The organism is Pandoraea sp. E26 (genome assembly GCF_000681415.1).
Lineage (GTDB): Bacteria > Pseudomonadota > Gammaproteobacteria > Burkholderiales > Burkholderiaceae > Pandoraea > Pandoraea pnomenusa.
In genome coordinates this window covers 114484-229245 of sequence record NZ_AYXJ01000030.1, presented here as the reverse complement: position 1 = coordinate 229245, position 114762 = coordinate 114484, and the positions used below count along the sequence as shown (strand labels likewise).

Below are 114762 nucleotides of genomic sequence, written 5' to 3'. Positions count from 1 at the left end.
GGCCTACGGCATGAACGAGCCGATCCCGAGTCTGGAACAGGGCGCTCAGGCCAGGGCGCAGTATCGCGAACGGGAATTGTCGGTGATCGCGCGCGAGAAACCGCGTAGTATCATCGGCACCCCGGAGCGGGTGACCGAGCGCGTCATGGAATTGCAGGAGCAGTTCGAAGCCGACGAAATCGTCGTGCTTACGGTGGCCGGCAGTTATCGCGCGCGCCTGCGCTCGCATGAACTGCTCGCACAGGCCTTCGCGTTGCGGGCGGACGACTGAACCGGTGCGCGTGCCCTCGCCACCACGGGCGCGCCCCGCCTCCACGTCCCGGCATAGTTTCCATGCGCCTTGCGCCCCCATGTGTTCGCACACAGGGTTGCCCGGCCCCGCTGTCCTCATTAACGTCGTCACGCCCTAACGTACTCACCTCCTAACACCATGAAACTCGACGTCAAGATCCTCGACGAACGCCTGCGCTCGCAGTTGCCCGCTTACGCCACGCCGGGCAGCGCCGGGCTTGACCTGCGCGCCTGCCTCGATGCGCCCATGACCATCGCCCCCGGACAAACCGTGCTCGTCCCCACCGGGATGGCGATCCATCTGGAAGACCCGGGCTATGCCGCGTTGATCCTGCCGCGCTCGGGCCTCGGCCACAAGCACGGCATCGTGCTGGGCAATCTGGTCGGGTTGATCGACTCGGACTACCAGGGCCAATTGATGGTGTCGACGTGGAACCGCGGCAACGAGCCGTTCGTCCTGAACCCTTTCGAGCGCCTGGCGCAGCTCGTGATCGTGCCGGTCGTGCAGGCCGAGTTCAATATCGTCGACGAGTTCCCCGAGAGCGATCGCGGTGCGGGCGGCTTCGGCAGCACCGGCAAGCACTGACGCACCGACGTCGAAAAAAAAGCGCCGCTTGAAGCGGCGCTTTTTCATGGGCGCGAGGCCCTGAAGTCGACTGACGGGTCCTGACGGTTACTCGACCTCGGCCGCTTCCGGCTCGGGACGCGTGTTACCGTCCTCCGGGAACGACAACTGCACCTGATCGTGCTCGTCCAGGTCGACGGTCACGCGCCCACCGCTGGTCAGGCGCCCGAAGAGCAGTTCGTCGGCCAGCGCACGACGAATCGTGTCCTGAATCAGACGCTGCATCGGACGTGCCCCCATGAGCGGATCGAAGCCCTTCTTCGCGAGATACGCGCGCAGCTTGTCGGTGAACACCACCTCGACCTTCTTCTCATGCAGCTGGTCTTCCAGCTGGATGAGGAACTTGTCGACGACGCGCAGGATGATCTGCTCGTCGAGCGGCTTGAAGCTGATGATCGCGTCCAGGCGGTTGCGGAACTCGGGCGTGAACATGCGCTTGATGTCGGCCATTTCATCGCCGGCCTGACGCTCGTTCGTGAAGCCGATGCTCGCGCGGTTGATCGTCTCCGCGCCCGCGTTCGTCGTCATGATGATGATGACGTTGCGGAAGTCCGCCTTCCGGCCGTTGTTGTCCGTCAGCGTGCCGTGATCCATCACCTGGAGCAGCACGTTGAAGATGTCCGGGTGCGCCTTCTCGATTTCGTCGAGCAACAGCACGCAGTGCGGCTTCTTCGTCACGGCCTCGGTCAGCAGGCCGCCCTGATCGAAGCCCACGTAGCCCGGCGGCGCGCCGATCAGACGGCTCACGGCGTGGCGCTCCATGTACTCCGACATGTCGAAGCGAATCAGCTCGATGCCCAGTGTGAACGCAAGCTGCTTGGCGACTTCGGTCTTGCCGACCCCGGTCGGTCCCGAGAAGAGGAACGCACCGATGGGCTTGTCCGTCTTGCCCAACCCGGCACGCGACATCTTGATCGCCGCGGACAGCGCATCGATGGCCGGGTCCTGCCCGAACACCACGCTCTTCAGGTCGCGGTCGAGCGTCTGAAGCTTGCCGCGATCGTCCGCCGACACACTCTGCGGCGGGATGCGCGCGATTTTCGAGACGATTTCCTCGATCTCGCCCTTGCCGATCGTCTTCTTCTGCTTGGACTTCGGCAGGATGCGCTGCGCGGCACCGGCTTCATCGATCACATCGATGGCCTTGTCCGGCAGGTGACGGTCGGTAATGAACTTGGCTGACAGCTCCGCGGCGGCGGACAGCGCGCTCGACGAATACTTCACGCCATGGTGCTCTTCGAAGCGCGACTTCAGCCCGCGCAGGATCTGCACGGTTTGCTCGACCGTGGGCTCGTTCACATCGATCTTCTGGAAACGGCGCGACAGCGCGGCGTCCTTCTCGAAGATGCCGCGGTACTCGGTAAAGGTCGTGGCGCCGATGCACTTGAGCTGCCCCGACGACAACGCCGGCTTGAGCAGGTTGGACGCGTCGAGCGTGCCGCCCGACGCGGCGCCCGCGCCGATCAGCGTATGAATTTCGTCGATGAACAGGATCGCGTTGCTGCGCTCCTTGAGTTCCTTGAGCACCGCCTTCAGACGTTGCTCGAAGTCGCCGCGATACTTGGTACCTGCCAGCAGCGCCCCCATGTCCAGCGAGTAGACGGTGGCATCCTGCAGGATCTCGGGCACTTCGCCGCGCGTCACACGCCAGGCGAGCCCTTCGGCGATGGCGGTCTTGCCCACGCCGGCTTCGCCGACGAGCAGGGGGTTGTTCTTGCGACGGCGGCACAGCACCTGCACCACGCGCTCGACTTCCGATTCGCGTCCGATGAGCGGATCGATCTTGCCATCGCGCGCCATCTGGTTGAGGTTCTGCGTGTACTGCGCGAGCGGGCTTTCCTTGGCGTTGGCGCCCTCTTCGCCTTCGGCGCTGCCTTCACCGGCCTTGGCCGACTCGCCCGACGCGCCCGTCTTGGTGATGCCGTGCGAAATGAAATTGACGACGTCCAGCCGCGTCACGCCCTGCTGCTGCAGGTAGTAGACGGCGTGGGAGTCCTTCTCGCCGAAAATCGCGACCAGCACGTTCGCGCCCGTGACTTCCTTCTTGCCGTTGGAAGTGGACTGCACGTGCATGATGGCGCGCTGGATCACGCGCTGGAACCCAAGCGTGGGCTGCGTGTCAACCTCGTCGCTGCCAGGCACCGTCGGGGTATTGTCGGCGATGAAGTTGCGCAGGTTCTGCCGCAAATCATCGAGATTCGCGGCGCACGCGCGCAACACCTCGGCGGCGGTCGGGTTATCCAAGAGGGCGAGCAACAGGTGCTCGACCGTGATGAATTCGTGTCGTGCCTGGCGCGCTTCCATAAACGCCATGTGCAGGCTGACTTCCAATTCCTGGGCAATCATGCTTCCTCCATCACGCACTGCAGCGGGTGCCCGGACTGCCTTGCATGGCTAACGACTTGCTCAACTTTGGTCGCCGCGACGTCGCGCGTAAAGACCCCACAAACTCCCCTGCCCTCGCGATGAACCTTGAGCATGATCTGCGTGGCAGATTCCCGGTCCTTATTGAAATATTCCTGAATGACCATCACCACGAATTCCATCGGGGTGAAATCGTCGTTCAACAGTACCACCTTGTACATCGACGGCGGCTTGAGCTGTTGCTCCTGCCGCTCCTGTACGGTGTCGTCATGCGTTGTCGGTAAGGTTGCCATACGTGGATTCTAAACAACTCCCGGGCGCAGGAAGCAATCGGAGCTCCTATTGCCGCCTGCCGGCCGGTCGTCCACCGGAATGCCAACACTCGCCGTTGATCGCGTGCGTTGCCCAGCAAGGCGCCGCAGCCCCCGACCACCGGGGGTGCCACACCCATATGAGTCAGCTTAACCCAAATTTCAAGGGTGTGTCGCGGCACCCTTTATGCCCTGCCAGATATAAGGGTAAAACCTGATCGAACGCCACTTCTATCGTTCAAAAAGCGCTTGACACTATTGGCGGTTAGCGAAAACAATCATCGTGGCGCTTTTCCTCTATAAGCGTTTTAAAAGAAAAGATGCCTGGGTGAGCCTAAGAAGCCGCCGCCAGCCGGCGGGTTTTTCAGATGTGCTCGTTGTTGCGGTGATATGTAGTAGTCGTAATTGTTTAGGGGAAGTTTGTATGGCAACCGGTACGGTCAAATGGTTTAACGATGCCAAGGGTTTTGGTTTCATCACGCCTGACGAAGGTGGCGAGGACCTGTTCGCGCACTTCTCGGCGATCCAGATGAACGGCTTCAAGACCCTCAAGGAAGGTCAGAAGGTGCAGTTCGAGGTCGTTCAAGGCCCGAAGGGCAAGCAAGCTTCGAACATCCAGGCAGCTCCCTGAGCGCCACGGTTCGATGCATTGGAAACCCGGCTCCGGCCGGGTTTTTTATTGCGCCGCAGCAACGCATGCACCAGCTTGTCTCATTTTGGATCCATTTTCGATCTGCGGATTCGACGCAACTTTCCACTCACGACCCAAAGTCGTGCGAAATTTATCTGCGTTAAAACCTGTATAAAACTTGATTCATCGCAACATTCCTCCAATTATTAAATTACTCAACGGCGTTACCGGAATGCGGAAATCAATTACGCATTTACTTCAATAATGTAAGTAATCCTACGGAGCCGTTTCTTGCCCGCGCATCCCAATCTCGCCGATTTGGCTGTCGGGACGGGAAGCGACCAATTCGCCAGCGTTGCGCGCCGGAACGGAACACGTATTCGACGATCACGAAAGCTCGCGTCACGGCGCAAGGGTAATCCGCGGGATGAATCATTTGTTTCACGAAGCGCCATGTGATTCAACGCGTCCTCCCTTCGCGACGAGACGTGGGGCTTGCGCAACGCTGCGCTGCAATAGGCACGGGCCGCCCGTCGGGCGGCCCGTTCGAACGTCTCGCAAGGCAGGCAAAGGGCCGTGCCCCACGTCGTTTGCACCGCTCAGGGGCAAGCCGCCTCAGCCCAGGTCGACGTAAACCTTGTCGGCCTCGATTCGGATCGGATAGATTTTCACCGCCTCGGTTAGCGGCGCGCACAGGGCGGCACCGGTCCGCACGTCGAACTTGCCCTGATGCAGCGGGCACTCGATCTCGTGGCCGTCCAGAAATCCGTCGCAAAGCCGGGCGTTCCCGTGGGTGCAGACGTTGTCGGTCGCGAACACCTCGCCATCCACGCCATACAGGGCGATCTCCCGGCCGGCCACCACCACGCCGATCACGTCGTCCTCGGGAATCGCGTCGCGCGGCGCCGCTTCCATCCAGTTTCCACTCATGTCGTTCCTCGCTTCAGATCGGGTAGATCAGCGAGTTGGGGATCATCTCGCTGTCGAAAATGCATTGGCGCGACGCGAACTTCCATCCCTCGCCGGTGCGCTTGATGACGTCCAGATACCGGCCGACCGACAGGATGTCGCTCAACTGATCCGGTTTGGTGCGAAATACGGCGTAGTTCGCCTCGACCTCGAGCGTATCGGCATCGCGCTCGCGAATCGACGGCAGGCCGATCACGTGCCGCTGGTAGTAGGGATCGTGAAACAGCGTGTCGCGAATCCCGTAGATGCGATCGCGCAACATGCCCTTGCTTTCGAACGAGAGCGTGGCGAGCGGCAGCCCCATGTCGTAGTTCTCGCGCGGCTGGATGCGATACACGCAATCGTCGAGAAAGAATTCGGGCCAGGCGTCCCATTGTTGGGCGTCGAGCGCCGCCGCGTAGGCTGCGTTGAGCTCGACCACGGCCTGAAAGGTTGTGAAATCCACCATCGGTCGTCTCCTCAAACGTCCATCAAACGGCGCCAATAGGCGTACATGCCGCGAATCAGCGTCTCGGTCACCATGTGGTCCGTGTTCTCCACGCCGGTGCCGCCCAGCTCGGCGATGACGCGGTGCCACGGCTTCTGCGCGAAGCCCTCCTGCGAGCACTCGATCGCCTCGCCGTCGTCGGCCGAAACGAAGCCTGCCGGCCCAAACAGGTTCGCCTGGCGCAAACGGCGCTGGGTCATTTCCTCGGTGTCGTCCTCGAAGCCAAAGTGTGTCCACACGAAGTCGAACGCATTGGGCCCGCGCGGCTGGATGTGGCGCGTCGACACCGAATTGACCTGTTGCTGGAGGATCACGCTGGGGAACAGTGTCATGAGCACGGCCGTCGGGCCCTTCCACCAGTCTTCCTGAACGATGTCGAGAAACCGCATGTCGTTGAGCGACATCGATTCCTTGAAACTCGACACGCCCGAGGTCACCTCTCCGCCACCGCCCTGGCCGCGCGTCGAAATCATGGCCGCGTGGCGACCTTGCGCGTCCATCACGAGACGCGACTTGTTATCGGCGCGCCACAGGCCGAACGTGACGAACCAGGTATGCGGCAGCCCCGGGTGATACGGGTCCTTGATGTTCTCCTGCATGAGCTTCCAGTTGCCCGGGATGCGCTGCTTGTTATAGCCCAGCAGTTTGAGCTTGCGCCCGTCGAACAACCGGTCGAAATAGGCGCAGATCTCGGGCCCGAGGAAGTCTTCGAGCGATTCGACCTCGTGATCGAACGACGCGAAGATCACGCCACCGCGCGTGGCGACCTTCAGCTTGGTCAACCCGTGCTCCTCGGGCTTGAAATCCTTCGGCATGCCGCCGTTGACCTTGCCGTCCTGCTTCACGCCCCGACGGAACGGCACGCCCTGAAGATTGCCCTTGAGGTCGTAGTTCCACTGGTGATACGGGCAATGGAAATCGGTGCGATTGCCGCGCTTTTCCCGACAGAACTTCATGCCGCGATGCGCACACACGTTCTCGACCACGTTGATGTCGCCCGTGGCGTCGCGCGTGACGATGACCGAGCGCTCGCCGATCACCGTGCGCTTGAAGTCGCCCGGCCCGGGCACCTCGGCCTCCAGCCCGACGTAGTTCCAGTGCTTGCGATAGAAGCACTGCTCGAGTTCCCGGCGATAGAGCTGCTCGTCCGTATAGACGCGAAACGGAATGCGGCTCGATCCCTCGCCAGGCCAGATGTCCGTTGCCGACTGGCTGTCGGACGGCGCCGGGTCGAACCCGGTCTGCGGTGTGGTACTCACGATTGTCTCCTTTGGGTATGCGAAATCCATCGATGCGGCGAAACGTCAGGCCGGTCGACGCTCACACGACGTGGTCGACAGCGCGCACGTGCACGTCCGCCGCCCGCCTGGGCCGAACGCCCTTTGCGCGACTAGGCGGCCTTGGCGTAGAACGCGTCGGCGTAGATATGCGCGCCGTCGATTCCGCGCTCGCGCAGCAATCGCGTGGCGGCCTCGACCATCGGCGGGGCACCGCACAGGTAGGCGCGCCATCCGCCCAGCGCATCGGGCGAGACGAAATCGGCCGCGATCGCCTCCGTCACGTGTCCGACACGAAATGCCTCGTCACACAGCGCACCCGCGTCGGCCGCCGCCGTGGTCGTCACCACGTGCAGGCGAATGCCCGCGTGCCGCGACGCGAGCTCGCGCAGCCACGCAAGACCGTACACGTCGTCAGGCGAACGGGCACCGACGTAGATTTCGATGCGATTGGTCATGCCGCGAGCGACCGCGCCGCGCACGATGGAGAGCACTGGCGCGAGCCCCGTCCCGCCAGCCACGCAAAGCATCGGCCCCGCATGGCGGGTACGCAGATACGACGTACCCAGCGGGCCGGATACGCGAACCGCATCTCCCACTTCGAGTTGCTCGGCGACGTAGCCGGTCACCGCGCCGCCCGGCACGCGGCGGATGTGAAACTCGAGCGTGTCGTCGGCGTCGAGTCCGGCCATCGAATACGGGCGGATATGCGCGGGCGTGAATTGCAGCGTGGCGTATTGCCCCGGCGAGAAGCTGAGCGGCTTCGCCGGCTTGAGGACCAGACGTTTGATATCGTGCGTGAGCGTTTCGATGGCGAGCACCGTCGCCTTGAGGATCTTCGCGGGATGCACGACGACTTCGTCGACTTCCGGCAACTCGATCTCGCAATCGCCATGCACCGTCGACTGGCAGGCCAGCACGTGGCGCTCGCCTTCGCCCTGGGAATGTTCGTCGTGGTGACGGTACTCGACCCCGTCGGCCTGGCGCACGTCGCCCGACAGGACCCGGCAACGGCATGTGCCGCATCGGCCGGACAGACAACTGTAGGAAATCGGGATCTGACGCTCGGTCAGCGTCTTGAGCAGGTTATCGCCAGGTGTGACCTCGAGGCGCTCGCCGAGCGGCTGCACGTGAACTTGCATGGGGGTTGTCTCCGTTCCGACGGTGCACTCGATGCACCGCGCATGGCGTTTCGACGCCGTTTGCAGACAGCATCGCGCAACCCTTGATATAAACCAATAGAATCTCGTTTATATGCCTCATAAATTCCAGTGATCTCACCGAACGACCCGGCACGCCCATGGACCTCCATTCCGTTGATCTGAACCTGCTGGTCGTCTTTCAGCACCTGTACAACGCAAGACGCGTGTCACGCGTGGCCGAGGCCCTGGGTGTTACGCAACCAGCGGTCAGCAATTCGCTCGCGCGCCTGCGCAAGCTGTTCAACGACGAGCTGTTCATCCGTACATCGCGCGGCATGCTGCCCACGCCGATGGCCGTCGCGCTGGCCGAGCCCATCGCGGCGGCGCTCGACGCCCTGCACGGCGTCTTCAACCGTCAGCTTGCCTTCGATCCGGCGACCAGCCGGCGCGCGTTCCGGATCGCCATGACGGACATCGGCGAGGTGCACTTCCTGCCGAAACTCATGCATGCGCTGGGCGAGCGGGCGCCGGGGATCACCGTCAGCACCGTGCGTAATACGGCGGTGAATCTGCAGGAGGAAATGGCGGCCGGTCAGGTCGACCTCGCGGTGGGGCATTTGCCGGATCTCACGGCAGGCTTCTTCCAGCGGCGGCTCTTCCGCCAGAAATATGTCTGCATGTTCCGGCCGGGACATCCTCTGGATCGACCGAAGCAGACGCGGATGACGCGCGAAGATTTCGAACGCGCCGAGCAGGTGATGGTGGTCGCCGCGGGCACCGGACACGGCCAGGTCGACGAATTCATGGCACGCGCCCACGTGCATCGCAACATCCGGCTGCGCGTGCCGCACTTCGTCGCGCTGGCCGACATCCTGCATGCGACCGACCTGATTGCCACCGTGACCGAAAAGTTTGCCCAGCGAAGCGCGCAGCACTTCGGCCTGCGTTACGTCGACCACCCGCTCGACGTGCCCGACGTCCAGATCAACCTCTTCTGGCACGCCCGGTATCATCAGGAACCGGCAAGCCAATGGATGCGCACGCTGCTGTTCGAACACTTCTCGGAGTGAGCGTCGCCGAGCGCGGCATCGGCCCACGCCCCATGTTGGGCGCGTCGGCGGCGCCGACGTCGCGGCCACGGGCTTGCGCGCGCGGCACGCGACCTGCCGGGCCACGACTCAGGCGTTGAATCCGCCGTCGATGGTGAGACTCGCGCCGGTCACGAACCCTGCCTCCTCGCTCGCGACATATGCCACCATCGCCGCGATTTCCTCGGGGCGGGCGTGGCGCTTGAGCGCCATCAGATCGTGCATCGCCCCCGCGAAATCGCCGGCAGCCGGATTCATGTCGGTGTTCGTCGGCCCCGGTTGCACGTTGTTCACGGTAATGCCTCGCGGACCGAGATCGCGCGCCATCCCTTTGACCAGCCCGACCAGCGCGGCCTTGCTCATCGCGTAGGTCGCACCGCCGGCGAACGGCATGCGCTCGGCGTTGCACGAGCCGATGTTGATGATGCGCCCGCCCTCGCCCATGTGCGCAAGCGCCGCCTGCGATGCGATGAACACGGCGCGCACGTTGACGTTGAGCATGCGGTCGAACTCTTCGACCGGAATGTCCGCGATCGATGCCATGGAAAACACACCGGCGTTGTTCACGAGAATGTCGATCCTGCCGAACCGAAGCGCCGCCTCATTCACCGCTTGCGTCAATGCGGCGGCGTCGCCCGCGTCGGCATGCAAGGCAAGCGCGCGCCCGCCCGAGGCCTCGATTTCAGCGACCAGATCCTCGGCGGCCGCCCTCGATCCCTTGAACGTGAACGCGACGGCCGCGCCGCCGTCGGCCAGTCGCCGCACCACGGCCGCGCCAATCCCGCGCGAGCCCCCCGTCACGAATGCCACCTTGCCTTGAAAGTTCGTTGCCATGTCATTGCTCCACTGGGTTGAGAAGTGGAGCCAGTATGATTGGCGAATTACATCTCAACTAGACGATAATACCGATCATCAATTTCAACCAATTGGAACAGGTGAGCGATGGATGCCATGCATCTGATCGAGTCTTTCGTGCTCAGCGCCCGCGCCGGAAGTTTTTCCGCCGCCGCGCGCCGGTTGGGGATGACGCCCGCAGCCGTGAGCAAGAATGTGGCGCGTCTGGAGGCGCAACTCGGTTTGCGCCTGTTTCACCGCAGCACGCGCAGCCTGACGCTCACGGCGGGCGGCGATCGGTTCCTGCTCGACGTCGACGCGCCATTCGCGGCGCTGACCGACGCGTTTGCCCGCGCCGCCGAGCGCGAGAGCGCGCCATCCGGCATGCTCAAGGTCAGCGTGGCGCACGCGTTCGGGCGTCAGTACCTCTTGCCGTTGCTCGGCGACTTTCTCGCCCGCTACCCTGAGATCGTGCCCGACTGGCGCTTCGACAACCGAAGCGTGGATGTCGTGGCCGAAGGCTTCGATGCCGCCATCGGCGGCGGGATCGAGCTCACGCCCGGTGTGATCGCGCGACGGCTCGCGCCAACCTATGCGGTCATCTGTGCGTCGCCCGGCTATATGGCCGAACGCGAGACACCCGTGCATCCGTCCGCGCTGGCGTCGTTCGATGCCGTGATCCGGCGCTCCGGTGCGACCGGGCGGCTGCGCGCCTGGGACTTGCGCAACGCGCTGGGCGAGCGCGTCAACATCGAGCCGCGCACGCGCATGATCTTCGACGATCCCGAGGCGATGGCGCACGCGGTTGCGCTCGGCTACGGGGTCGCACTGCTGCCGATGCCGCATGCGGCGCCATTGCTCGCGTCGGGTCGCATTCGCAGACTTCTGCCGGGATGGTACGAAGAGTACGGCGGCGTGTTCATCTATTACTCGAACAAGAAGCAGCTTCCCCTGCGCACCCGGGTCTTCGTCGATCACGTGGTGCAGGCTTTCGAGGCGCAGCGTCTGGCCGCATGCTTCGACGGTCGGTGATGCGCCCACGGCGCCGCGCCTTGCCTTGTGCGCGTGCGTGCACTGTAATGGAAGCATCTTGCCGACGGCAGGCAGGAGCGAGGAGAACGCTCCGCGTCGGCAGTCAAGGGGGGTGGGAGATCCGCCATGGATACCACCAAGACCGCATGGCGCGCGATGGCCCTGGCCATGCTTGCGCTGGCACCTGGCGCGCCGCGCGCTCAGTCAACGCTTCCCCCGTATCCTCCGAAGGAAATCACGCTTACGGTTGCCGCCGGCGAGAAGGCAGCGATCTGGGTGCAGCCCAACTACAGCGTGCTTTGCCGCTCGCTCGGCCAGCCAACGTTCGAACTCGACTCGACGCCCACGCTCGGCGAAGTGATCCCCGAATGGATCGACTACACGGTGCCGGCCGGGCAGCGCTGCGAAAGCATGCGATTTCCCGGCATGGTGGTCTGGTACCAGGCCGGGAAATCGCCCGGCACCGACGTGGTCACCTGGACCGTAGGCTTCCCACGCGAACTCGGCAGCCACACCCCCACCACCGGCGACCACCGCGTAACGACGACGATCGTCGTGAACTAGCCGACGCGACGCGCAGGACGGCTCGGAATTGCCGGGCGGTTCGCTGCGAAGCGCTTGCGTTCGACGTCAATAAAAAAACCCCGCCTAATCCAATCGGTGGCGGGGTTGTTCAGCGATCCGAAATATTGGATTACATGTTCTCGATCATCACCTGACCGAAGCCTGAACAGGACACTTGCGTCGCGCCTTCCATGAGACGGGCAAAATCATAGGTGACCTTCTTCGAGAGGATCGACTTCTCCATCGACGCGATGATCAGGTCCGCCGCTTCCGTCCATCCCATATGGCGCAGCATCATCTCCGCCGAGAGGATTTCCGACCCTGGATTGACGTAGTCCTTGCCAGCGTATTTCGGCGCCGTGCCGTGCGTGGCTTCGAACATCGCGACTGAATCCGACAGGTTCGCGCCCGGCGCGATACCGATGCCCCCGACCTGCGCCGCGAGCGCATCGGAAATGTAATCGCCGTTCAGATTCAGCGTGGCGATCACGTCGTACTCGGCCGGACGCAGCAGAATCTGTTGCAGGAACGCGTCGGCAATCGAATCCTTGATCGTGATCTCCTTGCCGGTCTTCGGGTTCTTCACCTTGCACCACGGCCCGCCGTCGATCTCCGTCGCACCGAATTCGTTCTTGGCGAGCGCGTACCCCCAATCGCGGAACCCGCCCTCCGTGAACTTCATGATGTTGCCCTTGTGCACGAGCGTCACGCTGTCGCGGTTATTGTCGATCGCGTATTGAATGGCCTTGCGTACCAGGCGCTCCGTGCCCTCGCGCGAAACCGGCTTCACACCGATGCCGGAGGTTTCCGGAAAGCGGATCTTGGTGACGCCCATTTCATTTCGCAAAAACGCGATCAGCTTCTTCGCCCCCGCCGATTCCGCCTCCCACTCGATGCCGGCGTAGATGTCCTCCGAGTTCTCGCGGAAGATCACCATGTTGATCTTCTCGGGGTGTCGCACCGGCGACGGAACGCCCTTGAAGTACTGCACCGGACGCAGGCAGACGTACAAGTCGAGTTGCTGGCGCAACGCCACGTTGAGCGATCGGATGCCGCCCCCCACCGGTGTCGTCAACGGCCCCTTGATCGACACGACATAGTCCTTCACGGCCTGCATCGTTTCGTCGGGCAGCCACACATCGGGGCCATAGATGCGCGTGGACTTTTCTCCCGCGTAGACTTCCATCCAGCTGATCCTGCGCTTGCCGCCATAGGCCTTTTCCACGGCCGCATCGACGACCTTGAGCATCACCGGCGTAATGTCCACGCCCGTGCCGTCTCCCTCGATGTACGGGATGATCGGGTTGTCCGGCACGTTGAGCGAGAAATCCTTGTTGACGGTGATCTTCTCGCCGGCCGGTACCTTGATGTGCTGATACGACATGGTGGGGCTCCAATGGAAAAATCGGACTGCGCTCGCCAAATGCGCCCGGGGGAACGCTCGACGTATTTCGTCCCTATTGTAGTCACTGCATCGTAAAGTGCGCGTGACGCAAGGCAAGTCTTATATAAGACATAAGACTTACGTTCCCGATTATGCATTAACATGGCGGGGCTGGCCAGCAGGTCGAGAACGCATATTGCGTTCAGATGCCCTGCCGCATGGCGGGCATGTTCGTCGGCACTCTCCGATTTTGCGCTACCGGTATGACACTTCTCGCACTCAACAAACCCTTCGGCACGATCTGTCAGTTCTCGCCGCATCCCACCCGCCCGACACTCGCCGAATGCATCGCGCAGCCCGGGGTGTATCCGGCGGGTCGCCTCGATGCCGACAGCGAAGGACTGCTGCTGCTCACCGACGATGGTCGCCTTCAGGCGCGGATCGCCGAACCGGAACGTAAGTTGCCCAAGACCTATTGGGCGCAGGTCGAAGGGGCTTACGAAGAAACGGCTGTCGCTCGCCTGCGCGCCGGTCTCGATCTGGGCGATTTCGTCACACTGCCCTGCGACGCCCGCGAGATTCCCGAGCCGCAGGCGCTATGGCCTCGCCATCCGCCCATCCGCTATCGCGCGAGCATTCCGACCCACTGGCTGGAGATCACGCTGGTCGAAGGCAAGAACCGTCAGGTCAGACGCATGACGGCCGCCGTGGGCAAACCGACCCTGCGACTTGTGCGCGTGGCCATCGGTCCGGTCGACGTCTTCGCGCTGAATGTGGCGCCAGGACAATGGTGCGAACTGCCGCAACAAATACTTACACTCTCCGGTCAACGCCGCGATCGCTCATCTCGTTGAGGGAACAGGTGCGCAACATACGCACCACGAACTGAAACGAGGAAACCAAGTCATGAACAAACTGCTGCTCGCATTGACCGCCGGCCTGATCGTGTCCGGCGCCGCGATGGCCCAACAATCGGCGCCGGCCACGGCGCCTGTCGCACCGGCGGCACCTGCAGCGGCAGCGCCCGCTCCGGCGGCACCGGCAGCGGCTACCCATGCCGCTCCGGCGAAGAAGGCCAAGCACAAAAAGCATCACCACAAGAAGACCGGCAAGAAGGCTGTCCAACCCCCGGTCGGTAACAAGCCGTAATACTTGTGTTCGAAAAAAACTGCGGGTGGGTTGTCAACCGATGTTCTGAACGGACGTTAAAGGAGATGACTCACTTCGCGGGTCAACGAGTACATCACCCCAACATCGAGCTTCAACGAGGAATCTCATGAAAAAACTGATCGCTGCCCTGGTCGCTGGCCTGTTCGCAACTGGCGTGTTCGCTCAAGCTTCGGCTCCGGCCGCTGACGCGGGTGCTGCTCCGGCCGCCGCAAGCAAGCCGGCTGCAAAGAAGAAGTCGACGCACAAGAAGTCGCACAAGAAGTCGGCAAAGAAGGCTTCAGCTGCTGAAGCGCCGGCCGCTGCCAGCAAGTAAGTCCCGCGTGGCGCAGCATGTCTGCGCAACGTGCGGTAACAAGCAGGTTGCTCTCGCAACCTGCTTTTTTTTCGTCCGGCGGCTACAATGATTCGCCTTCCTCTGACGTTCCCCCGATCTTTCAGGAGTCGTTCGTGATCCGGATTTCACGTCAACTGGCCGCGCTTGCCGCCAGCGCCGCGTTTGCCGCCTCCGCCGCCGTCATGGCCCTTGCGCCGACGAGCGCCGTCGCGCAGATCAAACAACCCGGTCAGTTTCCCACCGTCCAGCTTTCCGCCGGCATGTATCTGATCAAGGCTGAAGTGGCCGCGAACGAAGCCGATCGCGAGCAGGGTCTGATGTATCGCAAGACCATGCCCGACAACGCCGGCATGCTGTTCGTGTTCGAACAACGTGCCGGTCACTGCTTCTGGATGAAAAACACCGACCTGCCGCTGTCCATCGCCTTTCTCGCCGACGACGGCACGATCGTGAACATCGAGGACATGGCCCCGCAGACCGAAGATAACCACTGCCCGCGTGCCGCCGTGCGCTACGCGCTCGAAATGAACCAGGGCTGGTTCAGGAAGCGGGGCATTGGACCGGGCATGAAGATCTCCGGCCTCCCGCGCTGATCGTCGGGATGCCGGGGGGCGCGCTCAGCGCGCGCCGCTCGATACGCCGAGCGCGGATGTGAGTGATCGTTCGAGAAAGCGGTCGAGCAGCCACGGATCGAAGTGACGCCCCCGTTCGGCGAGCATCGCACCGACGATTTGCGTCGGGCTGAGCGCGGCCCGATAAGGCCGATGACTCGCGAGCGCATCGAACACGTCGACGATGGCAACGATACGCCCCGCCAGCGGGATGCGATTTCCCGACAGCCCATGCGGATACCCGAGGCCGTCGTAACGCTCGTGATGGGTGAGCGCCACGGAGGCGGCCAGTTCGCACGCCGCCCCGCCAATGGCGCGAAGCATGTCGGCGCCGAGCCGGGGATGCATCCGCATCACCTGCGTCTCGTCGGGCGACAGCTTGCCCGGCTTTTCCAGAATCGTATTGGGAATGCAGAGCTTGCCCGTGTCATGCAGCGCCGCCGCGAGGCCGAGCGCCTGCGCCTCCACGGCGGGCAATTCCAGCGACTTCGCGAAACGCCACGCGAGCGTACCCACGCGCCACATGTGAGTGGCGGTACCACCACGCTTGTGTTCGGCCAGACGGAACAACGTCCATGCAGCACTCGGCAAACTGCGCATGAGCCGGGCATCGGCGAGCCGGCTCCGGTACGGCGCGACGGGCCGGGGGTCTACCGCTGCCACCTCCGGGCCCGCGCGGTGCGCATGGCGCTCGGGAAGGGGATCAACGGAAGGATCACAAGCGGTTGGCGCAGGGTCTGGCATAAGTCGTTCTTCGCGTTTGGAGCTCTCACTCTATCGAGGGTCGCATCGCCAAACGTTGATGTCGATCAAGTCCACCTCACATCCGCGCGATCCTGCAACCGCTGAAAACGAAAAAAGCCCACCGCAAGCGGTGGGCTTTTCGATTGCCGGCAGCGTCGCGCGCTCGGGTTGGGCGCCTGACGCGGCATCGCGTCACGAACCGCACATCGGAGTGCGCGATTCGCCATTGTCGACCGGCAAAGTCCGGGACGTTCGATTACGCGAAGTTCTTCGCGGCGAAATCCCAGTTAACCAGCGTCCAGAATGCCTCGGCAAACTTCGGACGGGCGTTGCGGTAGTCGATGTAGTAAGCGTGCTCCCACACGTCGATCGTGATGATCGGCTTGTCGGTCGTGGTGAGCGGGGTTGCGGCGTTGCTCGTGTTCACGATGTCGAGCGAACCGTCGGCCTTCTTCACCAACCACGTCCAGCCCGAACCGAAGTTGCCCACGGCCGACTTCGTGAAGGCTTCCTTGAAGGCGTCGAACGAACCCCACTTGGCATCGATGGCCTTGGCCAGATCGCCAGCCGGTGCGCCGCTGCTCTTGGGCGTCAGGGTGTTCCAGAAGAAGGTGTGGTTCCACACCTGGGCTGCATTGTTGAACACGCCGCCCGACGACTTCTTGATGATGTCTTCGAGGCTGGCGTTTTCGAATTCGGTGCCCTTGATCAGGTTGTTCAAGTTGGTCACATAGGCTTGGTGGTGCTTGCCGTAGTGATACTCCATCGTTTCCTTGGAGATGGTCGGCGCCAGTGCATCGATGGCGTACGGCAGTTCAGGGAGCTTGTGTTCCATGGCAATTGTCCTTTGTGCTCTGAGGGGAACCCGATTTGCGTTATCCGGAGCCATCGATTCTAGGGCAGATGCGATAACCCCGCAAACCCAACGGGTACTTGGCTTCCCGCAATGTGCCCGTCGAATGTGACGATTGTTTGCCGATCCCGGCCAATCGACGCACGATCCCTGCGATTTGGCAGATTCCCCGAACCGGCCACGCCTAAAAAGTATCGTCTAGCCTGACTTGAACGTCACCAATGCCGACATCGGCCGCGCCTTGCGCCAAATGCATCGTGACCTGCTGGCCGCGTTGCAGCCGACGGGGGTCGCGCAGCGGTTGCCCCCTGGCATCGAGCACCGCGGCATAACCGCGCTGCAGCGTTCGACGCGGATTGAGCAGTTCAAGCTGGGCCCTGGCATCGGTCAGACGCTGCGATGTGCGCTCGGCGCGGCGCGACATGGCACTCTGCATGCGCTGTCCAAGCAATGCCACGCGTTCATGTTGCGACGCAATATCCGGCACGGCGCGCGCCAGCCGCAGGCGCAACATCTCGAAGCGGCCCCGACGTTGCGCCAACGGGCGCTCCAGTGCGTGCCGCATGCGATCGGACAAGTGCGCGAGCTCGCCGCGCTGACGCGCCAGACGTTCGCGCGGCGACACCAACCCGCGCGACAGGCTGTCGAGTTGCTGGGCGCGCTGCTCGAGCGTACGCCACATGGCGCGCGTAAGACGCTGGCGCTCGCGGTCGACCTCGCGCAGGCATTCGTCGCGCGCGGCACTGATGAGTTCGGCGGCCGCCGTCGGCGTGGGCGCCCGCACATCGGCCACGAAGTCCGCAATGGTGAAATCGGTTTCGTGCCCCACGCCCGAGACGACCGGCAGTTCGCTTCGCGCAATCGCGTGCGCCAGCACTTCCTCGTTGAAAGCCCAGAGGTCTTCGATCGAGCCGCCGCCGCGGCACAGCAGGATGGTATCCACCTCGCGACGGGCGTTGGCGATGTCGAGCGCGGCGGCGAGGCGGGCCGCGGCGTCGGCGCCCTGCACCGGGGCGGGATAGACCACGACCGCGACGTGTGGCGCACGCCGCGCCAGCGTCGTCAATACGTCGCGCAGCGCGGCGGCTTGCAATGACGTCACGACGCCAACGCGACGTGCGTACTTTGGCAACACGCGTTTTCGGGCGGCATCGAAGAGCCCTGCCGCGGCGAGCTTTTCCTTGAGTCGCAGGAACGCCTCGTACAGGTTGCCCTGTCCGGCGCGACGGATAGCCTCCACGTTGAGTTGCACTTCGCCGCGTGGCACATACATCGAGAGCAAGGCGCGAACTTCGACGCGATCGCCCTCTTTCGGCATGAAATCGGCATGCTGCGCGCGGCCGCGGAACATCACGCAGCGCATCTGCGCCTGGGCGTCCTTGATGGAAAAATACCAATGACCGCTGGCCGCGCGCGTGAAGTTCGAGATCTCGCCGCTGACCCAGGCCAGAGGGAAGCTCCGCTCGAGCACGCCGGCCACGGCTTTGTTCAGATCTGAAACACTTAGCACGCGATCCGCACCACCGGTGGGCCGGGCGTCGTCGAAAGATGGGTTCATGCGCGTTGGCTGACGAAAAACTGTCCACAGGCCCGCTAATTTAAGGGTTTTCGCGCGCGAACGCCCGACATTTCCCGCTCGGACAATCTAAACCCTTGATTTCTCTGGCTTTCCGAGATGAATCCGGACCGTCTCAAAGACGGGTTTCGGTACCGTGGCCAAGATATGTCCCGAGGCGCGGACATGTGCACATAGTTATCCACAGGCTTGCGCGGGTTTTCCGGGATTCGTGAGCTTGCGGTGGTGTTCATTTCTGAAACAGCTCACTGCGCATTTTTTAATCACGAACCAAAAAGCGCCGCTGCGTCAAAGAGTTGTCGGATGTATCCCACGGTTGTCCACATCCTTGTGCTCGTGCAATGTGGAAAACGGTGCTTGCCCATCCCCACCCTGCACGCTACAGTGCGGACTCGTTTGCCCATCCCCCGCAACAAGCAAGAGGTCGTCTTTGTTTGCCGTCATCCAGGCCGCCGGCTGGCCCATCTGGCCACTTCTCATCGCCTCCGTCATCGCTCTCGCACTGATCGTGGAGCGCGCCCTGTCGCTGCGCCGCGCACGCGTGCTGCCCGCGGGCATTCTCGAGAACGCGATCACGCTCGCCCGCCGTGGCGCCAAGCAGGAGGCCACCGAGGCGCTGGCGCGTGGGTCCCTGCTCGGGCGCGTGCTCGCCACGGGCGTGCGCTACGTCGCCCACAATCCACAGGGGCCGCGCGACGCCGCGAAGGAAGCCCTCGAGGAGACCGGGCGCGCCGTCGCGCATGAACTCGAGCGGTTTCTGCCGGCGCTCGGCACCATTGCGTCGATCGCCCCGCTGATGGGACTGTTCGGCACGGTCGTCGGCATGATCGAAATCTTCGGCTCGCAAGACGCCACGGGGACCGACCCGGCGCAGCTCGCGCACGGCATCTCGGTCGCGCTTTACAACACGGGGTTCGGCCTGATGATCGCGATTCCCGCGATGATCTTCTACCGCTATTACCGCACACGCGTCGACGCCTTCCTGGTGGAACTCGAGACGCAGGCGGTCCATTTTCTCGATGCCACGCTGCCGCGGCACTGACCCGAGAGTTGCGCGATGAATTTCCGTCGAGGCCTCTCCACACGCGACGAGCCCGAGATCAATCTGATCCCGCTCATCGACGTGCTGCTGGTCATCCTGATCTTTCTGATGGTCACGACGACCTATACGCGTTACACCGCGCTCAAGGTCAATCTGCCGACGGCCGACGCGGAGAAGGCTGTGGTGCCGCCGCGCCAGATCGTGGTGTCGGTCGGTGCGGACGGCAGCTACGCCATCGACCGGCACGCGCTCGCACAGCGTGACGTGGCCAGCCTGACAGCGGCGCTGCGCCAGGCCGCCGGGCCGGCGAGCGACGCTGCACAAGCGCCTGTCATCATCATCAACGCCGATGCGAAAAGCAGCCATCAGTCGGTCATCAACGTAATGGAGGCCGCACGCGAAGCCGGGCTATCGCGACTGACCTTCGCTGCGCGCGCCACAACGGCGCGCCCGTCCCGATGACTTCGCCTGCGCACCGCGCCGCGCAAGGTGCGCGCGCCCGTGCGCTGGTGCCGCGCCTGTCGGGCGCGCTGGTGCACTGGGTCGACATGCAATGGCAGCGGCGCGGCGCCGTCGCGTGGCTGCTGTGGCCGCTGTCATGCATCTTCGGAGCGATCGCCGCATGGCGACGTCTGAGTTTTCGCCGCGGCTGGAAGACGTCGACGCGCCTGCCCGTGCCTGTCGTCGTGATCGGCAATCTCACGGTGGGTGGCACCGGCAAGACGCCGACCGTCATTGCACTGGTGAGCGCATTGCGCGCACACGGGTACACGCCGGGCGTGCTGTCGCGCGGCTATGGGGCACGGCTTTCACACCCGACCGAAGTGAGCCCGTCGGCGCGCCCCGAAGCGGTCGGCGACGAACCGCTGCTCATCGCCAGGCGCACGGGCGCTCCGGTGTGGGTCTGGCCGGCGCGCGTCGAAGGAGGACGCGCGCTGCTCGCCGCGCACCCCGAGTGCGATGTCATTCTTTGCGACGACGGGCTTCAACACTATGCATTGGCCCGCGACGTCGAAATCGCGGTGTTCGACCATCGCCTCGGCGGCAACGGGTTCCTGCTGCCGGCGGGTCCGCTGCGCGAACCGCTCTCACGAACGCGCGACGCCAATCTGATCAACGACCCGTACGGCAGGACATTGCCGGCCTGGCCCAACACCTGGCGCCTGACGCTGTCGCTGGGCGACGCGTGGTGCGTGAGCCAGTCGTCGCTCACCCGGCCGCTTTCGCACTTCCGCGGCAAGCGAGTGCTGGCGGCCGCCGGTATCGGCGCCCCGGAGCGATTCTTCGCGGCGTTGCGCAGCGCGGGCCTGCAGATCGAGACGCTCGCCCTGCCCGATCATTACGACTTCGCCACGAATCCGTTCGATGGCCTGGCGGCCGATACCATCCTGATCACCGAAAAGGATGCAGTAAAATGCGTCACCTGGTCCGACCCGCGTGTGTGGGCCGTGCCTGCCGAGGCAGCGCTCGATGCGCGTCTCGTATCACTGGTAGTGGAGAAATTGCGTGGACAACCGACTGTTTGAGATTCTCGTCTGCCCGTTGTGCAAGGGTCCCCTGGAGTACGACAAGAAAGCCCAGGAGCTGATTTGCCACGCCGACAAGCTCGCTTATCCGATTCGTGACGGCATTCCCGTCATGCTGGCCGACGAAGCACGTCAGTCCGTCGAAGGCACGCCCGTGCCGCCGAGCGACGACCTGTCCGCATCGTGAGCGCCGCCGCTGCCGTCGACTTCGTCGCCGTGGTGCCGGCCCGGCTCGCGTCGACGCGCCTGCCGAACAAGCCGCTTGCCGATATCGGCGGCAAGCCGATGGTCGTACGCGTGGCCGAACGGGCGCGCGAGTCAGGCGCGCGCCAGGTCGTCGTGGCAACCGACGCGCAAAGCGTTGCCGACGCCGTCTCGGCCCATGGCTTCAGCGTTGCCTTGACGCGCGCCGATCACCCCACGGGCACCGACCGCCTGGCAGAAGTCGCCGTGCAACATGGCTGGTCCGACGACACCATTGTCGTCAACGTGCAGGGCGACGAACCGCTCATCGATCCGCGCCTCGTGCATGCGGTAGCGGCCCACCTGGCGGCCCATCCCGAATGTGCGCTCTCGACCGCGGCACATCCGATCACCGAGAACGCCGAGATCTTTTCCCCGAATGTCGTCAAGGTCGTGCTCGATGCACACGGCCGCGCGCTCTATTTTTCCCGCGCCCCCATTCCCTGGTCGCGCGACGCATGGTCGGCCGGGCTCGCACACACGGCAACGTTGCCCGCAGCCAGCACCCCGATCTTGCGTCACATCGGACTGTATGCCTACCGGGCGAAATTCCTGCGCAGCTATCCGGGCCTGCCTCAGGCACCGATCGAGACCGCCGAATCGCTCGAACAACTGCGCGCGCTATGGCATGGCGAGCGCATTGCGGTACTCGTCACCGAGGACGCACCGCTGCCGGGCGTCGATACCGCCGAGGACCTCGAGCGGGTTCGCGCGCTGCTGAAAGGCTGATGCAAGGCGTCTGACGCAAGGCGCCTGCGACAGTCGCCAACGCGGCGCGATGGGCGGGTGATGGGCGGGTGATGGGCGTGCGATAGGCCTGCGATAGACACGCAACTTGGCGGCGGCCGGGCGCTGAAATGGCCGGCGACGCGAATCCCCATGCCTGCGCGCGCCGCGGTTCACCGGTCCTGCGCACTGCGAGGTCCGTACCGGAATTCATACCGGCGCGCCGCGCATCCATCGGCAAAACGCCGCCGGGCGGGTACGTCGTGGCATAATCGCTCTGATTCTCGCGAGCAGACCCCGGTCGTGCGCGCGTCGCGCCTTGCCGAGCGCGGCGCCGGCGCGAGGTGAGGTTGGCCGGTCAACGGACCCGCAACCCGCTGCCGATCGCCGGAAAATGTCTGCCTGCCGCACGCACAGCATTCACAAATCACAAACTTTCAGGAGTCATCGATGCGTCTGATTTTGTTGGGGGCACCCGGGGCCGGCAAGGGCACCCAAGCCACGTTCATCAAAGAAAAATTCGGCATCCCGCAAATCTCGACCGGCGACATGTTGCGCGCCGCGATCAAGGAAGGCACCCAACTCGGTCTCGAGGCCAAGCGCTTCATGGACGCCGGCGATCTCGTGCCGGACGCCGTGATCATCGGCATGGTGCGTGAGCGCCTGACGGCCGACGACTGCAAGAACGGTTACCTGTTCGACGGCTTCCCGCGCACGATCGCGCAAGCCGAAGCCATGAAGGAAGCGGGTGTGGCCATCGACTACGTGCTCGAAATCGACGTGCCGTTCGACGAGATCATTACCCGCATGAGCGGCCGTCGCACGCACCCGGCCTCGGGTCGCACGTATCACGTCAAGTTCAACCCGCCGAAGGTGGAAGGCAAGGACGACGTGACGGGCGAGCCGCTCGTGCAGCGCGACGACGACAAGGAAGAGACCGTGAAGAAGCGTCTGGCCGTGTACGAATCGCAGACCAAGCCGCTCGTCGCCTATTATTCCGATTGGGCCAAGCACGGCAGCCAGGGCGCAATCGTCGAGGCGCCGCAATATCGCAAGATCTCCGGCCAGGGCAGTGTGGACGAGATCCGTGCACGCGTGTTCGACGCGCTGAAGTAAGCGCGCCAACGCCTGTGGTCGACGACATGGCCCGGCCCTGTCGACGCCGCGCAGGCAACCGCAACGCCATGAAAAAGGCGGCCAGTGCAGACTTGGCCGCCTTTTTTGCCAAAGGAGGATGACGCATGGAAATTCAGGGCAATGTGTTTCTGATCACCGGTGGCGCCTCGGGGCTCGGCGCGGCGGCAGCGCGATGGCTCGCCGGACTTGGGGCGAAAGTCGTGCTTGCCGACGTGAACGTCGCCGAAGGCGAGGCGCTCGCGGAAAAGCTCGGCGGCAAGTTCGTCAAATGCGATGTGACCCGCGAGGATGACGGCAAGGCCGCCGTCGCCACGGCGCAAGCGCTCGGCACGTTGCGAGGTCTCGTCAATTGCGCGGGCATCGCAATCGGGAGCAAGACCGTGGGCCGCGACGGCCCACACCCGCTCGACGCCTTCTCGCGCGTCATCCAGATCAACCTGATCGGCACCTTCAACATGATTCGCCTCGCCGCCACGGCCATGAGCCAGGGCGAGCCCAACGGCGAAGGCGAGCGCGGCGTGATCGTCAATACCGCTTCGGTCGCTGCCTTCGACGGCCAGATGGGTCAGGCCGCGTATGCTGCGTCCAAGGGCGGGGTCGCGAGCCTGACGCTGCCCGTCGCACGTGACCTGTCGCGCAGCGGCATCCGCGTGATGACCATCGCCCCCGGCATCTTCGAGACGCCCATGATGCTCGCCATGCCCGCCGAGGTGCAGGCGTCGCTTGGCCAGATGGTGCCGTTTCCGCCCCGACTCGGGAAACCGTCGGAGTACGCCATGCTCGTGGAGCAGATCGTGCGCAACCCCATGCTCAACGGCGAAGTCATCCGTCTGGACGGCGCGATCCGGATGCAACCGAAGTAAGCACCCGCGCGAGGCGCGCGATCCCCGGCGCACCTTGACGCACCGCAACACGCCGTCACCCGGACTGTGACTACAATGGAATGCCGATCGCCACCGCGCTCGGTCCCGACGCCGGACGAAACACCGGCGCCCTCGTGTTCTTCCCGTCCCCCCGAGGCAGGAGGCTGGCATGAAATCACTGGCGCAACAGATGTCGTTCTACCAGCGCTATCACCGCAGTCCCAAGAACCGTCTCACGCATTTCTTCGGCGTTCCCATGATCATCCTTGCCGTGATGCAGGCGCTGTCATGGGTGCCGCTCGGCCCGAGCGGACTGAATCTGGCGCACGTGGTCATGCTGGTGCTGCTGTCGTACTACTTCATTCTCGACGTTCCCCTCGCACTGGCGATGACAGCGTTCTTCGCCGTATTGCTGGCCGTGACGCAACATCTCGCACGCCTGCCATGGACGTGGGCGCTCGCGGTGTTCGGGGTCCTGTTCGTGGGCGGCTGGATCATTCAGCTGATCGGCCATCATTTCGAAGGACGCAAACCGGCGCTGCTCGACAACTTCTTCCAGATCTTTATCGCGCCCATGTTCCTGATGGCCGAAGTGTTCTTCCATTTCGGCTACAAGCCCGGACTGCAGCGACGCGTGCAGGAGCTGGCCGCGCAGTCCGCCTGACGCCCGTCACCGGCACTGCCCGGCTCCCGGCTCCCGGCCCCCGCTCGCCGCGCAACGCTGCGGAGGCGGGAGGCTCGCGAAAAGCAAAACGCCAGTCGATGCCGACTGGCGTTTTTTTCGCGGTGCAGGACGAAACCGGCGTGCGCCAGTCGTCGGTCATCGTCGTCAGCCATGACCGCCGGGACGTCGACTCAGATCGTCGAGCACTTGCCGGATGGCGTCGCCGTCCTCCGCCTCCGGACGCATACTCAGGTAGTACTCGAGATCGTCCTGCGCCGGACGTACCAGCCCGAGCCGGGCGTACGCCAACCCCCGGTCGCGTTTTTCGACGGGATGGTCAGGCAGCACGAGCACCATGCGCTCCTGCACCGCCAGCAAACGCTCCCAACGCTCGTTCTGCGTATAGATAGCCCGCAGATTGCGCAGCATCCTGGCGAGGATTTCACGCGGCGTGGCGGGCTCCAGAAACGGGTGGAGCAATGCCCATAACGCTAACTCCTGAATCGGCTCGGCACTTTCGTCCCGGTAGTGCTTCAGATACGGCTCGACCATTTCGAGCAAACGCTGCGGCGAGAGCGAATTGCCGGAGAGCGGGTCGATGACCACGTCGCCGGCCGGCACCGCCAGGCGCAACAGAAAATGTCCGGGGAACGACAGGCCGCGCAGCGGCAGGCCAATCTGATGCCCGATCTCCATGCACAGCACCGCCAGCGAAATCGGAATGCCGCGCCGGCGGTCCAGCACGATGTGCAGATGGCTGTTGTCCGGGTCGTAGTAGTCGTTCTGGTTGACGGCGAACCCGAGTTCGCGAAAGAAAAAATGGTCCAGCAACTGGAGCTTTTGCAGCGGCCCGGCGTCGGGCGGCAACCGCCGTGACAGGCGTGCGGCGAGCGCGTCGATCTGGGTAAGCGTGCCCTGCACGTCGAGGTCGGGATAGACGTCCTGCGCGATGGCAATGGCCGCCTCGGTGAGCGGGAGGCCGTCGTCGGACGCGACCAGCGCAGCAAAATACTCGAGAATTCGATTCGCCATGCGGTATCCGTGAATGCTGCCGTGCCGCAGCCGTCAAGCGTCCGGCCATCGCCCGTCGGGTCCTGGCGGGACGCGATCAACGCGTGCGGCGGCGGAAGAACGAGAAGTTGAAGCCCATGAGGAATAATGCCCCGAAATACACCACGGCGCATAGCACCAGGCTCGCGCCGAGCAGCGCGATGCGCGAGAGCGGGCGCGCGCCGAGCGCAACCCAGTCGAAGCTTTGCGTGAACCACAGCAGCGTGCCGGCCAGAATCAGGCAGGCGGCAAGCAGTTGCACGAAGAACAGGCGCCAGCCCGGCGCCGGACGGTAAATGCCGCGTTTGTAGAGCCCCGCGAACAGCAGCGCGGCGTTCATGCAGGCGCCCACCCCGATCGACAACGACAGACCGGCGTGCGCGAACCAGCGCACGAACAATACGTTCGACAATTGGGTGGCGACGAGTACCACCACGGCGATCTTCACCGGCGTCTTGATGTCCTGCTTGGCATAGAAGCCCGGCGCGAGAATCTTGATGAGAATCAGGCCGACCAGTCCGACGCCGTAGGCCGTGAGCGCGTGCGCGGTCATCACGACGTCGGTGGCGTCGAACCGTCCGTATTGATACAGCGTGGCGGTCAGCGGCTCCGCGTAGACGAACAGCCCCACCGCACTGGGCATCGCGAGCAGGAACGTCAGCCGAAGTCCCCAGTCCAGCAGGGCGGAATATTCCGCGGCATCGCCGTCGGCGTGGGCGCGCGACAAGCTCGGCAGCAGGATCGTGCCCAGCGCCACACCCAGCAACGCCGTCGGGAATTCCATCAGGCGATCGGCATACGCGAGCCACGAAACGCTGCCCTGCGCGAGCCGCGAGGCAATGTTCGTGTTGATGATGAGGCTCACCTGAGCGACCGACACGGCCAGCGTGGCCGGCACCATCTTCGCCAGCACGCGCTTGACCCCAACGTTGCGCAGCGCGGCGGCAATATTGAGGGTGATGCGCGGAATCATGCCGATGCGTGCGAGCGCCGGGAGCTGGATCAGCAGTTGCAGCACCCCGCCCACGATCACGGCATAGGCCAGCGCGTAAACCGGCGTCTCCAGGTGCGGCGCCACCCACAGCGCGGCCACGATGGAGCTGACGTTGAGCAGCACCGGCGCGAATGCCGGCATCGAAAACTGCCGCCACGTATTGAGCACCCCGGCGGCCAGCGTCGTAATGGAAATGAGCGTGATGTAAGGGAACATCACTCGCGTCATGAACACCGCGGCGTCGAACGTGCCGTTTTCGCGCGACAGGCCCGTCGCCACCGCGTAGACCACCGCCGACGCGCCAAGCACGCCGGCCACGGTGATGGCCAGCAGTACCCAGAAAAGGACCGTCGTGACCGAGTCGACGAGGGTTTTCGTCTCCTGTTCGCTGCGTTGCGTCTTGAATTCGGCCAGAATTGGAACGAATGCCTGCGAAAATGCCCCTTCCGCGGACAGGCGGCGCAGCAGATTGGGGATGCGGAACGCCACGTTGTAGGCGTCGGTCATGGGACCCGCGCCGAACATGCGTGCGATCAGGATTTCACGGACCAGACCGGTGATGCGCGAGAGCATCGTGAAACCGCTGACCGTAGCGAGAGCTTTGAGCAAATTCATGTTGCGCGTATTATACGCACAGCCTCGCAGCAAAGAAGTTGCAATTTCCGTTGGCCTTCGGCTATAATCGTCGGTTTCGAAGTCAATGGATTGCTTCCTGGCCACCGTGTCTCCCAGGGAGCCGAGCCAAACTGCATAGAAGCCGCATCAGGCGGAGCAATTCAAGGAATTCACCGAACATGGCAAATACCGCACAAGCACGCAAGCGCGCGCGTCAAACCGTTAAGATCAACGCCCACAACTCGGCGCTGCGTTCGCGTCTGCGCACGGCAGTCAAGGCTGTCCGCAAGGCCATCGCCGCTGGCGATCAGGCTGCCGCCAAGGAAGTGCTGCGCACTTCGGCCAAGACGATCGACATCATTGCCGACAAGAACATCGTTCACAAGAACACCGCCGCTCGCCAGAAGAGCCGCCTGTCGGCCGCCATCAAGGCGATGTCGGCTGCTGCGTAAGCCAGCGAGACACGACCTGTTGCTTGCCGGTTCCGACTACGGTCGGGACACTAAAAAGCCCGCTTCGCGCGGGCTTTTTTCTTTTCCGGCGCCAAACGTCGTATCAGCGCGGCGATCGGCCCCTCCCTCCATCGCGCCAGCCGGTGACAGCAAATCAACCGCACGGTACGAACGAGAGGGACGAGGCGAACGAATGGTCGGATGCGCCGCGAGCGGCGAACGACGACGACAGGACATCGGCCGGAGGGCGGCCAGAGGTGGCGGGTGGCGACGGTGAGTCAGGGCCAAAGGCCCGGCACTCACGTCTGACGGGAAACGGTCAGGGGGAATTACTTGACGTCGGGGACGATGCAGGCTTCGGTCAGTTGCAAATCGTTGTCACGCGCGAAATTCATTGCGAAATCGAAAGCCATCGGCTCGATATCGCGCAGTCGCTCGTCAACGACGACGCACTTGACGTCACCCACCATAATCGGACGCACGTAGGGGGAGTACTGCATGTATGCGTTCGGGCCGGCATTGCGTCGGCCGCAGAACGACAAGACACCGCACAGACGTTCCGCCCAGTCGCTCGGCCGGAACTTCTTGCCATCCCGGGTAATGCCCTGGATGAAATACTCGCGCGCGGAAACCTGGTCGGTCATATCGCTCAATCACCTCAAAAAACACCTGGCCAGCCGTACGCGGGTAGCGTTGCTGACAGAGACAGTATTATATCTTATATAAGACTCAAACCCGTCTCCCCACCTCAGCTGCGGACGTTTTTTTCGGTCTTGCCAGCCGTTTTTGGCTGTGCCGCAGCGGGGACGATGATACGCTTTTCGTGTGACGGCAGAACGATTTGGTAGACTAGGGTCTGTTCCCCCGAGTCCAGCAACCGGCAGAACACCTTCACGCGCCTGATCGGGGGACAGGCCTCAAGGCTTGTTCGTCGTGCCGCAAGCGAGCGAGTTCCCGGCGAACTCCCGCGAGAGCGGCCTCCAGCAGAACATCCAAATGACCACCGCCAAACCCATCAAGCATTACCTTCAGTTTTCGGATCTGACGCTCGACGAGTATGACTACGTGCTTGAGCGCACCCGCATCCTCAAGAAGAAATTCAAGAACTACGAGACGTACCACCCGCTGCACGACCGCACGCTGGCGATGATCTTCGAGAAGAGCTCGACCCGCACGCGCCTGTCGTTCGAAGCCGGCATTCACCAACTGGGTGGGCATGCCGTATTCCTGAACACGCGCGACACGCAGCTCGGTCGCGGCGAGCCCATCGAAGACGCCGCCCAGGTCATCTCGCGCATGACCGACATCATCATGATCCGCACGTTCGGCCAGGAGATCATCGAACGCTTCGCGCAGCACTCGCGCGTGCCGGTGATCAACGGGCTGACCAACGAATACCACCCGTGTCAGGTGCTGGCCGATATCTTCACGTATTACGAGCATCGCGGCCCCATCAAGGGCAAGACGGTCACCTGGATCGGCGACGCGAACAACATGTCGTACACGTGGATCCAGGCGGCCGAGATCTTCGGGTTCCAGTTCAACATTTCCACGCCGCCGGGCTACCGTCTCGATCAGGCAATGGTTGCCGAGTCGAGCCGCCCGTTCGTGCGTGAGTTCGACGACCCGCGAGAAGCCTGCAAGGGCGCCGACCTGGTGTCGACCGATGTGTGGACCAGCATGGGCTTCGAAGCGGAAAACGAAGCCCGCAAGGCGGCCTTCGCGCAATGGTGCGTCAATACGGATCTGATGCAGCAGGCCAAGCCCGATGCCCTGTTCATGCACTGCCTGCCTGCCCATCGTGGCGAGGAAGTCTCGGCGGACGTGATCGACGGCGCGCAGAGCGTTGTGTGGGACGAGGCCGAGAACCGCCTGCATGTCCAGAAGGCACTCATGGAGTATCTGATGCTGGGCCGCGTCTGACGCGGTTGCGCCACGCCCGGGCCGGTACTGCCCGCCCGGGCCGCCCCTCCCGCCGCCTCGCGTTTTCCTCGCCTCACCAATCGGTCGCACGGCCGCCCTGGTTCCGCTTCATTCCCGCTTCATTCCCGCTTCCTTCCCGCGCCCTTCTCGCTCCGTTCCCGCCTTGTTCGGGTGACACACCTGCCCCACCGCGATCAGCGTTCCGCTATCATCCGTGACGCGCCCCGTCCAACAAAGACGCGCGCGTTTCATCGCCGCACTGCATCGCCAACTCCCTTCGTCAGAACATTTCGGAATATGCACCAATGCGAGGCAAATCCGTTGTGCAATGCACAAAATGCTCCCGGGTGGACGCGCGAAACGTGCTAGCATGAATTCACGTCTGTCCCTCCCGGGATGGGCATCTTCACCACCTCATGCGAGTTTCCCTCGCATTCGACACCGCATTCGGTCATGACGCAAAACGCAACGCAGTTCGACAACGTTTCCGTAATCAAGCGCGCCAATACCTATTTCGACGGCAAGTGCGTTTCGCACACCGTGTTGTTCCCGGACGGCACGCGCAAGACGCTGGGCGTGATTTTCCCGGCCACGCTCCAGTTCGGCACCGATGCGCCCGAAATCATGGAGCTCACGGGTGGACGCTGCCGCATCCGCCTCGCAGGCGAGACCGAATGGCAGGAATATGCCGCGGGCCAGCAGTTTTCCGTGCCGGGCAACAGCAAGTTCGACATCGAGGTCGTTGAGACGCTCGATTACGTTTGCCACTACGGCTAACCGACTGGCCAGCATCGCGACGGCGCGGGGCAACCGGCGCCATCGCCCTCTCGGCCGGTTCAGCGCGGCCCGGCGCCGCTACTCACTATGTCGCGTCTGCCCCCCCGACCTGCCGAGGCCCTTGCCGACGATCCCGACGGCAACGCCACCGCCAGTGATCCCACCGCTTCGGCGCCCGCCGACGAGCGGGACGACATCTCGCTGCGCGCCAGCGACCCGGGCTCCGATCTCGAGCCAAGCGACGTGCCGCTGCTCCCACCGGACGGCGCCCCATCCCGCACCAGAACACGCGTCAAAAACCCGAAGGCGGCCCGCTCGCGTCGCGGCAACGCCAAACGCAAGGGAATCGACCTCGGGCTTCAGGGCGGCGGCGCGCACGGCGCCTATGCGTGGGGCGTGCTGGACAAATTGCTCGAGGACGGACGTCTCGAGTTCGAGGGCATCAGCGGCGCGTCGGCCGGCACCATGAATGCCGTGGTGCTGGCGCACGGGCTACTCGATCGCCCGGGCGTGGACCCGCGCGAAAAGGCGCGTGAAGCGCTGCACAGCTTCTGGCTGGGCGTGTCGCAGGCCGGGTCGTCGGCCACCGCATGGGCGCAAACCGTCTTCAGCTGGCTCAACGGCCGCCCCACGGAGTACCCGGTGTGGCACGACTGGATGCAGAGCATGCAACAGTGGATGTTGCCGTTCTCGCAACCGACCACGGAAATCAATCCGCTGCGCACGGTACTCGAGGCCCAGGTCGACTTCGAGCGGTTGCGCGAGAGCACCGCCACGCATCTGTTCGTGTCCGCGACCAACATCCGCACCGGCAATATCCGCATCTTCCGCACGCACGAAATCACGCTCGACGTGGCGATGGCGTCGGCCTGCCTGCCGTGGCTGTTCAAGCCGGTGAAGATCGACGAAGACTACTACTGGGACGGCGGCTACCTGGGCAATCCTGCGCTCTACCCCTTCTACTACGAGACGGTGACGAGCGACATCCTGATCGTGCATATCAATCCGATCGAGCGAAAGGAGAAGCCCGTGCTGCCGGGACAGATCATGAATCGCGTGAACGAGATCACGTTCAACGCGTCGCTGCAGCGCGAATTCCGCGCCATCTCGTTCGTGCACAAGCTGCTCGACGAGGGGTGGCTCAAACCCGAGTTTCGCAAGCGTCTGAAGTACCCGCTGATCCATTCGATCCGGGCGGACAAGGCGCTTTACGACCTGTCGTCGTCGACGAAATTCGTGACCGACTGGCATTTCCTGACCACGCTGCGCGACCGCGGCCGCGAGGCGGCCGCGCGCTGGCTCGACGCACACTATGCCGACGTGGGTGTGCGCTCGAGCGTGGACCTGCGGCGCGACTACCTCCAGCGCCTGCCCGACGCCACAGCCATCAAAGCATGAGCGGTTCCGGATCGAGGCGAATGCCGAAGCGTTCCTGCACGCTCGCCTGCACCGCGCGAGCGAGCGCGACGATGTCGGCGCCGCTCGCGCCGCCGCGATTGACGAGCACCAGCGCCTGACGCTCGTGCACGCCTGCGTGACCGAGCGACTTGCCGCGCCAGCCGCATTGGTCGATCAGCCAGCCGGCGGCCACCTTCCATGAGCCGTCGGGCTGCGCGTAGCCGACCGCTTGCGGTGAGCGTTCGCGCAACGCGGCGAACGTGGCGGCATCGACCACCGGGTTCTTGAAGAAACTGCCGGCGTTGCCCAGTTCGGCGGGGTCGGGTAGCTTGCGCCGACGAATGTCCACGACGGCGTCGAAGATCTGTCGCGCCGAGGGCCGTTCGATGCCGGCCTCGGCCAGCGTACGTGCCACGTCCGCGTAGCCGGTCACCGGCTGCCAGGGCCGAGGCAGGCGCAGCGTGACAGCAACGATGATGTAGCGGCCCGGCTCATGCTTGAAACAGGAATCCCGATAACCGAACGCGCACGCATCGCGCGAGAGCGTGACGAATGCCCCCGTGGAGGTGTCCAACGCGCGCACGTGGGCAAGACGCTCGGCGAGTTCGAGTCCATATGCGCCGATATTCTGGATCGGGGCAGCGCCCAACGTCCCGGGAATCAGGGCGAGGTTCTCGAGGCCGGCACAGTCCTGCGAGAGCGTCCAGTCGACGAACTCATGCCAGATCTCGCCGGCGCCGCCGCGCACGTACCGGGCGTGGGCGTCGTCGGCAAGCCGTTCGCGACCGCGGATGGCCATGCGAAAGACCACGCCGTCGAAATCGCGCGTAAGCACCACGTTGCTGCCGCCGCCGAGCACCAGGCGCGGCACGCCTGCCAGCTCGGGCATGGCCAACGCCTCGAGCAGTGCCGCTTCGCTGTCGATCGTCACGACGTAGCGCGCGGTCGCGGGCAAACCGAAGGTATTGAAATCGCGCAGGCTGACGTCGCGTTGCAACTGGAGCATGGAATATGGGAGAGCCAGTGGGCGCCGCCGGGACGGACGCGGGACCGACGGCTGAATTACAATGTCGGGCGAAAGAATTTTGCGCATCATTATACCGGCCGCGCGGCGCGTCCCGCGCCACCGCCGAATGCCCGCGGCATGCCCGTCGTGCCGCTCCACGAACCCTTTTCAATTCAGGAGAGCCAGATGCCATCGTTTGACGTGGTTAGCGAAGCCAACATGGTGGAGGTCAAGAACGCCGTCGATCAGGCCAACAAGGAGATCTCGACGCGGTTCGACTTCAAGGGATCGGACTCGCGCGTCGAGCACAAGGATCAGGAACTCACGCTGTTCGCCGACGACAACTTCAAGCTCGATCAGGTCACGCAGGTGCTCGTGAGCAAGATGGCCAAGCGCAACGTCGACGTGCGCTTCCTCGACTACGGCAAGGTCGAGAAGGTCAGCGGCGACAAGGTCAAGCAGGTCGTCAAGGTGAAAAAGGGCGTGGAAGGCGATCTGGCCAAGAAGATCGTGCGCCTGATCAAGGACAGCAAGATGAAGGTGCAGGCGAGCATCCAGGGCGACAGCGTGCGCATCTCGGGCGCCAAGCGCGATGACTTGCAAAGCGCCATCGCGCTGCTGCGCAAGGACGTGACCGACACGCCGCTGGACTTCAACAACTTCCGCGACTGATCGTTACGGTCGCCCGTCCCGGGGGCCAGCAGACACAAAAAACCCGCAGCTTCACTGCGGGTTTTTTGTTGGGCGTCGACCGGCCGGACCGGCTCACTTCTTTTGCCCGATGCGACTTTCCTTGCCGGCGATCAGCTTGCCGATGTTTGCGCGGTGACGATAGATCAGCAGGATCGCCATGACGATGACCGCTGGCGCATACGGCCCGAATCCAAACATGAATACGTAGTAGAGCGGCGCGAACACGGCGGCGACCAGCGCGGCGAGCGACGAATAGCGGAAAAAGATCGCGATGATGAGCCAGGTGGCGACCACGGCGAGGCCAAGGATCGGATCGATGGCGATCAGCACGCCGGCGGCCGTCGCCACGCCCTTGCCCCCGGCGAAACGCAGGAAGACCGGGTACAGGTGACCGACGAACACCGCGAGCGCGACCGCCGCGAGGCCGAAATCCCCCACACCCCACGCGTCGGCGAAGTGCTGGGCGAGATAGACGGCCAGCCAGCCCTTGAGGGCGTCGCCGATCAGCGTGAGTACGGCCGCTTTCTTGTTGCCGGAGCGCAGCACGTTCGTGGCCCCCGGATTGCCCGAGCCGTAGCTGCGCGGGTCCGCGAGGCCCATGGTGCGGCTGACGATCACCGCAAAGGGAACCGAACCCATCAGATACGCAAGGACGATAAAAACCAGTGTGGCCATGAACTTCGTGAGTGAGGAGAATTTGTGATGGGCGCCATTCTACTTGAGCGGCCCCGACGCCCCATTCTGGCAAACACGGGGTTGCGCCAGCGCGCAAAGTGCCGGGGCGACGCTCGTTGCCGCCGATGTTGGGGCGCGCTTGGCGAGCCGAGGCGCGCGACGCGTCGAATCGCCGTGGCCGGAGGCGTTCAATCGTCGCTCAAGGCGCAGTTGACCGGCTTCGCACCCAGCGTATTGAGCAGCACCGGCGGCGCAATACCGATGAGATAGCCGCGACGTCCGCCGTTGATGTAGATCTTCGGCAAGTCGAGCACCGACGCCTCGACGTACACCACCATCGCCCGCTTGGTGCCGAATGGCGACGTGCCGCCCACCATGTAGCCCGAATGACGCTGTGCGACTTCCGGCTTGCATGGCTCCACGCGCTTCGCGCCGATCTGACGGGCGAGGTTCTTCGTGGAGACCGTGCGGTCGCCATGCATCAGCACGATCAGCGGCTTGGCCTTGTCGTCTTCCATGACGAGCGTCTTGACGACGGCGTGCTCGTCCACGCCGAGCTGTCGCGCCGACTCGCCGGTCCCGCCGTGCTCGACATACTCGTAGACGTGCTCGGTAAAGGCCACTTGCTTTTGCTTCAGAAACTGCGTGGCCGGCGTTTCCGAGACATGTTTGGTCTTGCTCATGGGCGCCTATTGTAATGAAACCCGTCGTGCGTGCGGTGACATCGTGGGGCCGCGGCCACCGGGTGCCGCCGAGCGCGTGCCGCACTGCCGATGCTCGTCGGCGCTCCGAGTATTGCCCGACGTCCCTGCCCCTGTCTTCTCTGCCCGATGGCGCCGGGCGCATTACAATGCGCCCATGTCAGCCCCTACCGACACCTCAGACGCCCCCGCCATGCCGGACTCGGACACGTCAGTTGCCGCGTTGCTCGCGACGCTTCCCGCCCGCATCGACGCCCTGCCCGCGCGCATTGCCGCGCACGCGCCCGCACGCGTCGCGCTGATCGACGACTTCGGCCGGATGACCTACGGCGAACTCGCGAACGCCGTGGCCGCGAGTGCGGACCGACTGCGCGCGCATGGCGTGCGTGGCGGCGATCGCGTCATGATCGTTGGCGAGAACGGCATCGCGTATGTGGTGCTGCTTCTCGCCGCGGCGTCGCTCGACGCATGGCCCCTGCTGTGCAACGCCCGCCTGTCGTCGGTCGAGCTGAGCGTGATCCGTGCGCATGCACGCCCGCGCTGCGCCATTTACGCCATCGACGCCTCGCCCGACGCGGCGGCCCACGCGCGTGCCGACGCCGCGAAGGTCGCATGGACCGAGCTCGCGCTGGGCGCCGTCGCGATGTCCGACATCGATGCCGAGAGTGCCGCCGAGCCCGTCTCGGCCGATCCGGCTGCGCAATGCGCGGCGCTCATCTATACGACGGGCACGACAGGCACGCCGAAGGGCGTGCGCCTGTCGCACCGCAACCTGATGTTCATCGCGGCCGTGTCCAGCACATTGCGGCGCGTGAGCGCCGACGATGTCGCATACGGCGTGCTGCCGATTTCTCACGTCTACGGCCTCACGTCGGTGTGCCTCGGCACGCTCTACGCGGGCGGCACGCTCCGACTGGCCGCGCGCTTCAGCCCGGAGGCCGTGCTCGACTCGCTCGCCCACGACGGCCTGACCATACTGCAAGGCGTGCCTGCCATGCACGCGCGACTGATGGCGCACGTGGCAACGCAGGGGGTACCGCTGGTCGCGCCGCGGCTTCGTTTCGTCTACTCGGGCGGCTCCCCGCTCGACGCCGCGCTCAAGGCCCGCGTCGAAGCGTTCTACGGCCTGCCGATCCATAACGGCTACGGGCTCACCGAGAGCAGCCCCACCGTGTCGCAGACGCTGCTCGATGCGCCGCGCGACGATTGTGCCGTCGGGCCGGTCATTCCGGGCGTGGCGGTGCGAATCGTCGATCGCGACGGCCGCGACGTGCCCGACGGCGAGGTCGGCGAACTGTGGGTGCGCGGCCCGAACGTCATGCTGGGCTACTATCGCGCGCCCGAGCTGACGGCCGCCGCGGTGAGCGCCGACGGTTGGCTACGCACCGGCGACCTGGGGCGCCGCGCCGCCGACGGCGCGCTTTTCCTCGCCGGACGCGCCCGCGAACTGATCATTCACTCCGGTTTCAATGTCTACCCGATCGAGGTCGAACAAGCGCTCGCGAGCCATCCGGACGTCCTTCAGGCCGCCGTGCTCGGTCGCGAACACGAAGGTAACGAACAGGTGATTGCGTTCGTGGAGGCGCGCCCGGGTCATGTCATCGATGAACCGGGCCTGGCGGCGTGGGCGGCGCAGCGCCTCGCGCCATACAAGCGCCCGGCGCAGATTCGGGTGCTCGACGCCCTGCCCGCCGCATCGACCGGCAAGGTGCTCAAGCACAGGCTCAAGGCATTGCTCTGACGGGCCCCGCGCGCCACCTCGGCGTGCGCGCGCCGGATCAGCCTCGCGGGTGATGCTGCGCGTGCAGCGACTTGAGGCGCTCGCGCGCGACGTGCGTATAGATCTGCGTGGTGGAGATGTCGGCGTGACCGAGCAGCAACTGCACCACGCGCAGGTCGGCGCCGTGATTGATCAGGTGTGTGGCGAACGCGTGGCGCAACGTGTGCGGCGAAAGCGGCGCGCGAATGTCCGCCTGCGAGGCATAGCGCTTGATCAGATACCAGAACGCCTGCCGCGTCATGCCCTCGCCACGCTGGGTAACGAACAGCGTGTCGCACGCGCGCCCGGCAAGCAGCACGCCCCGGCTCTCGGCCAGATAACGCGTGAGCCATCCATTCGCCTCCTCGCCGAACGGCACGAGCCGCTCCTTCGCACCTTTGCCGAAAATGCGCAGCACCCCCTCGTTCAGGCCCACTTCGATGGTCTTGAGCGAGACCAGTTCCGACACGCGCAACCCGCTCGCGTACATCAATTCGAGCATGGCCCGGTCCCGCAGGCCAAGCGGCTGGGTGAGATCGGGAGCGGCGAGCAACGCTTCGACCTGCGCTTCCGACAATGTCGAGGGCAGCCGCTGCGCGCGCTTGGCCGAAGCGATGCGCAGACACGGGTCCTGCTGTGAGATGTGCTCGCGCAAGGCCCATTGATAGAACCGCTTGAAGACTGACAGACGCCGGTTCACGCTGCTCGCCAGACTGTCGCGCCGCCACGCGAGGTAGGCGCTGAGCGCCGCTTCGTTCACGCCGTCGAGCGACGTGTCGCGCGTCGCGGCCAGCCACTGCGCGAAAAGACGCAAGTCGCGCCGATAGGCGTCGAGGGTGTTGCGCGAGAGACCGTCTTCGAGCCAGAGCGTGTCGCAGAACTGATCGATGAGCGCGGCGCTGCGACGGTAGGTCGCGCCGTCGGCATCGAAGGCGAGCGCGGCGGCCTCGCGGTCGTGCCCATCGTGCCTATCGTGCCCATCACGACGGTCGGCCTCCTCGGCGCCGGACGCTGCCTGCTCGAAGGGTTCCCCGGCCTCGTCGAAGGCGTCTGGCCCCGCGCCGAAATCGGCGTCCACGTCGTCGTCAGCGTCGTCGTTGACATGCATTGGCGGAAGTGTGCGCTGGGTCAATCGGTGACTCCTTCCTGAGCCAGTGCCCATTCGATGTGCTCGCGCACCAGGGCGCTGGAATGATCGCGTCGCGCGAGCAAGGCGTCGCGCAATGACGTACGAGCGCCGGCGTCGGCCGTCTCGCGCAAGGCGTTGCCTAGCCCGACCGCCAGATTGCGCAGCCACCGCTCATGTCCGATGCGCCGGATCGGACTACCGGCCAGCTTCTGCGTGAATTCGGTTTCGCTCCATGCGAACAGCTCGACCAGCGAGGCGCGATCCAGACCGTTGCGCACGGCGAAATCGGGAACCGAGGCCGGTTGCGCGAACTTGTTCCACGGGCAATAGAGCTGGCAGTCGTCGCAACCGTAAATCCTGTTGCCCAGCTTGGCGCGCAACGGCTCGGGAATCGCGCCCTTGTGTTCGATCGTCAGATACGACACGCACAGCCGCGCATCGACACGGAAGTCCTCGGTGATGGCGCCGGTGGGACATACGTCGCGGCATCGCCGACACTGCCCGCAGTGTTCGCCGCGCTGCAACGCTCTCACCCCTGCGTCGCCGCGCGAGCCATGCGCATCGCGGGGTGCGATCGCCGCGTCGACATCCACCGGCAGCGGCAGATCGACCAGGATTTCGCCGAGGAAGAAGAGCGAACCGGCGTCGCGCGAGAGCAGCAGCGTATGCTTGCCGCGCCAGCCAAGGCCAGCCTTCTGCGCGAGTTCGACTTCGAGGACGGGGGCGGAATCGGTAAACGCCCGGTAGCCAAACGGCCCGATCGCCGCGCTGATCCGGTCGGCCAGCTGCTGCAGGCGATTGCGCACGACCTTGTGATAATCGCGCCCCCGGGCGTAGAGCGACACCACGGCTTCGCCCGGCACGGCGGCGCGCGCGGCCTCGCGCTCGCGCCAGGTCGCGGTATCGGTGTCGCTGGGCAGGTAATTCATACGCACGGAAATCACGCGCACGGTGCCAGGCACCAGTTCGGCGGGGCGCGCGCGCTTCATGCCGTGCGTGGCCATGTAGTCCATATCGCCGTGACACCCGTCGTCGAGCCACTGTTGCAGGCCCGGTTCGGCGTGCGAGAGATCGGTGTCCGTGATGCCGACCCTGTCGAACCCCAACTCACGTCCCCACTCGCGAATTTGTGCGACAAGCGCGCTCAGGCGCCCGGCATCGAGCGCGAGAGATGTCGCATTGTCGCGCGATGACGACACTTCCGAAGCGTTCGGAGGCGTCGATGGCTCGACTTGTGCGGCGGTAGCGGGGAAAATCACGGAAGCTTTCATCGACTCCATTTTACGCAATGCCCGCCATGTCCGATTCTTCGGCGCCGCCCCCGCTGGGCGAGCGCGTTTTCGCGTTGCCGGACGAAACCGCCACCGAAGCGTTCGCGGCGGCCCTCGCGCGCGTGATCGTGGCCCGCATGGCGCACACCGACGCGGCGCATGCGGGCCTTCACGTGCAACTCTCGGGCGACCTCGGCGCGGGTAAAACCACACTCGTGCGGGCGCTGCTGCGGGCGCTGGGGCACACGGGACGCGTCAAAAGCCCCACCTACGCGCTGTGTGAACCCTACAACATCGACACACCAAATGGCGTGTTGCCGGTCTATCATTTCGACCTGTACCGCTTTGCCGATCCGGCCGAATGGCATGACACGGGCTTTCGCGAGCACTTCGCGGGCGACGCGCTGTGCCTGGTCGAGTGGCCGGAAAAAGCCGATGGCCTGCTCGGCACCCCCGATTTGCGCCTTTGGCTGGAACCCGTGGGCAACAGCCGCCGTCTGACGACGAGCGCCTACACGCCGGCGGGTCTTGCTTGCCTGAACTCATGCTGATCAAACGCTTTGCCCGAACCGATGACGCCTCATCGCCCAATGCCGGCCGACGCCGAGCACTGCGCGCGGGCGCATCCACACTGATCCTCGCCCTTGCGGGACCCCGCCTCGCGCGCGCCAACGCCATCGTGGCGGTGCGCGTCTGGCCGGCCAAGGACTACACGCGCGTCACGCTCGAGACCGACAACCCGGTCAAGTTCCAGCAGCAGTTGATGGAGAGTCCGAACCGTTTTGTGATCGATCTCGACGAAGTCGATCTGAGTCCGACGCTGCGCGATCTCGTCTCCAAGATCCAGCCGAACGATCCGCAGATCATGCAGGTGCGCGTGGGGCAGTTCAAGCCCGGCGTGGTGCGCATGGTCTTCGACCTGAAGGCCGGCGTGAAGCCGCAATCGTTCACGCTGCCGCCGGTGGCCGGCTACAAGTACCGCACGGTGTTCGACCTGTATCCGGCCGTTGAACCCGATCCACTCATGGAGTTGCTCGCGAAGTCCAGCCGCAAGGCCGAGGCGCTCGCGCAGAACCCGCCGCCTGCCGCCCCGGGTGCCGGGTCGGGCACGCCGAGCACGGAAGAGAGCGAGGCGTTCTTCCAGCGTTATGCGCAGCGCGAGCCCGGCCCGCGTGCGTCACGTCCGACGCCGGCGCCGGACAGAACGCCGCCGCTCGCCCAGCGCGGGAACGAAAGCGACGACGGCCTGCCCACGCCGCCCGCGCGCGGGCCGAAGACGGCACGCCTGCTCACCATCGCCATCGACCCCGGTCATGGCGGGGAAGATCCGGGCGCGATCGGCAGCAGTGGCACGTACGAAAAGGTTGTGGTGTTGCAGATTGCCAAGCGGCTGCGGGAGAAGATCGACGCCCAGCCCAACATGCGCGCCATGATGACCCGCGATGCCGACTTCTTCGTGCCGCTCGGCGTGCGCGTCCAGAAGGCGCGCCGCGTGGACGCCGATCTGTTCATGTCGATTCACGCCGACGCGTTCACGTCGCCGTCGGCCAACGGCGCCTCGGTGTTCGCGCTGTCCGAGCGCGGCGCCACGAGCGCGACGGCGCGGTTGCTGGAGAAGACGCAGAACGCTTCCGACCTGATTGGTGGCGTGAACATCAAAACCAACGACCGGGCGGTGGCGCACGCGCTGCTCGACATGTCGACGACCGCGCAGATCCGCGACAGCAAGGTGTTCGGCACGGCACTGCTCGCCGAGATCGGCACGGTGGCGGACCGCCTGCACAGCAAGCATGTCGAGCAGGCGGCCTTCGCCGTGCTCAAGGCCCCGGATATCCCGTCGGTGCTGGTCGAGACGGCCTTCATCAGCAACCCCAGGGAAGAGCAGTCGCTGAACGATCCCGCCTACCAGGAACGGCTCGCCAACGCCCTGCTCAAGGGCATCAAGGCCTACTTCGCGAAGAATCCGCCCCTCGCGAAGAACCGCACGGCCTGACGCCAGGCGGCGAGGGCAAAGAAAAATGGCGCGTCCGGTTTCCGGATGCGCCATCTTTTTTGGGTCATGCCGCGCGCGCTGCCGGCCGGATTCGACCGGCCCGCACCGAGGTGCGCCTTGCCTTACTCGCCCTGACGTTGCGGCTCGCGGCGGCGACCGCGCGTGAACATCTTCCACAGCGCGCCGAGCGCGATCGGCACGACGGCGGCCGAGATCCCCACCAGCACGATGACGTTCAGGTATTGCTTGACGACCGGGAGATTGCCGAACAGGTGACCGCCGCCCACGAGCAGCGTCACCCAGATGGCCGCGCCGATCACGTTGTAGAGCTGGAAGCGTGCCCACGACATGGCCGACACGCCCGCCACGAACGGGGCGAACGTACGCACCACGGGCACGAATCGCGCCATCACGATCGTCTTGCCGCCATGGTGTTCGTAGAAGTCGTGGGTCTTGCGCAGCGCGTCGCGATCGAGAAATCGCCAGTTCTTCTCGTAGACGCGCGGCCCGATCTTCGAGCCGATCCAATAGTTGAGCGTGTTACCGGTCACGGCCGCGATGAATAGCAGCGCGCCGAGCAGCCACGGATCCATGGCACCGGTGGCCGCGAAGGCGCCGCCGATGAACAGCAGGGAATCGCCGGGAAGGAACGGAAACAGCACCAGCCCCGTCTCCACGAACACGATCATGAACAGGAACAGATACACCCAGTTTCCGTACTGATCGATAAACACGCCCAGATGTTTATCGATATGGAGCACCATCTCCAGCAATTGCACCAAAGTATCCAAGACGATTCCTCAAGATAAAGGACGCCGGCCCGTCCCTGCGGGCGCACGACGAGTCGCATCATACCAGCGCGGCCGTCGGGCGTCGTTAAGTCTGCATGACGGCCGGAGCCGGTCGGGTCATGCGGTTTCCATGCCATCGTGCGGCGCGTGCCGGCGCGTCCGCCCGCCGACCCACCCAACCTTCCCACGGTTTCCCGCGAATTCCGGCGTTGAGCGGCCAGGCGGTTCGGGTGACTCAGCCGGGGCTGATCTTCCGCCACCACCTTCGCACACGGAAATTAGTTGCGAATTAAGAAGGGTATCGCAGGCTGAAACGGCGGGGACCAATGTCTTTGAGGGCAACCTTTATAATGGTTCCCATGTCTGCCACCCCGACCCCCGCCCCCGCAGCGCAAGACCCGGCCGCCGTGCCCGTCGACGCCACACCCGACGCTCCCGAGCGCCGCCCCGGCCCCATGCCGGCGGCCCTCGCGCCGGCGCGCGCCATTCGCGTGCTTCCCGACCAGTTGATCAGCCAGATCGCCGCCGGCGAGGTGGTCGAACGCCCAGCCTCCGTGGTCAAGGAATTGCTCGAAAACGCCCTGGACGCGGGGGCTCGCGCCCTCCAGATCAAGCTCGAGGAAGGGGGTGTACGCCGCATCGCCATCACCGACGACGGCGGCGGCATGTCCGCCGAGCAGTTGCCGCTCGCGCTCACCCGGCACGCCACCAGCAAGATCCGCACGCTCGACGAGCTCGAATCGGTGCTCACCCTCGGGTTCCGGGGCGAGGCGCTTGCGTCCATTGCGTCAGTTGCCCAACTCACGCTGTCGAGCCGGCAGATCGACGCGCCGCACGCGACCGCCATCGACGGCAACACCGGCGCGCTGACGCCGGCGGCGGGCCCCGTAGGCACCACCGTCGACGTGCGCGACCTGTATTTCAACACCCCCGCGCGCCGCAAATTCCTGAAGACCGAGCAAACCGAATTCGGGCATTGCATGGACGTGATCCGCCGCAGCGCCCTGGCGCGCCCGGACGTCGGCTTCTCGATTCTGCACAACAACCGCGCGGTGGAGCACTGGAATGTGTCGGACGCGGCCACGCGCGTCTCGCGCGTGCTCGGCAGCGACTTTGCCGGCGCCCATCTCGCGCTCGACGAAGGGGCGGCCGAGCTTCGCCTGTCCGGTTTCGTCGGCCTGCCCACGGCCAGCCGAGGCCGGGCAGACCAGCAGTTCTTCTTCGTCAACGGCCGCTTCGTGCGCGACAAGCTGCTCACCCACGCCGTGCGCGCTGCCTACGAAGACGTGCTTCACGGCGACCGCTATCCCGCCTACGTGCTGTATTTCGAACTGCCGCCGCAGCTCGTCGATGTGAACGTCCACCCATCGAAGATCGAAGTGCGATTCCGCGATGCGCGCAGCGTGCACCAGTTCGTCTTTCATGCCGTGCAGCGTGCGCTCGCGCGCGCAGCCGGTGGCGGCGGTGCCACGCACGCCGCGCACCTCACGGACACCGGCGGCCTTGCCGCCGGTCCCGGCGCCGTCGCGGGCGTGGGAGGTTTCGGTAGCGCACGCCCGGGCGGCGGCTTCGGCACGCCCGGGGGGAGCAGTTGGAATTCGCGCGTGCAGCAAGGCACGCTGCCGGTGGCGCAGCCGCTTTCCGTCTATGACAACCTGTTCGGACGTGCCGCGCCGCCCGCACCGCGCCCTTACGGTCAGCCTGGCCAACCGGGCCAACCTGGTGTCACGCATGTCTCGGACGCCCCGGCAGCGCCATACGGCAATGCGAGCGGGCCCGGCGACACGCAGGGCGCCACGGCGCCCGACCAACCGCTCGGCTTCGCACTCGGACAACTGCACGGCATCTACATCCTGGCGCAGAACGACCACGGGCTGGTGCTCGTCGACATGCACGCGGCGCACGAGCGCATTCTTTACGAGCGCTTCAAGCAGGCGCTGCTCGAGCAAAGCGTACCGGTGCAGCCCCTGCTCATTCCGGTAACGTTCTTCGCCGATCCGGTGGAAATCGGCACGGCCGAAGAGCATCAGGAAACGCTCACCGCGCTCGGCTTCGACCTCGCGGCCATCTCGCCGACGACGCTTGCCGTGCGTGCCATTCCCGCGCTGCTCGACGGCGCCGACGCCCAGGCGCTCGCACGCGCGGTGCTTGCGGACCTTCGCCAGTACGGCGGCTCGCGCGTGCTCACGGAGCGTCAGCACGAATTGCTGGGCACGCTCGCGTGCCATACGGCCGTGCGCGCCAACCGCCGCCTCACGCATGAAGAGATGAACGCGCTGCTGCGCCAGATGGAAGCGACCGAACGCGCCGACCAATGCAATCACGGGCGCCCCACCTGGTACCAGCTCACGCTCGGCGACCTCGACAAATTGTTCATGCGCGGACGTTGAGCGGTTCATGAAGGCACACTCCCCGATCGTCTGCCTGCTGGGCCCCACGGCATCCGGCAAGACCGCCGCCGCCCTGGCGCTCGCGCAGGAGACACCACTGGAGATCGTCAGCGTCGATTCCGCGCTCGTCTACCGCGAGATGGATATCGGCACGGCGAAACCCAGCGCCGCCGAACTGGCGGCCGTTCCGCATCACCTGATCGACATCATCGATCCGCGCGACGCCTACTCCGCCGCGCAATTCCGCGAGGACACGCTGCGTCTGGTCGACGAGATCGCGGCACGCGGACGTCGTCCGCTGCTCGTCGGCGGCACGATGCTGTACTACAAGGCGCTCACGCAGGGCCTGTCGCCGCTGCCGTCGGCCGACGCCGCCGTGCGCGCCAGGCTGGACGAAGACGCCGCGCGCATTGGCTGGCCCGCGATGCACGCCCGGCTCGCGAGCGTCGATCCCGCGACAGCCGCGCGCCTTGCCCCGAACGACGCGCAGCGCGTCCAGCGCGCGCTGGAGATTTTCGAGCTGTCGGGCAAGCCGATGTCGCAGTGGCTTGCCGAGCAGGCGCAGTCGTCGCGCACGTCACCCGGACATACGTTCGTGCCGGTGGCCCTCGAGCCCGGCGATCGCTCGGTGCTGCATGCGCGCATCGCCGAGCGGTTTCGGCTGATGCTCGCCGCGGGCCTGGTCGACGAGGTCGAACGCCTGCGTGCGCGCGGCGATCTCGATCCCGGCTTGCCGTCGATGCGCTGCGTCGGCTACCGACAGGTGTGGGAATACCTCGACGGCGAAACGGACTATGACACGATGCGCGACAAGGGCATCTTCGCCACGCGTCAGTTGTGCAAGCGCCAGCTCACGTGGCTGCGCTCGATGCCTGAGCGACACATCGTCGACTGCACCGCCGCCGACGCCTCACAACGCGCACTCGCCACCGTGCGCGCCCTCTGGCGAGACTGAAAAGCGGCGCGGCCGCGGCTTCCCGGCGGCATGCCACGTGGCGCGCTGCGCGGCATCCCCGTTGCATTCGCGCACCCTTCCACGGTGCGAAACAGGATGCGAAACACGGTGTGAAACACGCGCCGCCCGACTCGGTTGAAACCCTGACAGCTTTCCGGTTTGCATGTCGATTTTGATATGCTAATTTGCATATCAACGTTTCGAGCAATGCAAATTTGCATCGAATCCACGATACCGGGAAGGACGCCAATGACGCAGACTTCGATGGAGCCGAGCGGGATGACGGGCAACGTGCTGCCACGCCCCGCCGGTCGACCGCGGCGTGTGCCGCTCGCGAGCTGGGCCGTGCGCGCCGGGGTGACGCTGATTTACCTGTTCATGCTCAGCCCGCTGATCTTCGTGGTCTGGCTGAGTTTTTTCAAAGACGCGATCATCACCTTCCCGCCCAGCGGTTACACGGTCTCGTGGTATCTGAACGCCTGGCGCAATGCCGCGTTTGCCGACGGCTTCCTGCTCTCGCTGCAACTGGCCGCCTGCGCCGCCATTGGCGGCGTGATTCTCGGGGTTGCCGCCTCGCTGGCCCTCGCGCGCTACCGCTTTCCGGGACGCCGCACGCTGGGCAACGTGCTGCTGCTGCCGCTGGTGGTGCCGGGCATCGTGGCCGGCATCGCCGCCTACCTTTTCTACCTGCGCGCCGAAAACGCGCTGGACATGGACATCGTCGGCACGTTCGGTGGTCTGGTCATCGCGCACATCTGCCTGACCATTCCCTGGACGATGCGACTCGTGGGCGCGAGCCTCGCGCAAATCGACGGCACCATCGAGGAGGCCGCGCGCAATCTGGGCGCGGGGCCGTGGCGCACGCTGTGGCGTGTCACGCTGCCGATGCTGCGCCCCGCCATTGTCGCGGCGGTGTTGTTCAGCTTCATCGTGTCGTTCGAGAACCTCGAACTCACGCTGCCGCTGGTAGGCCCGGGCAAGACCACGTTGCCCATCGCGATCATGCAGTACCTCGAATTCAATCTCGATCCGACGATTGCGGCGGTCTCCGCCGCGCAGATCGTGCTGCTCGGCATCGTCATGCTGATCACCGATCGCTTCGTCAAACTCAGCCAGGTGATCTGACATGGCCAACGTTTCGCTGCGCGGACTGCGCAAGCAATACGGCAACGCCGCTGCCGTGACGGACTTCTCGCTGGAGATCGCCGAAGGCGAACTCGTCGCGTTCCTCGGCCCCAGCGGCTGCGGCAAGACCACCACGCTGCGCATGGTGGCGGGCTTCGTCGAGCCCACGGCGGGAGAAATATGGATCGGCGGCAAGGAAGTCTCGCGCCTGCCCCCGCATCGCCGCAACACGGGCATGGTGTTCCAGCGCTACGCCCTCTTTCCGCACATGACCGTGGCCGAGAACGTGGCGTTCGGACTGGAGATGCGGCGCGTGTCGAGCGCCGATCGTGCCACGCGCATCCGCGAAGCCCTCGACATGGTGCGGCTGTCCCAGCTGGCCGACCGCTACCCGCGCCAGCTCTCGGGCGGTCAGCAACAGCGCGTGGCGATCGCCCGCGCGCTGGCGATTCGTCCCGACGTGTTCCTGCTCGACGAACCGCTCTCGAACCTCGATGCCAAGCTGCGCACCGAAGTGCGCGAGGAAATTCGCGCGCTCCAGCGGCGTCTGGGCCTCACCACGATTTTCGTCACCCACGACCAGGAAGAGGCGCTCGCGATTGCCGATCGCCTCGCCGTCATGCATGACGGCCGCGTGCAGCAGATCGGCACGGCCGACGCGCTCTACGAACGCCCTGCGAATCCGTTCGTGGCGAACTTTCTCGGCAAGATGAATTTCCTCGCCGGTCAGATGCACGACGGCCACTTCGTGACGGCCCGCGGCGAACGCCTGGCGCTCGCGAGCGCCACACCGGACGCGCGCACGCTGGGTATTCGCCCCGAACGTCTGCGCCTGAGCGACGCGCCGGCGCACGACGAGACGTCCATGCCCGTGACGGTCGATCAGACGATCTATCTTGGCGCCACGCTGGAGCTGCGCCTGAAGAGTCCGCAAGGCGAGACGCTCGTGGCGCATGTGCCCAACACGGCTCGCGACGACGCAGGCCGTTACGCTCCGGGACGCGCGCTCAAGGCGTGCTTCGCGAGTACGGACTGTCTGTTCTTCAACGCCTGACGGCCGCCGACCGCCGACCGCACTGGGTCGCCACGATGTGCCGCTTCGATGCAATAACGCGCGGCGACCTTGCCGACGATCCGATATCCGTAACGCACGCACCACACCACCACACGCAGGCTTCTCGCTCCATACCCCGGCCAGTCGCCTGGCCCATGCTACGAAGGATGACGACATGACGCACGCTCTGAACCGCCGCACGTTTCTGAAGACCGCTTCCGGCCTGGTGATCGCCCCCGCGCTGGGTCTCGACGCCCTTTCGGCACACGCCGCCGCCGCGTGCCCGAACGTGGTCGTGGGCACCTGGGGCGGCGACTACCTGAACCTGCTGGAGCAGAACATCGGCAAACCGATCATCGAGGCGGCCGGGGGCAAGGTCACTTACGATTCCGCGGGACAGGTCGAACGCATGACCAAGCTGCGCGCCGAAAAGGCCTCGCGCCGCGGCTCGCTCGACGTGGCATGTCTGGCCGATCTCGACATGTACGACATCAACCGCTCGGGCATTCTCGAGACGGTCGACGCCAAACTCGTGCCGAATCTCGTCAACACGCTCGACGCACTGCGCCGCCCCTACTCGATTCCGCACATCTTCAGCGCGATGGTGATCGTGTACAACCCGGAAAAGCTCGGCACGAAGCCCGACTCGTTCACGGCGGCGCTCGATCCCAAGCTCAAGGGCAAGGTCGGGTTCTCGGACATCCTCTACAACTTCAACGTGGTGAGCAGCTCGCTTGCGGCCGGACACAAGGACGGCGACATGGCCGGCGGCGTGCAATTCCTGCGCGAGCTGCGCAAGACGCAACAGCCCAAGGTGTATCCGTCGAACGAAGCGGTGGCCTCGGCGCTCAAGAGCGGCGACATCTGGTTCACCTGCATGTGGAAGGCGCGTGCCCTGCAATGGAAGAAGGCCGGCGTGCCGATCGACTACGTGGTGCCCAAGGAGGGCGCGGTGCCGGTGACGTTCGAGGCCGCCGTGCCGAAGAACTCGCAGTCCAAGGCGTGCGGCTTCAACTATCTGAACGCGATGCTCGATCCGCGCGCGCAGATCGGCTTTGCCGAGACGATGGGCTACGCGCCGACGGTGAAGAACGCCAATTTGCCGCCGTCGCTGCAGCAAAGCGTGGGCTTCACCAACGACGAACTCGATCGCATGGTCAAGCTCGATTACGCCCGCTTCACCGCCGACAAGCCGGCGCTGCTCGACTTCTGGAACAAGGAATTCAAGGTGGGCCTGTGAATCTCGCCGCCCCGCCCGAGCCCTCGATGACTTCGCCCGCCGCCCCGCCATCCGCGCAAGCCGCCCGGGCCGCCACCGCACGCGCGGTGCGCGGCGCCCTCACCGGGGGCTCGCTCGTCACGCCGGCCACGTTCGTGGTGCTGTTCGTGATCGTGCTGCCAGGCCTGCAACTGGTGCGCTACAGCTTCAACCGGTTCGATCCCGTCGACATGATGCAGGCGGCGCTCACGGCCGAGAACTACGTCAAGTTCTTCACCGACCCGTATTACCTGTCGGTGCTGTGGACGACCATCAAGATCGCTTCGCTGTGCACGGCGCTCGCGCTCGTGTTCGGCTTTCCGGTCGCGTACATGCTCGCCCGCACGCAGACCCGCTTCAAGAGTCTGCTGGTCATGCTGCTGGTCTTCCCGCTGCTCGTGGGCAACGTCGTGCGCGCGGCCGGCTGGATGGTCATGCTCGGCAATGCCGGCTTCGTCAATTCGCTGCTCGTGTCGCTGGGCATCGTGCCGCAGCCGGTGCGGTTGCTGTACACGCCGTTCGCCGTGGTGGTGGGCACCACTGCCGTGGTGCTGCCGTACATGATCCTCACGCTGCAAAGCGTGCTCGAAGGCATGGACTTCTCCGTGGAAGAGGCCGCGCGCAATCTCGGCGCCACCTTCGGACAAACGCTCCTGCGCGTGATCCTGCCCATGGCGGCGCCGGGCATCGCGGCCGGCACCATGCTCGTGTTCATCCTGTGCATGAACGCCTACGCGACACCGGTCCTGCTGGGCGGCACCGGCATCACGATGATGACGCCCACGATCTACGACCAGATCGCCAAGGCGAACAACTGGCCCTTCGGCGCGGTGCTCTCGATCGTGTCGATGGTCGTGACCTTCGCGCTCGCCATCGCCTCCCACTGGGTCATTCATCGTCGCTACGCGAAGACGATGATGACCTGACGCTCCCGACGCATTCCCGACGCATTCCCGACTCGCTCCCGGCGGCAGCGCGGCACTGCCGCAGGCATTTCCGCCGGGCCTTCACAGACAGCGCAGCCGCCTCACAAGGATTTCGCCATGCCGATACTCACCGATGCCACCCGTCAGTACCGCCGCAGTCTCATGAACGACCTGATGGACCGCACGCGCGTCGACGCGCTCGTGTTCACCGCTGCCGACTTCTTCCAGTGGGCCACCAACTTCCACGTCGACGTGCAGACGTGGGAGCGTCCCATCGCGGTGTGCGTGCCGCGCAACGGCGAGCCGTTCGCCGTGATGAACGAGCTCTCCACGCATCACCTGATGATGGCCCGCGAGCGCCACCACCTCTGGCTGGATCCGGCGCGCGTCACACTGTACGCCGAGCACCCCCGCGTGACGCAACGTCAGCCGCTGCTTGCCGAGGTGCCGTCACTGATCGCCGAGGCGTTGAGCGCGGCGGGGCTGGGCGGCTCGCGCATCGGCGTCGACGCCGCCGGCGGCCCCCTCGCGCGCGCGGGCGCCCTGCTGCCCGACGCGAAGCTCGTGCCGATGCTCGCGCAGATGCGCGGCCTGCGCTGGGTCAAGCACGACGAAGAGATCGCCATCATGCGCGCGGCGGCCGAACTGGCCGACTGGGTGCAGGAGCGCTATCGCGAGAACATCCGCCCCGGGCGTCTGGTGCAGGAGCTCGATTACTCGATGGCCGCGCTCATGGTCACCGAAGGCGCGAAGCGCTTCCCGGGCGAGAACCTCGAAGTCATGCGTTGCTGGACCCTCTCCGGTCCGGCCTCGGCCTCGCCGCACGGCGACGGCGCATCGTGCGGCGCGCGCATCAACGCGGGCGACGGCATGGTGAACATCGTGATCCCGCGCCTGAACGGGCTCGTCATCGAGAACGAACGTACTTGGTTCTGCGGCAAGCCATCGACCGAGCAGGCGCGCTTCTACGAGGTCGCACGGGCGGCCAACGAGGCCGCGGTGGGCGCCGCCGTCACGGGCCAGCCGGTCTCCGGCATCGACGCGGCCGCGCAGGCCGTCATCGAGAAGGCCGGCTGCGGCGAGTTCATCCGGCATCGCACCGGACACGGCATGGGCATCATCGGCCACGAATACCCCGACGACATGGCGTTCAACCATCGTCCGCTGCTCGCCAACGAGGTCTACTCGGCCGAACCGGGCATCTACGTCTACGGGCTGGGCGGATTCCGTCTGGACGACTCGGTGGTGACGGGCGATACGCCGCTGATGCTCACGCGCACGCCGCGAACGCTCGCGCACGCCACGATCGATTGAACGCACATACCAATTTCGGAGGAGAGGTCATGGAGTCGATTCTGTTGTCGAACTGCGCGCTGCTGGACCCGGTCAAGGGCGAACTGCGCGAGGATCACGCCGTTCTGATCGAGAACGGACGCATCAAGGAAGTCTCGGACAAGCCGATCCGCACGCAGGCGGCGCGCGAGATCGACGCGCACGGGCGCACCGTGATGCCCGGCCTGATCGATCTGCACGTGCATGTGCACGCCACCCAGCTCAATCTCGCCGCACAGGCGCATCTGCCGAACGTGCTGGTCACGCTCAAGTCGGTGCCGATTCTGCAAGGCATGCTGCGGCGCGGCTTTACCACGGTGCGCGACGCCGGTGGCGCGGGCCACGCGATCAAGCACGCCGTCGAGAGCGGGCTCGCCGAGGGACCGCGCCTGTTCGTGTCGGGCCGCGCCATCAGCCAGACCGGCGGACACGGCGACGGACGCCCACGCACCGACTACATCGGCACCGACGGGCCGTGTCCGTGCTGCGTGCGCGTGGGCGCGCTCTCGCGCGTGGCCGACGGCGTCGACGCGGTGCGCCGCGCCGTGCGCGAAGAACTGCAAATGGGGGCCGACCAGATCAAGATCATGGCCTCGGGCGGCGTGGCCTCGCCGACCGATCCGGTGGGCGCGTGGGGTTACTCCGAAGACGAAATCCGTGCCATCGTCGCCGAAGCGCGCGGACGCGGCACCTATGTACTGGCGCATGCGTATACCGCCGCGGCGATCGAGCGCGCGGTGCGCTGCGGCGTGCGCACCATCGAACACGGCAACCTCGTCGACGCCCCGACGGCGCGCTTCATGGCCGAGCAGGGGGCGTACGCCGTGCCGACGCTGGTGACGTACGACGCGCTCGCGAACGAAGGAAAATCGCTCGGCCTGCCGGACGACAGCGTGGCCAAGATCGCCGATGTGCATGCCGCTGGCCTGCGCTCGCTGGAGATCTTCCGCGACGCCGGGGTGAAGATGGGTTACGGCTCCGATCTCCTGGGCGAGTCGCAGCGCCTGCAAAGCGACGAGTTCCGGCTGCGCGCCGAGGTACTCACGCCCGCCGAGATCCTGCGCAGTGCGACGGTGGTGGGTGCCGAGGTACTCGGCCAATCCGGTCAACTGGGCGAGATCGTGCCCGGCGCGCATGCCGATGTGCTGATCGTCGACGGCAATCCGCTCGCGTCGCTGGACTGCCTGCTCGGCCAGGGCGAGCGAATTCCCATGGTGATGAAGGGCGGTAGAATCCACGCTTTCGCGATGTGAGGCGAGCGCCGGCGCGCGCATCGCAGGGTAGCGTCACCGCCCACCGATGCCGTCGCGTTCGGCGATGACGCATCGCGCGACGCCTCGGCGCAGCTGCAGAAAGCGCGCCACCCACACGCCAACCCTTCCGTGGAGAATCGATGGATTTTCGGCACATCGACGCCTTTCGGGCGCTGATGCTCACGCGCACGACCACCAAGGCCGCCCAGGTGCTCGGCACGTCGCAGTCCGCGGTCAGCCGCCTCGTGGCCGACCTCGAGCGCTCGACGCGGCTCACGCTGTTCGACCGCGCGCGAGGCCGGCTGGAACCGACGGCCGAAGCCTTCGCGCTGTTCGAGGAGGTCGAGCGCCGCTACGCCGGACTCGACAATATCCGCGAATTCGCGCTGAATCTGCGCAACCCCGATCGCGCCGTCATTCGCGTGGGATCGGTCGTCTCATTCGGTCTCGGCTTCTTCGCCAGGGTGATGGCGAGGTACCGGGCGTTGCATCCGAGCGTGCAACTGGCGCTCACGACCGGTGCGTCGGATCTGATTCGCGATCAGGTCGTCACCCATCAGCTCGCGCTGGGCATCGTGACCGACACGATCGACGTGGCGGCAACGGACGCCGTCTCGTTCGCCAAGCTCGACGCCATTTGCGCACTGCCCGCCGGGCATGCGCTCGCGCGCAAGAAGGTCATTCGCCTGGCAGATCTGAAAGGCCAGCCGATTCTCTCGTACGAACCCACCGACATGGTCCGCTGGGGCATGGACCAACTCTTCGCCGACGGCAATCTGCACGAGCAGGTGGTCGCCACGGCGCGCTACTCGATCAATATCGGCACGATGGTCAAGGAAAACGTGGGCATCGGGTTGCTGCACCCGGTCTCGGCTTACGACTTTCTCGACTCCGACCTCGTGCTGCGCCGCTTCGAACCGTCGATGCCGTTCCACACGCTGCGCATCACGCCGCGCGCCGCCGCGCCCAGCGCGCAGCTCGACGATCTCGTGCGCGTGATGGAGACGACGCTCGACGACGTGCTTCGCGCGGTCCAGGCGCGAATGAGGGCCTGAAACCGGTCACCGCGCCGCGGCGCCGACAAAAAAGCCCGCCGGGGGACCCCCTGGCGGGCTTTTTCATGCATGGCTCGCGGCGTGGTGGCGCGTTATCGCCGCCCGCGCCTCGCTTGGTTGCCGGGCATCGTCAACACCTTGCGCTTACGAGACGATCGTCTGCGCTTCGTCTTCCTTGCGCTCGCGGATCGCGCCCAGACGGTAGACCGTTTCGCCCGAGGCCTCGAGGTGCTTGACCGCGGCGTCGGCGTCGGCCGCCGACACGATCACCGCCATGCCGATGCCGCAGTTGAATACGCGATGCATCTCCGCGTCGGCCACCTTGCCGTGGGCCTGCAGCCACTGGAACAGCGGCGGCAGCGTCCAGGCGTCCTGCTTGATGTCGGCCGTCAGATGATCCTGCAGGACACGCGGGATATTCTCGACGATGCCGCCGCCGGTGATGTGCGCCATGCCCTTGACGTTAAGCGTCTGCATGAGCGCGAGCAGCGGCTTGACATAGATGCGCGTGGGCGCCATCAGCACATCGCGCAGCGGCTGGCCGTGAAAGTCGGCGTCCAGGTCGGGCTTCGCGACTTCGATGATCTTGCGCACCAGCGAATAGCCATTCGAGTGCGCCCCCGACGAGGCCAGCCCCAGCACCACGTCGCCCGGCACGATGGCCGTGCCGTCGATGATCTTGCTCTTTTCCACCGCGCCTACCGCGAAACCGGCCAGATCGTACTCGCCGTCCGGGTACATGCTCGGCATTTCCGCCGTCTCGCCACCGATCAGCGCGCATCCGGCCAGCTCGCAACCCTGCGCGATCCCCTTGACGACCGTGGCCGCCGTGGCCACGTCCAGCTTGCCGCAGGCGAAGTAATCGAGGAAGAACAACGGCTCGGCGCCCTGCACCAGAATGTCGTTCACGCTCATGGCGACCAGGTCCTGGCCAACCGTGTCGTGCTTGTTCAGCGTGAAGGCCAGCTTGAGCTTGGTGCCCACGCCGTCGGTCCCCGAAACGAGCACCGGCTCCTTGTAGCGCTTGGGCACTTCGAACAGCGCGCCGAAGCCGCCGATGCCGCCCAGCACGCCGTCGCGCAGGGTTTTCTTGGCAAACGGCTTGATCGCTTCGACCAGCGCGTCGCCCGCTTCGATGTCGACGCCAGCGTCGCGATAGGAAAGGCCGGAAGTTTCGTTAGGGTGTGACATGACGGGAATGCATCAAGGTTCGGTAAAATGCGATTTTACCCGATGCGCGTGTCCTTTCGGCACGCAAACCGGATATCGGACGCCGGCTGACCCCGTCGTGCCCCGTAAACCGTACTCCGCCGGCCTGTCGCCGGCTTTCTTCGTTCGTGATCCAGCAACTGTATCTCGACCTCGGCACCCCGCCGCCCGCCACGTTCGACAATTTCATTGTCGGGCCCAATCGCGAGGCGGCGCAGACGCTTGCCGGCCTGAGTGCCGAACTGGCGGCCGGCACCGCACGCGACCGTGGCATCTACCTCTGGGGAACGGCCGGATCGGGCCGCACCCACCTGATGGAGGCGCTGTGCCATGCCGTGGGCCCGAGCGCGCGGTATCTGCGCCCGCACAGCCCGCTGGCCGCCTTCACGTTCGACGAGGCCAGCACGGTCTATTGCGTGGACGATTGCGACACCCTGTCGTCCACCCAGCAGATCGCCGCGTTCAACCTCTTCAACGAAACCCGCGCCCGACCGCATTGCGCTTTCGTCGCCGCCGGCTCGCAACCGCCGGTCGACATGCCGCTTCGGGAAGACCTGCGCACCCGCCTGGGCTGGGGGCTCGTATTTCACATTGTGGGACTCGACGACGAGGGCAAGAAGCAGGCGCTGCAGAACGCGGCCCGCGAGCGGGGGCTGCAACTGGCGGCCGACGTGCCCGCCTATCTGCTCACGCATTTCCAGCGCGACATGTCGAGCCTGATGGCGCTGCTCGACCGCCTGGACCGATTTTCGATGGAACAAAAGCGCGCGGTGACCTTGCCGTTGCTGCGCCAGATGCTCACCCACACCGATCCTGCCACCCCCGACGGCAAAAACTGACCGGTGTTAGCTTCAGGTAAAATTCGCGCAATGACCAATTTAGCTCTCTTCGATCTCGACCACACATTGCTGCCTACGGACAGCGACAAGGAGTGGGGTCGCTTCCTCGTGCGCCAGGGCGCGGTCGAGCGTGACTCGTACGCGCAGGCCAACGAGGCCTTCTATCAGGATTACCGTGCGGGCCGGCTCGACATGCCGGCCTATCTGCGTTTCTGCCTGGCGCCGCTCGCGCGTTACCCGCGCGATCAGCTCGACGCCTGGCACGCGCAGTACATGGAGGAGTCGATCCTGCCGCACGTGCGCAGCGAGGCGCTCGAACTGATCGACACGCACCGCAAGGCCGGCGACCTGTGCGCCATCGTGACGGCGACCAACACGTTCGTGACCCGTCCGATCGCGAAGGCCTTCGGGATCGATCATCTGATCGGCACCGAACCGGCCACCGCCGGCGACGGCCCGAACGCGCGCTACACCGGCGAGTATGTCGGCACGCCGAGCTTCCGCGAAGGCAAGATCACCCGTACCGAAGCGTGGCTCGCGAGCCTGGGCAAGACCTGGGACGACTTCGACCACGCCTTTTTCTACAGCGATTCCGCCAACGACGTCCCCCTGATGGAGAAGGTCAACCATCCGGTGGCAACGAACCCCGATGAGGCGCTGCGCGAAATCGCGCTGGCGCGTCGCTGGCCCATTCTCGAGTTGTTCCAGTGATCCGCAAACTCATCAAGAAGCTGCTGGGCAAGGACGGTCAGCCCCGCGCCGGCGCTACCGGCGCTACCGGCCCGACGCCGCCCGGCACCCCCGTCGTCATTCCCGTTGGCGTTCACGGCATCGATCCCTCGCTGCTTTCGAAGAACGCCGTGCGCGTGACCGACACGTTGCAGCAGGCCGGCTTCAAGGCCTTCATCGTGGGCGGTGCGGTGCGCGACCTGTTGCTCGGTATCGCGCCGAAGGACTTCGACGTCGCCACGAGCGCCACGCCCGAGCAGGTGCAGCGTCTGTTCCGCCGCGCCCGCATCATCGGTCGCCGGTTCCAGATCGTGCACGTGCAGTTCGGTCAGGAGATCATCGAGACCTCGACGTTCCGCGCGTTGGTCGACGCCGTCGACAGCGAGCAGATCGGTGCACGCCGTCCGAAAAAGGGCGAACTCGATCGCAAGACGCACGTGACCGACGAATCGGGCCGCGTGCTGCGCGACAACGTCTGGGGCGAGCAGGAAGAAGACGCCGCGCGGCGCGACTTCACCGTCAACGCCATGTATTACGACCCGGCCGCGCAGACGGTGCACGATTACCATCACGGCTGGGAAGACATCCAGAAGCGCGTGCTGCGCATGATCGGCGACCCGGCCACGCGCTATCGCGAAGACCCCGTGCGCATGCTGCGCGTGGTGCGTTTCGCGGCCAAGCTCGGCTTCAAGATCGACGAGGCGACCGCCGCGCCGATCTCGCAGCTCGCACCGCTCATCGACAATGTGCCCGCCGCGCGGCTGTTCGACGAGATGCTCAAGCTGCTGCTCTCGGGCCATGCCTGGGCGTGCGTGCAGCAATTGCGCGCGCAGGGCCTGCATCACGGTCTGCTGCCGCTGCTCGACGTCGTGCTGGAGCAGCCGATGGGCGAGAAATTCGTCACGCTCGCGCTCGCCAACACCGACGCGCGCATTCGCGCCGGCAAGCCGGTTTCGCCGGGCTTCCTGTTCGCCGCCCTGTTGTGGCATCTCGTGCTCGAGAAGTGGCAGGCCTACCAGCGCGCGGGCGAGTACCCGATTCCGGCGCTGCATCTGGCCATGGACGACGTGCTCGACGCCCAGACCGGCAAGCTCGCGATCCAGCGCCGTTTCGTTGCCGACATGAAGGAAATCTGGGGCCTGCAGGTGCGTCTCGACAAGCGCGTGGGCCGTACGCCGCTGCGGCTGCTCGAACATCCGCGCTTGCGTGCCGGCTACGACTTCCTGCTGCTGCGCTGCGAGTCGGGCGAGGTGCCCGCCGAAGCCGGGCAGTGGTGGACGGACTTCCTCGAGGGCGATGCCGCCGCGCGCGACGCCCTGCTCGCACAAGGCAGTGCACCGAGCGGTACGCCGGCGGCCAAGCGTCGTCGTCGCCGTCGCAAGCCGACGGGTGGACGGGGCGGTGAAGGATCGGGCAACGAAGCGAGCGCTGGCGACGGCAATGAGAACGCCACCAGCGAGAATCATGGCAAGCGGGTATCATCGCGACAGCATGGTTCCGAAGGTGCTTCATGACTGTTGCCTATATCGGGCTCGGCGCGAATCTCGGCGACGCCCGCCAAGCGATCAAGGACGCCGTCGTCTGCCTGGCGCAGCAAATCGGCGTGACCATCATCGGCAAGTCCGATCTGTATCGCACCGCGCCCATCGAGTCGAGCGGCGAGGACTATCTGAACTGCGTCGTCGCCGTGGAGACCCGCCTCACGGCGCGCCAGTTGCTTACGCTCTGCCTGAAGATCGAACTGCATTTCGGGCGCGAGCGCCCGTACAAGAATGCCCCGCGCACGCTCGATCTCGATCTGCTGCTGTATGGCGATGAATGCATCGCCGAACCCGACCTGATCGTGCCGCATCCGCGCATGGCCGCGCGCGCCTTCGTGCTGCGCCCGCTCTCCGATCTCGCTCCCGAACTCGACATTCCCGGCATGGGACGCGTAAGCGCCCTGCTGGGAGATGTCGCCGACCAGCGCATCGAGCGCGTCGAGGCGTGCTGCTGCCCGACGAAGCGCGCCTACGTCTCATGAGATCGCCCGTGCTCGGGCGTTTTCGCTATCTGGCCGTCGAGGGCCCCATCGGGGTCGGCAAGACATCGCTCGCGCAACGGCTCGCCGATGCGGCCGGCGCCGACATCATGCTCGAGCAACCCGCGCTCAATCCCTTTCTCGAACGTTTCTATCGCGACTCGGCGCGCTATGCGCTGCCCGCGCAGTTGTCGTTCTGCCTGCGACGCGTGGACGAAGCGATGGAAATCGCGCGCCGCGAAATCGACGGCAAGCCGATTATTACTGACTTCCTCCCGGAAAAGGACGGCCTGTTCGCGCGTCTCACCCTGTCGGCCGACGAGCTCGATCTGTATCGCAAGCTCGTCGCGCACGTCGAGCGCGCGCACCGCGCGCCCGACCTCGTGATCCATTTGCAGGCCAGTCCCGAGACGCTTTACGCGCGTATCCAGAAGCGCGCGATTCCGATGGAGCAACAGATTCCGGACACGTATCTGCGTGCGCTGTGCGACATCTATGGCGAATTCTTCTATCATTACGCCGCGGCGCCGGTATTGACTGTCGACACGGAACAATTCGACCCGGCGCACAACGACAGCGACTTCACCCTGCTGGTCGAGCGCATCGATCAGATGCGCGGACGCAAGGAAGTCTTCGTCAAGGGCGCTCGCCCCTGATCGTCTCCCGATTCGTCGAAGGCGCGCTTGTTGCGCCGGCGACCCCTGCTGAACCGAGGCCGACATGAGTTATCTGCAAGAATCCAACCGCAAGGCCGTGACCGTTCCCGGACTGGCCCAGATGCGCGAGCGTGGCGAGAAGATCGTCATGCTGACCGCCTACGACGCCAGCTTCGCCGCGCTGCTCGACCGTGTCGGCGTCGACGCCATTCTGATCGGCGACTCGCTCGGCAATGTGATCCAGGGCCAGCGCACCACCCTGCCGGTCACGCTGCGCGACATTTGCTATCACACCGAATGCGTGGCCCGCAGCGTGAGCAAGGCGCTCGTGCTCGCCGATCTGCCGTTCGGCACCTATGGCACGAAGGAGCAGGCATATCAGAGTGCCGTGGCCGTCATGCAGGCCGGTGCCCAGATGGTGAAGATCGAAGGCGGCGCATGGCTGGCCGACACCGTGCGCTTTCTGGTCGAGCGCAGCGTCCCGGTGTGCGCTCACCTGGGCCTCACGCCGCAGTCCGTGCACGCGTTCGGCGGCTTCAAGGTGCAAGCGCGCGAAGATGCCGCGCAGGCACAGTTGATCGGCGACGCCCGTACGCTGCAAGCAGCCGGCGCGCAGTTGGTCGTGCTCGAAGCGATTCCGGCCGCCCTGGCCTCGCGCGTGACGCCGGAAGTGCCCACGATGCCGACCATCGGGATTGGCGCGGGTCCCGATTGCGACGGGCAGGTGCTCGTGCTGCAGGACATGCTGGGTGTGTTCCCCGGCAAGTCGCCGAAGTTCTCGAAGAATTTCATGGAAGGCCAACCGAGCATCGCCGCGGCCATCGAGGCGTACGTGCAAGCGGTGAAACACGGCTCGTTCCCTTCGCAGGAACATAGCTTCTGACCTGGCGCGCCGCACGGCGCATCGCGTGAACAGGCGGCCTTCGGGCCGCTTTTTTCATTGCGCTGCCGGCAAAGTCAGCACCACGGCGAAGCCCTCGCCCGCCACGCGCTCGAAGGTCATTTGTCCGCCGTGCGCGCCGACCACTTCGGCCACCATGGCCAGTCCCAGGCTGGCCCCTTCGCGGCCATCCGCCCGCGACGAGAACGGCGTGCGCACGCGCGCCCACTCCGACTCGGGGATGCCCGGGCCGTCGTCGAAGAATCGCAAACGCCATTGGTCGTCGACCTTCGTCACATCGACGTGCAGACGATGCGGTGCGCCGTAGGCGAGTGCATTGACCAAGACGTTCTTGATCGCTTCACGCAGGCTCAGCGGATCGCCTACGATTCGGCACGGCGTGTCCGGCGTATCCGGCGCATGCAGCGCGACATCGATATCTCGCGCGGCATAGGACAACGTTTCGCGCATGGCCGTTTGCAGCAACTCGTTCAGGTCGACCGGTACGGGCGCCACGCTGTCCGCCCGGTGCTGCACCATCGCGTGATTGATCAGTTGATGGATGAGCCCGCCAAGTCCACGCGCCTGCTTCTGGATGCGTGCGACGTGCGCCTGTCGCGCCGTTTCATCCTGTGTCTGCGTGAGCAGTTCGGCCTGCGCCGTGAGCGCCGTCACCGGCGTGCGCAGTTGATGCGCGGCGTCGCCGATCACACGGCGCATCAGCGCGCGCGACGTGGCCAGCCGCTGCATGAAATCGTTGATCGCGCCCACGAGGGCGAGCGTTTCGGCGGGCGCCGTGACCGCCAGCGGCACGAGATCGTTCGAATCGCGTGCGCGTATGGCCGCCTCGATCTGCTTGAGCGGCGCGAGCGCCTGACGCAGCGTCCACAACGCCGCGAGCATCGTCAGCACGCCCGTGGCGATGGTGATGAGCAGTGTGTTGTCGGCGAGACCGCGCGTGAACCGCACGCGCGCGTTCTGCGTGTGCGCGAGTGCGACCACCGCCCACGGGTGCGCGGCGGCCACCGGCATGCGTCGTCCCACGATGGCGATGCGAATCGGCATTTCCTGATACGTGCCGTCGACGACGAGCGGCCCGTCCGCCAGCTTGTCCCATGGAATCGGCGGACGAAATTCGGAATCGCCGGCCACCGAGCGTCCGTCCGGGTCGAGCACGGTATAGAAGATCTGATCGCCCGGCGCGAGCGCGGAGAACGCGGCCAGCGGCACGTCCACATTCACTTCGCCGTTCTGGTACCACGTGTTCTCGGCGACCTGCAGCGCACTGCCGAGCAGCCATCGGTCATAGGCGCGGTCGACCGCCGCGCGGGTGGAGAACCAGATGCCGAGCAGCACGGCGGCGACCGCGAACGCGAGCACCGCGCCCATGCGCACGACCAGGCGAAGATACAGGGAACGACCGGGAACGATCATGACAGCACGAGCTGATAGCCCAGTCCGCGCAACGTGCGGATCTGGAATTGTGCCGCGGCCAGCTTCTTGCGCAGGCGCGCGACATATTGTTCGATGGCATTGGCGTTCGGCACGGGTTCGTCGCCGTACAGGCGATCCATGAGTTCGTCCTTGCCGAAGATGCGCCCCGGACGCGCCGCGAGAATTTCGAGCAGCGTGACTTCCCGGCGCGTGAGCTCGATGGGCTGACCGTCGATCTCCACGCCGCGGCTCTTGCGATCGAGCGTGAGATTCGCGCATGCCAGACGGTTCGTCGCATCCTGGCCGGTGCGGCGCATGAGCGCACGCACTCGCGCTTCGAGCTCGCGAAAATCGAATGGCTTGGTGAGATAGTCGTCGGCCCCGAGGTCGAGCGCGCGCACGCGCTCCTCGATCTCGGCGCACGCGGTGAGCATGAGCACGCGCGTGGCCAGACCTCGCTCGCGCACCCGCCGAAGCAGCTCGAATCCGTCGACGTGCGGCAGCATCACGTCGAGAATGAGCAGGTCGTAGTCGTCGCCGATGCGCGCGGCGGCCGCGGCGCCGTCCGTCTCGCAATCGAGCGCATGACCGAGCTTGCGCAGCTGGGTGGCGATCGCTTCGGCGACGTCGGCGGTGTCTTCCACCAGCATGATGCGCATGATGTTTGTGTCTCCTTCTCGTCGGCGGCCACGTTCGGCGCCTGACGCGCTTTCGGGTTGCCGGTGGGCGCGATTGTCCCGGAATTCGGCGCGGGCGTCCTCGGGGTTTGCCCTGAATATCGGCCCGGCGGCCGTCGATGTCAGCTTCGTTACAGCTTGGCTGCTTAGTATCGAAGCCGATTATAAAAGCATCCATTCGGAGACACGCCATGCCGCATGCCCCCCTTCCGGGCGCCGGGACACCTGCGTCCACGGTGCCGCCGCTGCTCGAAATCGACGGCGTCACGCTGCAATACAAGACCGACGACTACCTCGTCACTGCCGCCCAGCAAGTGAGCTTCAACGTCTATCCGGGCGACCGGTTCGTGTTGCTCGGCCCGTCCGGCTGCGGCAAGTCGACCTTGCTCAAGGCCATCGGCGGCTATCTGCCGCCGGTAAGCGGCGAGATTCGCCTCAAGGGACGCGCGATCAGCGAGCCGGGGCCGGACCGCATGATGGTGTTCCAGGAATTCGACCAGTTGCTGCCGTGGAAGACGGTGCGCCAGAACGTGGAATTCGCTCTCATCGCGAGCGGTCGCCTCAAGGGGCGCGAGGCCGCCGGGCGCGCCGCGCACTATATCGAAAAGGTCGGCCTGGGCAAGTTCATCGACAGCTATCCGCACACGCTCTCCGGCGGGATGAAGCAACGCGTGTCGATCGCGCGCGGCATGGCGATGGAGCCCGATGTGCTGCTCATGGACGAGCCGTTCGCCGCGCTCGACGCGCTCACGCGTCGCAAGATGCAGGACGAACTGCTGCGCCTGTGGGACGACACGCGCTTCACGGTGCTGTTCGTCACGCACGGCATCGACGAGGCGATTCGCATCGGCACGCGCATCCTGCTGCTCTCGCCGCACCCCGGCCAGGTGAAGGCCGAACTCAACAGCATTGCGCCGGAACAGCTCGGCACGGCGCACCAGAGCGCCCTGGAGGCGCGCATCGATCAACTGCTGTTCGCAACCCATTGAGGACGACGTTCATGAATACGATGGCCCAGGCGACGACGTTGTCGCCCTCTACCCCCAGGATCGAACCGGTCGTGCGGCCCGAGTTCGTGCTCGAACCCGTGCAGGCCGAGTTGGCGTCGATCCAGCGCCCGCTCTCGACCTTCGAAACGCTCTACCGCCTCGGCTGGCTGCGCAAGACCGTCATCCTTTGCGTGCTCGCCATCATCTGGGAAATCTACGGCCGCTGGCTCGACAATGCGCTGCTGTTCCCGAGCTTCACCGACACGCTCGGCGCCTTCGTCAATGGCCTCACGAGCGGTGTGCTGCTGCTGCGCGCGGCCGTCTCGCTCAAGACGCTGCTGATCGGCTACGGCATCGGGATCGCGCTCGCCGCCGTGCTCACCACGGTGGCGATCAGCTCGAAGATCGGCAACGACCTGCTCGAAACGCTCACGGCGATGTTCAACCCGCTGCCCGCCATCGCCCTGTTGCCGCTCGCGCTGATCTGGTTCGGCCTGGGCAACGGCAGCGTGATCTTCGTGCTGGTGCACTCGGTGCTGTGGGCCGTGGCGCTCAACACGCACAGCGGCTTTCGCGGCGTGTCGAAAACATTGCGCATGGTCGGCCAGAACTACGGACTCAAACGCTTCGCGCTGGTACGCCACGTGTTGATTCCCGCGGCGTTCCCGAGCATTCTCACCGGCCTGAAGGTGGGCTGGGCCTTTGCATGGCGCACGCTGATCGCGGCGGAACTCGTGTTCGGCGTGTCGTCGGGTTCGGGCGGTCTGGGCTGGTACATCTTCGAGAACCGCAATTCGCTGGAGACGGCCAACGTTTTCGCCGGGCTGTTCTTCGTGATTCTCATCGGGCTGGCAGTCGAGAACCTGCTGTTCGCCCGTATCGAGAAACGCACGCTGCATCGCTGGGGCATGCAGCATTGATCGACGCCCCCTCGGGGGCATGAATAATTCCAACTATCCGGAGACGACAACATCATGAATCGACGTCATTTCACGCGCTGGGCCAGCACGCTCGCGCTGGCGGTCACGACGGCCGCGGCCACGCTCGCACCGCTGGGCAACGTTGCCCACGCCGAAGCGAGCACCGTGCGCCTGTCGCACGGCTACGGCATTCTCTATCTGCCACTCATGGTCATGCGCGACCAGCATCTGATCGAGAAGCACGCCAAGGCAATGGGTCTGGGCGACGTGAAGACCACGTGGACCATTCTCGACGGCGGCAACGTGATCAACGACGCGATGCTCGCCGGCAATCTCGACGTGGCCGGCACCGGCGCACCGGGCTTCGTCACGCTGTGGTCGAAGGCGCACGGCATTCCGCGCTCGGAGGTGATCGGCCTGTCGGCGCTGTCGACCGGCCCGCTCTGGCTCAACACGAACAACCCGAACATCAAGACGCTCAAGGACTTCACGCCGAAGGACAAGATCGCGATTCCGGGCATCAAGACGTCGCTCTCGGCCGTGCTGCTGCAAATGGCCGTGGCAAAGACCTTCGGTATCGAGAACTACGCGAAGCTCGACCCGCAAACCGTCAGCCTGAGCCATCCGGAAGCCGTGAGCGCCCTGCTCTCGGGCAAGACGGAGATCACCGCGCACTTCACCTCGCCGCCGTTCTCGTATCAGGAACTGAAGGACCCGCGCATCAAGCGCGTGCTGAATTCGACCGACGTGCTCGGCAACATCACCATCGACGTGGTATTCGCGCCGAAGCAGTTCACGGTGCAGAATCCGAAGCTGGTCCAGGCGATTCTGGCGGCACAGGACGAAGCCGCGGCCTATATCGCGAAGGATCACGTGGGCGCGGCGAAGACCTTCCTGCGCGTGTCGAAGATGAACCTTCCGCAAGCGGAGATCGAACAGATGCTGGCCGATCCGGGCCTGCAGTTCACCACCACGCCCAACGGCCTGATGCAATATGTCGAATTCATGAGCCGCGCGGGCACGATCAAGACGCGGCCGGCGAAGTGGAGCGAACTGTTCGTGCCGGAGATGGCGTCGCGTCAGGGAAGCTGAGCGACGCGACACGCCTCGCACGATACGCGACACGCAACGCTCCGCGCGCATCGACGGTCCCAGCGCGGGCCGCGATGCGTGAAGCGATTTGCAGGTCGACTTGCAGGTCGAGGAGAAACGCAGCGGCGCCCGAGGGCGCCGCTGTGCATTTCAGGAGCGGGAGCGGTGAGGGGCGCTCGTCAAGCGGGTGCGCGAGCCAGCTTCGCGGGTAGCGCGCCGCGCAATGCGTTGCAAACCACGATGGCCTGCGTGTTCTCGACGTCTTCACGGGTCAGCACGTCCTCGACGGCGGCCCACGACGGGTCGTCGAGCATCACGCCGCGCATGATCCCCGGCAACAACCCGCACGACAGCGGGGGCGTCACCCAGAGACCGTCGCGCTTGACGAACACACTGCTGCGCCCGCCCTCGGTCAGCTCGCCGCGCTCGTTGAAGAACAGCATGTCGAACGCGCCACGGGCCTGCGCCGCCTTCCACGCCGTATCGTAGCGCTCGCGCACGGTCGTTTTGTGACGCAGGAAGAGATCGTCGGCACGCGTCGCCTCGCTCATGTTCGCGAGCCACACCGTCACGCTCGGCTGCGCGAGCGGTTCGAGCACGCCGTGCGTGATCGTGGCGGCGCCGTCGTGCGAGAGGGCGAGGCGCACGCGATGGATCTCGCTCGCGTCGAGTGTTGCGACCACCGCGTCGAGTTGTGCCCGCAACGACGCCTCGTCGAAACGAAAGCCGAAGTACTTTGCCGACGCCGCCAGACGCGCCAGATGGCGCGAGAGATGGTCAATGCCCGACAACGGTGTCGCCCGCATGGTCTCGAAGATCTCGAACCCCGGGTCGAGCGCACTCAGGAAACGCGCCTTGAGCCTGCATTCCTCGCGCTCCTCGCGGGCACGGCTGTCGAGCACGATGCCCGCACCGATACCGAGACGTCCGCGACGTAATCCGCTGGCCATGGGTGCATCGAGTTCGAGGGTTCGAATGGCGACCGACAGGCAGAAGTCGCCGAGCGCTTCCGGCGCGTCTTCGCGGGCATCGAGCCAGCCGATGGCACCGGTATAGAGCCCGCGCGGCGACGTTTCGAGCTCGCCGATCAGTTGCATCGCACGATACTTCGGCGCACCGGTGATCGAGCCACAGGGATACAGCGCACGCATGACGTCAGCCAACGAGGCCGAGGGCGGTAGCGTGGCCGTAACGGTCGACGTCATCTGCAGCACGCTCGCGAAGCGGGTGACCTCGAAGAGTTTCGGCACCTTGACGGACCCCGGTGTGGCGACGCGCCCGAGATCATTGCGCAGCAGGTCCACGATCATCAGGTTCTCGGCGCGGTTCTTCTCGTCGGCGGCAAGCGCCGCACTGCGCTCGGCGTCGACGGCGGCGTCGCCGCACGCGGGGGCCGTGCCCTTCATCGGCCGCGCCTCGACCCGTCCGCGCGAATGACGCAGGAACAGCTCGGGCGAGAGCGAGAGTATCGCCCGACCTGCCACGCATCCGGCACCGGGAAGCATCACCAGCGCCCCGTAAGGCACGGGCTGGCGCGCACGCAAGCGGCGGTACAGTGCCACGGGCGAGCCGAATGCGTCGAAATTCAGGCGATAGGTGTAATTGATCTGGTAGCACTCGCCTTGCGCGAGCCAGTCTTGAATGCGAGCGATGGCGTCGTCGAAGGCCGCATCGCTCACGTCGTCCTGCAACGCGGCAACGCCTGCCACGCCCGGCGGCGCGATATCGTCGGTGCCGGCGGCGTGATCGATGTCCCGTGGGCTCGCCTGCGCGCAGGCGGCCTCACGGCCGGCCAGCCAGGCTTGCGTCTGCGCGGCGCTCAGGTGCGCCAGGGTGGCGAACAACAGGGCGCGGAACTGCCCGGGTGCGCGACGCGTCGCGACCGTATGCACGCCGGCCAGGCGCACGCCGAATTCGTAATCGGCCAGCAGCACGGCATGCAGGCCGTCGCGCGTGGCTTCCTCCACTTCGCGAAGCGCGTCGGAAAGCACACCGGGCTCGTCGCAAGTCACCTCGCGCACGAGCCCGGTATACAGACGCGCTCCACCGACCGGATCCGCGCTGTCGTCCAACAGTGCGAACGCGGCCAAGGGCGCTTCACTTTGCATGAAATTACTCGAAGAACTGCTTCACACGGTCGAACCAGCCTTTGGTCTGCGGGCTGTGGCGCGCGCCGCCCGCCTTGAGCGAGGCGTCGAAGTCGCGCAGCAACTGCTTTTGCTTGTCGTCGAGCTTGACCGGCGTTTCCACCTGCACGTGCACGTACAGATCGCCCGGGTAGCTCGCACGCAACCCCTTGATGCCCTTGCCGCGCAGGCGGAACGTCTTGCCCGTCTGCGTGCCTTCCGGCACTTCGAAGGTCGCCTTGCCGTGCAGCGTGGGCGCGTCGATGTCGCCGCCGAGCGCCGCCGTCGCGAACGAGATCGGCATCTGGCAGTGCAGGTCGTCGCCGTCGCGCTCGAACACGTTGTGCGGCTTGATGTGGATTTCCACGTACAGGTCGCCCGCCGGTCCACCATTCACACCCGGTTCGCCGTTGCCGGCCGAACGAATGCGCATGCCGTCTTCGATGCCCGCCGGGATCTTGATCTCCAGCGTCTTGGTCTTCTTGAGCTTGCCCGAACCATGGCAGTTGGTGCACGGCTCGGGAATGTACGACCCCGTGCCGTGGCACTTCGGACAGGTCTGCTGAATGCTGAAGAAGCCCTGCGACATGCGCACCGAACCCGAACCGTTACAGGTCGGGCAGGTCTCGGGCTTCGTGCCCGGCTTCGCGCCGTTGCCGTGGCACACCTCGCACTCCTCCCAGCTCGGCACGCGAATCTGCGTGTCGAAACCGTTTGCCGCCTGCTCGAGCGTGATCTCCATGTTGTACCGCAGATCCGCGCCGCGATACACCTGCGGGCCGCCCCGGCCACCGCGCCCACCCGGGCCGCCCTGGCCGAAGATGTCGCCGAAGATATCGCCGAACGCGTCGGCAAAGCCGCCGAAGCCCTGACCGCCCGCCCCGCCGAAGCCGCCCATGTTCGGGTCGACGCCCGCGTGGCCGTACTGGTCGTACGCCGCGCGCTTCTCCGGCTCGGAGAGCATCTCGTAGGCCTCTTTGACCTCCTTGAACTTCTCTTCGGCGTCCTTGCTGTCCGGATTGCGGTCCGGGTGGTACTTCATCGCCAGCTTGCGATACGCCTTCTTGATTTCGTCGTCGGTGGCGTTCTTGGCCACGCCAAGGACTTCGTAGTAATCACGTTTGGCCATAAGTCTTTCCAGTGTTGGCGCATGTCCGCCATCAGGCAAAAAGCCGGGTCGAGATTCCCTTCGCAGAGAACTTCGATACCCGGCCTACACGCGGCGCCCGTCATCGGACACCGCGCGCCATGCACGCCTTACTTCTTGTCGTTGACTTCCTTCACTTCTGCGTCGACGACGTTATCGTCATGCGGCTTGGCCTGCTCGGCGCCCGCGGCACCCGCAGCGCCGGCCTGGGCCTGCATGTCGGCATACATCTTCTCGCCGAGCTTCTGGCTGGCGGTGCCCAGCGCTTCGACCTTGGCATCGATGTCCGCCTTGTCCGAACCGCGCAGCGCACCTTCCAGTGCCGTGATCGCCGATTCGATGGCTTCCTTCTCCGACGCTTCGATCTTGTCGCCGTACTCGGTGAGCGCCTTGCGGGTGCTGTGCACCAGCGCGTCGCCCTGGTTACGGGCATCGGCCAGCTCGCGCGCCTTCTTGTCTTCCTCGGCGTTGAGCTCGGCATCCTTCACCATTTGCTCGATCTCGGCGTCCGACAGGCCCGAGTTCGCCTTGATGGTGATCTTGTTTTCCTTGCCGGTGGCCTTGTCCTTCGCGCCCACGTGCAGAATGCCGTTGGCGTCGATGTCGAAGGTCACTTCGATCTGCGGCGTGCCGCGTGCCGCCGGCGGGATCCCCTCGAGGTTGAACTCGCCCAGCGACTTGTTGCCGGCGGCCATCTCGCGCTCACCCTGGAACACCTTGATCGTCACGGCCGGCTGGTTGTCGTCGGCCGTCGAGAACACTTGCGAGTGCTTCGTCGGAATCGTGGTGTTCTTCGTGATCATCTTCGTCATCACGCCGCCGAGCGTTTCGATACCGAGCGAGAGCGGCGTCACGTCGAGCAGTAGCACGTCCTTGCGATCGCCCGAAAGCACCGAGCCCTGAATCGACGCGCCCGCCGCCACGGCTTCGTCCGGGTTCACGTCCTTGCGCGGATCCTTGCCGAAGAACTCCTTGACCTTCTCCTGCACCTTCGGCATGCGGGTCATGCCGCCGACCAGGATCACGTCGTCGATGTCGCTGACCTTCACGCCGGCATCCTTGATGGCCAGACGGCAGGGCTCGATCGTGCGGGCGATCAGGTCCTCGACCAGCGCTTCGAGCTTGGCGCGCGTGATCTTCAGATTCAAGTGCTTCGGACCCGAGGCATCGGCCGTGATGTACGGCAGGTTGATCTCGGTCTGCTGGCTCGACGACAGCTCGATCTTGGCCTTTTCGGCGGCTTCCTTCAGGCGTTGCAGCGCGAGCACGTCCTTCGACAGATCGACACCTTGTTCCTTCTTGAACTCGGCGATGATGTAGTCGATGATGCGCTGGTCGAAGTCTTCGCCGCCCAGGAACGTGTCGCCGTTGGTCGACAGCACTTCGAACTGGTGCTCGCCGTCCACGTCCGCGATTTCGATGATCGAGATGTCGAACGTGCCGCCACCCAGGTCATACACCGCGATCTTGCGGTCGCCGCCTTCCTTCTTGTCGAGGCCGAAAGCCAGTGCGGCGGCCGTCGGCTCGTTGATGATGCGCTTGACTTCCAGACCGGCGATGCGGCCGGCGTCCTTGGTCGCCTGGCGCTGGCTGTCGTTGAAGTACGCGGGCACCGTGATCACGGCTTCCGTGACCGGCTCGCCAAGGTAGTCCTCGGCGGTCTTCTTCATCTTGCGCAGCACTTCGGCGGAAATCTGCGGCGGGGCCAGCTTCTGGTCGCGCACTTCCACCCAGGCGTCGCCGTTGTCGGCCTTGACGATCTTGTAGGGCATCAGGCCGATGTCCTTCTGCACTTCCTTTTCTTCGAAGCGACGGCCGATCAGTCGCTTGACCGCGTACAGCGTGTTCTTCGGATTGGTCACCGCCTGGCGCTTGGCCGGCGCGCCGACCAGGATTTCGCCGTCGTCCATGTAGGCGATGATCGACGGCGTGGTGCGTGCACCTTCCGCGTTCTCGATGATCTTGACCTGGTTGCCTTCCATAACGGCCACGCACGAGTTCGTGGTGCCCAGGTCGATGCCGATGATTTTGCCCATATTGTTTCTCCTAGCGTCCTTTGCGTCTTTCCGTCAGGCCCGTGGCCCGTTCAATTCGTTGATCTGCACGTCATATGGGTGCAGCCCGGTACTTTTCAAGACCCTTCTTGCGGTCCGGTTTTGCCCCCGGCCGCCGCGATCTTCTCGCGGGCGGCGGCGACCGCCAGCCGGAACTGGGGCAGACCGTGCCAACCGGTCGCCCGGCCCAGTTTCTTCCCTCGATGGAAGAAGAAAAACGTCGGAACCCCGTGCAGCGCAAAGCGCCTGGCCAGCGCCATGTCCGCATACACGTTGGCGTGAAACCAGCGCAGTCCGAGCGCCTCGATCGCGTCGCGCTGCGCGAGCATGGTCTTCTTGGCGACTTCGCAGTTGAAACAGTCGACGCCCCAGAAGAACACCACGGCGAGCGCATCGCCCGCCTCTCGCAGCCCGTCGTCGAAGGTGGCGGCCGTGAGTTCGTCCATCGAAAATGCCTCGAACGCCGTACCGTCCACGCCCTTCATGCCCGGATGATCGCCCGCCATGTCCCTACGTCCTCGTCTTCATCGTCCGGCAAGGCCGCAACACCGGCACCTCCGCCTGTCGAGCCCAAAGCTTGCCATGATGGGATGGCAGAGCGGGGCGTCGCATCGGCAGGTCCCGTCGGCCGTCGGCGGCCTTACTTGGCTGCTGCGACCGTCACCAACGCCGGGCGCAGCACGCGATCGGCGATCAGATAACCTTTTTGCAGCACCGATACCACGGTATTCGGTTCCTGCTCCGCCGGCACCATCGAAATGGCCTGATGTTGATGCGGATCGAATTTTGCGCCGGCCGGGTCGATAACGGAAACCTTGCTGCGCTCCAGGGCCGAGATGAGCTGGCGCAGGGTCAGGGCCACGCCCTCCTGCAGCTTGGCCACGTCGCCGCTCTTGTCGGCGGCGGCGGCTTCCAGACTGTCGATCACCGGCAGCAGGTTCTCCGCGAAGCTTTCCACGGCGAACTTGCGCGCCTTGGTCACTTCCTCTTCGGCGCGGCGGCGCACGTTTTCCATTTCGGCCCGGGCACGCAGCGCTTCGTCGCGAAGACTGGCCGCCTCGGCCTGTGCGGCCAACAGTTGCGCCTCGACCGAGGGCAGCGCGTCGTTCGCGAGCTCAGCGTCGTTCGGGGCCGCTTCGGCCTGGGACGGAATCGGCTGGTCGGGGGTGTTTTGCTGTTCAGTCATGAGCTTGAGTCGTCAAAAGGTTTTCGCAGCGCACCAAGACGATGCGCCACCGGTTCAAATCCCTTTGGATAGTAGGGGCGTTCACACCGATTTCAAGAGCTGGCGGGCATTCCGTGCGCCATACCGGTGCTTGCCGCGTGCCGGTAAATATCCGGTTACACGCGTTACGAGTCCTCTATTGTATCGGCCGTTGCTGCGACCTAACATGAATTACGGTCTGGTGATGCGAAGTGCCGCACCGGACCCGGCCGTCGGCCGGACGGACACTCACGTCCGAACCGATGTTTACAGGTGTAAGGAGCGCATCATGAAGCTGCCACTGGCTGTTGTCTTCATCCTTGCGTTGGTGACGACGGTAACGATTACGATCTGCCTGTCAGGCGCGGTCACCCGGCGCGACACCGAGTACGGCAGCGTGCGGGCCGTGCTGCATCACTATGTCGAGATGCCGGGCATGCCAGCCCATCGCTCGTCCAACTCCGGAATCCCCTCGCGCTGAGCGCCCCGGGGCGCGCGATACGTCGCCACGCTCACGGGCTACGTTTCCCTTGGTCCTCTCGTTCCCCTTCCGGGACCGCTGACTCCCGATCTCCCGCCCGCCGTCCGGCCCTGCGCCGACGGCGGCGTCCATTCGTGCCCCGGAAAATTCGAACCGTCGCGCCCGGGATGCCACGCAACGTCGCTTTGCGCGACGGATCCGCCGGGCCACGGTGCTATTCGCCGATACCGCCGAGTCGGCGACGGTCGCGCTTGGTTGGCCGGCCATGCATCTGCGCGGCCGGCTCCTGAAACAGGCGCCGGCGCTCACTCTCGTCGGCACGAGCGCGAATACTGGCTTCCGTTTCCTCGTAGAGCGACTGCGCGACCGGCGCCGAGCCGCGAACCTCCGCGATGGCCTTGACCCGCACTTCCCACTTCGTGCTGCCGTTGTCCACTGTCACGACATCGCCCGGGCGCACGTCGCGCGCCGGTTTGACGCGCGCTTCGTTGCACAGCACGCGCCCGCGGTCGACCGCCTGCGTGGCGAGCGAGCGCGTCTTGAAGAACCGGGCAGCCCACAGCCATTTGTCGATACGCGTTGCGGCGTGCGGCGAATCGTCGACCTTGATCGTCACGTGCGCGCTCCCGGCGCCGTCGGTTCCGCCGCCTGCGCGGCAGCGGCCGCCGCGGCGTTGGCCGAGTCGAAGGCGGCAACCGCGGCAACCTGCCGCTGACGGGTCGATGCCGCAGCCGCGGCGGCCGCATCGGCCACGCCTTCCGGCGTGAGCACCGGCCACCCCTGCAGGTGGCGCGCAGCGATCTCGCCGAGCGCCGTGATCCAGGCGCTCGCGCCGTTCAGGCACGGAATGAAATGGAACGCCTTGCCGCCGGCCGACAGATAGGCGTGACGGCCTTCCATATTGATTTCTTCCAGCGTTTCCAGACAGTCCGAAGTGAAGCCCGGGCAGAAGACATCCACACGCGGCGTGCCGCCCCGGCCGAGCTCCTCCAGGGTGGGCGCCGTGTAGGGCTGAAGCCATTCGGCCTTGCCGAAACGGGACTGGAACGTGAGGCGACAGGTGGTCTCGTCGAGGCCGAGCGCGGCAGCCAGCAGACGTGCCGTCTTCACGCATTGATCGTGGTACGGATCGCCCAGATCGAGCGTGCGGCGCGGCACGCCGTGGAAGCTAAGGAGCAGTCGCTCGCCTGCCGCGAAGTCGGGCCGGCCGTGCTGCTGCCAGTAACCTTCGACCTGCTGGCGCAGGGCCTCGATATACGCCGGATGGTCGTGATAGTCACGCACCGTACGCACGTCGGGCTGATTTCGCAGCCGCCCGAGCATACGAAACACGGCGTCGGTAGCGGTCGCGGTCGTACTGCTCGAATACTGTGGATACAACGGCAGCAGCAGAATCCGCTCGACGCCGTTTTGCCGCAGCGCGCGAATGCGATCCGCGATCGACGGATTGCCGTAGCGCATCGCGTAATCGACGACGACGTCGTAATCGTTGGCATGCAGCAGGCCGCGCAAGGCATTCGTCTGCTGCTCGGTGTTGACCTTGAGCGGCGAGCCTTCGCGTGTCCACACGGTCGCGTACTTCTGCGCCGACTGGCGCGAGCGCAACGGCAGGATCACCAGCCGCAGCAACGGTTGCCAGACGAAGGAAGGGATCTCCACGACGCGCGGATCCGACAGGAACTCGCGCAAATAACGGCGCACGGCCGCCGGCCGTGGCTCATCGGGGGTGCCGAGGTTGATCAGCAGGACGGCCGTCTTTCCGGACGGACCGTGCGAAATGGGTTCTGGATCGAAGCGCATGAAGCGTACTTTACCGCAAACCCGGCGCAAATCCGGCAGTGCATTGCGCGCCCGCCCGGCGTCGGGGAAATCGACGCAGGGCGACGTCATTCCGGCACTCAGCCGTGCGAGTGCTCGCCTTCGCGCGGCGACCGATGCGCCGACGCGGCGTGCTCGCTCTCATGCGACGGCGCACGTGCGCCCTCCGGGCGTCCCTCGCGCGGCGCAGGCTGCGGATGTGCACGCTCCTGCGGCTGCGGATGAGGCGCGGCTTGCGGCTGAGGTTGGGGTTGAGGTTCGGGTTGAGGTTGGGAACGCGGCGCCTGCGGCCGTTCCTGCGCACGCTCCTGCCGCTGCGGTTCGGGTCGCGGTGCAATCTGCGGCTCAGGACGCGGTTGCCCGCGCTCCATCGGCGCCTGCACACGCGGCTGCGGCGACATCTGGGGTTGCGGCTGCGGCTGGCCGTGCGACTGCCATTGCTGGGGCTGACGCGTCGGCTCGGCGGCTTCGGGGCGCGCACGCTGTGACATCTCGGGCGCACCCGGTGCATTCAGCGCACCGGGCGTCCGAGGCACGTCAGGCAAGCCCTGCGGCACCGAACGGTGCATCTGCATCTCCCGCTGCGCGGTGTCATGCCCGGGCTGCGGCACCGCCCGCGGCGCCTCGCCTCGTCCGACGGGCTGTCCCGCCGCGCCCGCCCCCTCCGCCACTCCGGGCGGATGCGGCACGCCGGACGGCGCCGGCTGTCCCGGGCGATACGGATACCCGCCATATGCGCCATGAGCGGGTACACCAGGCTCTCCCGGTGCTCCCGGGACACCGGGCTGCCCCGGAACACCCGGCGTTCCCGGCACGCCCGGTCGACCGGGAACGCCGGGTGCGCCATATCGAGGCGGCATGGCGCCAGTGCCCGGGTGAGCGCCCTGCGCAGGCGCCGAACCGGTCGCGCCGATCGCCGGCTGTGCGGGCGTCGGCCCATTCACACCGATCGGTGCGCCGACGGGCCCGTGCGTACCGACGACCGTCACGCGAGGCTGTACGCGCGGCGCACTCGGTGCGGTCGATGCAGTCGGCAGGCCCCGCCGGGCCGGCTGCGCGGCCCGGTCGAAAGACAGTGGCGCGCCGCCGGCGTTCGGCACGGGATGCAATTGGCTCGTGAGTTCTCGCGACGGCGTCGTGCGCGCCACCGGCGCGCGCGTGGCCAGCACCGCGCGGTTGAACACGCCGGCAGGCGGCGCGCCCGCGGCAGGACGGCTGTTGCCGAACACACTCTGCTGTACCGGTGCAACGCCAGGCGTATTGCCCACGTGCCATCCCGGCCTCTGGTCCGGTGCGCGCCCCGGCGTATTGCGCGGCGGCGTGGCCAGGGCGGCGGGCGCACCGACCGGGCGTCCCTGCACGAAGGCCTGCGCGCGCATCGTCGAGATCGCGCCTCGCACGTTGCGGTTCACGTAGATGTTGTTGATGTTCGTGATGTTGGTGTTGCGTATCACCGTCGTGCGGTTGATATTCGTGATGTACGCGGAACTGGCGTGATAGGCCGGTCGATAGACGTCATGCGGTCCCAGCGCGAACCATGCGAGTCCCACGCCGCCGGCGGCAAACGCGACCCCCCAGGCATTTCCACCGCTGCTGCCATTGACCCAGCCGACGAGCGCAGGCGCGTACACCGGACGCACCGCCACCGGTCCCGGCACCCAGCACCAGCGGGCATCGACGTACGCCCACCGGCCATAGTGATACGGCGCAAAGCCCCAGGGCGCATCGTCGACCCAGGTCCATCCCCACGGATCGACCCAGGTCCAGTGGCCCGTGCGGTAAGGCGCCCAGCCCGACGGCACATCCGAAGGCACCCACACCGCGCCGTAGTCCGGCGTCTCCTGCCAGGTGCCGTAATCGTCGAGACTCTCGTAGCCGGTCATGTCGCGCGACACGTAGCGGGCCGACACGGAGGCGTCTTCCCGGGCGTCGAGCTGCCGCACCCACTGGTCGAACGCATCCGCGCGCGAAGGCCCGGCGGGCTGCTGCGTCAGATTCTGCCCCACGAATGCCACCCGCTGGCCCTGCTGCAACGGCACCGACGCGCCCTGCCCATACACGGTGGCCGCGCCACGCGACACGCTCACGGTCGTCACGCCATTGGGATCGACGTCGAGGCGGTACTCGCCGGCTTGCTGCGGGACGAAAGCGAGGTTCGGCGTGTCGATCTCGTAAGGCTGATTCGGGTCATAGCCGCGCAGGCGCAGCCCGACCGTGCCCTGCGTTACGTTCAGTTGCACATTCTGGTCGGTGACGGCCGAGAGCGCGACACTCGTCGACGATCCCAGGCGCACCGCCGCGCCACCCACGCGCATTTCCGCGCGGCTGTTGCGATCGACCCAGACGGCGTCGCCCGTGGTCAGCGGACGGTTTCGCTCGGCGTAGCGCCAGTCGCCCGTGCCATCCGGCGAGAAGGTCACGGTGCCGTCGAATTGACTCAGACGCGCCACACGCCCAGGGGGGTCGGCGCTCTGCGCCTGCGCGAAGGCGGGCATGCCCGCCACGCCAAGCACCCCGAGCGCCAGCCCAACGCCGACGACGCCGAGTTGGCGGACCGCGGTCCGCCAGGAAATCAGGGGGTTCATAAAGACTCCGAGGCCCTTCGGGCAACGCGCCGATCAACGGTGCCGGCATGCCACCTTCATTCTTCTGTCCGAATCCTTCGGCGAACCTGACACCCGCCATTCCGGGGACTTCGCCGCAAGTGACACCTCGAGCGTAAGCCCCTCGCGTGTGACAGCGTGTAAAGGAATGCTACGGGCATGTAACCGGAAGCCCCGGCCGGCATCGCGCGGCGGATCGCTGCGCCGGGGCGGCGGCCGATGGATGGCGAGCACGGGCCGAAGTGGCGACCCGGACGCCCGGGCGACGCGCGCCACGGGGCCCATCAATGCTGGCTAAGCGCGTTGGACAGGAGCTTGGCGGTGATGTCGACGATCGGAATCACACGCTCGTACGCCATGCGCGTCGGGCCGATCACGCCCAGCGTGCCGACGACCTCGCCGTCGACCTCGTAAGGCGCCGTCACGACTGACATCTCCTCGATCGGCACCAGATTCGACTCGCCGCCAATGAAGATCTGCACCCCCGAGGCACGGCTCGACACGTCGAGCAACTGCAGCAGACCGGTCTTGGACTCGAACACGTCGAAGAGCTTGCGAAGCCGCTCCATGTTCGACGACAGGTCCTCCACGCCCAGCAGATTGCGCTCGCCCGAGATCAGCACGCTCTCACGGCTGGTGTCGGCCATGGCATCGCTGCCGGCCTGCACCGCCGCCTGCATCAGCGCGCTCATGTCGGAACGCAATGCGTCGAGCTCGCCGCGCAAGTAAGCGCGCACCTCATCGAAACTGTGGCCGCCGAAATTGGCGTTCAGGTAGTTTGCCGCCTCGACCAGTTGCGCCGGCGAATAATCCTTTTCGGTCAGGATGATGCGGTTCTGCACGTCGCCATCGGGCGTGACGATGATGAGCAGCACGCGCTTTTCGGACAACCGCAGGAATTCGATCTGTCGGAAGGTCTGGCTACGACGCGGCGTGAGGACCACGCCGGCGAACTGCGACAGATTGGAGAGCACCTGGGCCGCGGAGGCGACCAGCTGTTGCGGCCCGGCCGGTTGCAGGCGGTTCTGCACCTGAGACGCGAGATGGTGCACGGCATCTTCGAGCGGACGCACCGAGAGGATCGTGTCGACGAACAGGCGGTACGCGCGTGGCGTTGGCACCCGCCCGGCCGACGTATGCGGACTGGCCACGAAGCCGAGGGCTTCCAGATCCGCCATCACATTGCGGATCGTCGCCGGCGAGAGGTCGAGCCCCGAGTATCGGGAAAGCGTGCGCGAGCCGACCGGCTGGCCATCCGCGATGTACCTTTCGATCAGGGTTTTGAGAAGCGTTTGCGCACGTTGATCTAGCATGGCAAAAATTGTAACGCGAAATATGCATACGCGGCGTGCGGCAAACCCCGAGGCGGAAACCGCCGCGGGCCTTGCGTGGCGATGGTTGCTGTCATCGACTTATGGTGTAATGGCGGCATGAAAACTGGGAGCCCCTTCAAGACCGTGGCGCTCGTCGGGAAATATCATGCCGACGGCGTTGCCGAACCCCTGCTCACGCTCGCGGCATGCATCGCCCAGCGCGGGCATCACGTCGTCTTCGAGCGCGACACGGCGCACAACATCGGTGCGGCCGCCGATCCTTACGGAACCCTCGACATCCAGGAAATCGCCACGCAGACCGACGTGGCGGTGGTCGTGGGCGGCGACGGGACGATGCTCGGCATCGGCCGTCAGCTCGCGGCGTCGAAGGTGCCGCTCATCGGCGTGAATCATGGTCGCGTCGGCTTCATCACCGATATTCCGCTCGACGAGATGCGCCAGGTCGTGCCGGCCATGCTCGAAGGTCACTTCGAAGCAGAGCAGCGCACACTGCTGGCCGCGCGCATCGAGCGCGATGGCAAGACGCTTTACGAAACGCTGGCGTTCAACGACGTGGTCGTCAATCGCTCGGGCATCTCCGGCATGGTCGAGCTGCGCGTGGACGTGGACGGCCGCTTCATGTACAAACAGCGCTCGGACGGGCTGATCGTGGCCACCCCGACGGGCTCGACGGCTTACGCGCTCTCGGCAAGCGGGCCGATCCTGCATCCGCGCCTGGGCGGCGTGGTGCTCGTGCCGATCGCCCCGCACGCCTTGTCGAATCGCCCCATCGTGCTGCCGGACTCGAGCGACATCGTCATCACGATCACTGGCGGACGCGAGGTCGGCGCCAACTTCGACATGCAGTCGTTCGCCGAACTGCGGCAGGGCGACCAGATTTTGGTGGGCCGCTCCGAGCATCAGGTGACGTTCCTGCACCCGGTCGGCTACAACTACTACGCCACGCTGCGCCGCAAGCTGCACTGGAACGAGCATATCTCCGACGAAGATACGCCGCAGAACTGACTCCACGCCTCATCGATATCCCATGCTACGCAGTCTCTCGATTCGCGATTTCGTGATCGTCGATCGTCTCGACCTGGAATTCTCCGCCGGTTTCACCGTGTTCTCGGGGGAGACCGGCGCGGGCAAATCGATCCTGATCGACGCGCTGGCCCTGGCCATGGGCGAGCGTGGCGACGCCAGCATGGTGCGCACCGGGCAAACGCGCGCCGACATCACCGCGGAGTTCGCCGCCGACGCCGAAGCGCGCCCCGATCTCGAAGCCTGGCTGCAGGCGCAGGCGCTCACGCTGGAAGAGCACGGCGGCGTGCTGCTGCGCCGCGTGCTCGATTCCGGCGGCCGCTCGCGCGCCTTCATCAACGGCACGCCCGCCACGCTCGCGCAGCTCCGCGAGCTCGGCGAGATGCTCGTCGACATTCACGGCCAGCATGCTCACCAGCAACTGCTACGCCCCGACGCCCAGCGCCGGCTGCTCGACTCGCACGCCGGCGCCACGGCGCTGGCCGCCGACACCGCGGCCGCGCACAGGGAGTGGCGCCGTCTCGTCAAGCGTTGCGAGGAAGCCCACGGGCGCGACCGCGAGTTGCAGCTCGAACGCGAGCGCCTCGAATGGCAAACGTCCGAACTCGACAAGCTCAATCCGCAGGAAGGCGAGTGGGACGAGGTGAGCGCCGAGCATCGACGTCTGTCGCACGCAGCAAGTCTCATCAACGGCGTGCAGGGCGCACTCGACGCGCTGGCCGAAGCCGACGGCGCCATCGTCCCGTCGCTGGGCCACGTGGTGCACCAGATCCGCGAACTGGCCGAGATCGACGCCGGACTCGCCGACACGCTCGCCGCGCTCGAGCCCGCCGAGATCCAGCTTCGCGAGGCGGTTCACTCGCTCACGCACTACGCGCAGCGCATCGATCTCGACCCGGAGCGGCTTGCCGTGGTCGAACAACGTCTGGACGCCTTGCATTCGACCGCACGCAAATTCCGCGTTACGCCCGAGCAGTTGCCCGCCGAACATGCCGAGCGCCGGGCCCAGCTCGCCGAACTGACCGCGTCGCAGGACATGGCCGCGATGCAAGCCGCCGCCGACGCCGCGCACGCGGCCTATCTGAAACTGACAAAGACGTTGTCCAGGGAGCGCGCCAGGGCGGCGGCGTCGCTCGCGCGCGAAGTCACGCGCGCGATGCAGGACCTGTCGATGCCGGGCGGACGCTTCGAAGTCGCGCTCAGCCCCACGACAGAACCGCAATCGTTTGGCATGGAGACGGTGGAATTCCTGGTGGCCGGCCACCCGGGTGTACCCACCCGGCCGCTGGCGAAAGTGGCGTCGGGCGGCGAACTCGCACGCATCAGCCTCGCGTTGCAGGTGATCGCCAGCAGCGCGAGCCTCACGCCTACGCTGATTTTCGACGAGGTGGATTCCGGCATCGGCGGCGCGGTGGCCGAGGTGGTGGGCCGGTTGCTGCGCGAGCTGGGTCAGGGACGCCAGGTGCTGTGCGTGACCCACTTGCCGCAAGTCGCCGCACTCGGCCACCAGCATCTGCGGGTGAAAAAGCGCAGCGACGGCGACACGACCATGAGCGAGATCGAACCGCTCGGACGGACCGAGCGCGTCGAGGAAATCGCGCGCATGCTGGGTGGCGTCGAGATCACGGCCACGACGCGCAAGCACGCACGCGAAATGTTGGCGCTGTAACGCCGCCTTGCGCAACCGCACCGCCGGCGCCATCTCGAGCCGGCGGACTCTCGCGGCCGTCAGGCCGGGGCGACGGCCGAAAACACCGAATCCCACAGCGCGATCACGGCCTCGCGCTCGGTCGCCACTTGCTCGGCCGGTACGCGCGCCGCTTCCACGCCGTCGAGCCGCAGCTTGTGCTGACGCTTGCGATACGTCCGATATGCGGCGGCCGCCCCGTCGGCGAGGTTCGCATCGATCAACCCGAGTTGCGCCGATTCGCGCAGCAGCGCGATGTTGCCGGCATTGCGCAACAGCGCCGGATGCGCCCCCGAGTGCAGTAGCACCAGGTACTGCACGGTGAACTCGATGTCGACCATACCGCCACGATCGTGCTTCAGATCGAAGAGTTGCGTCGGGTTCGGGTGCCCTTCCGTCACCTTGCGGCGCATGGCGACGATTTCCTGCGCGAGCGGTAGCGCTTCGCGCGGCGTGGCGAGCACCTGCGCGCGGATGCGCTCGAACGCGGCGCCGATGTCCTCGTCGCCCGCGCAGAAACGCGCGCGCGTGAGCGCCTGATGCTCCCACACCCACGCCGTATTCGCGTTGCCTTCGCGGAACTGGTACTGCCGGAAACTCTCGAGACTCGTCACCAACAGGCCCGACAGGCCATTCGGGCGCAGACGCAAATCCACGTCGAACAGCATGCCGGCGCCGGTGTGCGTGGTGAGCCAGGTGACAAAGCGACGGGCGAGCGCCGCGTAAGCGTCGGGCGCGCGCTCGTCGTCATCGTCATAAAGGAAGATCAGGTCCAGGTCGGACGCATAGCCCAGTTCCTTGCCGCCGAGCTTGCCGTACGCGATCACCGAGAAGCGGGGCACTTCGCGATGGCGCGTGGCCACGTGCGGCCAGACGGTGGCAATGGTCACGTCGACGATGATGTCGGCCAGCTCCGAGAGCCGGTCGCCGATGGCCTCCACCGATAGCGTGCCCTGCAGATCCAGCAGCAGAATGCGGAAAACCTCGGCGTGGTGCGCGCGCCGCAGAATGTCCATCTGCACTTCGACATTGCCCGCGGCGCCCGAGGCGTTCAGGCTCAGCAGCAGTTGCGTCTTGAACGACGGCCAGTCGAACGGCGCGGCGAGCGCCTCGTCGTCGAGCAACTCATCGAGCAATTGCGGGTGGCTGATCAGATACCCCGCCGCCCATCGCGACCCCGCCAGCACCTTGACCACACGCTCGAGCGCGCGCGGATACTCCGTGAGCAGCGCCAGATAGGAGCTGCGACGGCTGATGGTCGAGAGCAGATCGAGCATGCGTGCGAGCACGGCGTCGGCCTCGCCCGTGCCCGCCGCGCCCTGCACCGCGCGCTGCACCAGCTGGTCGAAGCGCCGCCGGCTGGTCTCGCCGAGCGCCTTGTAGCGCGACGACGTCCACACCGCGCGCAGTCGGTCGAGCGCACCGGGGGCATCGGCAAAGCCGAGTTGCGTGAGCTGGTTGCCGAGGTCACCCGTCTGCGCCTCGTCGGCCAGGCATTCGCTCCAGAGTTCCGGCGGGCAACTGCAGTCGCCGCCGGACGACGCTCCCTTGCGTCCGCCTGTGCCGGCCTTGTCCTTGTCGGCGAAGATCTCGTCGAACTGCGCCGCCACGAATTCGCGATGCTCGTCGAGCACCGTCATGAATGTGGCTTCGTCGGGAAAGCCCATGGCGCGGGCCACCGCCAGGCGGTCCTCGCCGGCGGCCGGCAGGACGTGCGTCTGCGCGTCGTCCAGATACTGGATGCGGTGTTCGAGCTTGCGCAGGAATACGTAGGCGTTGGCAAGTTCGTCGGCCACGTGCTGCGCCAGCCAGCCCCGACGCGCCGCCACGCCCAGCACCGCCAGCGTCGGCCGCACGCGCAGCTCCGGCTCCTGTCCGCCGCGAATCAACTGGAAGACCTGCGCCGAGAATTCGATTTCGCGAATGCCGCCGCGCCCGAGCTTGATGTCGTTGATGCGCGCCGGCTTCGCGCGCGCCCGACGCTCCGCCTCGTGCCGAATCTGTTCGTGCAGCGCGCGAATCGCCCCGATCACACCGTAATCGAGATAACGACGGAAGACGAACGGCTGCACCAGCGACGACAGCAGACGCTCGACGCGACGTCCCGGTTCGCTCGCCACCTCGGACACCAGCCGCCCCTTGATCCAGGCATAGCGCTCCCACTCCCGCCCCTGCACATAGAAATACTCCTCGAGCATCGGCAGGCTGCACACGAGCGGCCCGGAATCGCCGTTCGGACGCAGGCGCATGTCCACGCGGAACACATAGCCATCCGGCGTGAGCTCCGAGATCATGCCAATCAGCTTGCGGCCTAGCTTGGTGAAGAATTCGTGATTCGACAGCAGGCGCAGGCGGCCGGCGGCAGCCGGATCGGCGTCGTCCGGTGCGGAAGTCTCGCCGTCGTCCTCGTAAAGGAAGATCAGGTCGATGTCGGACGATACGTTCAGTTCGCGCCCGCCGAGCTTGCCCATGCCCACCACGCCGAGCGTCTGGCGCTCGCCCTCGGCATTGCGCGGCACCCCGTGGATCGCCTCGAGTTCGCGCGAGAGCACCGCGATGCCCGCCTGCACGGCGAACTCGGCCAGCGCCGTCATCGCCTCGGTCACCTCGGCGAGTTCCGCGCGTCCGTCCAGATCGCGCTGCATGACCGCGCAGATCGCCTCGACGCGCAACACGCGCAGCGCACGGGCCAACCCCGCCTCGTCGAGGCCCGGAGCGCCGGCGACGCCCGACGGCTGATCGGGCGGCGAGAGCACCGTGCCGGTGATCGCCTCGAAGCGGTGCGCCAGCCAGCGGGCATCGACCGGGTGCTCGGCGAGGGTAGGCAGCGCCTCGGCGAGCGCGGGCCGGCTCGCGAGCATGCGCGCGGCGTAACGCGAGTAGGACGTGATTTCGATCGGATATTCAGGTGAACTCACTGGCGGGGTTCCGGTCAGCAATGAGAATGAAGAGACTTTCGCATGCTCACCCGGGCGTGATGAAACGCCGGATCACACGTCTGTTTCTCCTACGGCCGGGCCGTCGAACGGCCTTGGGCTTGTGTTACAGTCTTTGCCACAGAAACTACCACATTCCCTTGTAGACGCGCAGCATGACCGACCGTAAGCCGCCCGCCTCGCCCACTGCGACCCGGTCCTGGTTCTCGTCACTGCCGCGTGGCTTGCGCCTGGGCCTGGAATGGCTGCTCGCGCTCGTCGTTGTCGCCTACTTCGGCCTGGGCGCCGTCATCCTCGCAACCCGGTACGTGATCCTCCCACGCGTGGCGGATTACCGTCCACAAATCGAAGCGGCAGCCACCCGCGCCATCGGCCTGCCGGTGACCATCGGCCGCGTCGACGCTGTCTGGCGAGGCTGGCACCCCTATCTCACTCTGGAAGACGTGCGCATCACGCGCACCGCCGCGGGTCCGCCGCCCAAGGCGTCGCTCATCGCGCGCGTCGTCAAGCCGGTGCCTGCGGCCGCATCGGCGGCATCAGCGGCATCGGCGGCATCAGCGGCATCAGCGGCACCCGCCGCGTCAGCCACGTCGGTGGCGTCGGCCTCCGCCGCGCCGGACAATCCCCCGGTGACCTTCGCGCCACCCGGCGCGCCGCCCCCGGTCGAACCGAGCCTCACCCTGCACCGGCTCGACGCCGTGCTCTCCTGGACCAGCCTGATCCACTTCGATCTGCGCCTGTCGAACCTCACGTTGTACGAACCGGACCTGACCGTCGAGCGTCTCGTCGACGGCGCGATTCTCGTGGCAGGCATTCCCGTGGCCGGCAACGGCAACACCGCGGACACGCGCGCCGGCGACTGGCTGCTGCGCCAGGCACGGGTCGTCATCCGCAATGGCACGATCCGATGGCGCGACGCCACGCGCGACGTGCCGGAAGTCGTCGTCACGCACGTGAACGCCATGCTGCGCAATCGCGGCTTCGAGCATCGCTTCGGCATGCAGGCAAACCCGCCGGCGGGCATCGTCGCGCCGCTTGACATTCGTGCGCGCTTCACCAATCCGCTCTTCGCGCGTCCCGGCGAAGTCAGGCGCTGGCGCGGCCAGGTGTACGGTGATATCGGCACGCTCGACCTGACCGAACTCGCGCGTTACGTCGAGCTGCCGGGCAAGCATCCGCGCGGGCGTCTGGCCGCCCGGGCATGGGTCGACTTCGACAGCGGGGAGATCACCGGTGCGACTCTGCGCGCTGCCGGAGCGAACACCTCCGTGCAGCTGGCCGACGACCTTGCGCCGCTGACGTTCGACACCACGCAGGGGCGCATCGACGTGACCCGCGCCGGACCCAGGCCCGACGCCGGATGGAACCTGCGCGCGCGCGATCTGACCCTGCAAGCCGCCGGCCGCCCGACGCTGGACGTGCCCGATCTGCGAGCCAGCTACGCCCCGGGTACCGCCGACCAGGGACTGCACGTCGCGGTCTCGGGTCAACGCCTAGACATCGGTGCCGCCATGGCGCTCATCCCGTCGATGCCGGTCGACGCGCAAACGCGCGATACGTTGGCGAGCTTCCGCCCACGCGGGCGTCTCGCGAAATTCGACATCAGCTATCAGGCCCCCAAGCCGCACGGCCCGGGCAACTGGCGCGATCTGCCCGGCATCAAGCAACTGCCGCCCGAGCGCGATCGCTATCGCGTGGTCGCCGATTTCGAAGGCCTCGGCATCGACAGCCAGCCGAGTCAGGCAGCGCCCAGACCCGGTTCGCCTAACGCCGGCCGGCCCGGCTTCGCCAACCTCAGCGGGCATGTGGACGCCGACCAGTCGCGTGGCAGCCTGACGCTCAACAGCCGCAACGCCGTGCTCGATTTCCCCGGCCGCTTCGATCAGCCTCGCATCGACCTCGACACGCTCACGGCGCGCAGCGCCTGGCGCGTCTCGCACTCGGCGACCCGGCGCGACGCGCCGGCGGACGTGCGGGTGCGCGTCGACGCACTGCACCTGCAAAACGCCGAACTGGCCGGCGACGTGAGCGGCACCTGGCGCAACGGCGGCAAGGGCAACGGCATCGTCGACCTGAAAGGCACCGTGGCGCGCGTGAACGCGGCGTCGGTGCCGCGCTATCTGCCCACGGACATCGGCGCGAGCGTGCGCGACTATCTGCAACGCGCCCTGCTTGCGGGCACGGTGCAGAATGCGCCGTTCGCGGTGCAGGGCGATCTGGACGATTTCCCATACGGCAAGGGGGGCGGCAAGTTCCGCATCGACATTCCGCTCGCCGACGTGACCTTCAACCCGTCGCCGCTGCGCCCCGGCCACACGGAAGTCTGGCCAGCGTTCGAGAAGGTTCGCGGCAACCTGCGCTTCGACGCCGACAAGCTGCACATCGCTATCGACAGCGGCTCGGTCTATGGCGTGACGCTCACGCAGGTGCAGGGCGACATCAACAATATCGGCCAGGACGACTCGACGCTCACGCTCAAGGGTGACGCGCGCGGCCCGGCGGCAGACTTCGTGAAGTATCTGAACAACAGCCCGGTTGGCCACTGGATCGGCGACTTCACCGACGAGACACGCGCGAGCGGTACCACGCAGCTCGCCATGCAAGTGTCGATGCCGCTCGACCATACCGACCGGTCCAGGGTCACCGGCCGGGCGCGTTTCCTGCGCAACGATGTCACGCTGCTGAGCGGCCTGCCGACCTTCGGCGCCGTGGACGGTGAACTTGCGTTCACCGAACGCGGCATCTCGCTGGACAATCTGCGCGGCACGTTCCTCGGCGGCGACGTGCGCGCCTCCGGCGGCAGTCGCAACGACGGCACGATCGCGCTGAACGTCAACGGCACGATGAGCGCGCAGGGGCTGCGCGAGAATCGCGAGAACGCGTCGCTCGCGCAACTGGCCAAGCGCATGACTGGCAGCACGCCCTATACGGCCACGGTCACCGTGCGCCAGGGCATGACCGACGTGGCGGTGCAGTCCACGCTCGCCGGACTCGCCTTGAATCTGCCCGCACCGCTGGGCAAGAGCGCCGAGACCGCGCTGCCGGCCCGCTTCACGTTGCGACCCCAACCCAATCCGGGCGGGCGTCGCACCGATACGCTCGACATCTCCATCGGCAGCGTGCAGGCGAGCTACGTGCAACAACGCAACGGCGCGCGCGTGGACGTATTGCGCGGCGGCATCGGCATTAACCAGCCGGTGCCGGCGCCGCGCGAGGGCGTGCAGGCCGCCGCGCAGTTCGACACGCTCGACGTGGACGCCTGGCGCGGTGTGGTCGCGTCGCTCGGCAGCGACTCGGTCACGCCGGGCACCCAGGGCACGCCGCCCGCGCCTGCGGCCACGGCCGCGGCGGCACGCGACGAATTCGGCGCCCTCACCCCGTATGTGCCCACACGGCTGGCGCTTCACGCAAAGCAGGTGCGCCTGATGTCGCGCCTATGGCCGGAGCTGGTGGTCGGTGCACAGCGCAACGACCGCGACTGGCAGGTCAGTCTCGCGTCCGATCTCGTGTCCGGCTTCGCGGAATGGAAGGCACCCGACGAGAAGAACCCGTCGGGCGAGATCCGCGCACGGCTCGCCAAGCTCGTGATTCCCCGCGAGGAGCACGGCAGTGACGTGCTCACGCAGGTACTCGACGAACCGAGCGACGAATTCCCCGCCATCGACGTGGTCGCCAACGATTTCGTGCTGCGCGACAAGCCGCTCGGCCGGCTGCAGCTCAATGCCCATAACGACGTCGAGGATGGCGTGCCCGTGTGGCAATTGACCAAGCTCGAGCTCCGCAACGACGCCGCCACGCTCGACATCAAGGGCAACTGGCGTACGTCGCGCCGCCGGGCGGCGGTCGCGGGCAGCGACGACGACGTACCACGCCGCACCCTCCTCGACTTCAATCTGGAGGTGAAGAACGCGGGCGGTTTGCTCGACCGGCTGGGCCTGCCCAGGACGCTCAAGGACGGCTCGGGTGCCGTGGCGGGCCGCTTCGGCTGGCGCGGCGGTCCCGACGCCATCGACTATCCGACGCTGTTCGGGCGCGTGAAGGTCGACCTGCGGCGCGGGCAGATCCTGAAAGCCGACCCGGGGCTCGCCAAGCTGCTCGGCATTCTGTCGCTGCAAACGCTCGCCAAGATCCTCACGTTCGACTTCAACAGCGTGATCGGCAGCGGCCTGCCGTTCGACAGCATCGACGGGAACGCCACGATTCAGGGCGGCGTCGCCAATACCAGCGACCTGACGATCAATGCCAACGCGGCGACGATCAAGATCGACGGGCACACCGATCTGGCTCGCGAGACGCAGGACCTGAACGTGCTGGTGCTGCCGAAGATCAATGCGGCGTCGGCGTCGCTGGCCTGGGCGATCATCAACCCGGCGCTGGGCATCGGCTCGTTCTTCGCCCAGCTGGCGCTCGGCGACCAGCTCTCGCGCACGCTCTCCACCACGTACCACGTGACCGGTTCCTGGGACAATCCGGTCATCGGACAGGGCAGCGGCAATAAGAGTAAGATCGATGCATCCCCGGAAGTCCGGCCGGAGACGCAAAACAACGTCCCGCCCACCGGAGTGCGCGGCAACTGAGCGCGCACGGGGAACGCTTCCCGCATACGCCACGCGCCACGCGCGACGAATTCAGCCACGACATGACGAGTCCCGACACGCCCTCCGCCGCCCCTTCGCCCTGCGCCGCCCCGGTTCGCGTGGCGGCCGCGCAGATGGTGAGCGCGCCCGACGTCGAACGCAACCTGCAAGATGCCGGCCAACTGGTGGCGCAAGCCGCCGACGCCGGCGCGCAACTGGTGCTGTTGCCCGAGTATTTCTGCTACATGGGCCAGCGCGATACCGACAAGCTCGCCTTGCGCGAAACGCCGGGGCAGGGCCCGATTCAGGACTTCCTCGCCGAGACGGCCCGCCGCCACGGTGTCTGGCTCGTTGGCGGCACGCTGCCGCTGGCGGCGCCCGAGCCCGACCGGGTGCTCAACACGACGCTCGTGTTCGGGCCTGACGGGACGCCGGCCGCACGTTACGACAAGATCCACCTGTTCAATTTCGTCAAGGGCGACGAGGCGTACGACGAAGCGCGCACCATCCGCCCCGGCGATGCCGTACGCACGTTTGAAGCGCCCTTTGGCCGCGTGGGGCTGTCGGTGTGCTACGACCTGCGTTTTCCCGAGTTGTACCGCGCCATGGGCGACTGTACGCTCATGGTCGTACCCGCCGCCTTCACGTACACGACGGGCCGCGCGCACTGGGAACTGTTGCTGCGCGCCCGCGCCATCGAAAACCAGTGCTACGTGCTCGCTTCCGCGCAGGGCGGCCATCACGAGAACGGACGGCGGACCTGGGGGCATTCCATGCTGATCGACCCGTGGGGCGACATCGTTGCGCAGCGCGAGCCTGAAGGCGCGGGCGTCGTCGTCGGCGACCTGGATCCGAGCCGACTGACGGGCGTGCGCCAGAGTCTGCCGGCGTGGCGGCATCGCGTCCTGCAAGGTTGACATTGCCGAATCCGCCCCCATCTATCGTATACATTTCCTTGGCCTGACACCGCATGAAAATCATCGACACCGGCATCCAGAACCTGGCCACCGCCCGTGAGCTGCTGCTCACGCCGTACGGCCTTGACGAAAGCCACCTGCAACGTGCCCTCGGCGACATCTTCACGCACCGCGTGGATTACGCCGACCTGTATTTCCAGTACACGCGCAGCGAGGCGTGGAGCCTCGAGGAAGGCATCGTCAAATCGGGGTCGTTCTCGATCGATCAGGGCGTGGGGGTGCGTGCCATCGTGGGCGACCGCACCGCGTTCGCCTACTCCGACGACATCTCCGAGATCGCGCTCAAGGACGCGGCCGCCGCCACTCGCAGCATCGCCTCGGCCGGACGCGGTCGCGTGAAGGTCGGCAACAAGCTTTCGAACATGTCGGGGCACGGGCTGTATCTGCCGTCCGACCCGCTTGCCTCGCTCGACGCCAACGGCAAGGTCGCCCTGCTCGAGCGCATCGAGAAACTCGCCCGCGCCCGCGATCCGCGCGTATCGCAGGTCATGGCCGGACTCGCCGGCGAGTACGACGTCGTGCTCGTGGCGCGCAGCGATGGCGTGATCGCCGCCGACGTGCGCCCGCTCGTGCGCGTGTCCGTCACCGTGATCGTCGAATCGAACGGTCGCCGCGAAATCGGCAATAGCGGCGGCGGTGCACGCCTGGACTATGGCTACTTCACCGACGACCTGATCGAAAAGTACGTCAGGGAAGCCGTCGACGGCGCGATCGTCAAGCTCGATGCCCGTCCCGCGCCCGCCGGCGCCATGACCGTCGTGCTCGGCCCGGGCTGGCCCGGCGTGCTGCTGCACGAAGCCATCGGCCATGGGCTCGAGGGCGACTTCAACCGCAAGGGATCGTCGGCCTTCTCGGGCCGCCTCGGCGAGCGTGTCGCCGCCAAGGGCGTCACGGTGGTCGACGACGGCACGCTGTCGAACCGCCGCGGTTCGCTCAACGTCGACGACGAAGGCAATCCCACCCAGTGCACCACCCTGATCGAAGACGGGATTCTGCGCGGCTACATGCAGGACAGCCTGAACGCACGCCTGATGAAGATGCCCGTCACGGGCAACGGACGCCGTGAGTCATATGCGGCGTTGCCGATGCCGCGCATGACCAACACGTACATGCTCGGCGGTGACAAGGACCCGGAGGAAATCATCAAGTCGGTCAAGCGCGGGCTTTACGCCGTGAACTTCGGCGGCGGTCAGGTGGATATCACCAACGGGAAGTTCGTCTTCTCGATGTCCGAGGCCTACATGATCGAGGACGGCAAGATCACCTATCCGGTCAAAGGCGCCACGCTGATCGGCAACGGCCCGGAATCGCTCAAGGACGTGACCATGATCGGCAACGACATGTCGCTCGACTCGGGGGTGGGCGTGTGCGGCAAGGAAGGCCAAAGCGTGCCGGTGGGCGTGGGCCAGCCGACGCTGCGCATCGAGAACATGACGGTCGGCGGCACGGCATAAGCGCGTCTCGCCCCGTGTGACGCGCCGCAAAAAATGCGTGAAGCTCAGCAAAGCGCCCGGGTCAAACCGGGCGTTTTCGCATGAAAATCCAAAAACAGCGGAATTTCGCCGCAATTCAAAGAATCGAAATGCGGATTTTCCGCGCGTTTTCCCGACGAATGGCGATCTCACACGGTTGCGACGTCATGCGATTCAGCGTATAAAGTGGTTTCTGTGCATGGCAACCGCCTGCAAAGCCTGTCCAAGACATCCGTCATGAACGCCAGCAAGTTTTACTTTTACTTTTTTGCGTATCTCACACCGCTGGCGGATGGAGAGGGACAGTTGCAGCAGTAAGCACCGAACGAATCCTGAAAAACCGCCAGCGAGTCTGGCGGTTTTTTTTTACCCCGGTTTTAACGCCGGTTTTCACCCATACCCCAAGCAACGAACCGCAGTCCGAACTGCCCAGGAGAAAATCCATGCCTCCCCACAATACCGATGACGTCCGTATTCGCGAGCTGAAGGAACTGACGCCCCCGGCGCACCTGATTCGCGAATATCCCTGCTCGGAGAAGAGCGCGGACCTCATCCATCGCTCGCGCGGCGCGATCCACCGCGTGCTGCACGGCATGGAAGACCGACTCGTCGTCATCATCGGCCCCTGCTCGATCCACGACACGAAAGCCGCGCTGGAGTACGCCTCGCGGCTGGTCGAGCAGCGTGAGCGCTTCAAGGGCGAGCTGGAGATCGTGATGCGCGTGTACTTCGAAAAGCCGCGCACGACGGTGGGCTGGAAGGGTCTGATCAACGACCCGCACATGGACAACAGCTTCAAGATCAACGACGGCCTGCGCCTCGCGCGCGAACTGCTGGCCCAGATCAACGCAATGGGACTGCCCGCCGGCACCGAATACCTCGACATGATCAGTCCGCAGTACATTGCCGATCTCGTGTCATGGGGCGCCATCGGGGCGCGCACCACGGAGTCGCAGGTGCACCGCGAACTGGCATCGGGTCTGTCGTGCCCGGTCGGCTTCAAGAACGGCACGGACGGCAACGTGAAGATCGCCGTCGACGCCATCAAGGCCGCATCGCAGCCGCACCATTTCCTGTCGGTGACCAAGGGCGGGCACTCGGCCATCGTGTCGACGTCGGGCAATGAAGACTGCCACCTGATTCTGCGCGGCGGCAAGGCGCCGAACTACGACGCCGCGAGCGTGCAGAGCGCCTGCGAAGACATCGCGAAGTCCGGCCTGGCCGCACGGGTGATGATCGACGCCTCGCACGCCAACAGCCAGAAGAAGCACGAAAACCAGATCCCGGTGTGCGAAGACATCGCGCGCCAGATCGCCGGCGGCGACGATCGCATCATCGGCGTGATGGTGGAGTCGCATCTGGTGGCCGGTCGTCAGGACCATGTGCCGGGCAAGCCCCTGACCTACGGTCAGAGCATCACCGACGCCTGCATCGACTGGGAAGACAGCCTGCGCGTGCTCGAAACGCTGGCCGAGGCGGTGCGCGAGCGCCGCCTGAAGCGCGGCGCGGGCAACTGAGGTCGCGGAGCGCCGGGCTTACCGCGCCCCGTCGCCGGGCGTGGCCGCCCGGTCGCGCTGCCACAGTACGTCGGCGCCGCCGGCAGCCCGGTTGAGCGCCCGGGCGAGGACAAACATCAGATCGGAAAGCCGGTTGATGTACTGACGCGGCGCCGGATTCACCGTCTCCTCGGCTCCGAGGGCCACCATGGCCCGTTCGGCCCGGCGCGCCACGGTCCGCACCACATGCGCCAGCGCCGCCGCGCGCGAGCCGCCCGGCAGAATGAATTCCTTGAGTGGCGGCAATTCCGTGTTGTAGTGCGCCAACCAGTCGTCGAGCTTCACGACGTGCGCGTCGCCGAGTAGCGTTTGGCGCGGCATGCTCAACTCACCGCCGAGATCGAACAGATCGTGCTGGATATCGAGCAGCATCGCCCGGACGTCGGCCGGCAACGCCTCGCAAAGCAGTACACCAATGTGCGAATTGGTTTCATCGATCTCGCCGATGGCGACGATCCGCTGGCTGAACTTGTCCACGCGCGCCCCGTCGCCAAGGCCGGTTTTCCCCCCGTCGCCCGTACGCGTGACGATCTTGCTCAAACGATTGCCCATCTTCTGACACCTACCCCTTGCGGCAGCCCGTGAACGCAGCGCCGGATCGGCGGCTGCGCGGTGGACCTTCATGGATTGAAATTGACCGGTTCCGCCCCGGAATGCCCGCTTTTCGGGCAATTCCGATGGCGCTGCAATGCAGCCAGTCCGTATGATATGACGCAAAGGGTGGGGAAAAACGCCGTCCCGGCGTAAAATCCCCGCTCATGAGGTGTCAGGGGGTGCCGCCGGCGATCCGATGATTCGGGCGCGCCGCTCCCGAGACCCCGCCCGATATGGCGCTTGCCGCCGCCGCCCGGCGTCGGCAACCCGGAGACCCGAAGGAGAAAGCCGTGAATCACCCCCATCTGCCGTTCGCCGCCAAGCGCGCGTTCCCTGACGCCCTGCTCGCTGAGTTGCAAGCCTTGCTGGGCGAGCGCGTCAGCACCAAGGAAGCGCTGCGCGAGCATCACGGCCGGGACGAGTCGCCGTTCGACCCGATGCTTCCCGACGCGGTCGCCTTCGCGCACAGCACCGACGAAGTCGCGCAGATCGTCAAGCTCTGCGCCAAATACGACACCCCCATCATTCCCTACGGCGCGGGCTCGTCGCTCGAAGGCCACCTGCTTGCGGTCGAGGGCGGTCTGTCGCTCGACCTCTCGGAGATGAATCAGGTCGTGTCCATCAACGCCGAGGACCTGACCGTCACCGTGCAGCCGGGCATCTCCCGCAAGGCACTCAACGAAGCGCTGCGCGACACCGGGCTGTTCTTCCCCATCGATCCGGGCGCAGACGCCAGCATCGGCGGCATGTGCGCCACCCGGGCGTCCGGCACGAACGCCGTGCGCTACGGCACCATGCGCGAGAACGTGCTCGCCCTCACGGTGGTGCTCGCCGACGGCCGCGTCATCCACACCGGCACGCGCGCACGCAAATCCTCCGCCGGCTATGACCTCACGCGCCTGTTCGTCGGCAGCGAGGGCACGCTGGGCATCATCACCGAGGCCACGGTGCGCCTGTACCCGCAGCCCGAGGCCGTCTCGGCCGCCATCTGCTCGTTCCCAAGCATGACGGACGCCGTGAACTGCACCATCCAGACGATTCAGTTGGGGGTGCCCGTCGCACGCGTGGAGTTCGTCGATTCGCTGGCGGTTCGCGCCATCAACAAGCACTCGAAGATGGAGCTGCCCGAAACGCAAACGCTGTTCTTCGAATTCCATGGCAGCGAAGCGGGCGTGAAGGAACAGGCGGAGACGGTGCAGGAACTGGCCAAGGACAACGGCGGCACCGGCTTCGAATGGGCCACGCGCACCGAGGACCGGAACCGTTTGTGGAGCGCGCGTCACAGTGCGTACTTCGCCATGCTCCAGCTCAAGCCCGGCTGTCGCGCCGTCACCACGGACGTATGCGTGCCCATCTCCCGCCTGGCCGAATGCGTCGGCGAGACAGAGGAGGATCTGCGCGCATCGAGCCTGCCCTGCCCGATCGTCGGTCACGTGGGCGACGGCAATTTCCACGTGGCGATCCTGATCGACCCCGACAAGCCCGAGGAAATCGAAGAGGCCGAGCGACTCAATCAGCGCATCGTCGAACGTGCCATCCGCATGGGTGGCACATGCACTGGCGAACACGGCGTGGGCTTGCACAAGATGGGATTTCTCGTGACCGAGCATGGCGAGGATGCCATCGACGTGATGCGCGCGATCAAGACATCGCTCGACCCGCAGAACCTGTTCAATCCGGGCAAGATTTTCCGGCTACGCGCGGCGGGCTGATCGCCGCTGGGGCGCAACTCCGAGCGCGCGCGATCCGCATCGCGCCCGCGGCCGCCCCAACCAGCGACCCGACCGGCGTCCTAACCAGCGTTCCCATCAGCAACGAAAATAGCGCCGCAAACAGCGCCCCGACCACCGCACTCACTACCGCGTCCACTACCGCGCCCATGAACGCACCCAACACACCGGACAGGCCTGGCGACGCATCCGGGCCGCAGCAGGCGGGGGCCGCGCTCGACGATGCCGATGCGTTGGCTACGCGTCAACGCCTGCTGCTCGACGCGCTTACCCAGATCCTGCCGGCGAACTGCATCCTGCATCGCCGCGAGGACACCACGCCTTACGAGTGCGATGGACTGGCGGCATACCGCCGCGTACCGCTCGCGGTGGTGTTGCCCGAATCGGAATCGCAGGTCCAGCGCATTTTGCAGGCCTGCCACCAGTTGGGCATTCCGGTCGTGCCTCGCGGCGCCGGCACCAGTCTTTCCGGCGGCGCCATGCCGATCGCCGACGGGCTCGTGCTCTCGCTCGCGAAGTTCAAGAAGATCGTCGAGGTCGACCCGTACGCCCGCACCGCGACAGTGCAACCCGGCGTGCGCAATCTCGCGATCTCCGAAGCCGCCGCCCCCTACGGCCTGTATTACGCGCCCGATCCGTCGTCTCAGATCGCGTGCACCATCGGTGGCAACATCGCCGAAAACTCGGGCGGCGTGCACTGCCTGAAATACGGGCTGACCGTGCACAACGTGCTGCGCGTGCGCGCCATCACGATGTCGGGCGAATCCATCGAATTCGGCTCGCTCGGTCCCGACGCCCCGGGCCTCGACCTGCTTTCCGTCTTCATCGGCAGTGAAGGCATGTTCGGCGTGGTGACCGAGATCACGGTCAGACTGGTGCCCAAGGCGCAGACGGCACAGGTCATCATGGCAAGCTTCGACGACGTGGAGACCGGCGGCAACGCCGTGGCGGCCATCATCGCCGCGGGCATCATCCCGGCCGGACTGGAGATGATGGACAAGCCGGCAACGCGCGCCGTCGAGGAGTTCGTGCATGCCGGATACGACCTGGACGCCGCCGCCATCCTGTTGTGCGAATCGGATGGCACGCCGGAAGAGGTTGCCGAGGAGATCATGCGCATCTCCCACGTGCTGCGAACGTCGGGCGCGACGCGACTGCAAATCTCGCGAAGCGAAGAAGAGCGTCTGCGTTTCTGGTCAGGTCGCAAGAACGCGTTCCCGGCGGCGGGACGCATCTCACCCGACTACTATTGCATGGACGGCACGATTCCACGCCGTGCGATTGGGACATTACTCAAACGCATCGAAGGCATGGAACAACAATACGGATTGCGCTGTATTAACGTCTTTCACGCGGGAGACGGCAATATGCATCCGCTCATTCTCTTCAACGGCAACGACCTCGACGAGTGGCATCGCGCCGAGGCATTCGGCTGCGACATTCTGGAAGCGTGCGTGGAACTCGGCGGCACGATTACCGGCGAGCACGGCGTGGGCATCGAGAAGATCAATTCGATGTGCGTGCAATTCTCGGCCCAGGAGCGCGACGCGTTCTTCGGGGTGAAGCGCGCATTCGATCCGGTCGGGCTGCTCAATCCGGACAAGGGTATTCCGACGCGGGCGCGCTGTGCCGAATACGGCAAGCAACTCGTTCGCGGCGGACTGCTGCCGCACCCCGACCTGCCGAGGTTCTGACATGCGCCCGCTGTCGGACTGGCTGCCGCACGATTGGCGGCAGCGTCTCTACATCATCATCTTCGAAGCCGATACGCGCGAAGGGCGACTGTTCGACATCGCGTTGCTCATCGCCATCATTCTGTCGGTACTCACGGTCGTCGTCTCGAGCGTGCCTGCCGTGCAGGCCTCCGCGTCGCTGCCGATGGCGATCCTCGAGTGGTTCTTCACGCTGCTCTTCACGGCCGAATACATTGCACGCCTGCTCAGTGCGCATCGGCCGTTGCGCTACGCGCTGTCGTTCTACGGCATCATCGATCTGCTTGCCATCCTGCCGACCTATCTCGCGATTCTCGTGCCGGAACTGCACGGACTGATCGACGTGCGGTTGCTGCGCCTCATGCGCGCCTTCCGGATCCTGAAGCTCACGGCGTATGTCAACGAAGCCGGCGTGCTGAGCATCGCCCTCTATAACGCACGCCGCAAGATTCTCGTGTTTCTCGGCTTCATCTCGATCATCGTGGTGATCTTCGGCACGCTCATGCACATCATCGAGGGGCCCGAGCACGGCTTCACGAGCATCCCGGTGGGCATCTACTGGGCGATCGTGACGCTCACGACCACAGGCTACGGCGACGTCGTGCCCGTGACCGGTCTGGGCAAGGCGATCACCGGCTTCGTGATGCTGCTCGGCTACAGTGTGATCGCGATTCCCACCGGCATCATGGGTGCGGAGATTCACTCGGCCATGCGCAAGAGGACTGTCACGACGCGCACGTGCCCGCAATGCCTTTCCGAAGGTCATGACCCCGACGCACGCTACTGCAAGCATTGCGGCGGCACGCTGGGGGCCTATCAATCCGACATGCCACCGCCGCCAGAACCGAGCTGATGACCGAAACGACCGACACGACCGACACCCTCGAGCATTTCCGCGCCGTCATCGAACAGGCCACGGCCCGACGCTCGCCGCTCCAGCTTCGCGGCGGCGGCACCAAGGCCTGGTACGGCCAGCAGCGCGTGGGAGACGTGCTCGACACGCGCGCCTACAGCGGCATCGTCGCCTACGATCCCGCCGAACTCGTCATCACCGTGCGCTGCGGCACGCCGCTCGCCGATGTCGAAGCGGCGCTCGCCGAGCACAACCAGTTGCTGCCGTTCGAGCCGCCGTACTTCGGGCCCGGCGCCACCATCGGCGGCGCGGTGGCGGCCGGGCTCGCCGGGCCGCGGCGCAGCGCGGTCGGCTCGGTGCGCGATTTCGTGCTCGGGGCGAAGTTGATGGACGGTCGTGGACACGTGCTGAACTTCGGCGGACAGGTGATGAAGAACGTCGCGGGTTACGACGTATCGCGCATGCTCGCGGGTTCGCTCGGCACGCTGGGTCTGATCCTCGAAGTGTCGCTCAAGGTCCTGCCGCAGCCGTTCGCCGAACTCACGCTGCAATTCGAAATGAACGCCGTCGATGCGGTGCGCAAGCTCAATGAATGGGGCGGGCAGCCGTTGCCGATCACTGGTAGTGCGTGGCGCAGCGATTTGCTCGTGATTCGTCTGGCGGGAGCGTCGGCGGCCATCAAGGCCGCGCGCGTGAAGATGGGAGGCGAGTTGGTCGATGCGATTCACGCCGCCAAGTTCTGGCATGCGATTCGAGAGCAGACCGACAATTTCTTCGCCGATGCCGGGCCGGGCCAGGCGCTATGGCGCCTGGCGGTGCCGTCGACCGCGGAGCCGCACCGCCTGCCGGGCAAGCAACTGATCGAATGGGGGGGCGCACAGCGCTGGTGGATCACCGATGCCGATGCGCAGATCGTGCGCTCGGCGGCGCGCCAGGATGGGGGCCACGCCACGCTCTTTCGCTACGGCGAACCGGGCGTGGGCGTGTTCACGCCGCTGCCGGCACCGGTCATGCGCATTCATCGCAACCTGAAGTCGGTGTTCGATCCGGCTGGCATTTTCAATCCGGGACGCATGTATCCGGAGTTTTGACTGCGACGGGCCCGCACCTCGCGCCTGCGCTCGAGCCGGGCGGCGCGCAGAACGGCCCGCAGCCTTGACTGCCCCGCCGCCCCTTCGCGCGCCGGGCCCGTTCCGTCAGGGTGCCCCATTCGCGTCGAGCAGCCGGATCACTTCGGTGGCCAGCGTGCGCACCGCCTTGTCGACCTCGCGCGTGAACGGCTGTCCGCCATTGATCCGCAAGAAATGGTCGTAACGCGCAGAATTGGAAAAGAGGCTGCCCGGCGCAACGCGAATCCCCTTCGCCAGCGCCGCATCGAACAATCGTTCGGAACTCACGCCGCCCGGCATTTCCACCCACAGACTCAACCCGCCCGCGGGCAGCGTCAGGCGCGTGCCCGCAGGGAAATACGTCGCGATCGCCTCGGCCATCGCCGCGCGATGCTCGCGCAGTTGCGTGCGCAGATGCCGAAGATGCCGGTCGTACCGGGGAGAATCGATGAACTCGCCCATCGCAATCTGAGCCAGCGCTTCGTTCGGGCGCGTCTGCGCGTACTTCAGCATTTCCACACGCCATTGCCACTTGCCGCCGGCGATCCAGCCCAGACGCATGCCCGGGGCAAGCGTCTTGTGCAGCGAGGCGCAATGAATCACGTTTCCCGTCGTATCCCATGAGCGGATGGCGGCGGGAATGACGCCGTCGTCGCTCAGCGAGGCGTAGGTGTCGTCTTCGATGATCGCGATGCCGCGCGACTCGGCCCACTTCACCAACTGCGCCTTGTGCGAATCCGGCATTACCGAGCCGAGCGGATTCTGAAAGTGCGGCACGACAATAACGGCCTTGATGTTGTCGTACGTCTGGCTCGCCAGCTCCAGCGCATCGAGCGAAATGCCCGTTTGCGGACTCGTTGGAATCTCGAGCGCGCGTATGCCCATGCTCTCCAGCGTCTGCAACAGCGCGTAATACGTCGGCGATTCGACCGCCACGAGATCCCCGGCGCTCGCCACGGCGCGCAGCGCGAGATTGATCGCCTCGATACAGCCGTGCGTGACGACGATCTCTTCGGGGTTGATGTGCATGCGGGCTTCCAGCGCCCGTCGGGAGAGCGCCGCGCGAAAACGCGACTCGCCGCCGCCGGGCGGCGGGTTGCCGAAGAGCAGCGGATGATCGCGCAACGCGCGGATCGTTGCCTGGCGCAGTTCGTTGACCGGGTAGAGCGACGGCGAACCGTGCGCTACCGCGAGATTGACTTTGACGTCGGCCTGGAGCCCGCGCGCGAGTATTGACGAGACCCGCTGGTTGATCCCCACGTACTGGAGCAGATCCGGCACCCACGGGCGCGGCTCGGGGACCGGCACGAGGCTGGCCCGGGCGGGCGTGCGCACGAAGTAGCCCGAGCGGGGGCGGGCCTCCAGCATGCCCTGCGCCTCGAGGTGGCGGCACGTTTGCAGCGCCGTCGACAGGCTGACCCGATGGCGCTCCATCAGCGTTCGCACGCTGGGCATGCGGTCGCCCGGCGCGAGCGTACCGGCCTCGATGGCGAGCCGGTAATGGTCGGCGAGCTGACGATAGAGCGGTATGCGCTCTTCCGGCGCCGAAACCGCCACCGGTGCGGGGCCGAGGGAACGGGGAGCGGACGGGCTCAGCGGCGTGTCGTCCGGGTTGGCAAGGTCGGGAGTGGCGGCATCCATGCGCAGATCATCGGGCATTGCACAGGACCATAACAGATACAGATTCGTCGAATTGGCATCGTAACAGAACACCGTGCGACGTTCTGTTACGCGGGCGGCCGCCGCGCTGTGTGCCTACCGGGACGGGACAGCCGCCGATACGCTGTTCCTACCTGTTCAATGCCCTCGGAGTCCGCCATGGCCACGCCCCGCTCGCGCTTTTCCCGCGCTTCCCGTTCGTCACTCACTGCTTCGTCGGTCGGCACCCCGTCGTCGCTCGCATCGATGAGTCTGGCGGCTCCGCTGTCGTCGCTGTCACCGCTCTCGCCCCTGTCAGCGCCTTCGCCGACGACCCGGCACTCAACCGCCTCTCGCGACGCGACGCCGCCACAGGCGGCTGGCGATGCGGCTCCCGGCCGCCCGCACGACGCCCCCGGGACGCGTGCGTCGGTCATCGTGCTGGCGGGAGGTCAGTCGTTCCATGGCTACCTGGCTCGCGGCACGGTGCTGCACGTGCAGCGCGGCCGGGTCACGCTGACCTTGGCGCCGCGCTGGATGGCGGCGAGCGTCTGGCAAACGACGGTGTCGCTCGCGGCGGGCGAGGTTTGCGTGATTCCCACGACCGGCTGGCAGGCGTTGACCAGCGACACGGGCGCCGAGCTTGCCGTGAGGGACGGGACGGCCCGCGCGAGCCTGTGGCAACGCCTGCGCGCACGCCTTGGCGTCTGATTCCCGGGCGCGCGGCCCGGAGGCGAGACGAGAGCGCGATGCAAACGTTCAGACGGCCAGCAGCCGCTCGATATCGGCGCGCAGGGTCTCGGGTTTCGCGCTCGGCGCGTAGCGCGCCACCACGTTCCCCCGCGGGTCGACAAGAAACTTCGTGAAATTCCACTTGATGGCCTTCGTGCCGAGCACGCCGGGCTTCTCCTGAGTGAGAAAGCGGTACAGGGGGGCGGCATCCGGCCCCTTCACGTCGATCTTGGCGAACATCGGAAACGTGATGTGAAAGCGCAGATCGCAGAAGCTGCGAATCGCCTGGGCGTCACCGGGCTCCTGCTTGCCGAACTGGTTGCACGGAAACGCGAGTACTTCGAAGCCGCGCGGCGCGAGCGCTTCGTACAACGCCTGCAATCCGGCGTATTGCGGCGTGAACCCGCATTCGCTGGCCGTGTTGACGATGAGCAGCACCTTGCCGCGATATTGCGCGAGACTGACCGTCTCGCCGGACAGCGTCTGGACCGAAAAGTCGTACACCTGCTGCGAAGTCGCGCTCATCTCTGCTCCCTGTCGATGCTGGCGGATACCCGCGGACGCCGGTGGATGCCGGCTCCGCGCAGTCTGCCACAAGCCGCGCCATTCGGCGCTCCGCACCGTACCCGGCCTCGCGGGTAGCACCTCGATTTTGACCGGGTAGCACCTCGGGCGCCGGCACAGCTATAATCGTTGACCAGTCGCGCTCCGCGCTTACGTCATCGCCTCAGCCACGCCCGAACCCGCCTCATGTCGACCATTGCCGCACATCTCCACGACGTGCTTTCCCGAATCGCCCGAGCCACCGCCGATGCTGGCCGACCGGCGAACAGCGTGCGCTTGCTGGCAGTGTCCAAGACGTTCGGCGCCGACGCCGTGCGCGAGGCCTCGGCCGCCGGGCAACGGGCGTTCGGCGAGAACTATGTGCAGGAGTCGCTCGACAAGATCGCCGCGCTGGCCGGCGAGAGAGTCGACGGCGAGCGGCTGGAGTGGCACTTCATCGGACCGCTGCAAAGCAACAAGACCCGGCCGGTGGCCGAGCATTTCGACTGGGTGCATTCCGTGGACCGCCTGAAGATCGCCGAACGCCTGAGCGCGCAACGACCGACCGGCATGGCGCCGTTGCAGGTCTGCCTTCAGGTCAACATCAGCGGCGAAGCGAGCAAGAGCGGGGTCGCACCGGGCGACGTTCCCGCCGTGGCGCGCGCCATTGCCGCCTTGCCGAACCTGCGGTTGCGCGGCCTGATGGCGATTCCCGAACCGGAGGACGATCCGGCCCGCCAGCGCGCCCCATTCAGGGCGGTGCGCGAATTGTTCGACGCGCTCTGCGCCGGGGGCCTGCCCCTCGACACACTCTCGATGGGCATGTCGGGCGACCTCGAGGCGGCCATTGCCGAAGGTGCGACAATGGTGCGCATCGGTACAGCGATTTTCGGTGCGCGCAATTACGGCCCCAAGGCCTGATCGCGGCACTCGACGGCGGGCGCCTCGCGATGCCGGTCGCCCCCTGAAGTTACAGCGACACGGGCGATGCCCCGGGCCGCGGCAAGATCCACGCATACACGCAACGCAAAGGATGGTTATGAGAATTGCATTCATCGGCGGCGGCAATATGGCCAACGCCCTGATCGGCGGACTCGTCAAGCGCGGCACGGCCCCGCGCGACATTCTCGCGATCGACGTCAACGAATCGACCCGCGAGGGTCTGGTCAAGCAATACGGGATCGAAACGGCCAGCGCTTCGAGCGACCGCCTGCGTGATTACGACACGCTTGTGCTGGCCGTCAAACCGCAAGTGCTCAAAGATGTGGCACAGGCCCTCCAGCCGCATCTGAACGGCCAACTCGTCATCAGTATCGCCGCCGGCATTCGCGCCTCGGACCTCGCCCGCTGGCTCGGCGGACACAACCAGATCGTGCGCTGCATGCCGAACACGCCGGCGCTCATCGGCATGGGCATCACCGGTCTGGCCGCGCTCTCCGGCGTGGACTCGGACCAGCGCAAGCGCGCGGAAAGCGTGCTGGGCGCGGCCGGGCAGATCGTCTGGGTCGACAAGGAAAGCCAGCTCGACGGCGTGACCGCCATCTCGGGCAGCGGCCCGGCCTACGTGTTCTATTTCATCGAAGCGCTGGAGCAAGCGGCGCGCGAACTCGGCTTCACGCCCGAGCAGGGACGCCAGCTCGCCATCGCCACGTTTACCGGCGCGTCGCAACTGGCCGCACAATCGAGCGAACCGGCGAGCGTGTTGCGTGAGCGTGTGACGTCCAAGGGCGGCACCACCTTCGCCGCGTTGAGTTCGTTCGAGCGCGACAACATCAAGGCCGCCATCGTGCGCGGCGTGAGCGCCGCAAATACGCGCGCGCGCGAACTGGGTGACGAACTCGGCGACGCCTGATCGATCGCGCGCCCTCTCGATGATCGATGGCAGATAATGGCTGGCGCCGGTCCGTCGACCGAACCCGCTGACGCCGTACTGCACGCCTCGCCCCCGGATTCGCGTTCGCGATCCGGGGGCGAGCGTCATTCAGAGGTCGGCACGGACCGGGGGGATCAGCCTTGTGCGGTGAGCAGATAGTGACCGGCGATGCCCGCGAACACGACGGCACCGAGCCAGTTGTTGTGGCGAAACGCAGCGAAGCAGGGCATGCGCTCGCGACCGCGAATCAGGAAGTAGTGATAGATGGCGAAGCTCACCGCCACGGCCATGCCGAGCCAGAACGGCCAGCCGAAGCCGAGCAACACACCCACGCCCGCCTGAATGCCGAGGGCGACCGCGTAGCAGAGCATGATGGCCAGCACATCGAAGCGGCCAAACGTGATCGCCGACGTCTTGATGCCGATCTTCAGGTCGTCGTCGCGGTCGACCATCGCATATTCGGTGTCGTAGGCCACCGACCAGAACACGTTCGAGAGCAGCAGCACCCAGGCCAGCACCGGCACCTGGTCCTGCACCGCGGCAAAGGCCATCGGAATGCCGAAGCCGAATGCCACGCCGAGGTAAGCCTGCGGAATCGCCAGAAAGCGCTTCGTGAACGGATACGTGCCGGCCACGAACAGCGCCGGGATCGAGAGCCACTTGGTCAGGGCATTGAGCGGCAGAATCAGCAGGAAGCTCGCGAGCGCGAGCGTGGCCGCCACCGCCACCGCCTCCCAGGCGCGAATGCGTCCCGAGGTGATCGGGCGCTCCTTCGTGCGCTTGACGAACTTGTCGAAGTCGCGATCCGCATAATCGTTGATGGCGCAGCCCGCCGAGCGCATCAGAAAGGTGCCGAGCGTGAAGATGACGAGGAGCCACGGGTCGGGATGGCCGTTGGACGCGATCCACAGCGCCGAGAGCGTCGGCCACAGCAGGAGCACCGTGCCGATCGGCTTGTCCAGGCGAACGAGGCGGAAATACAGCGGAAGGCGTTGAGCGAGCAACATGGGCGGCGTCACACAGAAAGACTTGTGGCGACATTGTAGGCCACGCGGTGCGGGCTCGCCAATCGAGGCCGGGCCCGTGCCGCGCCGGAGCCGTCACCAGATCCAGAACATCAGCAGCCAGAGCCAGTTGATCAGCGCGAGCGCCGCGACGATCCCGGCCATGCCGGCCAGGCGCCGCACGAGCGAGACGGCATGCCGTCCGGTGACGCGCCAGCCCAGCCAGAGGCTCCAGAGCGTGGTCGCGGCGAGAATCGCGGCGCGCACGTCGTTCGCCCAGTACACCGGCAGGTGTTCGGCGCGCAGCAGGCTGACCGTCGTGGCCGACAGACCGATGAAGACGCCGGCCCCGGCAATCGGAATGAGCGACTGCACCAGATGATTGAAGCGCGCGGTGCGCCACGGCCCCATCGCACGATTGGCCAGCACGAAGATGGCCGTGAACGCCAGCCCCAGCACCAGGCCGTTGCCGAGGATGTACGTGACGACCATGCCGCCGTCGAGCCATGTGAAGACGTCGCTCTGTTCCGGGTAGTTGGTGAAGACGAACCACGGCGCGTTGGTCTCGAACGGCCACATGATGTTGCGATCGATGAGCCACGTGGCCAGCGCGGTCTTGGTCGCGACGAACCACGGATTGACCGTCCAGTGGAATGCGCCGATGGCCACGCCGAGCAGGCCGTACATGACCAGCACGCTGTCCCAGACGCTGTTGTTCTCCGTCGCACCGAACGTCACGATCTCCTCGCTCGGCGAGCGGCTCGTGAGCGCGATGGCGTCGCGATGACCGGCGCAGCGGCCGCACATGTGGCACTGCGCACCGCCCTTCATGTTGCGCAGCGGCACGATCGGCGCGCAATTGATCGGGATGATCTTGTGGCCGTTGGTGTGATACGACTGGCGCCAGGCGTCCTCGTTGACCTTGAAGTGAAACGGCGCGAGGCGCGCGAGCAGCGAGAACACGCCGTTGACCGGGCAGAGATACTTGCACCACACCCGTTTGTCGCGACCGTAGAAATAACCGATGACCATCGCGCCGATGGTCGAGCCGCCAAGTACCAGCAGCACCGCCTTCGGGTATTGGTAGACGCTCACCATCTGACCGTACAGCGTGGTACCGGCAAACGCCACGAAGGGCCAGCCGCCCCATCGCATCCAACGCGGAATCGCGCGTCCGCGACCGTGACGGCTCGCAAATTCGGAGAGCGTGCCTTCGGGGCACAGCACACCGCACCAGACCCGGCCCATGAGCACCATGCTGATGAGCACGAACGGCCACCAGATCCCCCAGAACGTGAACTGCGCGAACACCGTGAGATTGTTGAGGATATGCGCGGTCTCGTCGGGCAACGGCAGCACGACCGGCACGCAGATGAGGAAGGCATAGACGAGCACGACGCCCCACTGCACGCCGCGTATCAATTTGCCGTGGCGTTGCATCCAGAGGCCCAGACGGGCCAGTCGGTTCGGGACAGGGATGGCGATACTCATGCTCAAACTCTTGCGTCGGGGGAACAACCTTGCCGGGCTGACGAACGCGCTGTGCGGGCGTCGATGTGCGCGTCTGTCCGGACTCTTGTGAACGGTCCGGGACTCGGACCGTTGCGGTGCGCCGGGCGACACCGCGCCGCCCGTTGCACCCGCCCGCTTATGCGGGCTTGACCTGCTTGGCCGGCGCTCCGGCACGCTTGAGCAACGCCCAGATGAACAGCCAGTACAGCGCATACACCAACAGATTCATGCCGGACGGATGCGCACGATAGCCGGTCAGCGTGGCCACGAGGCTACCGAACGGGCTGGCGTCGTCCAGAAGCGCGGAAGTATCCCACAACTGGTCGACCAGCGTCGGCACAAACTCCAGCGAAATGAGGCGGTCCAGACCGGCCTCCAGCAGACCGGCCGCGAGGAACAGCAACATGATTTCCGTCACGCGGAAGAACAGACGCCACGAGAAAATCTTCCCACCCAGTTGCAGCAGCCAGAAGGTGACGAGCGCCAGTCCGAATCCCACGAGCACGGCCAGCCACATCGACGCCGATACGCTGCCCTGCTGACCGAACCCGATGCCATAGAGGAAGATCGCCGTCTCGCTGCCTTCGCGGGCAATGGCCAGCGCCACGAGCACGAGCACGCCCCACCAGGTGCCCTGGTCCTGGTTTTTCTGCAGCGATGACTCCATGTCGCGTTTGAGCGTTCGCCCGTGGCGCTTCATCCAGAACACCATCTGCACGATCAGCACGCAGGCGATGAGCACCATGGCGGTCTGGAAGTAATCCTGGGCGTCGCCGGAGAGCACCTCGGTGAAGCCCACCAGCGCGGCGCCAAGGCCCACGGCGGCGGCAATACCAAGTACGACGCCAGCCCACAGATACGGCAAGCCGCGCTTGGCGCCGTGATCCGGGTTGGCCAGCCAGGCATGGAGAATGCCGACGACCAGCAGTGCCTCGACGCTTTCGCGCCAGACGATGAACATGACCTGACCCATCTGATTCCTCTTGTGATGCGTGTCCTACCGTGTGACTGAAACGATGCCCGCAGCGCTTACTTGGCGACGATCACGCCTTGCGCCTGCTGGTGGAAATCGTCGAAAAACTTGTATTCGCCCGGTTGCAGCGGCGCAATCACCACGAACGACTGCGCGCCCGGTGCGAGCACCTTTTCCTTGCGCAGTTGCAGGCTTTCGAACTCCACGGCGTTCGTGCCGGTGTTGTGCACCTCGATCTTGATGCGCTTGCCGGCCGGCACCTCGATGCGCGCCGGATTGAGCTTGCCGTTGTTCATTTCCAGCTTGAAGGTGGGCAACTCGTCGGCACGCGCGAGCGACGTGCCGCCCAGTGCGAACATGGTGGCCCCCACGGCCGCCATCGTGGCCAGCAGGCGCGCGATGCGCTGATTCATCCTTGTGCTCCAAACGAAAACAGCGCTGACCTCAGGCCAACGCTGCATCCAGGTTATGCCGGCTTAGTAGCCACCCTTCTTGCCGATACCCGAGAAAGTGAAATCGACTTCCTTCGTGATCGGCTTGAACCACGGCCCCACGCCGGTTTCCTTGTCGACGTGACGACCGAAACACCATGGGCCCATGCCGCCATGCGCGGCGTGGGCGCCCGCCGCGGGTGCGCTCCCCATCTTGCAACCGAATTCCTGCAGCGTGCCCGGCGCGTTCACCACCATCGTCAGCTTGTACTTGCCCACGCCGGCCAGCTTCACGTTATCGCCGTAGTGCGGACCATCGCTCGCCACCATCGGCATCATGAGGCCATCAATGGCCGCGCCGTCCGGCGTCTTGCCGTCGGACTTCATCTTCTGCAGCTTGTACGTGATCTCCAGACCCGGAATCCAGTCGCCCTCGGCGTAGCCGTTCGGGTTGTTCTTGATCGCGTGAATGTCGGCCTCGAGGTGGATGTCCGACTTCGCCGCGTCGCGCATCATGCCGGCCGGCTCCATGGTGATCGGCTGGAGATACACCGTGTTGATTTCCATGCCTCCCGCATTCAGCGGTTTGCCGATCGGAAACTCGGCGGCCGAAGCCATGGTGGCCGCACCGGCGAGCAACATCGCCGCCACGAGGGATTTCACGCGCATACGCACTCCAGTTTGATGAAGAAGTTAATGCAAACAATTCTCAATAAGTTTAGCACCATCGCCACAACCAGACAAACCGGAGCGTGGCGGACAAATTTGGGGAACCCGGTGACAGGATCGCCAGGCGCGAGCACCGGCGGGGCCGACGCGCGATTGGCACGCGATTCTTAGCGACGGATTACGAGAAATTACGGGCGTCGACGCTGCGCGGGGAACGCTTAGGGCAGCACACCGCCCCGGTCGATCTTGCGGGCGAGCACGACCGAGGTCGTGGTGCGTGTCACGCCATCGATTTCGCCGATGGTGTCGAGCAGCGCGTCGAGTTGGTCGGCCGACGCCGCGTGCAGCCAGGCAACGTAGTCGAACTCCCCGCTGACGGTGCACAGCAGGTGGATTTCGGGCATCTTGTTCAGACGCCGCAGGACGTCCCGGCCCGAGCGCGGTTGCACGCTGATGCCGACGCAGGCCTGCAATCCGCCATCGGCGGCATCCTGCCCGAGGCGCACCGTGTACCCCGCGATGACACCCGCCTGCTCGAGCCTGCCGATGCGCGCCACGACGGTCGTGCGGGCCACGCCCAGGCGCCGCGCCAGATTGGCCGTGCTCTCGCGCGCGTTCACCCGCAGAAGCGCAAGCAGATTACGGTCGAGTTCATCGAGCGCTTTGGCGGAAAGAGTCATCAGGCTGCGCCTTCGCAAAGGGTTGGAGGCCGCCGGATGGCATCGCGTCGTGTGCCTCGAGTCCGCACACACCCGCCCGGCGGCGGCAAAGCGCGATTATAGAACCGGCAGCCCGCAGTGGGGGCGCCCGCGATCGCGCGGCAAGACATACGATGACAAGGCAGACACCCCCCGACATCAACCCGTCATTGAAGCCGCCTCACGCAAGCCGCACTGCGCCCTTGCGCCGGCCCGCCCCCACCCCCGCCCCCTTTAACCCTTGTTCCATCAAGGTGATAGCGAGGGTATCCCCCCAAGGCCGCGCTATTGACAACGCCACGACGCGCTGCGCAAAATCACATCACTTATATGACGACGTACAAGAAAGACTCACCATGGTCGACGCGGAAGGCTGGCGCGTCAGTGCCGCCTGGCGCGTCGGCCCCGAACGTCACCGGAGACAAGCGTCAGCCATGCATTTCTCGTTGAATTTCGCCCCGCTGGTGCCGTACTGGCCGGTCTTTCTTGAAGGCGCATGGCTGACGTTGAGGATGACGGCGCTGGCAGTCGTCATCGGCACGGCGCTCGGCACGCTGGTCGCCTTCGCGAAGCGCGGTCGTCATCGCTGGCTCGCGCGTTTGTGCGCGATCTATATCGAAGCGGTGCGCAACACGCCGTTCCTCGTCCAGATCTTCCTGCTGTACTTCGGCCTGGCCAGCGTGGGCGTGCACATGCCGACATTCGCCGCCGCCGTCATTGCCATGGTGATCAACATCGGCGCCTACGCGGCGGAAATCATTCGCGCGGGGCTCGAGTCGGTGCCACGCGGACAGATCGAAGCGGCCGAGTGTCTCGGCCTGTCGAAGTGGCGTATCGCATGGCATGTCATGCTGCAGCCGTCCATCGAGAAGGTCTATCCGGCCCTCACCACGCAGTTCATCCTGATGATGCAGGCTTCCGCGATGGCCTCGCAGATTTCGGCCGAGGAACTCACGGCAGTGGCCAACACGGTGCAGTCCGATACGTTTCGGTCCCTCGAGACCTACATCGTGGTCGCCGCGCTCTACCTCGTGCTTTCCCTGCTCGTAAAGCTCCTGGCGTGGGCGGCAGGCGAATACTTCTTCCGGCGCCGGCGCACGGTCAGACGCGCCGCGGCGCAAACCGCGCAGGCTGCGCGCCGTCGGGCCGCGGCGGTACGCGCGGGCAACGGCAACGGCAACGCGCCGGGCGCCGCGGGCACGGTGGGGACGGGCGGCATGGCGGATGCGTCGACCGGCAACGCCGCACAACGGAGCGCCTCATGATCGGCAACTTCTCGTGGACCTACTTCCTGTATCTCGTGCAGTCGATCGGCTGGACGCTGGTGCTCTCGCTCATTGCCTTCGTGCTCGGCAGCGCGGGCGGCTTTCTGGTGATGCTCGCGCGCATCTCGCCGCGCCGCTGGCTGCGTCTTCCCTCGCAAATCTTCATCGAGGCGATCCAGGGCATTCCGCTGCTCATCCTGCTCTTCATCGTGTATTTCGGGTTGTCGGTGTACGGCTTCGAACTGCCCGCGATCGTGGCCGCCGCGCTGGCGCTGATGGTCTACACGAGTGCATATCTCGGCGACATCTGGCGTGGCTGCGTGGAGGCGATGCCGCGCGCGCAGTGGGAGGCGGCCGAGTGCCTGTCGTTCTCACGCTGGCAGACGCTGCGCCTGATCATCATTCCGCAGGCGGTGCGGCTGTCGCTGCCGCCGACCATCGGCTTTCTGGTGCAGATCATCAAGATGACGTCGCTCGCTTCCGTGATCGGCTTCGTCGAGCTCACCCGCGCCGGGCAGATCATCAACAACTCGATTTTCCAGCCCTTCCTCGTGTTCTCGCTCGTGGGAGTGTTTTATTTCGTACTGTGCTACCCGCTCTCGCGCTGGAGCGCCGCCCTGGAGGACAGGCTCAATGTCGGCAATCGTTAAGGTCAACCAGATTCACAAGCGCTTCGGCGACAACCCGGTCCTCAAGGGCGTGTCGTTCGAAGTGGAGCGCGGCCAGATGGTCGCGATCATCGGTGCGAGCGGCTCGGGCAAGAGCACGGCCTTGCGGTGCATCGACCGGCTCGAGACCATCGACGACGGCTCGATCGAAGTGTGCGGCATCCGCGTGGAAGACCCGAAAGTCGATCTGCATCAGTTGCGCCGCGAGGTCGGCATCGTATTCCAGAGCTACAACCTGTTTCCGCATCTGAGCGTGCGCGAGAACATCATGCTCGCGCTGCGTCACGTCAAGCGCATGACACGAAGCGAGGCCGAAGACGTCGCGCGGCGTGTACTCGCTCAGGTTGGCCTCTCCGACAAGGCCGAGAGCTATCCCGAGCAACTTTCGGGTGGCCAGCAGCAACGCGTGGCGATCGCGCGTTCGCTCGCCATGTCGCCGAAGGTCATGCTGTTCGATGAAGTGACATCCGCGCTCGATCCGCAACTCACCGGCGAGGTGCTGCGTGTGATGGAAGACCTCGCCGCCGACGGCATGACGATGCTGCTCGTCACCCACGAAATGGCATTCGCGAAGCGGGTGGCGGACCAGATCATCTACATGCATCAGGGCAAGGTGTGGGAAGTCGGTCCAGGCGAGATGATCGACGATCCGCAAACGCCCGAGTTGCGGGCGTTTCTCGCCAACGGCCTGTAACCCTGGGCGCGCCGTCGCCCGCATTGCAACACAACACATCCAACGAAGGAGACCCTTGCATGAAGCTCAAGTCGTTCAAGACGTTTGCCACGCAGGCATGTGCCGCCGTCCTGCTCGGTGCCATGGCGCACGCCGCGCTGGCCGATCAGCTCGACGACATCCGGAAAGCCGGGAAGATCCGGGTGGCGATCGCCATGGGCACGCCCCTGTACTCGTTCGCCGACGCGAATCTCCAGCCGGCCGGCTCGGACGTCGACACCGCCAAGTTGCTGGCGCAGGATCTGGGCGTGAAGCTCGATATCGTGTCGGTTACCAACGCGGCGCGCGTGCCCACGTTGCAGGCGAACCGGGCCGACATCGTGGTGGCCGATCTCTCGATCACGCCCGAACGCGCACAGGTGATCGACTTTTCGATTCCCTACGCCGTCATTTCCATCATCGTGGGCGGCCCGAAGAATATCGTCATCAAGGGCTATGACGATCTGAACGGCAAGCGCATCGGTCTCACGCGCGCGACCGTCAACGACACCCTCACGACGCAGAACGCCAAGGGCGCGCAAATCGTGCGCTACGAGGACGATGCGACGCTGATCACGTCGATGGTCACGGGTCAGGTCGACATCTTCTCCAGCACGCCGTCGAACCTTGGCGAGATGCAAAAGCGCGCGCCCGAGAAGCAGCTCGAACTCAAGTTCGCGCAGAAGGAATTCGATCTGGGCATCGCGCTCAACAAGAACCAGCCGGCGCTCAAGGCATGGATCAACAACTGGGTGAAGACCAACCTGAAGAACGGCAAGCTCAACGCGATCTACAAGAAGTATCACGGCCGCGACCTGCCGGAGAGCGTGATCAAGGGAGCCGCCTGATCGAATGATCCGAGGGCACGCCATTCCGGCCGCGCCCACCGGAATCGAACCTCGTCGATGTTCGACGCGCAACGCCAGCGACGCCTCGAGGGCGCGCTGGCGTTTTTCATGACAGGTCGGACGGGGGGATGCGTGGGTAGGCGAGTCCGGCCTCGGCGACAATCGACGGTCGCGACAGGATGTCGCACCGCGCGAATTGAGATTCGCTGGCCGCGCAACCGGGAAAGGCGTAACTTAGCGGATTGTCTTTCACGCCGCTTTTTCCGCACCTCATGATGACCGCCCGAACCGCACTCCCGACCCTGCGCCTGCGCCCCCGTCTGACGCGTGTTCGCCGTGGTTGCGGCATGCTGGCTGGCGCGCTCGCGGCCCTCGCGTCCCTCGCGTCCCTCGCGGTCATCCCGGCGACTGCGCGAGCGGCCGGCGACGTCGAGGCGGGCAAGGCGCTGTTCGGTGCCCGGTGTGCGTCGTGCCATTCGATCGGACCGATGGCGGCGTCCGGGTTCGGACCGCAACTCAACGGCGTGGTCAACCGGCGCGCCGGCAGTCTGGCGGACTTCGACTACTCGAAGGAGATGAAACAGTCGGGGATCGTGTGGGATGACAAGACGCTCGCCGCATTCATCGCCAACCCGGGCAAGACCGTGCCAGGGACCAGGATGCGCTTCTGGGGCATCGGCAACGAACGCAAGGTTGCCGACCTCATTGCCTATCTGCGCACGTTCAAGTGATATTTCGCGGGGGCGAAACCCAGCGACGACGACAGCGTATCGTGGTATCGGTCTTCAGGCGACCGTGTCGGGACACGAAAGCCCCCATCCGGTCGATCTCCCGAGTCGTATAAATCGCAGTTTCGGCGCGCAGGCATCAGCGCGATACTGCGTTCAACGGCTCACGCAATCACGCGCAAAGCCGAACTCAAGGAGAATCGCCATGCCGCTGCTTCCCGTTCTCGCCGAAGGCGCCATGTACGTACTCGGACTGCTCTCGGCCGCCTCCCCCATGTTCCAGTGAGCCGGCGACGCAACGCACCGGACCGAAGACAAATGCCCCGGGATGTCGGGGCATCGATCGTTTTGCCCGGTTTGCTTCGCCATGCGCTGTCGTGCTTCTTCCGAGCGATATCGCGACACCGGCGACGCGCCGTCAGCGTTGTTGTTCGCTATCGAGTTCGGCCAGAAGCGCGGGTGCGTACCGCCCCCCGGCCGCCGCGCCCTTGGGAATCGCCCGCTCGATGGCGGCAAGATCAACCGCGTCGAGCGTGAGCCCGACGGCGCCCAGCGCCTCATGGAGACGCTCTCGCGTGCGCGCGCCGACGAGCGGCACGATGTCCGCGCCCTGTGCCGCGACCCAACCAATGGCGAGCTGGGCAACCGTTACCCCCTTGCGATCAGCCATCGAGCGAAGCGCGTCGACCAGCGCCAGGTTGTGCGCAACATTCTCGCCCTGAAAGCGCGGGCTGGCGGCACGGAAGTCATTCGGCTTCGCGCCCGCTTGCCAATGACCACTGATCAGGCCGCGAGAGAGCACGCCGTAGGCCGTGATGCCAACGCCGAGTTCGCGGCATACAGGCAGGATGGCGTCTTCGATGCCGCGGGAAATCAGCGAGTATTCGATCTGCAGGTCGCTGATCGGATGCACGCTTGCCGCACGTCGGATCGAATCGGCGCTCAGCTCGGACAAGCCGATGTGGCGCACATATCCCGCCTTGACCAGATCGGCAATCGCCCCCACGGTCTCTTCGATCGGCACCGCCGGGTCCAGTCGTGCCGGACGGTAGATGTCGATATGGTCCACACCGAGCCGTTGCAGCGAATAGGCGACGAAATTCCGCACGGCCTGCGGGCGGGCATCATACCCATGCCAGCCGCTCGCGGGATCGCGCAACGCACCGAACTTCACACTGATGACGGCCGTATCCCGGCGTGACGGCGGCAACGTCGACAAGGCATCGCGGATAAGCATTTCGTTGTGCCCCATGCCGTAGAAATCGCCCGTGTCGAGGAGCGTGACGCCGGCTTCGAGCGCGGCGTGGATGGTCGCGATGCTTTCGCGACGGTCGGCCGGCCCGTACAAATCGGACATGCCCATGCAACCCAGCCCGATGGCCGACGTGACAGGACCTTTCTGGCCGAGATGTCGAATCTTCATGAGAATTCTCCGTGACGTTTCGTTGGACCTCGGGTCAGTAAACCCGGGGGCGAAGCAATTCGGACATGCCGACGCGATGCAGCATTTCGGCCCTGAGACGATCGAGTACAGCAAAACCCACATCCGCACCGTCCTGCGCCGGATCGATGTGCACCCGGAACGGACGCTGCCCGAACGGCGTGTCGACCACCTTGGCGATAGCGTTAGCGACGTCGCTTGCGTCGGCCTCGGGCGGCACGATGGCGGCGAACGCGTTCTGAATTCGCTCGCCCCATCCTGCGCAAGGACCGCTTTCGTACTCGTCCAGCACGCCCTGATCGTCGGGGCGACCGGCGTGCGCGAAGTGATTCGTGCCCGACGTGAATGCGCCCGGCACGACGATCGATGTCTCGACGCCCCACACCGCGAGTTCGCGCGCATATTGAACGGCGAGCGAGTCCATCGCCGCTTTCGCGGCGAAATACGGCGCGAGGTAGGGCGGCGTTCCCCCGGCGGAGCTGCTGCTCGACACCCACAGCAGGAGCCCGCGCTTTTGCGCTCGCATGTGTGGGAGCACCGCCCGATTGACGCGTTGGGCGCCCACGACGTTCGTGTCGTACAGCTGCGCGAACTGCTCCGGCAGGAAGGCTTCGGCCGGACCGAAGGCCATATGGCCGGCGTTATGGACGACGACGTCGATGCGCCCCGCTTGCTCGACGATTTGCCCGATGCCCTGGTCGACCGAGACTTGCGATGCCACGTCGAGCTCGACGGTACGAAGGTCCAAGCCGTGGGTGCCGGCGAATTCCGCCATCGATGCCACAACTGCCGCATTCCGGCCCTCGGTCGCGCGCATGCTTGCATACACCGTGTGGCCCGCCTGCGCGAGCGCTTCCGCCGTCAGGCGGCCGAAGCCGCTCGAAGCACCGGTCACTACGATCACTTGCTTCATTTGGATCTCCTTGTTCGTGATTGCCGTGACCGGGTTCAGATGATGCCGCCGTTGACACGAATGGTCTGGCCGTCGATCCAGCTCGCCGCCTTGCTCACGAGGAAGGCGACCACCTCGGAGATGTCTTCCGGCTCGCCGAGGCGCTCCATCGGCGGCGCCTTGGCGATGCGGTCGATCTGCTCCGGCGTCTTGTCCTTGAGGAAGAGTTCCGTGGCCGTCGGGCCCGGCGCCACGGCGTTGACGGCGATGTTCCGGCCGCGCAGCTCCTTGGCGAAGATGTTGGTCATCGTCTCGACAGCGGCCTTCGTTGCCGCATAGACCGAGTAACCGGGCTGCGAGAGGCCGTTCATGCTGCTCGAGAAATTGACGATGCGACCGCCCGGACGCATCTTCCTGGCCGCGGCGCGCAACGTGTTGAAGGTGCCCTTCAGGTTGATGCCGACCAGTCGATCGAACAGGGCGTCGTCGGTGTCGACGAGTGCGACCAGCCCGGGCTGCATGATCCCGGCGTTGTTCACGAGAATGTCGACGCCGCCGAACATCGTGACGGCCGTATCGAACATCGCCGCCACCTGCGCAGGAACCGTCACATCGGCGCGCACCGCCGCCGCAC

At 65.6% G+C, this 114762-nt stretch carries 108 protein-coding genes (2 of these 108 cut by a window edge); 63 read left to right on the top strand and 45 right to left on the bottom strand.

Annotated features, from left to right (window positions below; all coding sequences use genetic code 11):
• Both W930_RS0119760 and dut read left to right on the top strand, forming a co-directional pair.
• Positions 1-271: the end of an LLM class flavin-dependent oxidoreductase gene (locus tag W930_RS0119760; protein WP_024788588.1), read on the top strand. The gene continues 764 nt to the left of window position 1, outside the view; the window shows 271 of its 1035 coding nt (coding positions 765-1035); the start codon falls outside the window, past its left edge; it ends in the stop codon at positions 269-271.
• Between the two features lie 159 nt (positions 272-430).
• Entirely contained in the window at positions 431-877 is a 447-nt protein-coding gene (gene dut, locus W930_RS0119755) for a dUTP diphosphatase (RefSeq protein ID WP_023594578.1), read from the top strand.
• 87 nt (positions 878-964) lie between these two features.
• On the opposite strand, the gene clpA is transcribed toward dut, so the two are convergent.
• Positions 965-3262 (bottom strand): ATP-dependent Clp protease ATP-binding subunit ClpA, encoded by a 2298-nt coding sequence (gene clpA, locus W930_RS0119750; protein WP_023594577.1) that lies wholly within the window; start codon positions 3260-3262, stop codon positions 965-967.
• Positions 3259-3573, bottom strand: a complete 315-nt coding sequence (gene clpS, locus W930_RS0119745) for an ATP-dependent Clp protease adapter ClpS (RefSeq protein ID WP_010807118.1) — start codon at positions 3571-3573, stop codon at positions 3259-3261. The genes clpA and clpS overlap by 4 nt, the downstream gene beginning before the upstream one ends.
• A 442-nt stretch (positions 3574-4015) precedes the next feature.
• Between clpS and cspD the strand changes: the two genes are divergently transcribed.
• Positions 4016-4222 carry a cold shock domain-containing protein CspD gene (gene cspD, locus W930_RS0119740; RefSeq protein ID WP_023594576.1) on the top strand — a complete coding sequence of 69 codons (207 nt, stop codon included), beginning with the start codon at positions 4016-4018 and terminating at the stop codon, positions 4220-4222.
• A gap of 615 nt (positions 4223-4837) precedes the next feature.
• On the opposite strand, the gene W930_RS0119735 is transcribed toward cspD, so the two are convergent.
• The 4 genes from W930_RS0119735 to W930_RS0119720 all read right to left on the bottom strand — a co-directional run bounded on the left by W930_RS0119735 (position 4838) and on the right by W930_RS0119720 (position 8097).
• Complete coding sequence (locus W930_RS0119735; protein ID WP_023872117.1) at positions 4838-5152, bottom strand: non-heme iron oxygenase ferredoxin subunit; 315 nt, start codon at positions 5150-5152, stop codon at positions 4838-4840.
• Between the two features lie 13 nt (positions 5153-5165).
• Entirely contained in the window at positions 5166-5639 is a 474-nt protein-coding gene (locus tag W930_RS0119730) for an aromatic-ring-hydroxylating dioxygenase subunit beta (RefSeq protein WP_023594574.1), read from the bottom strand.
• An 11-nt stretch (positions 5640-5650) separates the two neighbouring features.
• Entirely contained in the window at positions 5651-6937 is a 1287-nt protein-coding gene (locus W930_RS0119725; protein WP_235195562.1) for an aromatic ring-hydroxylating dioxygenase subunit alpha, read from the bottom strand.
• 131 nt (positions 6938-7068) lie between these two features.
• On the bottom strand, positions 7069-8097 hold the full coding sequence (locus W930_RS0119720; protein ID WP_023872119.1) for a 2Fe-2S iron-sulfur cluster-binding protein: 1029 nt from the start codon (positions 8095-8097) through the stop codon (positions 7069-7071).
• A 158-nt stretch (positions 8098-8255) separates the two neighbouring features.
• Here W930_RS0119720 and W930_RS0119715 point away from each other — a divergent pair, with 158 nt between their 5' ends.
• Complete coding sequence (locus tag W930_RS0119715; protein WP_023872120.1) at positions 8256-9167, top strand: LysR family transcriptional regulator; 912 nt, start codon at positions 8256-8258, stop codon at positions 9165-9167.
• Positions 9168-9275: 108 nt separating this feature from the next.
• Here the strand turns inward: W930_RS0119715 and W930_RS0119710 are convergent, their stop codons facing one another.
• A complete protein-coding gene (locus tag W930_RS0119710) occupies positions 9276-10019 on the bottom strand; it encodes an SDR family oxidoreductase (protein ID WP_023594570.1) in 744 nt (247 codons plus the stop codon).
• A 108-nt stretch (positions 10020-10127) separates the two neighbouring features.
• Between W930_RS0119710 and W930_RS0119705 the strand changes: the two genes are divergently transcribed.
• Both W930_RS0119705 and W930_RS0119700 read left to right on the top strand, forming a co-directional pair.
• Positions 10128-11051: a LysR family transcriptional regulator gene (locus W930_RS0119705; protein WP_023872121.1), complete on the top strand. Its 924-nt coding sequence runs from the start codon at positions 10128-10130 to the stop codon at positions 11049-11051.
• A gap of 126 nt (positions 11052-11177) precedes the next feature.
• Positions 11178-11615 carry a hypothetical protein gene (locus tag W930_RS0119700; RefSeq protein ID WP_023594568.1) on the top strand — a complete coding sequence of 146 codons (438 nt, stop codon included), beginning with the start codon at positions 11178-11180 and terminating at the stop codon, positions 11613-11615.
• Between the two features lie 130 nt (positions 11616-11745).
• Here W930_RS0119700 and icd read toward each other — a convergent pair whose 3' ends face one another.
• Positions 11746-12999, bottom strand: a complete 1254-nt coding sequence (gene icd, locus W930_RS0119695; RefSeq protein WP_023872122.1) for an NADP-dependent isocitrate dehydrogenase — start codon at positions 12997-12999, stop codon at positions 11746-11748.
• 263 nt (positions 13000-13262) lie between these two features.
• Here icd and W930_RS0119690 point away from each other — a divergent pair, with 263 nt between their 5' ends.
• The 4 genes from W930_RS0119690 (at position 13263) to W930_RS0119675 (ending at position 15096) form a co-directional block, all read left to right on the top strand.
• Positions 13263-13853, top strand: a complete 591-nt coding sequence (locus tag W930_RS0119690) for a pseudouridine synthase (RefSeq protein ID WP_023872123.1) — start codon at positions 13263-13265, stop codon at positions 13851-13853.
• Between the two features lie 52 nt (positions 13854-13905).
• Positions 13906-14148, top strand: coding sequence for a hypothetical protein (locus tag W930_RS0119685; protein WP_023594565.1), 243 nt, complete (start codon positions 13906-13908; stop codon positions 14146-14148).
• Between the two features lie 127 nt (positions 14149-14275).
• Entirely contained in the window at positions 14276-14482 is a 207-nt protein-coding gene (locus W930_RS0119680) for a hypothetical protein (RefSeq protein ID WP_023594564.1), read from the top strand.
• A 134-nt stretch (positions 14483-14616) separates the two neighbouring features.
• On the top strand, positions 14617-15096 hold the full coding sequence (locus W930_RS0119675; protein WP_024788590.1) for a DUF192 domain-containing protein: 480 nt from the start codon (positions 14617-14619) through the stop codon (positions 15094-15096).
• Positions 15097-15120: 24 nt separating this feature from the next.
• Here W930_RS0119675 and W930_RS28210 read toward each other — a convergent pair whose 3' ends face one another.
• The 3 genes from W930_RS28210 to xseA all read right to left on the bottom strand — a co-directional run bounded on the left by W930_RS28210 (position 15121) and on the right by xseA (position 18269).
• Positions 15121-15714 (bottom strand): HD-GYP domain-containing protein, encoded by a 594-nt coding sequence (locus W930_RS28210; protein ID WP_023872125.1) that lies wholly within the window; start codon positions 15712-15714, stop codon positions 15121-15123.
• A gap of 400 nt (positions 15715-16114) precedes the next feature.
• Positions 16115-16693, bottom strand: a complete 579-nt coding sequence (gene sodB / locus W930_RS0119665; protein ID WP_023594561.1) for a superoxide dismutase [Fe] — start codon at positions 16691-16693, stop codon at positions 16115-16117.
• Between the two features lie 202 nt (positions 16694-16895).
• A complete protein-coding gene (gene xseA / locus W930_RS0119660; protein WP_023872126.1) occupies positions 16896-18269 on the bottom strand; it encodes an exodeoxyribonuclease VII large subunit in 1374 nt (457 codons plus the stop codon).
• Between the two features lie 448 nt (positions 18270-18717).
• Here xseA and W930_RS0119655 point away from each other — a divergent pair, with 448 nt between their 5' ends.
• The 8 genes from W930_RS0119655 (at position 18718) to W930_RS0119620 (ending at position 24488) form a co-directional block, all read left to right on the top strand.
• A complete protein-coding gene (locus W930_RS0119655) occupies positions 18718-19329 on the top strand; it encodes a MotA/TolQ/ExbB proton channel family protein (protein WP_023594559.1) in 612 nt (203 codons plus the stop codon).
• Between the two features lie 15 nt (positions 19330-19344).
• Entirely contained in the window at positions 19345-19791 is a 447-nt protein-coding gene (locus W930_RS0119650) for a biopolymer transporter ExbD (protein ID WP_023594558.1), read from the top strand.
• 86 nt (positions 19792-19877) lie between these two features.
• Positions 19878-20855, top strand: a complete 978-nt coding sequence (gene lpxK / locus W930_RS0119645) for a tetraacyldisaccharide 4'-kinase (RefSeq protein WP_051399287.1) — start codon at positions 19878-19880, stop codon at positions 20853-20855.
• Positions 20836-21042, top strand: a complete 207-nt coding sequence (locus W930_RS0119640) for a Trm112 family protein (protein WP_023594556.1) — start codon at positions 20836-20838, stop codon at positions 21040-21042. The genes lpxK and W930_RS0119640 overlap by 20 nt, the downstream gene beginning before the upstream one ends.
• Entirely contained in the window at positions 21039-21827 is a 789-nt protein-coding gene (gene kdsB / locus W930_RS0119635) for a 3-deoxy-manno-octulosonate cytidylyltransferase (RefSeq protein ID WP_023872128.1), read from the top strand. Before W930_RS0119640 ends, kdsB begins: the two co-directional genes overlap by 4 nt.
• 447 nt (positions 21828-22274) lie before the next feature.
• On the top strand, positions 22275-22940 hold the full coding sequence (adk, locus tag W930_RS0119630; RefSeq protein WP_023594554.1) for an adenylate kinase: 666 nt from the start codon (positions 22275-22277) through the stop codon (positions 22938-22940).
• A gap of 125 nt (positions 22941-23065) precedes the next feature.
• The gene (locus W930_RS0119625; protein ID WP_023872129.1) at positions 23066-23824 is read left to right on the top strand and encodes a 3-hydroxyacyl-CoA dehydrogenase; all 759 of its coding nucleotides are present in this window, start codon (positions 23066-23068) and stop codon (positions 23822-23824) included.
• A gap of 169 nt (positions 23825-23993) precedes the next feature.
• Complete coding sequence (locus W930_RS0119620) at positions 23994-24488, top strand: DUF962 domain-containing protein (protein WP_023594552.1); 495 nt, start codon at positions 23994-23996, stop codon at positions 24486-24488.
• 165 nt (positions 24489-24653) lie between these two features.
• Here W930_RS0119620 and W930_RS0119615 read toward each other — a convergent pair whose 3' ends face one another.
• Together W930_RS0119615 and murJ are read right to left on the bottom strand one after the other, a co-directional pair.
• On the bottom strand, positions 24654-25520 hold the full coding sequence (locus W930_RS0119615; protein ID WP_023594551.1) for a SirB1 family protein: 867 nt from the start codon (positions 25518-25520) through the stop codon (positions 24654-24656).
• A 76-nt stretch (positions 25521-25596) separates the two neighbouring features.
• Positions 25597-27147, bottom strand: coding sequence for a murein biosynthesis integral membrane protein MurJ (murJ, locus tag W930_RS0119610; RefSeq protein ID WP_023872130.1), 1551 nt, complete (start codon positions 27145-27147; stop codon positions 25597-25599).
• A gap of 179 nt (positions 27148-27326) precedes the next feature.
• Here murJ and rpsT point away from each other — a divergent pair, with 179 nt between their 5' ends.
• Positions 27327-27599: a 30S ribosomal protein S20 gene (gene rpsT, locus W930_RS0119605; protein ID WP_023594549.1), complete on the top strand. Its 273-nt coding sequence runs from the start codon at positions 27327-27329 to the stop codon at positions 27597-27599.
• A gap of 329 nt (positions 27600-27928) precedes the next feature.
• Here the strand turns inward: rpsT and W930_RS0119600 are convergent, their stop codons facing one another.
• The gene (locus tag W930_RS0119600) at positions 27929-28243 is read right to left on the bottom strand and encodes a DUF3579 domain-containing protein (protein WP_023594548.1); all 315 of its coding nucleotides are present in this window, start codon (positions 28241-28243) and stop codon (positions 27929-27931) included.
• Between the two features lie 352 nt (positions 28244-28595).
• Here W930_RS0119600 and argF point away from each other — a divergent pair, with 352 nt between their 5' ends.
• The 3 genes from argF to W930_RS0119585 all read left to right on the top strand — a co-directional run bounded on the left by argF (position 28596) and on the right by W930_RS0119585 (position 31697).
• Positions 28596-29522 carry an ornithine carbamoyltransferase gene (gene argF / locus W930_RS0119595; RefSeq protein WP_023872131.1) on the top strand — a complete coding sequence of 309 codons (927 nt, stop codon included), beginning with the start codon at positions 28596-28598 and terminating at the stop codon, positions 29520-29522.
• 453 nt (positions 29523-29975) lie between these two features.
• Positions 29976-30299 (top strand): pyrimidine/purine nucleoside phosphorylase, encoded by a 324-nt coding sequence (locus tag W930_RS0119590; protein ID WP_023872132.1) that lies wholly within the window; start codon positions 29976-29978, stop codon positions 30297-30299.
• An 87-nt stretch (positions 30300-30386) separates the two neighbouring features.
• Positions 30387-31697: a patatin-like phospholipase family protein gene (locus W930_RS0119585; RefSeq protein WP_024788593.1), complete on the top strand. Its 1311-nt coding sequence runs from the start codon at positions 30387-30389 to the stop codon at positions 31695-31697.
• Here the strand turns inward: W930_RS0119585 and murB are convergent.
• Positions 31687-32703, bottom strand: a complete 1017-nt coding sequence (gene murB / locus W930_RS0119580; RefSeq protein WP_028731253.1) for a UDP-N-acetylmuramate dehydrogenase — start codon at positions 32701-32703, stop codon at positions 31687-31689. The genes W930_RS0119585 and murB overlap by 11 nt on opposite strands.
• Positions 32704-32889: 186 nt before the next feature.
• Between murB and W930_RS0119575 the strand changes: the two genes are divergently transcribed.
• Complete coding sequence (locus W930_RS0119575) at positions 32890-33375, top strand: YajQ family cyclic di-GMP-binding protein (protein WP_023594543.1); 486 nt, start codon at positions 32890-32892, stop codon at positions 33373-33375.
• A gap of 93 nt (positions 33376-33468) precedes the next feature.
• On the opposite strand, the gene plsY is transcribed toward W930_RS0119575, so the two are convergent.
• Entirely contained in the window at positions 33469-34071 is a 603-nt protein-coding gene (gene plsY, locus W930_RS0119570) for a glycerol-3-phosphate 1-O-acyltransferase PlsY (RefSeq protein ID WP_023594542.1), read from the bottom strand.
• A gap of 188 nt (positions 34072-34259) precedes the next feature.
• Positions 34260-34754 (bottom strand): Cys-tRNA(Pro) deacylase, encoded by a 495-nt coding sequence (ybaK, locus tag W930_RS0119565; protein ID WP_023594541.1) that lies wholly within the window; start codon positions 34752-34754, stop codon positions 34260-34262.
• 175 nt (positions 34755-34929) lie between these two features.
• Between ybaK and W930_RS0119560 the strand changes: the two genes are divergently transcribed.
• Positions 34930-36513, top strand: coding sequence for a class I adenylate-forming enzyme family protein (locus W930_RS0119560; protein ID WP_023872135.1), 1584 nt, complete (start codon positions 34930-34932; stop codon positions 36511-36513).
• Positions 36514-36550: 37 nt separating this feature from the next.
• Here W930_RS0119560 and xerD read toward each other — a convergent pair whose 3' ends face one another.
• On the bottom strand, positions 36551-37663 hold the full coding sequence (gene xerD / locus W930_RS28205; protein ID WP_309475340.1) for a site-specific tyrosine recombinase XerD: 1113 nt from the start codon (positions 37661-37663) through the stop codon (positions 36551-36553).
• A complete protein-coding gene (gene queG, locus W930_RS0119550) occupies positions 37660-38940 on the bottom strand; it encodes a tRNA epoxyqueuosine(34) reductase QueG (RefSeq protein WP_023872137.1) in 1281 nt (426 codons plus the stop codon). The genes xerD and queG overlap by 4 nt, the downstream gene beginning before the upstream one ends.
• An 8-nt stretch (positions 38941-38948) precedes the next feature.
• On the opposite strand from queG, the gene tsaE reads away from it, so the two are divergent.
• The gene (gene tsaE / locus W930_RS0119545) at positions 38949-39482 is read left to right on the top strand and encodes a tRNA (adenosine(37)-N6)-threonylcarbamoyltransferase complex ATPase subunit type 1 TsaE (protein WP_023872138.1); all 534 of its coding nucleotides are present in this window, start codon (positions 38949-38951) and stop codon (positions 39480-39482) included.
• A complete protein-coding gene (locus W930_RS0119540) occupies positions 39464-40924 on the top strand; it encodes an N-acetylmuramoyl-L-alanine amidase (RefSeq protein ID WP_115344393.1) in 1461 nt (486 codons plus the stop codon). Before tsaE ends, W930_RS0119540 begins: the two co-directional genes overlap by 19 nt.
• Positions 40925-41046: 122 nt before the next feature.
• Here the strand turns inward: W930_RS0119540 and W930_RS0119535 are convergent, their stop codons facing one another.
• Positions 41047-41715 carry a VTT domain-containing protein gene (locus tag W930_RS0119535; RefSeq protein WP_023594535.1) on the bottom strand — a complete coding sequence of 223 codons (669 nt, stop codon included), beginning with the start codon at positions 41713-41715 and terminating at the stop codon, positions 41047-41049.
• Positions 41716-42074: 359 nt separating this feature from the next.
• Between W930_RS0119535 and mutL the strand changes: the two genes are divergently transcribed.
• From mutL to W930_RS0119480, 9 genes are all read left to right on the top strand, one after another.
• Complete coding sequence (gene mutL, locus W930_RS0119525; protein WP_369798674.1) at positions 42075-44105, top strand: DNA mismatch repair endonuclease MutL; 2031 nt, start codon at positions 42075-42077, stop codon at positions 44103-44105.
• A gap of 7 nt (positions 44106-44112) precedes the next feature.
• Positions 44113-45060 (top strand): tRNA (adenosine(37)-N6)-dimethylallyltransferase MiaA, encoded by a 948-nt coding sequence (gene miaA / locus W930_RS0119520; protein WP_023594532.1) that lies wholly within the window; start codon positions 44113-44115, stop codon positions 45058-45060.
• Positions 45061-45339: 279 nt separating this feature from the next.
• On the top strand, positions 45340-46185 hold the full coding sequence (locus tag W930_RS0119515; protein WP_369798679.1) for an ABC transporter permease: 846 nt from the start codon (positions 45340-45342) through the stop codon (positions 46183-46185).
• Position 46186: 1 nt separating this feature from the next.
• Positions 46187-47239, top strand: a complete 1053-nt coding sequence (locus W930_RS0119510) for an ABC transporter ATP-binding protein (protein WP_023872140.1) — start codon at positions 46187-46189, stop codon at positions 47237-47239.
• A gap of 175 nt (positions 47240-47414) precedes the next feature.
• Positions 47415-48479 carry an extracellular solute-binding protein gene (locus W930_RS0119505; protein WP_023594529.1) on the top strand — a complete coding sequence of 355 codons (1065 nt, stop codon included), beginning with the start codon at positions 47415-47417 and terminating at the stop codon, positions 48477-48479.
• A gap of 26 nt (positions 48480-48505) precedes the next feature.
• On the top strand, positions 48506-49423 hold the full coding sequence (locus tag W930_RS0119500; RefSeq protein WP_223272010.1) for an ABC transporter permease: 918 nt from the start codon (positions 48506-48508) through the stop codon (positions 49421-49423).
• Between the two features lie 117 nt (positions 49424-49540).
• Positions 49541-50737 carry a Xaa-Pro peptidase family protein gene (locus tag W930_RS0119495; RefSeq protein ID WP_023594527.1) on the top strand — a complete coding sequence of 399 codons (1197 nt, stop codon included), beginning with the start codon at positions 49541-49543 and terminating at the stop codon, positions 50735-50737.
• A gap of 29 nt (positions 50738-50766) precedes the next feature.
• On the top strand, positions 50767-52008 hold the full coding sequence (locus tag W930_RS0119490) for an amidohydrolase family protein (protein ID WP_023594526.1): 1242 nt from the start codon (positions 50767-50769) through the stop codon (positions 52006-52008).
• Between the two features lie 140 nt (positions 52009-52148).
• Entirely contained in the window at positions 52149-53063 is a 915-nt protein-coding gene (locus tag W930_RS0119480) for a LysR substrate-binding domain-containing protein (RefSeq protein WP_023594525.1), read from the top strand.
• A gap of 144 nt (positions 53064-53207) precedes the next feature.
• Here the strand turns inward: W930_RS0119480 and purM are convergent, their stop codons facing one another.
• Positions 53208-54254, bottom strand: coding sequence for a phosphoribosylformylglycinamidine cyclo-ligase (gene purM / locus W930_RS0119475; protein ID WP_023872142.1), 1047 nt, complete (start codon positions 54252-54254; stop codon positions 53208-53210).
• 146 nt (positions 54255-54400) lie between these two features.
• Here purM and hda point away from each other — a divergent pair, with 146 nt between their 5' ends.
• The 6 genes from hda (at position 54401) to panB (ending at position 59399) form a co-directional block, all read left to right on the top strand.
• Positions 54401-55111 (top strand): DnaA regulatory inactivator Hda, encoded by a 711-nt coding sequence (gene hda, locus W930_RS28200; protein WP_023594523.1) that lies wholly within the window; start codon positions 54401-54403, stop codon positions 55109-55111.
• 30 nt (positions 55112-55141) lie between these two features.
• Positions 55142-55822 carry an HAD family phosphatase gene (locus tag W930_RS0119465; RefSeq protein ID WP_023594522.1) on the top strand — a complete coding sequence of 227 codons (681 nt, stop codon included), beginning with the start codon at positions 55142-55144 and terminating at the stop codon, positions 55820-55822.
• A complete protein-coding gene (gene pcnB / locus W930_RS0119460) occupies positions 55819-57354 on the top strand; it encodes a polynucleotide adenylyltransferase PcnB (protein ID WP_023872143.1) in 1536 nt (511 codons plus the stop codon). Before W930_RS0119465 ends, pcnB begins: the two co-directional genes overlap by 4 nt.
• Positions 57351-57863, top strand: coding sequence for a 2-amino-4-hydroxy-6-hydroxymethyldihydropteridine diphosphokinase (folK, locus tag W930_RS0119455; RefSeq protein ID WP_023872144.1), 513 nt, complete (start codon positions 57351-57353; stop codon positions 57861-57863). The genes pcnB and folK overlap by 4 nt, the downstream gene beginning before the upstream one ends.
• Before the next feature lie 8 nt (positions 57864-57871).
• Positions 57872-58516, top strand: a complete 645-nt coding sequence (locus W930_RS0119450) for a deoxynucleoside kinase (RefSeq protein WP_115344394.1) — start codon at positions 57872-57874, stop codon at positions 58514-58516.
• 64 nt (positions 58517-58580) lie between these two features.
• Positions 58581-59399, top strand: a complete 819-nt coding sequence (gene panB / locus W930_RS0119445) for a 3-methyl-2-oxobutanoate hydroxymethyltransferase (RefSeq protein ID WP_023594518.1) — start codon at positions 58581-58583, stop codon at positions 59397-59399.
• Between the two features lie 54 nt (positions 59400-59453).
• On the opposite strand, the gene W930_RS0119440 is transcribed toward panB, so the two are convergent.
• Both W930_RS0119440 and W930_RS0119435 read right to left on the bottom strand, forming a co-directional pair.
• Positions 59454-60830 carry a sensor histidine kinase gene (locus W930_RS0119440; protein ID WP_023872145.1) on the bottom strand — a complete coding sequence of 459 codons (1377 nt, stop codon included), beginning with the start codon at positions 60828-60830 and terminating at the stop codon, positions 59454-59456.
• On the bottom strand, positions 60827-61489 hold the full coding sequence (locus W930_RS0119435) for a response regulator transcription factor (RefSeq protein WP_023594516.1): 663 nt from the start codon (positions 61487-61489) through the stop codon (positions 60827-60829). The genes W930_RS0119440 and W930_RS0119435 overlap by 4 nt, the downstream gene beginning before the upstream one ends.
• Before the next feature lie 209 nt (positions 61490-61698).
• On the opposite strand from W930_RS0119435, the gene W930_RS0119430 reads away from it, so the two are divergent.
• From W930_RS0119430 to W930_RS0119420, 3 genes are read left to right on the top strand one after another with little or no spacing between them, the layout of a single operon-like run.
• Positions 61699-62496, top strand: a complete 798-nt coding sequence (locus tag W930_RS0119430) for an ABC transporter ATP-binding protein (protein ID WP_023594515.1) — start codon at positions 61699-61701, stop codon at positions 62494-62496.
• Positions 62497-62516: 20 nt separating this feature from the next.
• Entirely contained in the window at positions 62517-63416 is a 900-nt protein-coding gene (locus tag W930_RS0119425) for an ABC transporter permease (RefSeq protein WP_023872146.1), read from the top strand.
• A 54-nt stretch (positions 63417-63470) separates the two neighbouring features.
• Entirely contained in the window at positions 63471-64508 is a 1038-nt protein-coding gene (locus tag W930_RS0119420; RefSeq protein ID WP_023594513.1) for an ABC transporter substrate-binding protein, read from the top strand.
• Positions 64509-64687: 179 nt separating this feature from the next.
• Here W930_RS0119420 and W930_RS0119415 read toward each other — a convergent pair whose 3' ends face one another.
• The 5 genes from W930_RS0119415 to grpE form a co-directional block, all read right to left on the bottom strand.
• Entirely contained in the window at positions 64688-66616 is a 1929-nt protein-coding gene (locus tag W930_RS0119415; protein WP_023872147.1) for a chorismate-binding protein, read from the bottom strand.
• A gap of 4 nt (positions 66617-66620) precedes the next feature.
• Positions 66621-67763 (bottom strand): molecular chaperone DnaJ, encoded by a 1143-nt coding sequence (dnaJ, locus tag W930_RS0119410; RefSeq protein WP_023594511.1) that lies wholly within the window; start codon positions 67761-67763, stop codon positions 66621-66623.
• Positions 67764-67891: 128 nt separating this feature from the next.
• Entirely contained in the window at positions 67892-69817 is a 1926-nt protein-coding gene (gene dnaK, locus W930_RS0119405; protein ID WP_023594510.1) for a molecular chaperone DnaK, read from the bottom strand.
• A gap of 95 nt (positions 69818-69912) precedes the next feature.
• Complete coding sequence (locus tag W930_RS0119400) at positions 69913-70341, bottom strand: co-chaperone YbbN (RefSeq protein WP_023594509.1); 429 nt, start codon at positions 70339-70341, stop codon at positions 69913-69915.
• A gap of 134 nt (positions 70342-70475) precedes the next feature.
• On the bottom strand, positions 70476-71021 hold the full coding sequence (grpE, locus tag W930_RS0119395; RefSeq protein WP_023594508.1) for a nucleotide exchange factor GrpE: 546 nt from the start codon (positions 71019-71021) through the stop codon (positions 70476-70478).
• A 307-nt stretch (positions 71022-71328) separates the two neighbouring features.
• On the opposite strand from grpE, the gene W930_RS0119390 reads away from it, so the two are divergent.
• Positions 71329-71520, top strand: a complete 192-nt coding sequence (locus tag W930_RS0119390) for a hypothetical protein (RefSeq protein WP_369798672.1) — start codon at positions 71329-71331, stop codon at positions 71518-71520.
• 214 nt (positions 71521-71734) lie between these two features.
• On the opposite strand, the gene W930_RS0119385 is transcribed toward W930_RS0119390, so the two are convergent.
• The 4 genes from W930_RS0119385 to hrcA all read right to left on the bottom strand — a co-directional run bounded on the left by W930_RS0119385 (position 71735) and on the right by hrcA (position 77254).
• The gene (locus tag W930_RS0119385) at positions 71735-72130 is read right to left on the bottom strand and encodes an RNA-binding S4 domain-containing protein (protein ID WP_023872150.1); all 396 of its coding nucleotides are present in this window, start codon (positions 72128-72130) and stop codon (positions 71735-71737) included.
• A 2-nt stretch (positions 72131-72132) separates the two neighbouring features.
• Positions 72133-73320 carry a ferrochelatase gene (gene hemH / locus W930_RS28195; protein WP_023872151.1) on the bottom strand — a complete coding sequence of 396 codons (1188 nt, stop codon included), beginning with the start codon at positions 73318-73320 and terminating at the stop codon, positions 72133-72135.
• A gap of 98 nt (positions 73321-73418) precedes the next feature.
• Positions 73419-75923, bottom strand: a complete 2505-nt coding sequence (locus tag W930_RS30220) for a DUF6600 domain-containing protein (protein WP_023872152.1) — start codon at positions 75921-75923, stop codon at positions 73419-73421.
• 302 nt (positions 75924-76225) lie between these two features.
• The gene (gene hrcA / locus W930_RS0119370) at positions 76226-77254 is read right to left on the bottom strand and encodes a heat-inducible transcriptional repressor HrcA (RefSeq protein ID WP_023594503.1); all 1029 of its coding nucleotides are present in this window, start codon (positions 77252-77254) and stop codon (positions 76226-76228) included.
• Positions 77255-77371: 117 nt separating this feature from the next.
• Between hrcA and W930_RS0119365 the strand changes: the two genes are divergently transcribed.
• Positions 77372-78280 (top strand): NAD kinase, encoded by a 909-nt coding sequence (locus W930_RS0119365; RefSeq protein WP_023872153.1) that lies wholly within the window; start codon positions 77372-77374, stop codon positions 78278-78280.
• 22 nt (positions 78281-78302) lie between these two features.
• Positions 78303-79967: a DNA repair protein RecN gene (recN, locus tag W930_RS0119360; RefSeq protein WP_023594501.1), complete on the top strand. Its 1665-nt coding sequence runs from the start codon at positions 78303-78305 to the stop codon at positions 79965-79967.
• A 59-nt stretch (positions 79968-80026) separates the two neighbouring features.
• Here the strand turns inward: recN and glnE are convergent, their stop codons facing one another.
• Entirely contained in the window at positions 80027-82903 is a 2877-nt protein-coding gene (gene glnE, locus W930_RS0119355) for a bifunctional [glutamate--ammonia ligase]-adenylyl-L-tyrosine phosphorylase/[glutamate--ammonia-ligase] adenylyltransferase (RefSeq protein ID WP_023872154.1), read from the bottom strand.
• Positions 82904-83076: 173 nt separating this feature from the next.
• On the opposite strand from glnE, the gene W930_RS0119350 reads away from it, so the two are divergent.
• From W930_RS0119350 to aroG, 4 genes are all read left to right on the top strand, one after another.
• Positions 83077-87498: a YhdP family protein gene (locus tag W930_RS0119350; RefSeq protein WP_023872155.1), complete on the top strand. Its 4422-nt coding sequence runs from the start codon at positions 83077-83079 to the stop codon at positions 87496-87498.
• 62 nt (positions 87499-87560) lie between these two features.
• Positions 87561-88415 (top strand): carbon-nitrogen hydrolase family protein, encoded by an 855-nt coding sequence (locus tag W930_RS0119345; RefSeq protein WP_023594498.1) that lies wholly within the window; start codon positions 87561-87563, stop codon positions 88413-88415.
• 53 nt (positions 88416-88468) lie between these two features.
• Complete coding sequence (gene tldD, locus W930_RS0119340; protein WP_023594497.1) at positions 88469-89929, top strand: metalloprotease TldD; 1461 nt, start codon at positions 88469-88471, stop codon at positions 89927-89929.
• A gap of 461 nt (positions 89930-90390) precedes the next feature.
• Positions 90391-91464: a 3-deoxy-7-phosphoheptulonate synthase AroG gene (gene aroG, locus W930_RS0119330; protein ID WP_023594496.1), complete on the top strand. Its 1074-nt coding sequence runs from the start codon at positions 90391-90393 to the stop codon at positions 91462-91464.
• An 18-nt stretch (positions 91465-91482) separates the two neighbouring features.
• Here the strand turns inward: aroG and W930_RS0119325 are convergent, their stop codons facing one another.
• On the bottom strand, positions 91483-92055 hold the full coding sequence (locus W930_RS0119325) for a cob(I)yrinic acid a,c-diamide adenosyltransferase (protein ID WP_023872156.1): 573 nt from the start codon (positions 92053-92055) through the stop codon (positions 91483-91485).
• Positions 92056-92387: 332 nt separating this feature from the next.
• Here W930_RS0119325 and W930_RS0119320 point away from each other — a divergent pair, with 332 nt between their 5' ends.
• From W930_RS0119320 to glcE, 4 genes are all read left to right on the top strand, one after another.
• Entirely contained in the window at positions 92388-93809 is a 1422-nt protein-coding gene (locus W930_RS0119320; RefSeq protein WP_023872157.1) for an FAD-binding oxidoreductase, read from the top strand.
• 167 nt (positions 93810-93976) lie between these two features.
• The gene (locus W930_RS0119315; RefSeq protein WP_023594493.1) at positions 93977-95521 is read left to right on the top strand and encodes an FAD-linked oxidase C-terminal domain-containing protein; all 1545 of its coding nucleotides are present in this window, start codon (positions 93977-93979) and stop codon (positions 95519-95521) included.
• A gap of 1 nt (position 95522) precedes the next feature.
• Positions 95523-96392: an ion transporter gene (locus W930_RS0119310; protein ID WP_023594492.1), complete on the top strand. Its 870-nt coding sequence runs from the start codon at positions 95523-95525 to the stop codon at positions 96390-96392.
• Positions 96392-97483, top strand: coding sequence for a glycolate oxidase subunit GlcE (gene glcE / locus W930_RS28185; protein ID WP_023594491.1), 1092 nt, complete (start codon positions 96392-96394; stop codon positions 97481-97483). The genes W930_RS0119310 and glcE overlap by 1 nt, the downstream gene beginning before the upstream one ends.
• Positions 97484-97588: 105 nt before the next feature.
• Here the strand turns inward: glcE and W930_RS0119300 are convergent, their stop codons facing one another.
• On the bottom strand, positions 97589-99142 hold the full coding sequence (locus W930_RS0119300; protein WP_235195561.1) for a PLP-dependent aminotransferase family protein: 1554 nt from the start codon (positions 99140-99142) through the stop codon (positions 97589-97591).
• A 177-nt stretch (positions 99143-99319) separates the two neighbouring features.
• On the opposite strand from W930_RS0119300, the gene W930_RS28180 reads away from it, so the two are divergent.
• The gene (locus W930_RS28180; RefSeq protein WP_023872159.1) at positions 99320-99850 is read left to right on the top strand and encodes a hypothetical protein; all 531 of its coding nucleotides are present in this window, start codon (positions 99320-99322) and stop codon (positions 99848-99850) included.
• Between the two features lie 48 nt (positions 99851-99898).
• On the opposite strand, the gene W930_RS0119290 is transcribed toward W930_RS28180, so the two are convergent.
• Positions 99899-100396 (bottom strand): glutathione peroxidase, encoded by a 498-nt coding sequence (locus tag W930_RS0119290; protein WP_024788594.1) that lies wholly within the window; start codon positions 100394-100396, stop codon positions 99899-99901.
• Between the two features lie 225 nt (positions 100397-100621).
• Between W930_RS0119290 and W930_RS0119285 the strand changes: the two genes are divergently transcribed.
• Both W930_RS0119285 and proC read left to right on the top strand, forming a co-directional pair.
• Positions 100622-101335, top strand: a complete 714-nt coding sequence (locus W930_RS0119285) for a YggS family pyridoxal phosphate-dependent enzyme (protein WP_023872161.1) — start codon at positions 100622-100624, stop codon at positions 101333-101335.
• Between the two features lie 118 nt (positions 101336-101453).
• Positions 101454-102266, top strand: coding sequence for a pyrroline-5-carboxylate reductase (proC, locus tag W930_RS0119280; protein ID WP_023594486.1), 813 nt, complete (start codon positions 101454-101456; stop codon positions 102264-102266).
• Between the two features lie 155 nt (positions 102267-102421).
• On the opposite strand, the gene ubiA is transcribed toward proC, so the two are convergent.
• The 6 genes from ubiA to W930_RS0119250 form a co-directional block, all read right to left on the bottom strand.
• Entirely contained in the window at positions 102422-103294 is an 873-nt protein-coding gene (gene ubiA / locus W930_RS0119275; RefSeq protein WP_023872162.1) for a 4-hydroxybenzoate octaprenyltransferase, read from the bottom strand.
• A 93-nt stretch (positions 103295-103387) separates the two neighbouring features.
• Positions 103388-104731, bottom strand: a complete 1344-nt coding sequence (locus W930_RS0119270; protein WP_024788595.1) for a 4Fe-4S binding protein — start codon at positions 104729-104731, stop codon at positions 103388-103390.
• 208 nt (positions 104732-104939) lie between these two features.
• Complete coding sequence (locus tag W930_RS0119265) at positions 104940-105776, bottom strand: FTR1 family protein (protein WP_023594483.1); 837 nt, start codon at positions 105774-105776, stop codon at positions 104940-104942.
• Between the two features lie 56 nt (positions 105777-105832).
• Entirely contained in the window at positions 105833-106189 is a 357-nt protein-coding gene (locus tag W930_RS0119260) for a cupredoxin domain-containing protein (RefSeq protein ID WP_023594482.1), read from the bottom strand.
• Between the two features lie 63 nt (positions 106190-106252).
• Positions 106253-106876 (bottom strand): iron transporter, encoded by a 624-nt coding sequence (locus W930_RS0119255; RefSeq protein ID WP_023872164.1) that lies wholly within the window; start codon positions 106874-106876, stop codon positions 106253-106255.
• Positions 106877-107094: 218 nt separating this feature from the next.
• Complete coding sequence (locus W930_RS0119250) at positions 107095-107556, bottom strand: Lrp/AsnC family transcriptional regulator (RefSeq protein ID WP_023594480.1); 462 nt, start codon at positions 107554-107556, stop codon at positions 107095-107097.
• Between the two features lie 452 nt (positions 107557-108008).
• Between W930_RS0119250 and W930_RS28175 the strand changes: the two genes are divergently transcribed.
• From W930_RS28175 to W930_RS0119225, 5 genes are all read left to right on the top strand, one after another.
• Positions 108009-108839: an amino acid ABC transporter permease gene (locus W930_RS28175; RefSeq protein WP_023594479.1), complete on the top strand. Its 831-nt coding sequence runs from the start codon at positions 108009-108011 to the stop codon at positions 108837-108839.
• Entirely contained in the window at positions 108836-109489 is a 654-nt protein-coding gene (locus W930_RS0119240) for an amino acid ABC transporter permease (RefSeq protein WP_023594478.1), read from the top strand. The genes W930_RS28175 and W930_RS0119240 overlap by 4 nt, the downstream gene beginning before the upstream one ends.
• On the top strand, positions 109473-110201 hold the full coding sequence (locus W930_RS0119235) for an amino acid ABC transporter ATP-binding protein (RefSeq protein ID WP_023594477.1): 729 nt from the start codon (positions 109473-109475) through the stop codon (positions 110199-110201). The genes W930_RS0119240 and W930_RS0119235 overlap by 17 nt, the downstream gene beginning before the upstream one ends.
• 122 nt (positions 110202-110323) lie before the next feature.
• A complete protein-coding gene (locus W930_RS0119230; RefSeq protein ID WP_048806724.1) occupies positions 110324-111067 on the top strand; it encodes a transporter substrate-binding domain-containing protein in 744 nt (247 codons plus the stop codon).
• A gap of 275 nt (positions 111068-111342) precedes the next feature.
• Positions 111343-111798 (top strand): cytochrome c family protein, encoded by a 456-nt coding sequence (locus W930_RS0119225; RefSeq protein ID WP_330220680.1) that lies wholly within the window; start codon positions 111343-111345, stop codon positions 111796-111798.
• A 415-nt stretch (positions 111799-112213) separates the two neighbouring features.
• Here the strand turns inward: W930_RS0119225 and W930_RS0119215 are convergent, their stop codons facing one another.
• The 3 genes in view from W930_RS0119215 to W930_RS0119205 are tightly spaced (at most 35 nt apart) and all read right to left on the bottom strand, a layout consistent with a single transcriptional unit that may run on beyond the window.
• Positions 112214-113218, bottom strand: coding sequence for an aldo/keto reductase (locus W930_RS0119215; RefSeq protein ID WP_023594474.1), 1005 nt, complete (start codon positions 113216-113218; stop codon positions 112214-112216).
• 34 nt (positions 113219-113252) lie between these two features.
• Positions 113253-114149 carry an SDR family oxidoreductase gene (locus W930_RS0119210; RefSeq protein ID WP_023594473.1) on the bottom strand — a complete coding sequence of 299 codons (897 nt, stop codon included), beginning with the start codon at positions 114147-114149 and terminating at the stop codon, positions 113253-113255.
• A 35-nt stretch (positions 114150-114184) separates the two neighbouring features.
• Positions 114185-114762, bottom strand: partial view of a glucose 1-dehydrogenase gene (locus W930_RS0119205; RefSeq protein WP_023594472.1) — the 3' portion only. The gene runs 184 nt beyond the window's last position; the window shows 578 of its 762 coding nt (coding positions 185-762); its start codon lies beyond the right edge, outside the window; it ends in the stop codon at positions 114185-114187.

Coding starts and splice junctions, on each gene's coding strand:
- W930_RS0119415 (WP_023872147.1), bottom strand. CDS start 66,616: ATGCAAAGTGAAGCGCCCTTGGCCGCGTTCGCACTGTTGGACGACAGC.
- hemH (WP_023872151.1), bottom strand. CDS start 73,320: ATGCGCTTCGATCCAGAACCCATTTCGCACGGTCCGTCCGGAAAGACG.
- W930_RS0119365 (WP_023872153.1), top strand. CDS start 77,372: ATGAAAACTGGGAGCCCCTTCAAGACCGTGGCGCTCGTCGGGAAATAT.
- tsaE (WP_023872138.1), top strand. CDS start 38,949: ATGCCCGCCATGTCCGATTCTTCGGCGCCGCCCCCGCTGGGCGAGCGC.
- W930_RS0119480 (WP_023594525.1), top strand. CDS start 52,149: ATGGATTTTCGGCACATCGACGCCTTTCGGGCGCTGATGCTCACGCGC.
- W930_RS0119600 (WP_023594548.1), bottom strand. CDS start 28,243: ATGACCGACCAGGTTTCCGCGCGCGAGTATTTCATCCAGGGCATTACC.
- W930_RS0119420 (WP_023594513.1), top strand. CDS start 63,471: ATGAATCGACGTCATTTCACGCGCTGGGCCAGCACGCTCGCGCTGGCG.
- purM (WP_023872142.1), bottom strand. CDS start 54,254: ATGTCACACCCTAACGAAACTTCCGGCCTTTCCTATCGCGACGCTGGC.
- W930_RS0119510 (WP_023872140.1), top strand. CDS start 46,187: ATGGCCAACGTTTCGCTGCGCGGACTGCGCAAGCAATACGGCAACGCC.
- murJ (WP_023872130.1), bottom strand. CDS start 27,147: ATGAATTTGCTCAAAGCTCTCGCTACGGTCAGCGGTTTCACGATGCTC.
- dnaJ (WP_023594511.1), bottom strand. CDS start 67,763: ATGGCCAAACGTGATTACTACGAAGTCCTTGGCGTGGCCAAGAACGCC.
- W930_RS0119730 (WP_023594574.1), bottom strand. CDS start 5,639: ATGGTGGATTTCACAACCTTTCAGGCCGTGGTCGAGCTCAACGCAGCC.
- W930_RS0119425 (WP_023872146.1), top strand. CDS start 62,517: ATGGCCCAGGCGACGACGTTGTCGCCCTCTACCCCCAGGATCGAACCG.
- W930_RS0119260 (WP_023594482.1), bottom strand. CDS start 106,189: ATGAATCAGCGCATCGCGCGCCTGCTGGCCACGATGGCGGCCGTGGGG.
- W930_RS0119285 (WP_023872161.1), top strand. CDS start 100,622: ATGTCGACCATTGCCGCACATCTCCACGACGTGCTTTCCCGAATCGCC.
- grpE (WP_023594508.1), bottom strand. CDS start 71,021: ATGACTGAACAGCAAAACACCCCCGACCAGCCGATTCCGTCCCAGGCC.
- W930_RS28175 (WP_023594479.1), top strand. CDS start 108,009: ATGCATTTCTCGTTGAATTTCGCCCCGCTGGTGCCGTACTGGCCGGTC.
- W930_RS0119685 (WP_023594565.1), top strand. CDS start 13,906: ATGAACAAACTGCTGCTCGCATTGACCGCCGGCCTGATCGTGTCCGGC.
- W930_RS0119680 (WP_023594564.1), top strand. CDS start 14,276: ATGAAAAAACTGATCGCTGCCCTGGTCGCTGGCCTGTTCGCAACTGGC.
- W930_RS0119465 (WP_023594522.1), top strand. CDS start 55,142: ATGACCAATTTAGCTCTCTTCGATCTCGACCACACATTGCTGCCTACG.
- W930_RS28180 (WP_023872159.1), top strand. CDS start 99,320: ATGGCCACGCCCCGCTCGCGCTTTTCCCGCGCTTCCCGTTCGTCACTC.
- glcE (WP_023594491.1), top strand. CDS start 96,392: ATGACCGAAACGACCGACACGACCGACACCCTCGAGCATTTCCGCGCC.
- aroG (WP_023594496.1), top strand. CDS start 90,391: ATGCCTCCCCACAATACCGATGACGTCCGTATTCGCGAGCTGAAGGAA.
- W930_RS0119265 (WP_023594483.1), bottom strand. CDS start 105,776: ATGGGTCAGGTCATGTTCATCGTCTGGCGCGAAAGCGTCGAGGCACTG.
- panB (WP_023594518.1), top strand. CDS start 58,581: ATGAGTTATCTGCAAGAATCCAACCGCAAGGCCGTGACCGTTCCCGGA.
- W930_RS0119235 (WP_023594477.1), top strand. CDS start 109,473: ATGTCGGCAATCGTTAAGGTCAACCAGATTCACAAGCGCTTCGGCGAC.
- ybaK (WP_023594541.1), bottom strand. CDS start 34,754: ATGAGCAAGACCAAACATGTCTCGGAAACGCCGGCCACGCAGTTTCTG.
- W930_RS0119585 (WP_024788593.1), top strand. CDS start 30,387: ATGTCGCGTCTGCCCCCCCGACCTGCCGAGGCCCTTGCCGACGATCCC.
- W930_RS0119690 (WP_023872123.1), top strand. CDS start 13,263: ATGACACTTCTCGCACTCAACAAACCCTTCGGCACGATCTGTCAGTTC.
- W930_RS0119400 (WP_023594509.1), bottom strand. CDS start 70,341: ATGGCGGGCGATCATCCGGGCATGAAGGGCGTGGACGGTACGGCGTTC.
- folK (WP_023872144.1), top strand. CDS start 57,351: ATGACTGTTGCCTATATCGGGCTCGGCGCGAATCTCGGCGACGCCCGC.
- clpS (WP_010807118.1), bottom strand. CDS start 3,573: ATGGCAACCTTACCGACAACGCATGACGACACCGTACAGGAGCGGCAG.
- W930_RS0119705 (WP_023872121.1), top strand. CDS start 10,128: ATGGATGCCATGCATCTGATCGAGTCTTTCGTGCTCAGCGCCCGCGCC.
- W930_RS0119240 (WP_023594478.1), top strand. CDS start 108,836: ATGATCGGCAACTTCTCGTGGACCTACTTCCTGTATCTCGTGCAGTCG.
- dut (WP_023594578.1), top strand. CDS start 431: ATGAAACTCGACGTCAAGATCCTCGACGAACGCCTGCGCTCGCAGTTG.
- rpsT (WP_023594549.1), top strand. CDS start 27,327: ATGGCAAATACCGCACAAGCACGCAAGCGCGCGCGTCAAACCGTTAAG.
- W930_RS0119490 (WP_023594526.1), top strand. CDS start 50,767: ATGGAGTCGATTCTGTTGTCGAACTGCGCGCTGCTGGACCCGGTCAAG.
- W930_RS0119590 (WP_023872132.1), top strand. CDS start 29,976: ATGACGCAAAACGCAACGCAGTTCGACAACGTTTCCGTAATCAAGCGC.
- adk (WP_023594554.1), top strand. CDS start 22,275: ATGCGTCTGATTTTGTTGGGGGCACCCGGGGCCGGCAAGGGCACCCAA.
- murB (WP_028731253.1), bottom strand. CDS start 32,703: ATGCTCCAGTTGCAACGCGACGTCAGCCTGCGCGATTTCAATACCTTC.
- W930_RS0119720 (WP_023872119.1), bottom strand. CDS start 8,097: ATGCAAGTTCACGTGCAGCCGCTCGGCGAGCGCCTCGAGGTCACACCT.
- W930_RS0119625 (WP_023872129.1), top strand. CDS start 23,066: ATGGAAATTCAGGGCAATGTGTTTCTGATCACCGGTGGCGCCTCGGGG.
- W930_RS0119270 (WP_024788595.1), bottom strand. CDS start 104,731: ATGCAACGCCACGGCAAATTGATACGCGGCGTGCAGTGGGGCGTCGTG.
- mutL (WP_369798674.1), top strand. CDS start 42,075: ATGTCTGCCACCCCGACCCCCGCCCCCGCAGCGCAAGACCCGGCCGCC.
- W930_RS0119230 (WP_048806724.1), top strand. CDS start 110,324: ATGGCGCACGCCGCGCTGGCCGATCAGCTCGACGACATCCGGAAAGCC.
- tldD (WP_023594497.1), top strand. CDS start 88,469: ATGAAAATCATCGACACCGGCATCCAGAACCTGGCCACCGCCCGTGAG.
- hrcA (WP_023594503.1), bottom strand. CDS start 77,254: ATGCTAGATCAACGTGCGCAAACGCTTCTCAAAACCCTGATCGAAAGG.
- W930_RS0119290 (WP_024788594.1), bottom strand. CDS start 100,396: ATGAGCGCGACTTCGCAGCAGGTGTACGACTTTTCGGTCCAGACGCTG.
- W930_RS0119440 (WP_023872145.1), bottom strand. CDS start 60,830: ATGATCGTTCCCGGTCGTTCCCTGTATCTTCGCCTGGTCGTGCGCATG.
- W930_RS0119435 (WP_023594516.1), bottom strand. CDS start 61,489: ATGCGCATCATGCTGGTGGAAGACACCGCCGACGTCGCCGAAGCGATC.
- W930_RS0119500 (WP_223272010.1), top strand. CDS start 48,506: ATGACTTCGCCCGCCGCCCCGCCATCCGCGCAAGCCGCCCGGGCCGCC.
- sodB (WP_023594561.1), bottom strand. CDS start 16,693: ATGGAACACAAGCTCCCTGAACTGCCGTACGCCATCGATGCACTGGCG.
- W930_RS0119505 (WP_023594529.1), top strand. CDS start 47,415: ATGACGCACGCTCTGAACCGCCGCACGTTTCTGAAGACCGCTTCCGGC.
- W930_RS0119560 (WP_023872135.1), top strand. CDS start 34,930: ATGTCAGCCCCTACCGACACCTCAGACGCCCCCGCCATGCCGGACTCG.
- clpA (WP_023594577.1), bottom strand. CDS start 3,262: ATGATTGCCCAGGAATTGGAAGTCAGCCTGCACATGGCGTTTATGGAA.
- W930_RS0119735 (WP_023872117.1), bottom strand. CDS start 5,152: ATGAGTGGAAACTGGATGGAAGCGGCGCCGCGCGACGCGATTCCCGAG.
- W930_RS0119430 (WP_023594515.1), top strand. CDS start 61,699: ATGCCGCATGCCCCCCTTCCGGGCGCCGGGACACCTGCGTCCACGGTG.
- W930_RS30220 (WP_023872152.1), bottom strand. CDS start 75,923: ATGAACCCCCTGATTTCCTGGCGGACCGCGGTCCGCCAACTCGGCGTC.
- lpxK (WP_051399287.1), top strand. CDS start 19,878: ATGCAATGGCAGCGGCGCGGCGCCGTCGCGTGGCTGCTGTGGCCGCTG.
- W930_RS0119615 (WP_023594551.1), bottom strand. CDS start 25,520: ATGGCGAATCGAATTCTCGAGTATTTTGCTGCGCTGGTCGCGTCCGAC.
- miaA (WP_023594532.1), top strand. CDS start 44,113: ATGAAGGCACACTCCCCGATCGTCTGCCTGCTGGGCCCCACGGCATCC.
- W930_RS28210 (WP_023872125.1), bottom strand. CDS start 15,714: ATGCGCAGTTTGCCGAGTGCTGCATGGACGTTGTTCCGTCTGGCCGAA.
- W930_RS0119390 (WP_369798672.1), top strand. CDS start 71,329: ATGAAGCTGCCACTGGCTGTTGTCTTCATCCTTGCGTTGGTGACGACG.
- W930_RS0119710 (WP_023594570.1), bottom strand. CDS start 10,019: ATGGCAACGAACTTTCAAGGCAAGGTGGCATTCGTGACGGGGGGCTCG.
- W930_RS0119250 (WP_023594480.1), bottom strand. CDS start 107,556: ATGACTCTTTCCGCCAAAGCGCTCGATGAACTCGACCGTAATCTGCTT.
- proC (WP_023594486.1), top strand. CDS start 101,454: ATGAGAATTGCATTCATCGGCGGCGGCAATATGGCCAACGCCCTGATC.
- plsY (WP_023594542.1), bottom strand. CDS start 34,071: ATGGCCACACTGGTTTTTATCGTCCTTGCGTATCTGATGGGTTCGGTT.
- W930_RS0119210 (WP_023594473.1), bottom strand. CDS start 114,149: ATGAAGCAAGTGATCGTAGTGACCGGTGCTTCGAGCGGCTTCGGCCGC.
- icd (WP_023872122.1), bottom strand. CDS start 12,999: ATGTCGTATCAGCACATCAAGGTACCGGCCGGCGAGAAGATCACCGTC.
- W930_RS0119700 (WP_023594568.1), top strand. CDS start 11,178: ATGGATACCACCAAGACCGCATGGCGCGCGATGGCCCTGGCCATGCTT.
- W930_RS0119495 (WP_023594527.1), top strand. CDS start 49,541: ATGCCGATACTCACCGATGCCACCCGTCAGTACCGCCGCAGTCTCATG.
- argF (WP_023872131.1), top strand. CDS start 28,596: ATGACCACCGCCAAACCCATCAAGCATTACCTTCAGTTTTCGGATCTG.
- xseA (WP_023872126.1), bottom strand. CDS start 18,269: ATGAACCCATCTTTCGACGACGCCCGGCCCACCGGTGGTGCGGATCGC.
- W930_RS0119310 (WP_023594492.1), top strand. CDS start 95,523: ATGCGCCCGCTGTCGGACTGGCTGCCGCACGATTGGCGGCAGCGTCTC.
- W930_RS0119300 (WP_235195561.1), bottom strand. CDS start 99,142: ATGGATGCCGCCACTCCCGACCTTGCCAACCCGGACGACACGCCGCTG.
- W930_RS0119325 (WP_023872156.1), bottom strand. CDS start 92,055: ATGGGCAATCGTTTGAGCAAGATCGTCACGCGTACGGGCGACGGGGGG.
- W930_RS0119350 (WP_023872155.1), top strand. CDS start 83,077: ATGACCGACCGTAAGCCGCCCGCCTCGCCCACTGCGACCCGGTCCTGG.
- W930_RS0119650 (WP_023594558.1), top strand. CDS start 19,345: ATGAATTTCCGTCGAGGCCTCTCCACACGCGACGAGCCCGAGATCAAT.
- W930_RS0119515 (WP_369798679.1), top strand. CDS start 45,340: ATGACGGGCAACGTGCTGCCACGCCCCGCCGGTCGACCGCGGCGTGTG.
- W930_RS0119575 (WP_023594543.1), top strand. CDS start 32,890: ATGCCATCGTTTGACGTGGTTAGCGAAGCCAACATGGTGGAGGTCAAG.
- ubiA (WP_023872162.1), bottom strand. CDS start 103,294: ATGTTGCTCGCTCAACGCCTTCCGCTGTATTTCCGCCTCGTTCGCCTG.
- W930_RS0119255 (WP_023872164.1), bottom strand. CDS start 106,876: ATGCGCGTGAAATCCCTCGTGGCGGCGATGTTGCTCGCCGGTGCGGCC.
- dnaK (WP_023594510.1), bottom strand. CDS start 69,817: ATGGGCAAAATCATCGGCATCGACCTGGGCACCACGAACTCGTGCGTG.
- queG (WP_023872137.1), bottom strand. CDS start 38,940: ATGGAGTCGATGAAAGCTTCCGTGATTTTCCCCGCTACCGCCGCACAA.
- cspD (WP_023594576.1), top strand. CDS start 4,016: ATGGCAACCGGTACGGTCAAATGGTTTAACGATGCCAAGGGTTTTGGT.
- W930_RS0119620 (WP_023594552.1), top strand. CDS start 23,994: ATGAAATCACTGGCGCAACAGATGTCGTTCTACCAGCGCTATCACCGC.
- W930_RS0119315 (WP_023594493.1), top strand. CDS start 93,977: ATGAACGCACCCAACACACCGGACAGGCCTGGCGACGCATCCGGGCCG.
- recN (WP_023594501.1), top strand. CDS start 78,303: ATGCTACGCAGTCTCTCGATTCGCGATTTCGTGATCGTCGATCGTCTC.
- W930_RS0119215 (WP_023594474.1), bottom strand. CDS start 113,218: ATGAAGATTCGACATCTCGGCCAGAAAGGTCCTGTCACGTCGGCCATC.
- W930_RS0119345 (WP_023594498.1), top strand. CDS start 87,561: ATGACGAGTCCCGACACGCCCTCCGCCGCCCCTTCGCCCTGCGCCGCC.
- W930_RS0119715 (WP_023872120.1), top strand. CDS start 8,256: ATGGACCTCCATTCCGTTGATCTGAACCTGCTGGTCGTCTTTCAGCAC.
- W930_RS0119225 (WP_330220680.1), top strand. CDS start 111,343: ATGACCGCCCGAACCGCACTCCCGACCCTGCGCCTGCGCCCCCGTCTG.